At 45.1% G+C, this 115343-nt stretch carries 95 protein-coding genes and 2 pseudogenes (1 of these 97 running past the window's edge); 51 read left to right on the top strand and 46 right to left on the bottom strand.

Annotated elements, in window-relative coordinates; genetic code table 11:
- A protein-coding gene (locus tag L5M29_RS09460) for a toxin-antitoxin system YwqK family antitoxin (protein WP_263167564.1) crosses the window boundary here: on the bottom strand, positions 1-86 show its start. 2311 nt of this gene lie to the left of the window's left edge; only the first 86 of its 2397 coding nucleotides appear in the window; the start codon lies at positions 84-86; the stop codon falls past the left edge of the window.
- A gap of 180 nt (positions 87-266) precedes the next feature.
- On the opposite strand from L5M29_RS09460, the gene L5M29_RS09455 reads away from it, so the two are divergent.
- Together L5M29_RS09455 and L5M29_RS09450 are read left to right on the top strand one after the other, a co-directional pair.
- Positions 267-395 (top strand): cupin, encoded by a 129-nt coding sequence (locus L5M29_RS09455; RefSeq protein ID WP_173246664.1) that lies wholly within the window; start codon positions 267-269, stop codon positions 393-395.
- Between the two features lie 207 nt (positions 396-602).
- Entirely contained in the window at positions 603-845 is a 243-nt protein-coding gene (locus L5M29_RS09450) for a cupin domain-containing protein (protein WP_306685425.1), read from the top strand.
- Positions 846-864: 19 nt separating this feature from the next.
- Here the strand turns inward: L5M29_RS09450 and L5M29_RS09445 are convergent, their stop codons facing one another.
- The 4 genes from L5M29_RS09445 to L5M29_RS09430 all read right to left on the bottom strand — a co-directional run bounded on the left by L5M29_RS09445 (position 865) and on the right by L5M29_RS09430 (position 5340).
- A complete protein-coding gene (locus L5M29_RS09445; protein WP_173497297.1) occupies positions 865-2037 on the bottom strand; it encodes an AAA family ATPase in 1173 nt (390 codons plus the stop codon).
- Between the two features lie 83 nt (positions 2038-2120).
- Positions 2121-3287: a dipeptidase gene (locus L5M29_RS09440; RefSeq protein ID WP_263167563.1), complete on the bottom strand. Its 1167-nt coding sequence runs from the start codon at positions 3285-3287 to the stop codon at positions 2121-2123.
- 187 nt (positions 3288-3474) lie between these two features.
- Complete coding sequence (locus L5M29_RS09435) at positions 3475-3921, bottom strand: SufE family protein (RefSeq protein WP_263167562.1); 447 nt, start codon at positions 3919-3921, stop codon at positions 3475-3477.
- Positions 3922-4002: 81 nt separating this feature from the next.
- On the bottom strand, positions 4003-5340 hold the full coding sequence (locus L5M29_RS09430; RefSeq protein WP_263167561.1) for an aminotransferase class V-fold PLP-dependent enzyme: 1338 nt from the start codon (positions 5338-5340) through the stop codon (positions 4003-4005).
- Positions 5341-5686: 346 nt separating this feature from the next.
- Between L5M29_RS09430 and L5M29_RS09425 the strand changes: the two genes are divergently transcribed.
- The 5 genes from L5M29_RS09425 (at position 5687) to L5M29_RS09405 (ending at position 10901) form a co-directional block, all read left to right on the top strand.
- Positions 5687-7387, top strand: a complete 1701-nt coding sequence (locus L5M29_RS09425; protein ID WP_263167559.1) for a methyl-accepting chemotaxis protein — start codon at positions 5687-5689, stop codon at positions 7385-7387.
- Between the two features lie 280 nt (positions 7388-7667).
- Positions 7668-8507, top strand: coding sequence for a MipA/OmpV family protein (locus L5M29_RS09420; RefSeq protein WP_317633247.1), 840 nt, complete (start codon positions 7668-7670; stop codon positions 8505-8507).
- 9 nt (positions 8508-8516) lie between these two features.
- A complete protein-coding gene (locus L5M29_RS09415; RefSeq protein ID WP_263167555.1) occupies positions 8517-8906 on the top strand; it encodes a DUF3019 domain-containing protein in 390 nt (129 codons plus the stop codon).
- Between the two features lies 1 nt (position 8907).
- Positions 8908-9612, top strand: a complete 705-nt coding sequence (locus L5M29_RS09410; RefSeq protein WP_105250123.1) for a response regulator transcription factor — start codon at positions 8908-8910, stop codon at positions 9610-9612.
- On the top strand, positions 9609-10901 hold the full coding sequence (locus L5M29_RS09405) for an ATP-binding protein (protein ID WP_263167509.1): 1293 nt from the start codon (positions 9609-9611) through the stop codon (positions 10899-10901). Before L5M29_RS09410 ends, L5M29_RS09405 begins: the two co-directional genes overlap by 4 nt.
- Before the next feature lie 260 nt (positions 10902-11161).
- Here the strand turns inward: L5M29_RS09405 and L5M29_RS09400 are convergent, their stop codons facing one another.
- The 3 genes from L5M29_RS09400 to L5M29_RS09390 form a co-directional block, all read right to left on the bottom strand.
- Positions 11162-11620: a CC0125/CC1285 family lipoprotein gene (locus L5M29_RS09400; RefSeq protein ID WP_028761861.1), complete on the bottom strand. Its 459-nt coding sequence runs from the start codon at positions 11618-11620 to the stop codon at positions 11162-11164.
- Positions 11621-11641: 21 nt separating this feature from the next.
- Positions 11642-12415, bottom strand: a complete 774-nt coding sequence (ompV, locus tag L5M29_RS09395; RefSeq protein ID WP_168824821.1) for an outer membrane protein OmpV — start codon at positions 12413-12415, stop codon at positions 11642-11644.
- Positions 12416-12768: 353 nt separating this feature from the next.
- Entirely contained in the window at positions 12769-13809 is a 1041-nt protein-coding gene (locus tag L5M29_RS09390; RefSeq protein WP_105250120.1) for an NADP(H)-dependent aldo-keto reductase, read from the bottom strand.
- A gap of 454 nt (positions 13810-14263) precedes the next feature.
- On the opposite strand from L5M29_RS09390, the gene L5M29_RS09385 reads away from it, so the two are divergent.
- The 6 genes from L5M29_RS09385 to nqrF all read left to right on the top strand — a co-directional run bounded on the left by L5M29_RS09385 (position 14264) and on the right by nqrF (position 20195).
- The gene (locus L5M29_RS09385; protein ID WP_263167506.1) at positions 14264-15637 is read left to right on the top strand and encodes a Na(+)-translocating NADH-quinone reductase subunit A; all 1374 of its coding nucleotides are present in this window, start codon (positions 14264-14266) and stop codon (positions 15635-15637) included.
- Positions 15637-16869, top strand: coding sequence for an NADH:ubiquinone reductase (Na(+)-transporting) subunit B (locus L5M29_RS09380; RefSeq protein WP_028759366.1), 1233 nt, complete (start codon positions 15637-15639; stop codon positions 16867-16869). Before L5M29_RS09385 ends, L5M29_RS09380 begins: the two co-directional genes overlap by 1 nt.
- Positions 16859-17665 carry a Na(+)-translocating NADH-quinone reductase subunit C gene (locus L5M29_RS09375; protein WP_131523704.1) on the top strand — a complete coding sequence of 269 codons (807 nt, stop codon included), beginning with the start codon at positions 16859-16861 and terminating at the stop codon, positions 17663-17665. Before L5M29_RS09380 ends, L5M29_RS09375 begins: the two co-directional genes overlap by 11 nt.
- Positions 17662-18282 carry an NADH:ubiquinone reductase (Na(+)-transporting) subunit D gene (locus L5M29_RS09370; RefSeq protein WP_028761892.1) on the top strand — a complete coding sequence of 207 codons (621 nt, stop codon included), beginning with the start codon at positions 17662-17664 and terminating at the stop codon, positions 18280-18282. Before L5M29_RS09375 ends, L5M29_RS09370 begins: the two co-directional genes overlap by 4 nt.
- Before the next feature lie 9 nt (positions 18283-18291).
- The gene (gene nqrE, locus L5M29_RS09365; protein WP_105250116.1) at positions 18292-18900 is read left to right on the top strand and encodes an NADH:ubiquinone reductase (Na(+)-transporting) subunit E; all 609 of its coding nucleotides are present in this window, start codon (positions 18292-18294) and stop codon (positions 18898-18900) included.
- Positions 18901-18977: 77 nt separating this feature from the next.
- Positions 18978-20195: an NADH:ubiquinone reductase (Na(+)-transporting) subunit F gene (nqrF, locus tag L5M29_RS09360; protein WP_105250115.1), complete on the top strand. Its 1218-nt coding sequence runs from the start codon at positions 18978-18980 to the stop codon at positions 20193-20195.
- A gap of 96 nt (positions 20196-20291) precedes the next feature.
- Here the strand turns inward: nqrF and L5M29_RS09355 are convergent, their stop codons facing one another.
- Both L5M29_RS09355 and L5M29_RS09350 read right to left on the bottom strand, forming a co-directional pair.
- Positions 20292-20687, bottom strand: a complete 396-nt coding sequence (locus L5M29_RS09355; RefSeq protein ID WP_006084039.1) for a hypothetical protein — start codon at positions 20685-20687, stop codon at positions 20292-20294.
- 580 nt (positions 20688-21267) lie between these two features.
- Complete coding sequence (locus tag L5M29_RS09350; RefSeq protein ID WP_263167499.1) at positions 21268-21585, bottom strand: ankyrin repeat domain-containing protein; 318 nt, start codon at positions 21583-21585, stop codon at positions 21268-21270.
- Positions 21586-21751: 166 nt separating this feature from the next.
- On the opposite strand from L5M29_RS09350, the gene L5M29_RS09345 reads away from it, so the two are divergent.
- Positions 21752-22069: a hypothetical protein gene (locus L5M29_RS09345; RefSeq protein WP_173497308.1), complete on the top strand. Its 318-nt coding sequence runs from the start codon at positions 21752-21754 to the stop codon at positions 22067-22069.
- Positions 22070-22321: 252 nt separating this feature from the next.
- Complete coding sequence (locus L5M29_RS09340; RefSeq protein ID WP_263167497.1) at positions 22322-23524, top strand: serine hydrolase domain-containing protein; 1203 nt, start codon at positions 22322-22324, stop codon at positions 23522-23524.
- Positions 23525-23642: 118 nt separating this feature from the next.
- On the opposite strand, the gene L5M29_RS09335 is transcribed toward L5M29_RS09340, so the two are convergent.
- The 3 genes from L5M29_RS09335 to yjjX form a co-directional block, all read right to left on the bottom strand.
- Entirely contained in the window at positions 23643-26105 is a 2463-nt protein-coding gene (locus L5M29_RS09335; RefSeq protein ID WP_263167495.1) for an ankyrin repeat domain-containing protein, read from the bottom strand.
- Positions 26106-26343: 238 nt separating this feature from the next.
- On the bottom strand, positions 26344-27393 hold the full coding sequence (locus L5M29_RS09330; RefSeq protein WP_263167491.1) for a bifunctional helix-turn-helix transcriptional regulator/GNAT family N-acetyltransferase: 1050 nt from the start codon (positions 27391-27393) through the stop codon (positions 26344-26346).
- Between the two features lie 4 nt (positions 27394-27397).
- Positions 27398-27958 carry an inosine/xanthosine triphosphatase gene (gene yjjX / locus L5M29_RS09325; RefSeq protein ID WP_028761642.1) on the bottom strand — a complete coding sequence of 187 codons (561 nt, stop codon included), beginning with the start codon at positions 27956-27958 and terminating at the stop codon, positions 27398-27400.
- 258 nt (positions 27959-28216) lie between these two features.
- Between yjjX and L5M29_RS09320 the strand changes: the two genes are divergently transcribed.
- Together L5M29_RS09320 and L5M29_RS09315 are read left to right on the top strand one after the other, a co-directional pair.
- Complete coding sequence (locus L5M29_RS09320; protein ID WP_263167488.1) at positions 28217-30781, top strand: acylase; 2565 nt, start codon at positions 28217-28219, stop codon at positions 30779-30781.
- Between the two features lie 451 nt (positions 30782-31232).
- Positions 31233-32528, top strand: coding sequence for an aromatic amino acid transport family protein (locus tag L5M29_RS09315; RefSeq protein WP_028761640.1), 1296 nt, complete (start codon positions 31233-31235; stop codon positions 32526-32528).
- A gap of 109 nt (positions 32529-32637) precedes the next feature.
- Here the strand turns inward: L5M29_RS09315 and L5M29_RS09310 are convergent, their stop codons facing one another.
- The gene (locus L5M29_RS09310; RefSeq protein ID WP_105250107.1) at positions 32638-33081 is read right to left on the bottom strand and encodes a GNAT family N-acetyltransferase; all 444 of its coding nucleotides are present in this window, start codon (positions 33079-33081) and stop codon (positions 32638-32640) included.
- A 213-nt stretch (positions 33082-33294) separates the two neighbouring features.
- Between L5M29_RS09310 and L5M29_RS09305 the strand changes: the two genes are divergently transcribed.
- Entirely contained in the window at positions 33295-33591 is a 297-nt protein-coding gene (locus tag L5M29_RS09305) for a hypothetical protein (protein WP_113939800.1), read from the top strand.
- Between the two features lie 209 nt (positions 33592-33800).
- Positions 33801-35135 (top strand): dicarboxylate/amino acid:cation symporter, encoded by a 1335-nt coding sequence (locus L5M29_RS09300; RefSeq protein ID WP_263167486.1) that lies wholly within the window; start codon positions 33801-33803, stop codon positions 35133-35135.
- A 72-nt stretch (positions 35136-35207) separates the two neighbouring features.
- Here the strand turns inward: L5M29_RS09300 and L5M29_RS09295 are convergent, their stop codons facing one another.
- The gene (locus L5M29_RS09295; RefSeq protein WP_113939802.1) at positions 35208-35624 is read right to left on the bottom strand and encodes an META domain-containing protein; all 417 of its coding nucleotides are present in this window, start codon (positions 35622-35624) and stop codon (positions 35208-35210) included.
- Between the two features lie 71 nt (positions 35625-35695).
- Between L5M29_RS09295 and L5M29_RS09290 the strand changes: the two genes are divergently transcribed.
- The gene (locus L5M29_RS09290) at positions 35696-35926 is read left to right on the top strand and encodes a hypothetical protein (protein ID WP_028759411.1); all 231 of its coding nucleotides are present in this window, start codon (positions 35696-35698) and stop codon (positions 35924-35926) included.
- Positions 35927-35962: 36 nt separating this feature from the next.
- Here the strand turns inward: L5M29_RS09290 and L5M29_RS09285 are convergent, their stop codons facing one another.
- On the bottom strand, positions 35963-36979 hold the full coding sequence (locus L5M29_RS09285; protein WP_263167484.1) for a GGDEF domain-containing protein: 1017 nt from the start codon (positions 36977-36979) through the stop codon (positions 35963-35965).
- A gap of 168 nt (positions 36980-37147) precedes the next feature.
- Between L5M29_RS09285 and L5M29_RS09280 the strand changes: the two genes are divergently transcribed.
- Complete coding sequence (locus L5M29_RS09280; protein ID WP_263167482.1) at positions 37148-37690, top strand: GNAT family N-acetyltransferase; 543 nt, start codon at positions 37148-37150, stop codon at positions 37688-37690.
- Between the two features lie 61 nt (positions 37691-37751).
- Positions 37752-38102, top strand: coding sequence for a hypothetical protein (locus L5M29_RS09275; RefSeq protein WP_263163798.1), 351 nt, complete (start codon positions 37752-37754; stop codon positions 38100-38102).
- A gap of 261 nt (positions 38103-38363) precedes the next feature.
- Here L5M29_RS09275 and L5M29_RS09270 read toward each other — a convergent pair whose 3' ends face one another.
- Positions 38364-39476 (bottom strand): hypothetical protein, encoded by a 1113-nt coding sequence (locus tag L5M29_RS09270; protein WP_263145247.1) that lies wholly within the window; start codon positions 39474-39476, stop codon positions 38364-38366.
- A 97-nt stretch (positions 39477-39573) separates the two neighbouring features.
- On the bottom strand, positions 39574-39978 hold the full coding sequence (locus L5M29_RS09265) for a GNAT family N-acetyltransferase (RefSeq protein ID WP_263167479.1): 405 nt from the start codon (positions 39976-39978) through the stop codon (positions 39574-39576).
- Between the two features lie 158 nt (positions 39979-40136).
- On the opposite strand from L5M29_RS09265, the gene L5M29_RS09260 reads away from it, so the two are divergent.
- Positions 40137-42551, top strand: coding sequence for a TonB-dependent receptor domain-containing protein (locus L5M29_RS09260; RefSeq protein WP_212599759.1), 2415 nt, complete (start codon positions 40137-40139; stop codon positions 42549-42551).
- A gap of 207 nt (positions 42552-42758) precedes the next feature.
- Here L5M29_RS09260 and L5M29_RS09255 read toward each other — a convergent pair.
- The 3 genes and pseudogenes from L5M29_RS09255 to metK form a co-directional block, all read right to left on the bottom strand.
- Positions 42759-43084: pseudogene (locus tag L5M29_RS09255) on the bottom strand (transposase); the annotation flags it as partial.
- 77 nt (positions 43085-43161) lie between these two features.
- Positions 43162-43647, bottom strand: coding sequence for a hypothetical protein (locus L5M29_RS09250; protein WP_219254527.1), 486 nt, complete (start codon positions 43645-43647; stop codon positions 43162-43164).
- 155 nt (positions 43648-43802) lie between these two features.
- Positions 43803-44954, bottom strand: coding sequence for a methionine adenosyltransferase (metK, locus tag L5M29_RS09245; protein WP_113939808.1), 1152 nt, complete (start codon positions 44952-44954; stop codon positions 43803-43805).
- 445 nt (positions 44955-45399) lie between these two features.
- Here metK and tkt point away from each other — a divergent pair, with 445 nt between their 5' ends.
- The 6 genes from tkt (at position 45400) to nhaD (ending at position 53771) form a co-directional block, all read left to right on the top strand.
- The gene (gene tkt / locus L5M29_RS09240; RefSeq protein WP_028761630.1) at positions 45400-47394 is read left to right on the top strand and encodes a transketolase; all 1995 of its coding nucleotides are present in this window, start codon (positions 45400-45402) and stop codon (positions 47392-47394) included.
- Positions 47395-47510: 116 nt separating this feature from the next.
- Positions 47511-48527 (top strand): erythrose-4-phosphate dehydrogenase, encoded by a 1017-nt coding sequence (gene epd / locus L5M29_RS09235; protein ID WP_105250098.1) that lies wholly within the window; start codon positions 47511-47513, stop codon positions 48525-48527.
- A gap of 134 nt (positions 48528-48661) precedes the next feature.
- The gene (locus L5M29_RS09230; protein WP_263167476.1) at positions 48662-49837 is read left to right on the top strand and encodes a phosphoglycerate kinase; all 1176 of its coding nucleotides are present in this window, start codon (positions 48662-48664) and stop codon (positions 49835-49837) included.
- Positions 49838-50059: 222 nt separating this feature from the next.
- Entirely contained in the window at positions 50060-51127 is a 1068-nt protein-coding gene (gene fba / locus L5M29_RS09225) for a class II fructose-bisphosphate aldolase (protein ID WP_028761627.1), read from the top strand.
- Between the two features lie 205 nt (positions 51128-51332).
- Positions 51333-52070 carry a YdiY family protein gene (locus L5M29_RS09220; RefSeq protein ID WP_263167475.1) on the top strand — a complete coding sequence of 246 codons (738 nt, stop codon included), beginning with the start codon at positions 51333-51335 and terminating at the stop codon, positions 52068-52070.
- 231 nt (positions 52071-52301) lie between these two features.
- A complete protein-coding gene (gene nhaD / locus L5M29_RS09215) occupies positions 52302-53771 on the top strand; it encodes a sodium:proton antiporter NhaD (RefSeq protein WP_173246601.1) in 1470 nt (489 codons plus the stop codon).
- Between the two features lie 193 nt (positions 53772-53964).
- Here nhaD and L5M29_RS09210 read toward each other — a convergent pair whose 3' ends face one another.
- Both L5M29_RS09210 and L5M29_RS09205 read right to left on the bottom strand, forming a co-directional pair.
- The gene (locus L5M29_RS09210) at positions 53965-54483 is read right to left on the bottom strand and encodes a hypothetical protein (protein WP_263167474.1); all 519 of its coding nucleotides are present in this window, start codon (positions 54481-54483) and stop codon (positions 53965-53967) included.
- 10 nt (positions 54484-54493) lie between these two features.
- Positions 54494-55315: a cytochrome c3 family protein gene (locus L5M29_RS09205; protein WP_263167472.1), complete on the bottom strand. Its 822-nt coding sequence runs from the start codon at positions 55313-55315 to the stop codon at positions 54494-54496.
- A gap of 429 nt (positions 55316-55744) precedes the next feature.
- Between L5M29_RS09205 and L5M29_RS09200 the strand changes: the two genes are divergently transcribed.
- The 3 genes from L5M29_RS09200 (at position 55745) to L5M29_RS09190 (ending at position 58540) form a co-directional block, all read left to right on the top strand.
- A complete protein-coding gene (locus L5M29_RS09200) occupies positions 55745-56494 on the top strand; it encodes a transcriptional regulator (RefSeq protein WP_105250092.1) in 750 nt (249 codons plus the stop codon).
- Positions 56487-57041 carry a hypothetical protein gene (locus tag L5M29_RS09195; protein ID WP_105250091.1) on the top strand — a complete coding sequence of 185 codons (555 nt, stop codon included), beginning with the start codon at positions 56487-56489 and terminating at the stop codon, positions 57039-57041. Before L5M29_RS09200 ends, L5M29_RS09195 begins: the two co-directional genes overlap by 8 nt.
- 95 nt (positions 57042-57136) lie before the next feature.
- The gene (locus L5M29_RS09190; RefSeq protein ID WP_028761621.1) at positions 57137-58540 is read left to right on the top strand and encodes a hypothetical protein; all 1404 of its coding nucleotides are present in this window, start codon (positions 57137-57139) and stop codon (positions 58538-58540) included.
- On the opposite strand, the gene L5M29_RS09185 is transcribed toward L5M29_RS09190, so the two are convergent.
- The 6 genes from L5M29_RS09185 to L5M29_RS09160 form a co-directional block, all read right to left on the bottom strand.
- A complete protein-coding gene (locus L5M29_RS09185) occupies positions 58521-60758 on the bottom strand; it encodes a PAS domain-containing protein (RefSeq protein ID WP_263167471.1) in 2238 nt (745 codons plus the stop codon). The two genes, L5M29_RS09190 and L5M29_RS09185, sit on opposite strands and share 20 nt — an antisense overlap.
- 190 nt (positions 60759-60948) lie before the next feature.
- Positions 60949-61656: a TatD family nuclease-associated radical SAM protein gene (locus L5M29_RS09180; RefSeq protein WP_263167470.1), complete on the bottom strand. Its 708-nt coding sequence runs from the start codon at positions 61654-61656 to the stop codon at positions 60949-60951.
- A 228-nt stretch (positions 61657-61884) separates the two neighbouring features.
- Entirely contained in the window at positions 61885-65076 is a 3192-nt protein-coding gene (locus L5M29_RS09175; protein WP_263167467.1) for an efflux RND transporter permease subunit, read from the bottom strand.
- Positions 65076-66287, bottom strand: a complete 1212-nt coding sequence (locus tag L5M29_RS09170) for an efflux RND transporter periplasmic adaptor subunit (RefSeq protein ID WP_263167466.1) — start codon at positions 66285-66287, stop codon at positions 65076-65078. The genes L5M29_RS09175 and L5M29_RS09170 overlap by 1 nt, the downstream gene beginning before the upstream one ends.
- Before the next feature lie 362 nt (positions 66288-66649).
- Positions 66650-67909, bottom strand: coding sequence for an ATP-dependent RNA helicase SrmB (srmB, locus tag L5M29_RS09165; protein WP_105250089.1), 1260 nt, complete (start codon positions 67907-67909; stop codon positions 66650-66652).
- Between the two features lie 236 nt (positions 67910-68145).
- Positions 68146-68862 carry a tRNA1(Val) (adenine(37)-N6)-methyltransferase gene (locus L5M29_RS09160; RefSeq protein WP_263167463.1) on the bottom strand — a complete coding sequence of 239 codons (717 nt, stop codon included), beginning with the start codon at positions 68860-68862 and terminating at the stop codon, positions 68146-68148.
- A 528-nt stretch (positions 68863-69390) separates the two neighbouring features.
- On the opposite strand from L5M29_RS09160, the gene brnQ reads away from it, so the two are divergent.
- The 6 genes from brnQ (at position 69391) to L5M29_RS09130 (ending at position 75333) form a co-directional block, all read left to right on the top strand.
- Positions 69391-70803: a branched-chain amino acid transport system II carrier protein gene (gene brnQ, locus L5M29_RS09155; RefSeq protein ID WP_263167461.1), complete on the top strand. Its 1413-nt coding sequence runs from the start codon at positions 69391-69393 to the stop codon at positions 70801-70803.
- A 120-nt stretch (positions 70804-70923) separates the two neighbouring features.
- On the top strand, positions 70924-71826 hold the full coding sequence (gene xerD / locus L5M29_RS09150; RefSeq protein WP_105250086.1) for a site-specific tyrosine recombinase XerD: 903 nt from the start codon (positions 70924-70926) through the stop codon (positions 71824-71826).
- A gap of 140 nt (positions 71827-71966) precedes the next feature.
- Complete coding sequence (gene dsbC, locus L5M29_RS09145) at positions 71967-72692, top strand: bifunctional protein-disulfide isomerase/oxidoreductase DsbC (protein WP_263167459.1); 726 nt, start codon at positions 71967-71969, stop codon at positions 72690-72692.
- Between the two features lie 94 nt (positions 72693-72786).
- Entirely contained in the window at positions 72787-74511 is a 1725-nt protein-coding gene (gene recJ / locus L5M29_RS09140; RefSeq protein WP_263167457.1) for a single-stranded-DNA-specific exonuclease RecJ, read from the top strand.
- Positions 74512-74528: 17 nt separating this feature from the next.
- A complete protein-coding gene (locus L5M29_RS09135; protein WP_113939820.1) occupies positions 74529-74858 on the top strand; it encodes a hypothetical protein in 330 nt (109 codons plus the stop codon).
- Positions 74859-74892: 34 nt separating this feature from the next.
- Positions 74893-75333: a GNAT family N-acetyltransferase gene (locus tag L5M29_RS09130; RefSeq protein ID WP_263167456.1), complete on the top strand. Its 441-nt coding sequence runs from the start codon at positions 74893-74895 to the stop codon at positions 75331-75333.
- 73 nt (positions 75334-75406) lie between these two features.
- Here the strand turns inward: L5M29_RS09130 and ahpF are convergent, their stop codons facing one another.
- From ahpF to L5M29_RS09110, 4 genes are all read right to left on the bottom strand, one after another.
- Complete coding sequence (gene ahpF / locus L5M29_RS09125; protein ID WP_113939822.1) at positions 75407-76978, bottom strand: alkyl hydroperoxide reductase subunit F; 1572 nt, start codon at positions 76976-76978, stop codon at positions 75407-75409.
- Positions 76979-77141: 163 nt separating this feature from the next.
- Complete coding sequence (gene ahpC / locus L5M29_RS09120; RefSeq protein WP_105250080.1) at positions 77142-77711, bottom strand: alkyl hydroperoxide reductase subunit C; 570 nt, start codon at positions 77709-77711, stop codon at positions 77142-77144.
- Between the two features lie 336 nt (positions 77712-78047).
- Entirely contained in the window at positions 78048-79583 is a 1536-nt protein-coding gene (locus tag L5M29_RS09115) for a leucyl aminopeptidase (RefSeq protein ID WP_198573862.1), read from the bottom strand.
- Between the two features lie 89 nt (positions 79584-79672).
- Positions 79673-80416, bottom strand: coding sequence for a spermidine synthase (locus tag L5M29_RS09110; RefSeq protein ID WP_113939824.1), 744 nt, complete (start codon positions 80414-80416; stop codon positions 79673-79675).
- A gap of 106 nt (positions 80417-80522) precedes the next feature.
- Here L5M29_RS09110 and L5M29_RS09105 point away from each other — a divergent pair, with 106 nt between their 5' ends.
- Entirely contained in the window at positions 80523-81068 is a 546-nt protein-coding gene (locus L5M29_RS09105) for a mechanosensitive ion channel family protein (protein WP_263167454.1), read from the top strand.
- A 148-nt stretch (positions 81069-81216) separates the two neighbouring features.
- Here the strand turns inward: L5M29_RS09105 and L5M29_RS09100 are convergent, their stop codons facing one another.
- From L5M29_RS09100 to L5M29_RS09090, 3 genes are all read right to left on the bottom strand, one after another.
- The gene (locus tag L5M29_RS09100; RefSeq protein ID WP_263167452.1) at positions 81217-82005 is read right to left on the bottom strand and encodes a PepSY domain-containing protein; all 789 of its coding nucleotides are present in this window, start codon (positions 82003-82005) and stop codon (positions 81217-81219) included.
- On the bottom strand, positions 82002-82667 hold the full coding sequence (locus tag L5M29_RS09095) for a peptidase (RefSeq protein WP_263167451.1): 666 nt from the start codon (positions 82665-82667) through the stop codon (positions 82002-82004). The genes L5M29_RS09100 and L5M29_RS09095 overlap by 4 nt, the downstream gene beginning before the upstream one ends.
- A 133-nt stretch (positions 82668-82800) precedes the next feature.
- Entirely contained in the window at positions 82801-85515 is a 2715-nt protein-coding gene (locus tag L5M29_RS09090; protein ID WP_263167448.1) for a TonB-dependent receptor, read from the bottom strand.
- Between the two features lie 324 nt (positions 85516-85839).
- Between L5M29_RS09090 and L5M29_RS09085 the strand changes: the two are divergent.
- Positions 85840-86243, top strand: a pseudogene (locus L5M29_RS09085) (DUF1801 domain-containing protein).
- Between the two features lie 174 nt (positions 86244-86417).
- On the opposite strand, the gene L5M29_RS09080 reads toward L5M29_RS09085, so the two are convergent.
- From L5M29_RS09080 to fccA, 3 genes are all read right to left on the bottom strand, one after another.
- On the bottom strand, positions 86418-87155 hold the full coding sequence (locus L5M29_RS09080; RefSeq protein WP_263167446.1) for a dienelactone hydrolase family protein: 738 nt from the start codon (positions 87153-87155) through the stop codon (positions 86418-86420).
- Between the two features lie 68 nt (positions 87156-87223).
- Positions 87224-88213, bottom strand: a complete 990-nt coding sequence (locus L5M29_RS09075; RefSeq protein ID WP_105250073.1) for a 2-hydroxyacid dehydrogenase — start codon at positions 88211-88213, stop codon at positions 87224-87226.
- 257 nt (positions 88214-88470) lie between these two features.
- Positions 88471-90264, bottom strand: a complete 1794-nt coding sequence (fccA, locus tag L5M29_RS09070) for a fumarate reductase flavoprotein subunit FccA (RefSeq protein WP_263167444.1) — start codon at positions 90262-90264, stop codon at positions 88471-88473.
- A 498-nt stretch (positions 90265-90762) separates the two neighbouring features.
- Between fccA and L5M29_RS09065 the strand changes: the two genes are divergently transcribed.
- The 3 genes from L5M29_RS09065 to L5M29_RS09055 are packed head-to-tail and all read left to right on the top strand — an operon-like array spanning position 90763 to position 92069.
- Positions 90763-91173 (top strand): hypothetical protein, encoded by a 411-nt coding sequence (locus tag L5M29_RS09065; protein ID WP_105250071.1) that lies wholly within the window; start codon positions 90763-90765, stop codon positions 91171-91173.
- 5 nt (positions 91174-91178) lie between these two features.
- The gene (locus L5M29_RS09060; protein ID WP_263167441.1) at positions 91179-91748 is read left to right on the top strand and encodes a class I SAM-dependent methyltransferase; all 570 of its coding nucleotides are present in this window, start codon (positions 91179-91181) and stop codon (positions 91746-91748) included.
- Positions 91749-91778: 30 nt separating this feature from the next.
- Entirely contained in the window at positions 91779-92069 is a 291-nt protein-coding gene (locus tag L5M29_RS09055; protein ID WP_105250069.1) for a hypothetical protein, read from the top strand.
- Between the two features lie 82 nt (positions 92070-92151).
- Here L5M29_RS09055 and L5M29_RS09050 read toward each other — a convergent pair whose 3' ends face one another.
- Positions 92152-92337 (bottom strand): hypothetical protein, encoded by a 186-nt coding sequence (locus L5M29_RS09050; RefSeq protein ID WP_028759392.1) that lies wholly within the window; start codon positions 92335-92337, stop codon positions 92152-92154.
- 173 nt (positions 92338-92510) lie between these two features.
- The gene (locus L5M29_RS09045; RefSeq protein ID WP_212601295.1) at positions 92511-94487 is read right to left on the bottom strand and encodes an alpha/beta hydrolase family protein; all 1977 of its coding nucleotides are present in this window, start codon (positions 94485-94487) and stop codon (positions 92511-92513) included.
- Between the two features lie 330 nt (positions 94488-94817).
- On the opposite strand from L5M29_RS09045, the gene L5M29_RS09040 reads away from it, so the two are divergent.
- Positions 94818-97595, top strand: coding sequence for a TonB-dependent receptor domain-containing protein (locus L5M29_RS09040; RefSeq protein ID WP_198555537.1), 2778 nt, complete (start codon positions 94818-94820; stop codon positions 97593-97595).
- Positions 97596-97651: 56 nt separating this feature from the next.
- Here the strand turns inward: L5M29_RS09040 and L5M29_RS09035 are convergent, their stop codons facing one another.
- Both L5M29_RS09035 and L5M29_RS09030 read right to left on the bottom strand, forming a co-directional pair.
- Positions 97652-99082, bottom strand: a complete 1431-nt coding sequence (locus L5M29_RS09035) for a cytochrome C biosynthesis protein (RefSeq protein ID WP_263167435.1) — start codon at positions 99080-99082, stop codon at positions 97652-97654.
- Between the two features lie 275 nt (positions 99083-99357).
- Complete coding sequence (locus tag L5M29_RS09030) at positions 99358-99783, bottom strand: organic hydroperoxide resistance protein (protein ID WP_131524696.1); 426 nt, start codon at positions 99781-99783, stop codon at positions 99358-99360.
- 139 nt (positions 99784-99922) lie between these two features.
- Here L5M29_RS09030 and L5M29_RS09025 point away from each other — a divergent pair, with 139 nt between their 5' ends.
- The 5 genes from L5M29_RS09025 (at position 99923) to L5M29_RS09005 (ending at position 106156) form a co-directional block, all read left to right on the top strand.
- Positions 99923-100420, top strand: a complete 498-nt coding sequence (locus L5M29_RS09025) for a MarR family winged helix-turn-helix transcriptional regulator (protein WP_263167432.1) — start codon at positions 99923-99925, stop codon at positions 100418-100420.
- A 137-nt stretch (positions 100421-100557) separates the two neighbouring features.
- A complete protein-coding gene (locus L5M29_RS09020) occupies positions 100558-101733 on the top strand; it encodes a glycerol-3-phosphate dehydrogenase/oxidase (protein ID WP_263167431.1) in 1176 nt (391 codons plus the stop codon).
- 109 nt (positions 101734-101842) lie between these two features.
- A complete protein-coding gene (gene rlmC / locus L5M29_RS09015) occupies positions 101843-103015 on the top strand; it encodes a 23S rRNA (uracil(747)-C(5))-methyltransferase RlmC (RefSeq protein WP_263167428.1) in 1173 nt (390 codons plus the stop codon).
- Positions 103016-103215: 200 nt separating this feature from the next.
- Entirely contained in the window at positions 103216-104364 is a 1149-nt protein-coding gene (gene chrA, locus L5M29_RS09010; RefSeq protein ID WP_263167424.1) for a chromate efflux transporter, read from the top strand.
- 127 nt (positions 104365-104491) lie between these two features.
- The gene (locus L5M29_RS09005; protein ID WP_263167422.1) at positions 104492-106156 is read left to right on the top strand and encodes a methyl-accepting chemotaxis protein; all 1665 of its coding nucleotides are present in this window, start codon (positions 104492-104494) and stop codon (positions 106154-106156) included.
- A gap of 118 nt (positions 106157-106274) precedes the next feature.
- On the opposite strand, the gene fdhF is transcribed toward L5M29_RS09005, so the two are convergent.
- A complete protein-coding gene (gene fdhF / locus L5M29_RS09000; protein ID WP_263167419.1) occupies positions 106275-110540 on the bottom strand; it encodes a formate dehydrogenase subunit alpha in 4266 nt (1421 codons plus the stop codon).
- A gap of 549 nt (positions 110541-111089) precedes the next feature.
- Here fdhF and prfB point away from each other — a divergent pair.
- Positions 111090-112188, top strand: a protein-coding gene (gene prfB, locus L5M29_RS08995; protein WP_168824900.1) for a peptide chain release factor 2 whose coding sequence is annotated in 2 segments (ribosomal slippage) — positions 111090-111164 and positions 111166-112188 — 1098 coding nt in all. Because the reading frame shifts where the segments join, the coding sequence is not laid out codon by codon here.
- Positions 112189-112216: 28 nt separating this feature from the next.
- Positions 112217-113719, top strand: a complete 1503-nt coding sequence (lysS, locus tag L5M29_RS08990) for a lysine--tRNA ligase (RefSeq protein ID WP_263167416.1) — start codon at positions 112217-112219, stop codon at positions 113717-113719.
- 243 nt (positions 113720-113962) lie between these two features.
- Here the strand turns inward: lysS and L5M29_RS08985 are convergent, their stop codons facing one another.
- Complete coding sequence (locus tag L5M29_RS08985; protein ID WP_105250059.1) at positions 113963-114403, bottom strand: DUF2846 domain-containing protein; 441 nt, start codon at positions 114401-114403, stop codon at positions 113963-113965.
- A 713-nt stretch (positions 114404-115116) separates the two neighbouring features.
- Positions 115117-115343 (bottom strand): transposase (locus L5M29_RS08980; protein ID WP_411569022.1); only part of this gene is annotated, 227 nt, incomplete at its 5' end.

Genomic DNA, 115343 nt, shown 5'->3' with positions numbered 1-115343 from the left:
TCAGTTTGAAGATGAATGTCTTTTGGAACGCGGCTAATTTGGTTTGAGGGAAATAACTTGGCTTTGAGTGCGCGAAACAACGACATTGGGGGAAATCTCCATATCCATATGTAAAACAATAAGCTTATCTGAGGGATACTCATGGTAACTGAGTATTTCTGTGCGCATATCATAGCGGTTTATGGATTCGTTTCTCAATGCTTGATTGCTCCAAATACCGTTTAATCAGAGTGGCACATTAATAAAAGCAGAGGAATAAAGACAAAATGCTTGATAACTTTTTTGCAAAATTACCCACAGATTTATCGGCGGAAACTTTTGAAAAACTGGCGGGCAATAACACTGTGACTATTGAGCGCATCGTTTCCAATGGGCAATATACCCAAGCTACCTGAAGATACGAGTTTCAGAGCGCTTAGGGTGCTTCAATTCAAGGCGCATCAATGACAGAATGTCGGCCACCTTCTGAATTGATGCAACACGGAAGTGGAGTGCCCTAAGCGCTCCGTCCCGGCGGGTTTTAACGCACTCTATGCCGTGTTGGCTATTTTTAACTTAGTCCACTAGGTCTGCAAATAGCCGCCTTGCCTAAAGTGCGTTAAATTCCCGCTGAATCCTGCATCTTCAGGTGGTTTGGGTATCTACCCGAAGCTCAATGGTACGATCAAACTCAACATGAATGGGTGATGCTGCTCAAAGGTGAGGCGACGCTTGAATTTGAACAAGGTGAACCCGTTACGCTAACTCCTGGTGATTACTTAACGATTCCGCCCCATCAAAAACATCGAGTCGCTTCGACTTCTATAAGTTCAGAAACCCTATGGCTTGCGGTATTTTACGATTGATTAAGGCTAAGGCTACAGGTTAACGATTCTGCCATAGCCAACTGGGTGTATTGAGTAAGTCTTGGCCTTGGATCTGCGTTTGGCCTAAGGTTTTGTCTAAGGCCAAGGTATTGCAGTGTTCAAATTGGCTTAAGGCATTAATAAGCCGATTAGCATGGGAAACCACCCACAACTGGCACTCTTCCGATACCTTAGCGATTAAGCGTGCAAGCGCAGGTAATAAGTCGGGATGTAGGCTAGTTTCTGGCTCATTTAACACCATAAGCTCTGGCGGTCTTGGGGTGAGTAGGGCGGCGATTAACAGCAAATAGCGCAGGGTGCCATCCGACAATTCACTGGCATTGAGTGGCCTTAATAAACCATGCTGATGAAATGCGAGCACTAAAATGCCGCCCTCTTGAGGTTCAATGCGAACCTCAGCACCGGGAAACGCATCGCTGACCGCATGGTCAAAAGCCGTTTTATCACCTATCTCAAAAATGGTTTGAATTGCTGATGCAAGGTCGCGCCCATCGTGGTGCAATACTGGCGTGGCTGTACCTAATTGTGGACGACGGGCTGGCGCTTCTGCATCGGTTCTGAAGTGATCGTAAAAGCGCCATGCGCGGATACTATCGCGAAGTTTTAGCACTTCAGGGCTGCGCTCTGGATCGGCAAGTTCGGTAAAAATACTATCGCCGCTTTGCAGGTGTGCGCCTAAGGTTATCCAGCCTTGTCCGTCAGCACTGCGACTCTTTACCATAGGACCACGGCGCTCAACCAATACAGTTGAGGGTCGATACTTAGGTCCGTTCCAAATGGCTTCGCGCTTGATTTGTGGATCTAAGCCAAACAGCGTGGTGGCGTCGGGTTTAGGTAAACCGAGTTCAATAAGATAGCTAAAGTCCTCGCCAGCAAAGCCGAGCTTTAAGCGTTTTGGCGCTTGCCTGACGGTGGCTTCAATGGCGGTGTCGCCCGCTAGCATACTTTTGGTGGGGTTTTCTGGTCCCGCCCAAAAGCTGGAGTCGAGTCCGCCTTCTTGGGCTAAAGCATTGACAACGCCGCCTTGCGCCGTTTGTGCGAGTAAACGTAGTGCCTTGTATAGATTCGATTTACCACTGCCATTCGCCCCAGTGATCAAATTGAGTTGCCCTAGGGGTAAGACGATTTCACGCAGAGAGCGATAATTGAAAATAGCAAGTGTGGTCAGCATAGAATATCCAAGACTGAAACAAGCTGATAAGCCAGTAAATTTTTCGACAACGTAAATCAAATAGGGCGATAAAACAATGGCATTTACAGTAGCACTTTGTTGAGCACTCTTTGCCAGTTACCACCCATAAAACGGTCGCGATCAGTAGATTTAAAGCGCGCCTTGGCTAAGGCATCGTCGATACGGCTCATGCGATCGATATGATTCAGCTCGGGGATCACTACGTGTCTGGGCTCTGCATCAAAACCTAGCACGCCTTTCGCCCTCAGGCTGTACCACCATTCTTGATATTCTTTAATGCCTTTGGCGTTGTCATTACCCAGTGCCAGTAGGTTTTCTTGGCCACGGAGCGGGAAGTCATTAGCGATTGCCACGCAGTCCACTCCACCAACACGCATAACGTATTCCAGTTGGCGAATATAATCATCAATCGTGGGCACGGCATTATTGGTAAGCCAGAAACTCATCATAAATACGCCGAATACGCCGCCGCTATCGCCGATGGCGCGGATCACTTCATCGGGGGAACAACGGGCATGGTTTACTATACCGCGCGCTGCACCGTGACTCTGCACTATGGGAGACTTCGTGATCTTAGCGACATCTAAAGCGGTTTGGGCGCTGGAGTGACTCACATCGACCAAGATATTGGCATGATTGAGTTTGGCGATAAGTTCGCGTCCATGGGCGGTGAGCGGCTTGTTGAGTCCGCCATTGGCATCACTGTCTAAGGCGCCGCCGGCGAAGGTGTTGCCATAGTGGTGGGTGAGCTGTAATACGCGCAGCCCTTGTTGATGGAATTCATCCACCTGTGCCCACTGATTAGCTTCACTGTCTTCTTCGACACAATCTGCGCCTTGGATTTGAAAGAATACCGCAGTGCGTTGGCTATCGCGGGCACGTTGAATATCGCGCCCCCTCAGGCCTTGCAGTAAAATATCTGGATGATCGCTCACCCGTTTAGCGGCCTGCTTAATGCTTTCCATGCAGGCTTTATAAGTGCGTTTGTAGTTTTGAGTGCCATCGGCTTGTTCTATGGTCTCAATCGCCGAAATATCGCATATATAAGCATCGAGTTTAGAGGCTGTTACATCACTTAAGTCATCGGGAAGGAAGGATAAACCATCGACATATATCCGCCTTGGTTTGGCGGCAAAGCTTGGCATACTGGCGAGTGGACTTAATAGTGTTGCTGCGCCAAGACCTTTAAGAAGAGTACGACGGTGGTGATTGACTGCCTTGATGGGCATGCTCGGTTCCTATCAATAACGCAAATGTAACTTCTTTATACCTTTTTAGGGCGTAGAAGTCTTTGATTAAATCCCTTTTTTGGCCTTTATCCCCGAGCTGGAGTTGTGATGATTTGTTATTGCCAAGCGGTTTCAATTATCGCTTGTAGCAGTAAATGAAAACCCTTGGCCTGTGGCTATCGTGAAGCTATAGAGTGGCTTCAAGCATGGCTTTTGCGAGTGAATTAAGGCCGTTGGTGCGTGATGGGCTGAGCTGACCTTCTAGGCCCAATTGTTTGAAGTAAGCTGTAGGATCAAATGCTTGGATCTCCGCGCGACTTTTGCCATGGCAGGCGCCAAGCAATAAGCCGATCAATCCCTTAACGATGCGGGCATCGCTATCGGCTAAATAATAGTGTTTGCCAGCCTGTTCGAGGTGATAAATCCACGCATCACTTTCACAGCCTTTTACTTGAGCGGCTTCGACGCGAAGTTCTGGGCTTAAACTCGGTAAGTCTTTCCCTAGCAAAATAATTTGGCGATATCTTTCCTGCCAGTTAGGTGCCTTGGTAAAACTTGCCAGCAAGGTCTCGGCATCTTGCACTGAATAGTGAAAATCGGCCTCGCTTGGCATAGGCATAGTCGAATCTGTCATAGGGCTAAATCCTGTCTCACTTATTTGAGCGTAACTTGTCTTGAGCGCATGAGTCGCGTGGTTCAGTCGTTAAATACTGGATCACAGCAGCAAGTCTTTTACCGAGGCCAACGCAGCAATAAAGCGGTCGATGTCGTCTTTATTGGTGTAGATACCGATAGAGGCGCGGCAACAGCCCTTAAGATTCAGACTCTGCATTAATGGCATGGCGCAGTGATGGCCGCAGCGTACGGCAATCCCTTGTTGGTCCAGCAAAATGCCCACATCTTGATGATGTTCATCGGCAAGATTAAAGGCGACGACGCCGATATTGTCATCAAAAGCGCCGTATAAATGCATTTCACCGAGCGCGCGCAATTGGCTTTGTAAATAGTTAATTAATTCAGTTTCATAAGCTTGAATCTGCGGTGTGAGCTCGGTTTGTAAAAATGTAATGGCCGCGCCCAAACCTATGACTTCGGCAATTGGCGGCGTGCCCGCTTCTAAGCGATTCGGCAGGCTGCCAAATTCTGTCGCCTCAAAACTCACGCGTTTAATCATCTCGCCGCCAGTTAATAGTGGCGCGAGATTATCTAAAGCGTCGAAACGGCCGTAAAGCACACCAACACCAGTGGGACCATACATTTTATGCCCCGAGAAGACGTAAAAATCACAATCGATTTCAGTCACATCCAGCGTTAAATGCGCCACTGCCTGCGCACCATCAACTAAGGTGATAGCACCTTGTTTTTTAGCTAACTGCACTAGCTGAGCCACGGGATTGACTGTACCTAGTGCGTTGGAAACATGACATAGGGCGACGATTTTAGGCTTTAACTCGAGCAAGGTTTTATAGGCGATAATATCTAAGCGGCAATCCTGACAGAGCGGGATTGGTTTAATGATTGCCCCTGTGCGTTTCGCCAGTTCCTGCCAAGGCACGATATTGGCGTGGTGAGCGGCGGCGTCGATTAATATCACATCGCCAGCGCTTAATTGGGCAGTCAGTCCAAAGGCGACTAAGTTGATTGATTCTGTGGTGCCGTGGGTAAAAATGATTTCTTCGCGGCGTTTTGCCTTCAAAAATTGCTGCAACTGATCGCGCACTTTCTCATAGCTTAAGGTCGAACGCGCCGATAACTGATGTGCAGCACGGTGTACATTCGCATTTTCATTAGCGTAAAACTGCGCCATGGCATCTAACACCATTTGCGGCTTTTGGCTGGTGGCTGCTGTGTCGAGATAACATAGGGGATAACCATCAAGCATTTGATTTAACGCTGGGAATTGTGACCTAATTTTAGCATTGCGCTGCTCTGCTTCTAATGAACAAAGAACCGCTGTGGCATCAGGAGAGGCACTTGCCGAAGGATGTGAGGTAACAGTATTCGTCGCTGTGTTAGTCACAGTATTTGGCGTAGGTGATGCAGGTTGAGTCATGGGCGAGGCTAAGGGCAATGAAAAAGGCCATGGGATCTTCTGTGATCTGCCATGTGAATGCAAGTCTTAGCGGTTTGTTGAGGTGTTGTTATCGGACAGTGGTATTGAATGCCTAATTTCACTAAGGTCTGTTCAAACTGTTGCCTAATAGATATTTCGCACGCCTTAAACGGTTTTAGACTCTAACGCATCATTGAGCTTAGCTATGATGCGATTTTTCTAATGTTTAAGTTTTTCTTTTAAATTCAGCTAATACTTTACGCTTAATTCATCCACCTAAAGTTAAAACTCCGACTATTCTAAATTGGACGTCCTTCGTTGTCAGTGTTTGCTGGAGAGTAGTTTTATGGTGAAGCTTTTAAAAGACTTACGGATTAAACATAAGATGATCGCCCTCGTTGGGGTGATGTTAGTGCTGATCTTGATTTTGTCTGGATTTAGTTTGTTGAAGATGCAGCGTGTATCGGAGGAAATTCAAGCCATTGCAGAAGAGAATCTTCCGTTAGTGAGATTATCAACTGACGTCACCATTAAGCAGCTTGAAAGCTCTGTCATTTTAGAAAAAGCGTTTCGTGCCGCGGACATTGAAACCGCATCGAGCCAGCAAATTTTAGTGGCTTTTATTGCGGATGTTATCAAGCACAATGAAGACATTAGCAAGGAGTTACTCTCGACTCAGTCTATGCTCAATGAGGCATTAAAAGAGGCTGAAAATCCGCAATTACATGAAAAAACTCAGCAGTTAAATCAAGAGATTGGCACTATTATTCAACGTTTTGGTAATTATGAAGCCCTGCTTGCCACTGTGATTACTGGAATACAGCAAAAAGAAGAACCTGCAGCCTTGGCTAAGCGGGTTGAATCTTTAGAGATTGCGCAAAACGAATTTAATACTGAGCTGAGGCAATTCGTTGAGCGTTTAGAGCAAATGACCCAAACTGCGGTTTCTGTGACTGAGGAAGAAGAACTCAGGGCGATTTATGGCTTAACGATTATTTCGATAGTGTCTTTAGTCATAGGATTATTGATTGGCATCGCTTGCAGTCAATACATGGTCAAATCTATCAATCGGTTACGTAATTCTGCCGCCATGATGGAAAAGGGCAACTTTAACCAGGAGTTACGTGTCGATTCCAAGGATGAATTAGGCGAACTTACCGTCAGTATGAATCAAATGGCGTGGACCTTAAGTAAAACTGTTGGCCAAGTGATTGCTCGAAGTGAAGAAATTGCCTCTATGGTGACTGAGCTTAATGCGGTGGCCGAGAATAATCGTGAGGCTATGTTGAGGCAGCAGGATAACACAGACCAAGTCGCCGCCTCTATGACCCAAATGGCAGCAACGATCACTGAAGTGGCGAGTAGTGCAGAAACCGCTTCGTATTCAGCGGGACAAGCTGAGCATAAAGTGAAAGAAAGTTGTGAGGTTGTCGATGCGAGCGAAAAAATATCGAAGCAGTTGGTTGCCAGCGCCCAGTATTCGAATCAACTTATTCAACAGGTTCAGGCGAGTACGGGGAAAATCCTCAACTTTGTTTCTGTGGTCGATGCGATAGCTGGGCAGACGAACTTATTAGCTTTGAATGCATCAATTGAAGCGGCGCGGGCGGGAGATCAAGGTCGTGGGTTTGCTGTGGTCGCCGAAGAAGTGCGGGCATTGGCAACGCGCAGTCAAACGGCCACGCAGGAGATCAGCGATCTTATCCAAACACTTGTGAAAGACGCCAAATCCTCAGTCGAATCCTTCGCCGATAACGATAAGCAAATCAGTGAGTCATCACTGCTCGTTAATCAAGCCAAGCAGCACTTATTTGAGATTTTAGATGCGTTGACTGAACTGACTCAGGCTAATACTCAAGTCGCGACCGCCAGTGAGGAGCAAGCCGTGACCGCCGAAGATATTAGTGAGCGCATTAATGCGATTCGTGATTCGGGTGAGTTGGTACTCAGCAGCGCTAACGAAACCGCGAAAGCCAGTGAGTCACTGTCTAAGCAGGCGAATTCATTGAGGGAAACGATGCAGCAGTTTAAGGTGCGAGTTGTTTAAATGTATTAGCCCATAATTCAGTGTGCCAACGACTGACAGCGGTTAACTTAACTGCGCCACTTCATCTTAGCTTGAGCCTCATTTGTGTCTTAACTCAATGTGAGGTGTGTGTATCCCCAAACAATTTGAAGATGCAGGATTCAAGTTGTTTGGGATATAGGTCTATCTTGTTATCCGACACACAATTGCCGTAAAAATGATACTGGTTGTGCAGTGACTTGCAACAAACTGTTGTAATATGTAGCGCTAAATAACGACTAAAAATGTGAATTAAATGGGCATGCGTATTCTTTGGCTTCTTGTGTTAACGCTGAGCATTCTTCCTCGAACTGCTGCTGCATCAGATATTGCGAGCAGTGTTACTGGAGGAGCTAATCGCCTTGCAGACGGCGGTGATTTTGAGCTGGGTATGAGTGTTTACGGGATTAATCAAGTCGATGTTCGGCAAACGGATTCTGGTTCTGCACAGTTGTCGCTGTTAGTCAGTGGCATGTACCAGTACAAAGGGCTGTTTGTTGAGATGATCCATCAATCTCAAGATGGCATTAATTTGGGATTTAATCTTTGGAGCTCAGAGGATTGGTCATTAGAACTGCTATTGGCTAACTTACAAGGTTCTTGGTCCCGTCCTGATGTGGATCCCAGTACGCTGGATGAAGCTGGCCGCAATGCTTATCTACTATCGGAAGATTCTCTCTATGTTGGTGCCGGTTTTCGTGCTACGCGTTATTGGGGCGATAACTATGTTTTTCAGTATAGGTTAGTATCTGATTATTATGATGATCAAGGTATTCAGAGTTCTGCCAGATTGGGTAAGTCCTGGCAGGTTCGTAATTGGAATTTTCACGTATTGGGGAGCGTAGGTTACTCATCTGCCACCTTGAATCGCTATCTTTTTGGTGTCAGTAAGGAAGAAGCCACTGAACGCTTTCCTGAGTATCGGCCGGATAGCTCTTTCAGTTACGGCATGGAGTTAGGGGTTGCCTATCCGCTGAGTGAAAATTTTGTCTTTCGGGCCATGTATCGCTTCAATGTGTTATCCCAAGAAGTGACCGACAGTCCCTTCAATCAAGCGAGTTATACATCGTATTTTAATGCTTCTCTTAGCTATGTGTTTTAGGAGGAGGGCATGAATCGATTTTATCAATTGTTAGCGGTAGTGATGCTGAGCGCGTCTTTTTTGGTTTGGAGTCAGGATGATGCCGTTATTTTTACCGCGACCCCAGAACGCTGCATTGCACTGCATAAAGGGCAAACTTGCTATCAAGATGTATTGTTCCGATGGCAGACACCCGCGAGCGGCGAGTACTGCCTCATACTGACAGACCGTCAGCACCAGTTAACCTGCTGGACTGGCAAAGCGTTGCAAGAATATCAATATAGTTTTGAAGGGGATAAAACGGCGACTTTTAGTCTTATCCGTAATGATGATGTGCAACCGCTCGCGCAAGTTAAAGTGGTCGTGACATGGGTTTATAAGGCCCCTAAACAGAGTCAGTCCGGTTGGAGGTTATTCTAATATGTCAGTTGCAAAGCATATCTTAGTCGTAGAGGACGATACCTCACTGGCTGAGTGGATCAGTGATTATTTACTGGATCACGGTTACGGAGTCACAGTGGCCAGCCAAGGTGATTTTGCCTTAGAGATGATAGCCGATGAGATGCCTGACTTAGTGCTACTCGACGTGATGATGCCCGTTAAGAATGGCTTCGATGTGTGTAAGGAGGCCAGGGCATTTTATACTGGGCCCATTTTATTTATGACGGCTTGCGTTGAGGACGGCGATGAAATCCGCGGGTTAGATGCCGGTGCTGATGATTACCTCACTAAGCCGATTCGACCACAGGTGCTGTTAGCGCGGATAAAGGCCTTGTTACGCCGAGTGAGTGATGAGGAGCAAAAGCAGCAATTAGTGTTTGATTCTTTAGTGTTAAATGCGACGGCAAAATCAGTCACTATTGATAAACAGCCGCTGGATTTGAATGCCAATGAGTTTGATGTCTTGTGGCTGCTGGCATTGAAGGCGGGCACGATAGTGAGTCGCAATGAATTGGTGGCCCAACTGCGGGGCATTGAATACGATGGCCTAGACCGCTCGGTGGATATTCGCATATCGCGCTTACGCAAGAAGTTGCAGGAAGCGTTGAGTCAGCCCTATAAAGTAAAAACCATTCGTGGCAAGGGATATTTGTTTTGCCGCGATGAGGCCGAGCAAGCTTTATGAAGAAGTTAATGACTTCTCTGGTGCTGGTCGTGCTGGTGGCCATTGCCAGCCTAGGCTGGTCGATAAGTGAGTTTGCAACACTTATTGATCCTGATAATGAAACGCCTAGCCCAGCAACTCACCTCGCGGCATTAAAACTGCTGGGCGGCTCACTGGCGCAAACGTTAGATAACGATCCCGCCCCAAATAATGCGTTTATAGACAACTGGAATCAGCGAAATGCAGATCAATTGTCTTTGGTGAATGAAGCGGATTTTGTCTTACCCTCAGCCCTAAAAACAGAGTTTTATTCAGGGGAATCATTACTGCTGGAGTCCGATGATGGCATCTCTTTGCACTATTTATTGCCTAAAACGGGTCAGGTGCTGAATATCAATACCCAGATAGTGACGCCCGCTGATGTGAGTTTTAACGCGAACAAGCTGTATACCATGCTTTTTTATGGCGGTGTGGTGGTGATTTTGTTGGTGTGGGTGTCTCCTTTAATCCGCCAACTGGTTAATCTCAGTAAGGTGACTCAAGCATTTGGTATGGGAGAATTACAGCAGCGAATTGTGGTCAGTAAAGCGTCCTACATAGGCACAATAGAAAGCGAATTCAACCGTATGGCAGATCGCATCCAGCAATTAATCGATGACAATAAATTGCTTAGTCGGGCAGTTTCCCATGATTTAAAAACTCCGATTGCGCGGCTGCGATTTGGTATTGCGGCGTTAGAAGAAACCCAAAGCGAACAACTTAGGGTGAAGTATTTCCAACGATTGAACCGCGATCTGGACACAATGGAAGACTTGGTGATGACACTGCTCAGCTATGCCCGCCTCGATGAGGCGAATATCCAACCTGATTGGCAACCTATTGAGCTTAATACTTGGTTGCTGGAAAAGTATCAAGGCCAAGTATACCCAGGGTTTTCAGTGGAACTCATCACCTGCCCAATACCGTTGAACATCAAGACAGATCCTAAGTACTTGTCAATGCAGGTGAATAACTTGCTCAGTAATGCGCAGCGTTTTGGCCGTGCCAATATCCGGCTGATGTTGGCATCGGAAGATGGGATTGCGTGGTTACACGTTGACGATGATGGCCCTGGCATAGATGAACAGGAATCTACTCAAGTGATTAAACCTTTTGTGCGTGGTCAGCATAGCCGCGGAAATTCCGGCCATGGCATGGGTCTGGCGATTGTCGATAGAATTGGTTGTTGGATGGGTTCGCCATTACGTATTGGCCGTGCTCCTGACTTGGGTGGGGCTCGCATGTCACTAAAATTCAAGGCTGAAGTTTAAAGTTGGGGTTTAATACGATTGGTGTAATGCGAGGTTTGAGTCGTTTTTGTCTGTTTCTTTAACATGAGCTGAAGCGAGCAATGCGGCTAAATCTGCGTCATCTAATCTGCTGTGTTGATTTAGAGACAGAGGCAGAATGACTCAACTTACTATACGAATGAGTGCTTAACGAATTGGTGCAAAACAGGGGGATTTATAAATAAAACGCACCAGCCTTGATACCTAACGAGAATCTAGACTGGTGCATTTTTGATGAGCAATTAACTTTTCACATTGACATTGTTAAGTATGTAATCTGTTTCATAGATGCGGGAACTCGCATTTTCTGGCTTGCTATGTAAACCTGTGACTTCGACCATGACAGAGGTTTCTTGATTCATCGTCGAACTCCCCCACAAGATATCCTTACTCGCGCTCGCTCCTACTCCAAACTGGCCAATTGCATCACGATCGGTTTGTTCGTGAGTAAAAGTGAAGTAGTTATAACCCGCTTGTTTGCATAACTCTGCTGACTTACGCATGACGTACTTTCGGGCCAATGCGCGGTCAGTGTTGGTATTGCCAACAAAGCTTATCTGCCAGCTATCGGGTGCAATCTGTGCGGTTTCAAATCCTTTACCGAAAGACCAAAATTGCTTTTCGGTATCGTAGGAAGTGGCACAAGCTGAAAGCATCAGAGCTAATCCAGCACATAAAAACGTTTTTCTGATAAGTGTCATGGTCTTGTCTCGTCAGGTTGTTTAGAAGCTATAGTTCACGCCAAGGGTAGTAACCCACTGGTTGTTACTGTCTATTAGCGGAGAGTCAGCCATGTTGGCACCTATGTGCGAGTAACCTGTGGCTTGAGTAATATCTAAATGCTTAGTGACTGGAATAACCAAAGCGTAGCCTAGCTTATAGGCAAAGGTGCCGTCGGCTTGATAAGCAGGGCGCTGCGCTGTAGCTTCAGATGACGTCACACCTGTGTAGTAGTTTGCGAAGTCTTTACTGAAGTAGTGCACACCCGCATAAGGCACCAGATCACCGAAGCCTACATTTATTGGATGGTAATAGGTGATATCAGCCTGAAAACCATCATAAATATTGGTGACATCGTGTTGGAATTTGGTCGATAGCGTGCCATTTCCTAAATGAATGTCGGCGTTTAAACCCAGATCGCCACTGAACTTGCGATCCTTCATGCCCGTTAAAATATCCGCATCATCGGCATCAAAGCCAGGATTGGCAACGGCAAAGATACTGAAATTAACGGCACTATCGTTCGTGCCTAAAAAGCGGTAGTTGATGCCGGACAGATCGGCGTTGAAGTCTTCACCGTGGTAGCCGCCATTGAGGTAGGCACCTGTCTGGTGATCTTGACCCTTATAAAACTGACTACCAGTAGCAACACCTGCGCCAGCAAAGAACTGATCTTGATGACTATAGATATTACCGTTACGAATGTAGGTATTGCTTTCAGCAAGAGCGTGGCTTGACATCAAAACACTTGTGATTACAAAGCAAAGTTTTTTCATTTTTTTATCCTTAAGACATCTGTCTAGTGACTGTGATGCCACTATATTTCACTTCTTAAAAGGACTCTGTATCCGAATGTAACCTAGACCATGTATTGCAGCCTTCTCGCATCGTCTGGCGCTGGTGAGCTCGTGGAGCTGAAGACGATGACCTCTTGCTAAGCCGGAGGGATAAGATAAACAAGACTAGGTAATAGGTAGCTTTTGATTGAATGGAGGAGAGAGCGCATTGATGAGGTGATATAAAGGTAAAAAGTTATGCCTATAAAGCTATTTTAAATCAATAGCATCAGGGATATTGACCCGATGCTATTGGTCAGTCATTCAAACAACTCGCCGACTAAGCCTAGGGGCTAAGGACAAGGTAATCTAAATTGATCGGACAGTTGGTTTAATCGCACTAATAGCTCTGGCGATAAGGTGACTTTTAAACTGTCGATGTTTTCTTTCAGTTGATATAAGTCGGTGGCGCCTATGATATTGGAGCCGACAAACTTACGTGAGTTAACAAAAGCTAACGCCATTTGTGCGGGCGTGAGTTTGAACTCGCGGGCCAAATCGACATAGGCTTTTGTCGCCTCCAGAGCCATTTGCGAACCTGTATAGCGGGCGAAACGCTTAAACAAGGTCAGGCGCGCGCCTTCAGGCCATTGGTCGTTGCAATATTTTCCCGTCAAGGCGCCAAAGGCCAGTGGCGAATAGGCCAGTAATGGCAAGTTTTCGCGGTGACTGATTTCGCTCATGCCGACTTCGAAACTGCGATTAAGCAAGTTATAGGGATTTTGCACACTCACAATACGCGGCAAGCCATGTTTTTCGGCGAGTTGCAGGTACTTCATCAAGCCCCAAGGCGTTTCGTTCGACACACCGATATAGCGCACTTTACCTTGGCGGATCACTTCGGCGAGCGCTTCTAGGGTCTCGAGGATCGGCGTTTGATGCTCATGCTCTTGTTGATCGTAAAACAGTTCACCAAAGAAATTGGTATTACGGTCAGGCCAATGGATTTGATAAAGGTCGATAGTGTCTATTTGGAGACGTGCTAAAGACGCATCGACCGCTTGGTGGATGTTGTTCCAGTCCAGCGCCATATTTTTGCGAATGTAATCACTTTTACCCCCCGGTGCGGCAATTTTAGTGGCGATCACTAAGTCGTCTCGGTTACCGCGGGCCTTAATATATTGCCCTAGGATACGCTCGGTTTCCCCTTGGGTTTCCGGCTTAGGTGGTACGGGATACATTTCCGCCGTATCGATAAAGTTGATGCCATTGCCTATGGCGTAGTCCAGCTGTGCAAACGCTTCGGCTTGGGTATTTTGTTCGCCCCAAGTCATAGTGCCCAAACAAATTTTACTGACCTCAAGATTAGAATGCGGTATGCGTCTGTATTCCATCTATTTCTCCTACGGAAACTCTCTTAGTTTGAGGCTACCAAGCTTTTGCTGTAAAGCAAAGGTTAAACCATAGGTTGAAATGTTAGTGCGCTAAAAATAGCCAGCAAGTTTAGCCATCCTGCCCCATTTTGAGGCATGCCATTGGTTGAAGTTTGTTCGCTGAGTTGCTCTTTTAACGGTTTTAGCGCTTTACTGCACTGAAATGGAGATTTTTGCTTATTTTTGTAAACCTTAGGTACTACTAAATCAGTAATGACGTATTTATGAATAAATTGTTATAAAACTACATTTGCAGATTACAGTAAGTAAGGATGTGAATCTGTGTCACAAAATTGCGTAAATTTACGTATCTAACTTACGAATTTGCAGCGGAATGTGACGCCAATATCGGAATCTGCGTTAACAAATCTCTACCCTAAATTTATCTAAAAATTTTTCATGGTTGATATTTGTGATGGCAGATTTTTCAAACCAAATTGTAACGATCAAAAAAGGCCTCGACTTGCCGATTGTTGGTGAGCCGCGACAGGTCATTGAACTCGGTGCTAAGCCATCCCAAGTGGCTGTTCTGGGAGAAGAGTTCGTTGGGCTTAAGCCGACGATGTTGGTCGAAGAGGGTGATTTTGTTCAAAAGGGCCAAGCCCTATTTGAAGACAAAAAAACGCCTGGAGTCTTGTTCACTGCACCTGCTAGTGGCCAAGTCGTAGCAATTAACCGCGGCGAGCGTCGAATTCTACAATCAGTCGTCATTCGTTGTGATGACGGTGAAAACCGCGATGGGCAGATTTCCTTCGATATCCATCAAGACATCGCTGCTTTAGCAAGGTCAACCGTTCAGGCGCAATTAGTGAAAAGCGGTCTATGGACTGCACTGCGTACTCGGCCTTTCTCGCGCGTGCCTGCGCTCGATAGCACGCCCGCAGGGATTTTTGTTACCGCAATTGATACTAATCCACTGGCCGCCGATCCCCGTTTGATTATCGCCGAGCAAACTGAGGCTTTTAAAGCTGGCTTGCTGGTGTTGAGCCGTTTAACCGAAGGCAAGGTTTACCTGTGCCAGGATAAGGGCGAAGCGATTGTTAAAGAAGCATTACCACAACTTGAGGTGCGCCGCTTTGATGGTGTTCATCCTGCGGGTTTAGTAGGCACTCATATTCACTTTACTTTGCCAGTGAGTTTAGAGCGTCAGGTATGGCATATCGGTTATCAAGATGTGATTGCCTACGGCAAGTTATTCCAAACCGGTGAGTTGTATACCGACCGCATCGTCGCCTTAGGTGGCCCGAGCGTGCTGAACCCGCGTTTACTGCGCACTCAATTGGGCGCTGAGCTAAGTGCCTTAGTGAGTGATGAAATCAAACCTGGCCATAACCGCGTGGTATCGGGATCTGTGTTATCTGGCCATACCGCGGCGGGCGTACATGACTTTTTAGGCCGATTCCACAACCAAGTGTCAGTGTTGAGCGAAGATTCGCAGCACCATGTTCTCCCTTGGGTGCGTGGTGGTTCTGATAAATTCTCCATCACTCGTGCCGTAACATCACGTCTGTTTGGGGCGACTAAATTGTTCGAGTTTACGACTCATCAGGGCGGTTCAGCTCGCGCCATGATGGCTTTTGGTCAGTTAGATCGCGTGATGCCACTGGATATTTTACCCACCTTACTCGTTCGAGACTTAGTGGTGCGTGATACCGATGAGGCGCAGGCCTTAGGTGCATTGGAGTTAGATGAAGAAGATCTGGCGCTGTGTACCTTCGTATGTCCCGGCAAATATGACTTTGGTAAAGAATTACGTGCCTGTCTAGATGTTATTGAGAGGGAAGGTTAATGACCAAACAAGTGAAAAAACCTGATTTACAGGACGCCTCTGATTTACAGCAAGAGTACTACGCAACGGGTAAGTCGATGAAGGGCTTTTTGCGCTCACTCGTCATTGCCAACGGTCGTAGCACTAAGGGCCAAGTGCATGTGCGTGACGCGATTGACGTGAAACGTACCATGACGCTAGTCGGTTTGTGTTTACTGCCCGCCATTTTATTCGGTCTATATAACATTGGCCTACAGGCACAGCTTGCGCTCGCGGGAGGATTATCGACCCCAGATATTTGGAAGTTAGAAATCTTTAATACCCTGTTTGGCAGCCTTAGCCAAGACACTGGGATATTAGGTTTATTCCTCTATGGTCTTAGTTTTTATCTGCCGATTTACCTGACAGCACTACTCACCAGTTTGTTTTGGGAAGTGGTGTTTGCGCGGGTTCGTGGTCAAGAGTTGCACGAAGGCTTCTTCGTGACGGCCCTGCTGTTTACCTTAATCTTGCCAGTATCGACACCGTTGTGGCTGGTGGCCATGGGGATTTCCTTTGGTGTGGTTGTGGCTAAAGAGCTGTTTGGCGGCATGGGATATAACTTCCTTAACCCTGCGTTGGCGGGCTTGGCTTTTATCTACTTCGCCTATCCATCTGAAGTTTCAACCATTAAACAGCTCGTTGCCGTTGATGGTTTCTCTGGTGCAACAGCGCTGGCACAAACTGCAGCGGGCAAGTTGAGTTTTGCCGATTACTCTTGGTTTAGCGCCTTTAGCGATCCTAACTGGTGGAACAACTTTTTTGGCTTTACCGTGGGCGCGATTGGCGAAACCAGCACCTTAGCGATTTTGATCGGCGGTTCATTATTGCTGATCAGCCGCTTAGCGGATTGGCGCATTGTGCTCGGTGTGTTGCTGGGCATGATAGCGACAGCAACGCTGTGTAATTACATCGGTTCTAGCAGCAATCAAATGATGGCAATGCCGTGGACTTGGCATCTTGTCACTGGCGGTTTTGCGCTAGCAATGATGTTTATGGCCACCGATCCTGTGACCACTTCGTACACTCGTCAAGGCAAGTTTGCCTACGGTGCTTTGATTGGTTTTATGACTGTGCTTATCCGTGTTGCTAACCCCAAAATGCCTGAGGGCGTGATGTTAGCCATTCTGTTCGCCAACCTTTGGGCGCCGCTGTTCGATTATCTGGTGGCCCGCGCCAACATCAAACGGAGATTAAAACGTCATGGTATTTAAGAAAGATACTGTGGTGGGGACCATGATCTTCACCATCACGCTCTGCCTCCTGTGCTCTTTTATGATCACAGGCACAGCAGGCATATTGAAAGAACGTAAAGTCGCCAAAAAACGTGACGAAGTGCAGCGCTATGTGTTGATGGCCGCCGATGTGAACTTAGGTCAGGGCAATGAGTTTAGAGAGATTTTTGCTAAATCTGTTAAGCCATTATTGATCAACCTAGACACAGGCAAGGTGGACTCAGACGCTAACGTCCTCGATTTCGATGAGCGTATGGCGGCAATTAATCCTGAGACTTCAAGTGCGCCGAAAAAAGATATTGCCAAGATTAAAACCCGTGCGAACGATGCCCGCGTGTTTAAAGTGCTCGATGCCAACGGCAAGTTAGACAGCGTGGTTGTGCCTTTCTACGGTAAAGGTCTGTGGTCGATGATCTACGGTTATGTGGCGGTTGAACCCGATTTCAACACCATTAAAGGGCTAGTCGTGTACGAACATGGTGAAACCCCTGGTATCGGCGACTTTGTGACCGATCCCCATTGGTTATCGTTGTGGAAGGGTAAGCAATTATTTGATGAAAAAGGCAAATTTGCGATACGTCTTGTAAAGGGTGGCGTTAAAGAAGGCGATCTTCACGGTGTGGATGCGGTAAGTGGCGCGACCATGACGGGCCGCGGCGTGCAGCGCGCAATGGAGTTTTGGTTTGGCGTTGAAGGTTTTCAAACCTTCTTCAACCAGCTGAAAGCGTCGGCAGCGCAGGGTGAATTGCAAGGTGAGTTGGGAGAGGCAAAATGAGCAACACTTTATCCATGCGTGACATGTTAACGGGGCCAGTGTTTGCCAATAACCCCGTCGCAATGCAAGTGCTGGGCGTATGTTCGGCACTGGCGGTCAGTAACTCAATGCAAACCGCTGTGGTGATGACACTGGCAGTGACCTTTGTGTTGGTGTTTTCTAACCTGATTATCTCTGCCATCCGTAACTTTATCCCGACCAGTGTGCGGATTATCGCGCAGATGACGGTTATCGCCTCCTTGGTGATTATCGTCGACATGGTTCTGCAGGATGTAGCCTATGAGTTATCTAAGCAACTTTCTGTATTCGTTGGGTTAATTATCACTAACTGTATCATCATGGGCCGCGCAGAAGCCTTCGCCATGAAGTATCCACCGCATTTAGCGGTCGTCGATGCGCTTGGTAATGCGACAGGTTATGGCTTGATTTTGATAAGCGTCGCCTTTGTACGCGAGCTGTTAGGGACGGGTAATTTATTCGGTCACCCTGTGTTCACCACGATCGAAAATGGCGGCTGGTACTTGCCAAACGAGATGTTCAAGTTACCACCGAGCGCCTTCTTCCTGATTGGTGTGTTGATCTGGACTATCAATGTGATCCAGCGGAAACGGGGTTAAGGAGCAGATATGGAACACTATATAAATCTATTTTTGCAGGCCACTTTTATCGACAACATGGCGCTGTCGTTCTTCTTGGGCATGTGTACTTTCTTGGCCGTGTCTAAAAAGGTGTCAACCGCCTTTGGTCTAGGTGTCGCTGTGATTGTGGTGATGACCTTAGCCGTGCCGTTAAACCAGCTGATTTACGTCAAAGTGCTCGCACCAGGCGCACTGTCTTGGGCGGGATTACCCGGTATCGATTTAAGTTACCTGCAACTGATCACTTTCATTGGTGTGATTGCGGCGTTAGTGCAAATCCTTGAAATGTTTTTGGATAAGTACATTCCTAGCCTGTATGACTCCCTTGGGATCTTTTTACCTTTGCTCACAGTGAACTGCGCGATTTTTGCCGGGGTGATCTTTATGGCGAACCGTGATTACAACTTCGGTGAGTCAGTGGTGTTTGCGATGGGCTCGGGTCTTGGTTGGGCGGTGGCGATTGTACTGCTGGCGGGACTGCGCGAAAGAATGAAATTCAACGCGATTCCCGAAGGTTTACAAGGTATTGGTATCACCTTTATTACTACAGGCTTGATGGCGCTGGGCTTTATGTCTTTCTCAGGGATCTCGCTGTAAAGCTACAGTAGGCGAGCCAAGAATTGAGAAAGTGAAACCAGATTCTTTTTAGAAAAGAGCTAGAAAAGGGTAATACGATGGAAATGGCAATTGGCATAGGCATGTTCACGCTAGTGGTCTGTCTATTGGTGATAGTGATTCTAATCGCCAAAAAGAAATTAGTGGCTACGGGTGAAGTGACGATCAGCATCAACGAAGATGCCGAAAAAAGCATTCAAGTTGCCGCGGGTGATAAGTTACTCGGCGCTTTGGCGAGTCAGAGTATTTTTATTCCGTCTGCCTGTGGTGGCGGCGGAACCTGTGGTCAGTGCCGAGTGAAAATCAAATCGGGCGGCGGTGACATTCTGCCGACTGAAATGGGCCATATCACCAAGAAAGAGGCTAAAGAAGGTTGTCGTCTCGCCTGCCAAGTCTCAGTGAAAACCGATATGGAACTTGAACTCGACGAAGAAATCTTTGGGGTGAAGAAGTGGCAATGTCAGGTGATCTCTAATGATAACAAGGCAACTTTTATCAAAGAGCTATTGCTTGAGTTACCCGAAGGTGAAGATGTTCGCTTTAAAGCAGGGGGTTATATTCAAATTGAAGCGCCAGCCCATGTGGTGAAATACGCTGACTTTGATATTCCTGAAAAATACCGTGGCGATTGGGACAAATACGGTCTGTTTGATATAGTCTCGACCGTCAATGAAGAAGTGTTGCGCGCTTACTCTATGGCCAACTATCCCGATGAAAAGGGCCGCATTATGCTGAACGTGCGGATTGCGACGCCACCATCGGCCAATGTGCCAGCGGGCAAGATGTCATCTTACATCTTCAACCTGAAAGCGGGCGATACAGTGACGATTTCTGGGCCATTCGGTGAGTTCTTTGTGAAGGAAACCGATGCAGAAATGGTGTTTATCGGCGGCGGTGCTGGCATGGCACCTATGCGTTCACACATTTTCGATCAGCTTAAGAGTAAGAAAACCACACGTAAAATGAGCTTCTGGTACGGTGCTCGTTCGACCCGTGAAGTGTTTTACCAAGCGGATTTCGATGCCCTAGCGGCCGAGAATGACAACTTCGTTTGGCATGTGGCGTTATCTGAGCCATTGCCTGAGGATAATTGGACTGGCTACACTGGCTTTATTCATAATGTGATTTATGAGAATTATCTTAAAAATCATAAGGCACCAGAAGACTGCGAGTATTACATGTGTGGTCCTCCAATCATGAACTCTTCAGTGATTAAGATGCTTGAAAGCCTAGGCGTTGAACCAGAAAACATCCTACTCGATGACTTTGGTGATTAGCCGTTAAACTTAAGCTAGAACTTAATCAGAGCTTCAATTAGCGGTTAAAGCTTGAAACTAAAAACTCGCGTTAAGGCAACTTAACGCGAGTTTTGTTTATTGCTTGTTAGCGTTTTTAAGTTCAAAGCCTCTAACAATGACATATGCGATAAGGGCAAATATAAATACGATAAGATACATCCATGCGATACTTTGCAAAGTTTCAATAATTGTCCGATAGATCTCAATAGTCCAACGTTCTAGAGTTAGCTGTAGAATTTCAACATCTTTATGTCTAGCGGTAATGTAGCGCTCTAAATCATAAATTCTAACCCCACCAGAAATGCCCACAACGTATGTGGCAAAAATAATATATTTTTGCCAGGCGGCACTGATTGAATCTTGAATTATTCGAGAAAATATTTCTCCCAGTGGTTTTTTGAAAATCGAAACAACTAGAAATGAAACGGTTATAGATAGTGCAAATGTAATAAACAGTAATGTAAAAAACATGCTCTCTCCTTAGAACAGATAATCAAATTGAAAACTTTACTAGCCATTTAAAATCAACAACATAATCGGCTTTCGGCTTACGTTCAAGCGAATAGTAATTGAGGTTGCTTTAAGGATAGGTACCTTCATATCAGCCAAGACGCCCCTAACGGAGTTGAAAGCGCCTTGGGCATAAAGCGTACTTATGCTATCGCATCAGACGTTTGACCCTGACCGTTGTGTCCCATCTTTCGATTGCGGCCTTTCGGCCGAGGTGAATCAAGGTCGTGGGGCTTCACTCCACACCCGACCAAAAGGGGAAAAGCGCCTGTCCCCTTTTGGAAATCCCCCGGCGTCCCTAGCGAAGTTACATGCATTGATTAGTGGCTTCGTGCTTATTCAAAAATCGCTAACGCTTCCGATGGGGTGTCCCTTCCCCCCGAAAGCTACGCAGACGTCCTGTCTGCGTCACGCGATTTTCTTCAACGCCCTTCAGCAACTTCGCAGGGGAAGGTGAGCTTCTGCGGTCTGGATGTTGGCAGTTAATCCCAAAGAGTTATGCATGTCCCATCTTTTCGAACTTTTCAATTTAGTACCTAACCTAGCTAAAGGATTTACCACCATGGCGCGTTAAATAACTCACCATGCGCTCACTCTCAGCGGTATAGCATCCCATGCGAAACTCACCCTGCCAGTAAGCAATATCGAGCGGATGATACCCCTGCGAGTTTGGATGATTCACATCGGCCCCCGCATCCACCAATAATTTGAGCAGTTCAAAAGACTGCAACTCACAGGCATGCAAGAGTGCCGTCATCCCGCCATCGTCCACGCCTTCAAGATTAGCGCCATTGGCAATAATGCGCTTAACAGCAAGCGTATCTTTGGCTTTAACCGCATCGATGAGTTCAGTGCTCATTTGATCGCTATTTAACCTCATCCAAAGGATTTAATTTAAGTGGATTTAGTCTAGGTTTCTTTAACTTGTGGGCGAAACTCCGTAAGCTGAGTAGCATATACCTAAATGCTTATGTCTACAGGTATAACTTATCATGGATGTAATAGTTGTAGGATAGGAGGCTTGTTTGAAAAAGTTAGCAGTAGTATCACTTATCTGTTTCTCCCTCTGCGCATGCTCTTCACTCAATGAAGTTAAATTGGATTCTCAATCGGTATCCAGCTACATAGGTGAAAAGGTCAAAGTCACCACAATATCTGGCGAACAAATGGAATTTCAAGTCGAAAGTGCAACGGAACAGCAGATCGAGGGAGAAGGGCAACTAGTCAAAATTGAAGATATACAGACGTTGGAAGTTGAGGAGTTTAGCCCACTAAAATCGATATCACTTTCTGCAGGCTTATATATGTTAGGTGCGATAATTATTACTATTGTCGTTTTATAGCCATTTTGAATGTGTATTCGCTGCAACTTGAGATATTCAGTCTACAAACTGGGGCAGACTGTCACTTGGTTTATACTGCTCGGATTAGCTTCGTCGCCCTAGGTATCACTTTGTTGTGTTATTTTTATATGGAATATTTCCTTTATAATTCAATTGTAAAGATTAAATTGTATTATCCATAAAAAGCGCTTGTGATAAGCTTGCTTTTTTCTAGCAGGCAGCATTATTTGTTAATTACGTTAAGGATAACCCATGCGTTTGAGTGTTATCAGTACCCTGTTGATTGGTTTTTTATTATTCCTAAGTGCCAATAGTTTTGGTCTGTTATTAGAAACAGGTGCTGAACAAGAGCAAATTGGGCAAGGCAGTAACTCGATTACCGTTGAAAGCCAAACCGTATCTTCAGTATCGAGGGTGGCGGAGATTAAGACCTTAACCCAAACCGCGATAAAGGATTCGCCGCAGCCATTTAGTGGCAGTGTTATCCTGCTTGAGCAGGGCAAGCCGCAGCTTGAACTGCAAAAGGGTGAAGGTATTAGTCAAGATTCGCGCTTTGTGATGGCATCGCTCTCTAAGCAGATTACTGCAACCTTGATATTGCAGGCACTCGATGCGGGGAAACTCGACTTAAACCTATCGCTTAATCATTATCTTTTTGGTGATGCTGAAGGGAATAATAAGGCGCTAAAAGGCATAGATGCAGGTGTAAATCCAAGTGCGGATGCACTTAATCCCAGTCGATATGATGCGCGGATTACGCTGCACCAACTGCTAACTCATACATCGGGTGTCGATAAACTGGGTAAGGCCAATCGATTCGAGCCGGGTAGCCAATTTGAATACTCCAACTTTGGTTATTCACTGCTTGGGCAAGTGCTTGAGAAGGTCAATCACCAATCCTTTGCCGAGCAAGTGGCGCAGTTTGCAACGCGATACCAGCTTAATGGCTTGAGTGCTGAGCTTGGCAGTATTGAGGCGATTCACGCCAAAGTGCCTTCACTCGCCGTAGGTTTACAGGAAAGCGAGGTGATTTCCCTCTCTGATTTAGTGCTTGATGAAGCTTTGTTGCCTGCAGGGGGATTAATTGCTTCAGCGCCAGCTTATGCCGCCTTTCAGCATCTATTACATTCTGGCAAGTTGATGAGTGCAAAGAGTTATCAACGTATGACTACGGCGTATACCGAGATCCAATTTTTATGGCCGAATATGCGCTATGGCTATGGGGTGAGGATCAATAAGGACGATGGCCTCGTCGAATACAGTCATACGGGCTATTTATCTGGCTATATGTCGATGACACTGCATTATCCCGAATTTAATTTGGATCTGGTGATGCTGGAAAATCTATCGCTAAATCTGAATGATCGCGCTCGAGTATTTGAACTGCATAATCAGATACGTCAAATCATTCGTAGCCAGTTACTGCTTGCTAAAGCGTCTAATGTTAAGCCTTAAGCCTCTCCATTATGTTGGCTAATAGGCGGCTAAGTCAGATGGTGTGAGTCTCGAAAGCATAAAGCCCCAAAGTTAGGGCTTTATGCTTGGTACTCGTTGGCAGTTAAGGTGCTAATCGTTACCAAAAGCGCTTTCTAAGTGCGGTCTCGATATCAATCTCAACCCTAAAGTACTGCAAAATCGTCCAAACTGAATCGACTAAGGCTTCGGTAAGCGCTGGATAATCATCCTCGATAATTCCGTTAATTTCTTCGACTGTTTCATCGATATATTCTTGAATACCTTCCTCAAATTCGGTCTTTGTCGCTTGATTGCGGAAAAAGCTAAAGTTGTCGAGCTTTTCTATCAATTGATCAATAAGGACTCTTACCGAATTGAGTTGCTCAACTGTGATCGTGGGATCGGTGGCGATCAGTTTAAAAAAGCTCTGCACTTTGGTTTTGAGATCGAATAGCGTTGGGATTTGATCTCGATTTGCCGCCGCATTACTCACCTCTAATTTGGTTTGCTTGACGGGGGCAGGTGTCACATTCCCCTCTGATGCTTGCGGATTGGCCGTCATAGGCTCGGCATTGCTCGAAGCTGTTGCTGGTATTGCGTGATTGTGGGCTATGGTTGTGGGCGCTGGCGGTATCTCGCGCCCCAGTGTTTGTAGCAGGCGGCGCTGGAAATAGCTTTGCGGTAGGGCTTTGCTGAGTGCTTGCTCAAGCTGAGTTTCACTGTAGGAGGTTATCTGCAGCAGCGCTTCGAAAATCTCTTTATATTCTTGCTCAATAGCCGCTATTAGCGGGCTATTGCCTAAGCTATTAGTCACGGTTAAGTCGGCGCCATATTGCTGCAAAAGTCTTAAGATCCGCACCGCCGTTGATTCAAAGCGGGGGAACTCGATTGAACTGCCGCCTATCACAGCGCAAAGGGCAGGATTGGTGTCTTCGGCATTGATGGCATTTGGGTTGGCGCCATGTTCGAGTAGCACCTCTACGCAGGACTGTGCGCCGTAGTAACTGGCGCACATTAATGGTGTAAATTGCTCATCTACTGAGAATTCTTCTAACTTTGCACCATGGCGCAGTAAGAGTTCTACGGTTTTTCGCCGCATAGGGCCGGTAATTTCATCCCACCAATAGGTCGAAATCGCCTTGTGTAGAATGGGTGAGTTATCGTGACCGCAATGGGTAAAAATATCCCCGCCTTGGTGAATGAGCCATTCAAGTAGTTGGGTTCGACAGGAGATAGCCGCCGCAGACACATAGTTAGTGTTATAGATATTGGTGAGGCTTAAATCCAGCCCCTTGGTGAGCAGATATTCCATCACTTGGATAAGCGTTGCTTGATCTTCTTTCCCTGAACCACGCTGGCAGATAGTGAGTAAGGTTGGTTCATCCACCGCCCCAAATTTTTTATTGATATCCATACCATATTGCAGGAACAGATCGAAAAACTCGGGCAGAAAGGTTTTCTTTTCGACCATTGGATAAACCAATAGTCGTAAATTCGACCAGACTAACATCTCATAGGATTTACCCGTATTCACAAATTCGGCATTTGGATTAGCGCCATATTTGAGCAACAGTTCAAGGGCTTGGTAGATGTAACTCCGTTTATTCGGATCGGTAAATTGGGCATTATTAATATATTGGTTGAGCAAGGGTGAATGGTCGGCATCAGGCGGTGTCATCCTATAGATGCGATTGATATCGACGGTGGCCTTAATCAGTTTTTCGATAATCCTAAGGTCAAATTCTGAGGTCAATGCCGCATAGACCAAACTTTTAGCGTGGGAGTCGGCTTTGAGCTGCGGATAATGGTCTAACAGGTATTCAGTGTAGTCTTGCGCTTTAGCGTAAACGCATAGTTCGAGTAAATTAGCATCATCCCAGAAGCTGCTATCGTTGGCCATAATATAGCGTGACTTTTTAAATGCAGGGAAGCGTTTAACTAAGGGAGAAAATGTTTCTACTCCCCAAAATTCGCTCGAAGAAATAATGTTTTCAATTAGGCTTAATTTGCCAATGTCTAATGGAATATCTTTATTAATGATATGCAGGAACAGATCTTTATTGCGTTCATCATATAATATTTCTAGTGGGTGATTTAATTCACCATTAGTCCAAAAGCTCACCGGTTTATTGATATCTAAGTTAGCTGCAAGTAGAAGGTCGATCATGTCTCTACGTTGATGGTCTTGATAGATATATTGCGGATTAGGATGAAATAGATAGTTGAGCCAGCAATTATTATATTGATTTTGAAAGTAAAGATTGGCACTAGAGTCTAGGTATAGGGTAACGAGTTCTGAGTTGTTATATTCAATAGCCGAATGCAAAGCACTGAAACCATTACATTCGATTTTAGCGCCTTTGCTGAGCAAGTATTTTATAAGCACTAAATCGGACTGAGGACTGCAAGATAGTGGAACTAATATATTGCAGGGCGAAACATTGAGATCAATAAAGTTGAGATCTCCACTATCGGCAAGAAATTGATCAACTTTCTTTATTTTAGTCGAGGTCGAAAGCGTGTTATCTAGGCATATTTCCCGAAGTGTGAGTTTCTTATCACTAAAAATCCAACTGAGCATAATGTTCCCTATTTAATGCCGTTAACAAAATGGTATCAAACGCCTTTCAATTTATTAAAAATTGAGTGAGGTAAATTGCCATATTTTAATGCATTTAAGTTAAGAAAAACTATGCCCTAAGACTGATAATTAAAATCATCTTGCTGAATAACATTTGCTGATACAAATTGATAATGCCAAACAAGTTTAATCATGGCTGTTTGGCATTGTTACTTTGATTGGAATTCTGCTTCATATCCTATTGATTAAGCTCTAGCAGCATCGGCATTTCGCAGGCGTCGTGGCCTGTGTTCCCTAGGGGAGCCGACAGATGTACAAAGCCTAATTTCTCATAGAGTTTTACGGCTTCATTTAGTACAGCGGTGGTTTCTAAATAGCAGCTTTGATAACCCGTTTCGCGGGCGAAATCGAGTGCCATTAACGCTACGCGTTTTGCGAGTCCTTTGCCGCGGACTTCTGGCATAAAGTACATTTTTTGCAGTTCGCAGACGCCATCATTGTTAGCTAAAGGCGCAATACCGGCGCCGCCTAGAATGCGGCCCTCTAATTCAATAATCCAATAGTTGGCGCCCGCTTGGGAGTAGATCTGGCTTAGGCAATCTAAGGTCGGGTCCGCCACGCTATAGCCTTTATCCGCGGTTAAGCCGTATTCGGCCGAAACATCGCGGATGACTTTGGCAATTGCGGCATCATCTTGGGCTGTGGCTTGGCGAATGTGACAACGACTTTGCTGCTTGGCGTTATGTACGGCTTGGTTATATAACACGAGGGCCTCTTCGATTTGTGAAGTTTGCAATGGAGTCAGTTGGGCTAAGATCCCTTGGAATAATTGATTCTGCTGAGTATCCAATTTAACGAGTAATTTCTTACCCGCAGGTGTCAGTTGCACAACTAAGCAGCGACTGTCCCGTGGGTGCACCTGACTCTGGGCAAGATGTTTATCGATCAAATGCTTGATAGCGCGGCTCGCATTGGACTTATCTATGCTGAGTTTGCTTGCAAGCTCTTTGATGGTCAGGGGCTGCTTGCCTATCTCAAACAGGGCATGGGCTTGCACGGGCGAAAGGGGTAAATCCCCAAAGGCGGCGTTGAGCATGCCTAAATTTCTCACCAGATAGCGAGACAAATGCCTGAGTTGGGCGGATGAGCCTGACTCAGTCGTTTGCTTAGTTTGAGTCACAGGCTTCGCGGGATCTTGATCCAATGGTGCGTCTGTTTGAGCCATAGTCGAATAGGTTTGGTTGCATGTCACAACTAAGTTAGCGGGCTTTAATTCCTCTTGCAACATATTACTAACAATCTACTGTGTAAATATCAGGATTCAATAATGGCGCCATGGCGAGAATAATCGCTTGGGTGTAATTACTTTCACGGGTCGCATGGCCGTGGGTGAGTAAACCTATGGCACCGCCTTTTTGCTTAATATTGATTGTATTGAACAACCTATCCATGACATCCCCGAGTTCTTCCCCCGCTTCTAATGCCCGATAAACTTGCATTGGTAAAGGTAAAATCGCACTGCGGCCAATTGCAAGCTGGTCTTTATGGCCAATCGCGATATAGGCGAATGTGGCAGGGCCAAAGTCGAAACAATCGACACCGCCTTCCATCGCAAAATAGTAGTCAGCTTTAGTCTCTTGCGGGTCCTGTTGTTGACAATAGCGCACCCGATTTATCGCCCCTTGGCGAGTGTCGAGATCTGTCATTGGCTGCGCCGCAACACCAGAAGGGGCATCCATACCGCTGGCTTCTATGATGCTCTCAGGGAACAGCTGTGCCATGGCGTTAGTTGCCGCGTTGATTTTTACCGGGTTTTTAGAACCCACTTTTATCTTAATAATGTTTTGTTGCATATAAGTTATTTATTTTGGATTTTAATGTGGACGCTCGTTTGAATCATTGCTTAAATGGTCTGAGGTGTCTAAGCGTTTGGGTTTTCTATTCTGCCACAGTCGTCGGCGAAGCTCAGTAAAAAAGCCAACAGTAGGGGAGGCAATAGCCAGCCTTAGGGACTAGGAAGCGACATGCAACTATTGCTCCTTCAGTAATTTGGGCTGGAATAGGCAGTAAGGCTATGTCATTGAAGGAACCAAAACCAAGAGATAATAATAATGAAATTCAACAAACTCGTGATTGCTATGGGAATGGCCTGCGGTGTAATACTGACCGGCTGTAACGATAGCGAAGATAGCACTACGCCTACCGAACCTGAAACTCAACTGCAAGCTTTTGCCCCCAATGGTTTACTCAAAGCCAGTATTCGCCGTACTACCTATGGCGTGCCGCATATCCAAGCAGACAACTTAGAAAGTTTAGGTTTTGGTAGTGGTTATGCGCAGGCACAGGACAACTTATGTGTATTAGCCGATGGTTTTATCAAGGCGAACTCACAGCGTTCTATGTACTTTGGTCCCCATGCGTCGATTGACTTCACTACGGGTCAACCTACGGCGGAAGATAACGGTAACCTTATCTCAGATTTTGCCTATAAAGCGTTAAAGATCAGAGCGCAAGCCGAAGAAAAATGGCCGAAATTTAGTGAAAACTCTCGGGCACTTATCCAAGGTTTTACCTCTGGTTATAACCAATATCTTGCTGATGTCGAAGCGGGCACACAAACGGCAGAACCTTTCTGTGGCGGTCAGCCTTGGGTGAAACCCATAGTGCCAGAAGATGTGGTGACTTATTTGTTTTCTATCGCCTTATTACCGGGCGCAGCTAACTTTCTCGATCTGATTTTTTACGCTAACCCAGGAGATGCACAGGAATACATGCCGCGTATCGTTGGGCCCGCGCCTAGCCAAGACCAAACTGCGTTTGTGGCCGATATGCAGTCTAAGTTGATTGCCCGCGCGGCTCGTATCACGACACCAGAAACCAATCCCCGCGATTTAGGTTCAAATGGTTGGGGTTTAGGCAAGGATAAAACCGAAAATGGTAAGGGCATGGTGCTAGGTAATCCGCATTTCCCGCATACGGGTAACCTGCGTTTTTGGCAATCCCATATTACGATCCCAGGGCATTTAGATATGATGGGCGGCTCGTTAGTGGGTATGCCTGGACCGATTAATATTGGTTTCAATAAAGATCTCGCTTGGACTCATACCTTCTCTACCGCTGAGCATTTTGTGATGTATAACCTTGAGTTAGTCTCGGGTGATCGGATGCAGTATTTGTTTGATGGTAAACCTATGCCGATCACCAAAGAGACAGTATCGGTTCTAGTGAATGCAGGTCCTGCGGGCATGCTGGTCGCCGAGAAAGATATTTATACTACGGCCAAAGGCCCTATGGTCGAAGCTCCTCCTGCTTTAGCGCCTTTTGGTTGGGATGATGGCAGTGCCTTTATGATCCAAGATGCCAATATGGGGACTATGGACCCTGTTGACCATTGGTTAGCCATGAACATGGCGACGAACAAAGAAGAGTTCCAACAGGCATTTAAGGACTACGATGGTGTCATCTTCAATAACACTATGTACGCCGATAAAGAGGGCAATGCTTTTTATATCGACGACTCAACTGTGCCAGGATTATCTGAATCGGCAGTTGTGTTGTTAAAAACCTCACCGGATATTAAAGCGGCTAAGGCAAAAGCCGGATTTACGATTTTACCCGGTAACACTTCGTTGTTTAGCTTCGATGGTCCTACGCCCTATGAGCGTGCGCCCAAGCTTGAGCGCAGCGACTTTGTGCAAAACTCCAATGACCCCTTTTGGTCGACTAACTTGAATGAACCGCTGACTTACTTCTCGCCTATGTACGGCGCAGAGGCTGGACAGCTATCACTGCGGACACGGATGGGCTTGAGTTTAATGCAGGATGCCGCGGGGGCTGATGGCAAGTTCAGCTTGGAAGAACTCGAAGCGGCTGTGCTGTCGAATCGCAGTTATCTCGCCGAGTTAGTGCTGCCTGACTTGATTGCCCAGTGTGATGCCCAAGGCAGTACACCTGTGGTGGTGTCGGCGAGTTTATCTAAGGATATCTCTTCGGCTTGTGCGGCTTTAAAGGCGTGGAACGGTAAGCAAGATAACGACAGTAAAGGTGGTGCTTTACTACGTGAATTTGCCCATCTATTCAGCCAAACAACCATGTTGACCCAAGGATTCGATCCCGCTAATGCGGCAACGACACCTAAAACCTTGACTACGGATGGCAGTGCCTTAAAGGCCTTGGCTCACAGTGCGCTTAACCTTGAGGCCGCAGGCTTTGCCTTAGATGCGCCATTGGGGGATGTGCAATTTGTAGAGAAATCGCTGCCAGATGGAACGCCAAGCGGGTCGCGTTTACCTTGGCCGGGTAGCCATAATGCTGAAGGTGGATTCAACGTGTTTTCAACCAGTTTGTCGGGTGATGACACTTTGATCCCGCAACACAAATACGCTGCTGTGATGGATGTGGTCACTGGCAAGGCGATGAGTTCTGGCTTAACGGCGAAAGGATACCAAGTGCGTTACGGGTCAAGTTGGATGATGGCGGTGAACTTTACCGACGAGGGGCCTGTGGCGCGGGGGATTTTAACTTACTCTGAGTCGAGTAATATCTTAACGCCTGCGTTTGCCGATCAAAGTATCTTGTACTCGAGTGCTAAAAGCTTCCGTCCTTTGTTGTTCAAAGAGGCTGACATAGCCCCAGCTGTAGTGTCGACAACTGAGCTGACACTACAAAAACCATAAGTTAGATTTTGCGCTTTAATCGTTAGCGGCTCACTTCGGAGTTGAATCCGGATGAGCCGTTTTTTATGCGTGTTTACGACTGATAGCGATTTGTAAAAATTTAACATTAACGACTGTGATCTTGATCTACCTTAGACGTGAGTATGCTGTGACGCGTCTTGTTTTGTTGATTTTTGTGACACATGTCCGGTTAGCTGTTTTTCTCGGCGCTTATGCAATGTCACTGGATTTGGCTTGAGGTGAATATCTTGTATTTTTAAGTGGCTTTTTATGTATATGTTTTGATGCTGCATTGAAAACTTATTACATTAAATCAGCGATCTAGATCTCAATATCAGTTTATTATGAAATTCCCTTACATAAAGCCGTGTCAGATCAACTTTTATGGGCTTTTTTTGGTTATCCTTAGCGCGAATTTATTATGCTAGTCACACCGTAAGGTAACTTTTATATGCAAAAAGATGCGACCAGTGTTCTTGGAACACCTCAAAGCACACAGAATCTAGATTCAACGAAACACTTACCTTGGACTCGCCAAGACACGACTTGGATGTTGAGTTTGTTCGGCACTGCCGTTGGCGCTGGAATTTTATTTTTACCTATCAATGCGGGCATGGGCGGCTTTTGGCCTCTTGTGTTAATGGCAGTGATCATTGGTCCTATGACCTATCTTGCCCACCGTGGCTTATCTCGTTTTGTTTGTTCATCAAGCATTCCTGGTAGCGACATTACTCAAGTAGTTGAAGAGCATTTTGGTGTTGGTGCGGGTAAAGCCATTACCGTACTGTATTTCTTTGCTATCTACCCGATTGTATTAATTTACGGTGTGGGTATTACCAACACTGTTGATAGCTTTATCGTCAATCAGTTAGGCATGGCATCGCCACCACGCTTCATTCTATCGGGTGTATTGATCCTCGGTATGATGGCTGTAATGGTCGCAGGTGAGAAATTCATGCTCAAAGTGACACAACTTCTGGTGTATCCGCTGGTGGGTATTTTGGCCTTTATGTCTATCTACCTGATCCCTGAATGGAAAATGGATGCTTTACTCGTTGTACCAGAAGCGGGTGCATTTTTAGGCACAGTTTGGTTAACGATTCCAGTTTTAGTGTTTGCCTTTAACCATTCTCCAGCGATTTCACAGTTTTCTGTGTCATTGAAACGTGACCATGGCGCGAATGCTTCTCGCAAAGCTGATGTTATTTTACGTAATACTTCCATGATGTTAGTGGGCTTTGTGATGTTGTTTGTGTTCTCTTGTGTGCTGTCATTATCGCCAGCACAATTGGCCGAAGCGAAAGCTCAGAATCTGCCGATTTTGTCTTATCTCGCCAACGTGCATTCAAGTGGTTTTGTGAGCTACTTTGGTCCATTAATCGCCTTTATCGCGATTGTGTCTTCTTTCTTTGGCCATTACATGGGCGCGACAGAAGGCATGAAGGGGATTATTGTTAAGCAGTTAGACACGAATAAAAAAGGCATTTCAGAGCAAAAAATCAACAAATTTATTCTGGTGTTTATGTTTGTGACGATTTGGGCCGTGGCAATCAAAAACCCAAGTATTTTGAATATGATTGAAGCTTTAGGTGGCCCAATTATCGCGGCTATCCTGTACTTGATGCCTATGTACGCTGTATACAAAGTGCCAGCATTAAAAGCGCACCGTGGTCGCATCAGCAATATCTTCGTGGTTATAGCGGGTTTATTGGCAATGACGGCTATTCTGTTTGGCTTCTTTCGTTAAGTTTTAATCTTAGTAGGAACGCGGTTTGAATGTGAATCGTGAGTCGTAAAAAGAAAAGGATCGGGCCATTGGCCCGATCCTTTTTTATTACGTATAACATTTGAATCGCTTATTTTTCTTCGTACATTAAGTAGTAACTCTGCTTCATCCCTAACGCTTGATAGGTCTGCTGTGCGGCGAGATTTTCTTGCTCGACATATAAACGGAAGCTGGCGGCACCACCATTGGCTTCGGCCAGTTGTTTGACTTCGCTGTAGAGTTTGGCATAGATGCCTTGGCGACGATTTTTCGGGCGAATATACACACTCTGGATCCAGTAATAATCCTTCGCACGCCAATCGCTCCATTCAAATGTCACCATGAGTGAGCCGACTAGCTCACCTGCGATTTCAGCGACCAGGTAAAACCCTTTTTGCGGGCTCTCAAGTAGCGTGCCCACACCTCGAGTCAGTGTCGCTTCATCTAAGGCTAGGCCTTCGGTTTCTTGGGCCATGGCCTGATTAAACTGCACTAAGGCGATTAGGTCTTGAGCCTTAGCTTTACGAATCAACATACTACAACTCCTAGGCGGTTATTTGGCAATACCGCTCTTGTTTAGTAAACAACATTTTGTGGTTCACTTTATCATGGAACGACAAGGGATAACGAGTTTGGCAGTGGCAGGTTAGGCACTGATATTATTTATTACTGTGGATATTTGTACGACTAAAGTCTTATCTTCTAGGCTTATCTTTAGTGTCCTTTCGCTGAACTAAGTGAGTTAATGATGGGATTTATTAAGTCTACTCGCCGCTATAAACTTAAAATTTTACCCGTCTATGATATTGCTGCTGATGAACAGATAAATCATCGTCTGCATTTTATTTTAACGCTGTTGAGCTTCGGTTTATGGGGTTTAGTTTGGTGGTGGTTGGTCTTAAAAGCTAACGGTAAGTCCGACTTTATTTTCAGTGGTTTTGATGACGATTATTGGAGTTATTTGATTGAGCGTGAGCAACCGCCTGCGTCGCTTTATCGTCAGCAAATAGCACCAAAAAAAGTCACAGAATATTTTGATGCTTAAGCAGAAAAACTAACATCTCGGCGGCCAATTTAACAAAGTTGGTTTGGTTAATATTACTGATTTTAAGGCGGTTTAGCTCAACGTGACCCAGATCATCTCTCGATTAAAACCCCTCTGCTAGACTCGGCGATTGCCCCATTTAGACTGAGAAACTAGCGCGCTAGTTTTGGTCTTTGCCCCATCATAGTTTCGAATTCAAGGTTATCAATATGACAAAACAAAAGTCGTCAGCATTAGACCGTGTTTGGTCTCGCTGGATGTCAGTGCCGCTGTGGCTGCAAATTGTTATCGGTATGGTGCTAGGTATTTTAGTAGGCATCATCTTCGGCGAGCAAGCGACTCACTTAAAACCGATAGGCACCTTGTTTGTTAATTCCATTAAGATGCTGATTGTGCCATTGGTATTTTGCTCACTGATTGTGGGCGTCACTTCGATGCAAGATACGAACAAGATGGGGCGTATTGGTTTTAAATCTTTTGCGTTTTATCTCTTTACCACGGCTATCGCGATCACTATCGGTTTAATTGTCGGTTATGTTCTTCAACCCGGTGCTGGTTTAGGTTTGTCATTGGCAGATGGCGCGGCTCAAACTGCCAAAGAAATACCTTCTTTAGTCGATACTTTGATCGACATAGTGCCGACGAACCCTATTGCGGCTTTAGCAAGCGGGCAAATTTTGCAAGTTATAGTATTTGCGATTGTTTTAGGTATCGCCTTAGTGCTGATTGGCGAGCATGGAAAACCTGCAATTAAAGTGTTCGAAAGTTTAGCTGAGGCCATGTATAAAATGGCCGACATGGTGATGAAGCTCGCACCCTACGGTGTATTTGGGCTAATGGCTTGGGTAGCGGGGGAGTATGGGATTGATATGCTCTGGCCACTGATCAAAGTTATTATTGCTGTGTATCTTGGCTGTATTATTCATGTGCTTGGATTCTATAGTTTGTTACTGCGCGGATTTGCGAAGTTAAGCCCGCTGCAGTTTTTTAAAGGGATTAGCAATGCCATGTTAGTGGCGTTTACCACGTCGAGCTCTGCAGGCACGCTCCCTGTGAGTATGAAGTGTGCGAGTGAAAATTTGGGGGTTCATAAGAAGATCTCTAGCTTCGTATTACCGCTAGGCACCACAATCAATATGGATGGCACAGCATTATACCAAGGGGTCACAGTGCTGTTTGTGGCACAGGCGTTTGGTATCGACCTGACTTTAGTTGATTATCTCACCATTATTTTAACGGCGACGTTGGCCTCTATTGGTACTGCGGGTGTGCCCGGTGCGGGTTTAGTGATGTTGACTTTAGTGCTCACAACCGTAGGGCTTCCCTTAGAAGGGGTGGCATTGATTGCGGGAATTGACCGTATTTTAGATATGGTGCGTACTGTGGTAAACGTCTCCGGTGACTTAGTGGCGACGACTGTCATTGCAAAGTCTGAAGATGAGCTGGATATGGCGCATTATAATGCCGACATAGATCAAAGCGCCGTAATAGCCGAACAGAATATTGCCCTCGAAATTGCAGCGGCTAAGAGTGTCAAAGCATAGGGATCTTTTATTGCTGGTTCGTTAACTAAAAAACCGCCATTGGCGGTTTTTTTATGCTGACAAGTTTTATGGTTACTTCATTTGGCTTAACACTAACACTGGCTTGTCGTCGCTGTTAAGTAAGGTAAGTCGGCCTTGCACTAATTTTGCTTTGGTAACTAATGGCATAGCTTGCATCACTTTGTGCTCTTGCTGCATTAGGGCATCCACGCAGGCTTTCATTGTGCTACCGGCAGGAGATAGCTTAAGCTCTTCGCCTTGCTGAGTATATTGACCGAAAAAGTTATTGCAGCTGTTGTTGCCGTGTAATTTACCTTCGGCCTCAAAGGTGATTTGCGCTGGGCTGTAATCGATAGTCGGTTGGCCTTGGACCATTTCAATGTGCCAGCGGCCTTCTAATGGAATGGTATCATTTGGAGCTATATCGGCACTTTGGCAGGCGGTGATGCCTAAGAGTAATGCACCTAAGATGAATGTTTGTTTTAACATCGTTGCGGTTCCTTTTTCCATGATTATGGCCATAGTGTGACAAGTTTTTCGTAAGATCTAAAGGGGTTTATATGACAGGCTCATTTAAAAGTACTCTGAATTTGTTGAAGTTTTTACATTGGTTAGGTGTATTGATGCTAGTTTGTGGACTTGGGTTTTATATGTTGACGCAATGGAGTCTAGAGATAAGCGGCATGTTATTGATCTCAAGTCTGATTGGTTTAGGGTTGGTCTTAATGTCGCCCTATCCTGTGGTGCTGTTTATCCAATGGGCGAAGCGCCAAGATGAGCATTCCAAGTAATTTTGTACTGTCTAATTAAGTCTAAATTTCATTAAATCAAAGCTCTGCCGAATCTGCGGCGGGATTATCGTACAAGCTTGAGTCAATGGCGGGTTCTACTGGCGTGTCTGCGGCTTGGGATACAGGTGGGCGCATTGAATCGAGTTTACCCCGTGCGAGTTCCATCATAGGTGCAAGTTTGGCGCTGGATTCTGGAGTGAAGAAACTGTAACTCGCATCGAGCTTAAGCTGGTGGTTTTGCTGTTCTAACTGTTTTTCTACCCGCTTCATAATATGTTGAATATCTCGTTCACCATCGACAAAGGCCAGTACCACAAATTGGGTGCAGTTGTAATGGGCGGCAACGTCAGCGGTTCTTATCGTATCTTGGATTAACTTGCCTAACAGTCTGTGGTGATTATTTTCGAGTGGTATTGGAGTGTTATCCGTGCTCAATAATTCAAAGAAGATGATACCTGCATGGGCGCCAAAGCGGCGGCCTAAATTGAGCTGTCTTGGCGCCATCATCAAAAAACCATAATGATTGAGCATGCCGGTTTCTTGGTCGCGCATCGAAAGGGATTCAATTCTATGGTTCTGACACAGCAGAGATAATTCCTGTTGCAGCAATATCTGAAACGGTTCGAGCATAGCGGCATTGGCTAGCGGGTCTGCCATATGTGGGTTGAGTACACACAGGGCACCAAATTGGCTACCATCCGGCCAAGCGATAGGACGTGAGAGAATATGCTGAATACCATCAAAATCCCTTGGTAAATCCTCTAACATAAAGCTGCCGAGGTTTTGATATAAACCATCAGGTTGGCTGTTTTGTATCTGTTTGAAGAGTTCGAGTGCTGGGGGATATAAAGTGCCTGCGGTAAATTGCGGTGTTTCAGTGATTGAACTGACGATGATTTCAAACCCTGCACTGATTTTTTGGAATATGAAAACCGTGTTGGCGTTGTAATAGCTTTTGATGAGCTCACATTGGTGCATCCAGCGTGTGAGATTGACTTGTTGATTATCGGTATCAAGTAAACTCAAGTTGGGATTAATGGTTTCTGGCAACATACAAACGCCTAACTATGGCTAAATATCCATTAAGTTTGGGAAATAAAAGGATATTTAGCAAATCAAAGCCCTAAATATTGCCTTGTTCTTGCTGTGCCTATTAACCCAACCGAGTATACTGGCGGGCTGAAATTGGGCCCAAAGCCGAAATAATGCTGTGAGAACACTGTGAAAATTAGACTAGCCTTACCTCAAGATGTTGATTTATTAGCGATGCTAGAGAAAAAACATCTTAATGATGAATTAGCTTCCGCCAGTATGGGGTTACAAGGGCAAGCTTTTTCCCACAGTGAATTGAGCGAATTAGTGCAGCACCATTGGATTGTAGTGGCGCAGGTTGAGCAGCAGATCGTCGGTTACGTGATTGCAGGCCGTTGGGTTTTTTTCGAACATTGGCCCATTTACCGCACTTTGTTGAATCGTTTGGGGCAACTCGATTGGGATGGACCTAAATTAACTAAGGTCAATTCTTGCCAATACGGGCCGATATGGGTGCAGCAAGCCTACCGTGGGCAAGGGATTTTCGAGGCATTAGTCCGTGAAATTCGTCGCCAAGTTGCTCCGCATTTTAGCTATATGTTGACCTTTATTGCTGAAGATAATGAACGTTCTTTTGCCGCTCACTCGGGTAAAGCGCACATGCAGGTTGTGGATTTTTTCACCGTTTCGGCAAGGGATTATTATTTAATGGCGGCAAAGACCCAAGCTTAGTTGTTCAACAATAAGAATTAAGGGTTAAATCTCTACTAATATCAATAACGGAGATAAATACATGCGTGTGCAATTTGTTGAGTCATTATTAACGACTTATGCCAAGGTCAATTTATCGGCTTGGGACAGCTTGAGGTTAGTCTTATCTGAATGCGCTCACCATGAGTATGAGGCGAGGGGATTTGAAGTCGAGTTTTTATCTGACTTAGGGGCATTGCAACATTATTGGGTACAAGTGGGAGATATTTGGCTCGATTGTGGCCGAATCAATGCCTATTCGACGGTGATTACGCGACTGACCGATAAGGAACTTAGCCGTGTAAACTCCAAAAGCGCGTTAGAATGCGCTATTTTATCCCAAGAGCAGATCGGTCTACTCTGCATGCAAAATGCCCATTTCGATCATTGCTAAATTCATACTTGACCTTCAGGTCGCCACTAAAGGTGAACAGGTTTTCAGCAGCTTGTCTTGGATTGCTACTTTTAACATTCCCCCCAAAGAAGTCTGTGGTAAGTCTATGTTTGCTGACGACATAATTAAACTACATAGAATCACTGCCAATTAACTCAATATAAAATTGAAGTGAGATTGTACTAAAATAAGGTTTAGTATTTACAATTTTTAATATAAAAGCCTAGTTAACACTAGGCACAAACACGTTTTAATTCATTTTCAGTAAAATTTATTTTCCGTTGGAATGAATTGATCAACATCCGTGACTGGTAATAGGTCTAAGCTATTTTTGGCATGTTTTCGTAGTTTATTTTCGTTTGCCTCAGTTGCAATGTTTTGTAATATTGACCTGTAGCGTGAGTTATTGCTTTTGGCTAACACTTTACAAAGCCAAGAAACAGCATCGATCACGTAGGGATCTTCATTCTTTTTCTCAGTCCAGATTTTTTCAGCAAATAAATCTAGCACCTCTATTTTGATATGATCTTGTTGATAATAGCCTTTGGCTAAACTCTGTAATGTTGCTCCTGTGCTGTTTAACTGCATTTTTATTGATGATATATCATCTGACCATTCAATGTTTGGGGTCACTCGTTCGATAAAGAGAGCTGCTGACTTTTGTGCACTGAACTGGATACTTCCAAGGCCTTCATACTGATAGGTTACGCTAGGTGGTTTTTCTATCAGGAAATTTCCACCATATTTGGTAATCTTGTCCGGCTTGCCTAGTTTTGAAACAACCAAGTTTTCACTTTCTCCGCTAGCCAATTTGAGGAATAATTCTTTTTTTGAAAGTTCTATCTTTTTGGGTTGAAGACCTGAGTCAATTATTGAAACATGAGATAGGCCTCTTTTCTCAATAACTTTTGATACAACATTTCCGTTAATATCCTCTATCCATACCGCAGAGTAATCTTCACTTAAACTCCCATTAATAAGATATTTTTCGTTTTTCTTCGGTGTAAAATTAACTTCTCCCTCAATGATATAGTTTGAGGTTGAGCTAAAAATATATCCGATTGGAGCGGAGTGATGGACTTGGCCGATGAGATATAAGTTTATGGGTTTGATTGGAATCGACCTTGATGCGCCCATTGCAATCAATTGCGAGCCTTTTCCATTAGAAGCCGCTGAAGATGCTGTTAAGCTATTATGGATAGGTTCTCCATCGATTAGCTTTATATAATAAAAACTTGCTTTACTTCGACTTAGTCTTTGAAAACTATCATCAATTGTAGCAAGCTCTCCTGTATACCCTTCTGGTATCGATGAAGTATAAGACATGCAGCCAAACATAAGAAAAGATATTATTGTGGAAAGAAATAACTTCATTTAATTTCCTTTTTTATAGAGTAAATCTATTTTATTCGTCTGTTTATAGTCATTGATATTATTTGTGCATTTTTATCAATAGTACTTTTACCAATTATCAATACTTTTTCACCATAAAGTAGCGCTCAGGTGTCGTGGTGACTGTGCCTATGATCTCAAAACCTTGTTTCTCATAGAATACTGGGGCTTGAATCGATAAGGTATCCACTTGAGCTACCAAGCAACCGCGTTGTTTCGCCTCTGCTTCTGCAAGTGCCATCAGTTTACGCCCAAGCCCTGTGCCTCTGGTTTGGTCATCAACCCAGACGACATTGATTAAGAAGTTTTTATAGATAGTCCGGCCACCCACACCACCAATCAACTTGCCAGCTTCATCACGTGCAATGACAGCCAAAGGTACTGATTTCTCGGGTCCTAAGAGCCCAGCATTATATTGCCGAACGCCGTCTACCAGCGCATCCACAATCGTGGTATTTTCTTCACTCATAACTTCAAAGTTCATGTCAAAAACTCTTTCTGGAATGTGACTACTTTATAAACGTAAATGTTATTTCTGTTGTATTCAACTTTTGATTGATCTCACTAATGTTAATCATTATCATTCGCGAAATCATTTATGGGTTGCATTTGTAAACTAAGTTTACTAAACAGGAGAGGTTTATGTTATTTCGTCAAACTTGCTTGGCAGTTGCCATTACCGCTGTATTTGCGGGTAATTTTGTCCAAGCCGAAGAGGCTCCCGACAGAAAAATGGAAGTTATGGTTGTTACTGCCTCTGGATATGAACAGAAATTGGTTGATGCACCTGCCAGTATTTCTGTTATCACCCAAGAAGATTTGATGATAAAACCTTATACCACTCTCCTAGATGCAGTGCGTGACTTGGAAGGGGTTGATATTGGTGAAACCCGTGATAAAACAGGGCAAGGTACCATCAGTCTACGCGGTATGGGATCTGACTATACCTTAATCCTTGTCGATGGTAAGCGTCAGAATAACCATGGCGATATTTATCCAAACAGTTTTGGTGGCAATCAATTTGGTCATGTACCACCACTTGATGCTATTGATCGAATTGAAGTTATTCGTGGGCCAGCATCAACGTTATACGGTGCAGATGCTCTAGGTGGTGTGGTGAACATCATCACTAAAAAAGTGGGCGACGAATGGTCTGGCTCTATCACTCACAGCCGAACTCATCAAACCAATGATGCCTATGGTGAAGATATCACTACCGATTTCAGCGTGATGGGTCCCCTCATTAAAGGCGTTCTTGGGTTATCGATTCATGGCAGTATCTATGATCGAATGGGGTCTACACCAGAGTACGCACCAGTAGATTATCCCAATGGAGAAGTACGCACTCGTTCACTCGGTTTTGGTGGTGGCGGTAAAACCGTCGATAACGAAAATCATATGTTAGGTGGGAGTTTAAGTTGGACGCTAAATGAACATCACAAAATTTGGTTTGATTTAGATTCCTCATCTCAAGATTATGATAATACGCCACTGATCAATGATAACGGTGAACGCGAGTATCCGCTTGGTACTGTTGATAATATCGATAGTCTCTGGATTGCCAGTAACTTCTGTAAAGGCGGCGTAGGTTCCCGTGAGGCTGCTTGTCTAGCCAGCGGTGGTGAATGGGCAAGACGCTCAAATCCGCGAGCGGGTTACAGCGAGACTCAAAAATTTACCCGTGATGCTTGGGCATTAACCCATGAAGGTGCTTGGGATTTTGGTACAAGCTTTGTGTCACTATCCTATGTAGACACACAAAATAATGGCCGCACACTGCCATTTACCACTGCTGAGCGAGTATTACTACTGCAGATGATTGATGGTAAAGGGGATTACACCGGCATGACTGAAGCCGAACGTAAAGCGATTGCTGAATCCACTTTCCTGCCTAGACCTAAACGCGAAATGGCAAGTAATCAATATACGCTTGATATGAAACTCGATATTCCATTTGAAGCTGCAGGAAATCATGTCGCAGTGACGGGTGCGCAGGTGATTCGTGGTGAGTTGAAAGACGGTGTATTTGGTATGGAAGAAGGTACGCCGGGCGCAGTACAAGAACATAATATGTGGTCTGTTTTTGCTGAAGATACATGGAGCATGACTTCTGATTTATCTGTTACTGCGGGTTTACGTCATGATGATCATGAAATATTTGGCAATCAACTCAGCCCACGTCTATACGGCGTTTACACCATTAATAATGAGTGGACTGTAAAGGGTGGGGTGAGCACAGGTTTTAAAACACCTAAAACCACACAATTGTATGATGGTGTCGTTGGCTTTGGTGGCCAAGGAACCTCACCGCAATTTGGTAACCCAGATCTCGAAGCTGAAACCAGTGTGTCCAGCGAAGTCGCCCTGTATTGGTCTCATCCAGATGGCCATAATTTTAACGTCACTATCTTTAAAAATGACTTTGACGATAAGATTGCTTCACAACCCTGTGGTAAAGGTACGAGCATAGAATGTTCCGATGCGGGTGAATATGCTGATTTAGGTTATGCAGTCAGTAGCAAAACAGTCAACATAGATAAAGTTACTATTCAAGGAGCTGAGCTCGCGGGACGTTGGGAAATTCTAGATGCCTTAACGTTAAATGCTAATTATACCTACACAGATAGCGAGCAGAAAAGCGGTGCAGAGCAAGGCCGTCCACTCGGCAACAGTGCCAAGCATATGGCAAACGCGACATTAAAATGGGAGTTGACCGACTCATTTAACGTATTCTTGACCTCAGAATACCGTGCTAAACGTTATCGCTCTTGGGATATCATTAATGATGCTGCACTTTACTATAAGGGTTATAACGTGTTCCATCTTGGTGGTTCTTATCAGGCGAGTGAGTTTGTCACCTTCAACATGCGAGTAAATAACTTGTTTGATAAAGATTTTACTTCATACGATATTGTCTTCACCGAATGTAGTGACACTAGCACGACTTGTGTCTCTGACGATAATGGCCAAAACGGATACACAGCATCTTACGTTGATGATTTTAATAACAAAGATAAGGCCCGTAACTTCTGGGTTGGTATGAATGTACGTTTCTAAACGAATACCCTGTGCATTAGCCATTATTTGATATTCATGGGCGATAGATAAAACTGAGAGTTACCCGTTTGATAAAGGTATCCACTATCAATTAAACAATAGGGTAACTCTCATTACTCATTACTCATTACTCATTACTCATTACTCATTACTCATTACTCATTACTCATTACTCATTACTCATTACTCATTACTCATTACTCATTACTCATTACTCAGTGCACCTGCACTGTGCTGGAGAGTCCGCACTATCGAGCCATCAATAAAGACCCATTCCGTGTCGGCCATTTTCACTAAAGCTTTGAGTAAATAGGCCTGAATGTCTTTTTAGACCATAAATGAAACCCTCTAAAAACCGTACTCCAATGGCCCAACTCTTTGGGTCAATCTTGCTAAGGGGGGCCTGCTAGAAGGCGGTAAAGAATGCCTTCGAATGTTTGTCTATGTTCAGGTTTATCATAAACATGGCCTGTGCTGTTCATTAAATGAAATAGCGTTTCCCTGCGTGCATTGGTTAGTATCAATCTTGGCATGCTCTCTAAAAATCATTCTCGAAAGCTCAATAGATCCTAGATGAAGTCAGAAACATTAAAGGTGCTAGCGTATAAGTCTAAAGTATCAGCCATTGCCCGTTTGGGTAAGTACCAATATAACCAAAGGGTATTCTTCCACAGAGATACCAAAATAGGCGTTCACTCGTAAAGGCTGAAAGTTTAACGTCAGCTAGTAGCAGTGTTGCGAGCGTATTAGCGTCATCGGATGTCAGCGCGCATATTTCTGCAACGGGAATAATTTTCCAAGTGGAGAGGTAAGCTGACTTAGAAATTTCATCGACTTCGCTGTCAGAAATCCAAGCATGCACATCATTTACTACTGCCTTTGTTTTTAACGAATTTGCCAAGTCATGATCAGTTACACACAGGCTTTCATAGTGGATTTCGTAAGGTGTTTCAAAAAAGGCTTCAGGATCGGATTCAAGAAAAGCGGCGATCTCCTCTAATGTACCGTATGTCTTTGCTGTTTCCTCTGGCAGACCTACGTTGGCTGCCCATGCACAAGATTGAAGTTGCTGTAATAAGATGGCGTTATCGGTCATGGGATCAGTGCACTCTAATGGTCTGTGTATATGCTGCTTTTTATCTTGCCATATTTGTCTTAGCACTATTAATCTAACTAAATGTCAGACATAAAAAAACCGCTGGGTAGCGGTTTTTTATGGGTCTTAAGTGTAAAAATTGAAATGAATTAAGACTATAGACCCGCGTCAGCACGTAATATTTCGGCTTTATCAGTCGCTTCCCATGGGAATTCGCTGCGACCAAAGTGGCCATAAGCGGCGGTCGCTTGATAAATTGGACGTGCTAAATCTAGCATGGCCGTTAAACCGTATGGGCGCAGTTCAAAGTGTTGACGTACTAACTTGATCAGCACTTCTTCAGATACTTTACCGGTACCGAAGGTCTCGATGCTGATAGAGGTCGGCTCTGCCACACCAATTGCGTAAGACACTTGGATTTCACAGCGATCAGCAAGACCTGCTGCAACTATGTTTTTTGCCACATAACGGGCAGCATATGCCGCGCTACGATCCACTTTTGATGGATCTTTACCAGAGAATGCGCCACCACCATGACGGGCCATGCCGCCGTAGGTGTCAACGATGATCTTACGACCCGTTAAGCCGCAATCGCCTACTGGACCACCGATAACAAAACGGCCAGTTGGGTTGATAAAGAACTTAGTATCTTTGTTTAACCATTGAGCCGGTAATACTGGCTTGATAATGGTTTCCATCACGCCTTCAATTAAGTCGGCTTGTGAAACGTCATCTCTGTGCTGAGTCGATAACACAACTGCATCGATACCGATAATTTTGCCATCATCATAGGCAAAAGTGACTTGGCTTTTCGCATCTGGGCGTAACCAAGGTAGCGTGCCATTTTTACGCACTTCAGACTGACGTTTCACTAATGCGTGGGCATAGGTGATAGGTGCAGGCATCAGAATGTCGGTTTCGTTGTTGGCATAGCCAAACATTAACCCTTGATCGCCAGCACCTTGCTCTGCAGGGTCTGCGCGGTCTACACCTTGATTGATGTCGGGTGATTGCTTACCAATGGCGTTTAATACTGCGCACGAGTCTGCATCAAACCCCATATCTGAATGGGTATAACCAATTTCACGCACCGTTTTACGGGTGATTTCTTCAATATCAACCCAGGCAGAGGTAGTGACTTCACCACCCACTAATACCATGCCGGTTTTGACATAAGTTTCACACGCTACGCGTGCTTTTGGATCTTGAGCCAGAATTGCATCTAGCACAGCATCAGAAATCTGATCTGCAATCTTATCGGGATGACCTTCTGATACCGACTCAGAAGTAAACAAGTGCTTTGCCATAGTAGGAAAATCTCGTCGTTAGCATTCAAACGTGTAGAAGCATCTACATCTAGACGGCTATTTTAGTTTAAATCCGATTGCCGATCACCCCCGATAATAAAAAATCCTCTCAGATTGTGACCTGAAAACGACTACGCTCTGTCATAAATAGGTTATTTTACTTATATTTCATAGCATTAAGTTTACTATGTTTTTGAGAAATTTATTTCTCCATTACAAGTGATCCTTGCTATGCCCTCTCAAGTAAACGCCAGCAAAGTGACTGGCTTGTTTCTGCGACTTGTATACCCAAGCGACCTGAATCCTGCATCTTCAGGTTGTTTGGGTACATATTCGCCCATCTTTTGCTGAGTGAATGGTAATTTTAGTTTGCGTCACACTGGCATGTAGGGGAAAATATGCATCCAAATTGCCCGCTAGACCCCACAAACAAGCAGGAGAGAGCATGTCTTCCCGTAAAGTACTCGCAAACGCAATCCGTGCGTTAAGTATGGATGCAGTTCAAAAAGCAAATTCAGGCCATCCCGGCGCCCCAATGGGTATGGCAGATATTGCTGAAGTGCTGTGGAATGATTTCCTTAAGCACAACCCGAACAATCCGAAATGGGTAGATAGAGATCGTTTTATCCTCTCTAACGGTCACGGTTCAATGCTGATTTACTCTTTACTTCACCTGACTGGTTATGAATTACCAATTGAAGAGCTAAAACAGTTCCGTCAATTGCATTCTAAAACCCCGGGTCACCCAGAATACGGTTACACCCCAGGTGTTGAAACCACAACGGGTCCACTCGGTGCGGGCATCAGCAACGCTGTCGGTATGGCGATTGCTGAGAAAACCTTAGCGGCACAGTTTAACCGTGATGGTCACGATATCGTTGATCACTACACTTACTGCTTCCTCGGCGATGGCTGTTTGATGGAAGGCATTTCCCACGAAGCCTGTTCATTAGCCGGTACTTTAGGTTTAGGTAAACTGGTCGCATTTTGGGATGACAACGGTATTTCTATCGATGGCCATGTTGAAGGCTGGTTCACCGATGATACGCCAAAACGTTTTGAAGCTTACGGCTGGCATGTGATTGCCGGTGTTGACGGTCACGATAGCGCGGCAATCCGTGCTGCTATCGAAGCGGCTAAAGCCGTTACCGATAAACCAACCATGATTTGCTGCAAAACCATTATCGGTTTTGGTTCACCCAACAAATCTGGCAGCCACGATTGTCACGGCGCGCCACTAGGCGATGCAGAAATCGCAGCCGCCCGTGAATTCCTTGGCTGGCCACATGCACCATTTGAAATCCCTGCTGACGTTTATGCCGGTTGGGATGCCAAAGAAGCCGGTGCGGCCCGTGAAGCAGCGTGGAACGAGAAGTTTGCAGCATATCGCGCTGCTCACCCAGAACTGGCTGCTGAATATGAGCGTCGCGTTCTGAAAGGTGAATTACCGGCTGATTTCGAAGAAAAAGCGCAGGCATTCGTACAAGCATCACAGGACAAAGCCGAAGGCATTGCGAGCCGTAAAGCCTCACAAAATGCTATCGGTGCATTTGGCGCTATGTTGCCTGAACTGTTAGGCGGCTCTGCTGACTTAGCGGGTTCTAACTTGACACTGTGGTCAGGTTCTAAAGGTATTCAAGACGATCCAGCTGGTAACTACATTTACTACGGCGTGCGTGAATTCGGCATGAGCGGCATTATGAACGGTGCTTCGCTGCATGGTGGTTTCATCAATTACGGCGCAACTTTCATGATGTTCATGGAATATGCTCGTAACGCAGTTCGTATGTCGGCGCTGATGGGCATTCAAAACATCTTCGTTTATACCCATGACTCTATCGGTCAAGGTGAAGATGGCCCAACGCATCAGCCAGTTGAGCAATTAGCTAACCTGCGTATGACGCCAAATATGGCCGTATGGCGTCCATGTGATGCGGCAGAAACGGCTGTTTCTTGGAAAGCGGCGATTGAGCGCCGTAATGCACCTACGTCACTGATCTTCAGCCGTCAAAACCTGAAAGCGCAAGCGCGTACCGCTGAGCAATTAGCTAATGTGGCTAAAGGTGCTTATGTACTGCAAGACTGTGCGGGTACACCAGAACTGATCCTGATCGCAACTGGTAGCGAAGTACAATTGGCAATGGATGCAGCCGCTGCACTGACTGAGCAAGGTAAACACGTTCGCGTAGTTTCTATGCCATCGACGACTGAGTTCGATAAGCAAGATGCCGCGTATAAAGAATCTGTATTACCACGTGCAGTGACTAAACGTGTGGCTATTGAAGCGGCGCATACCGATTTCTGGTACAAGTACGTCGGGTTTGAAGGCACAGTTGTGGGCATGACCACATTTGGTGAGTCTGCGCCGGGTAACGTGCTATTGAATCACTTCGGTTTCACCGTTGAAAATGTGCTGAATGCTGCAAAATCATTGGGCTAATCGCTCAAGGGATTAGATTCAATACAAAAGGTTAAACTTTTTAAGTGTTAATCTGTATAATGCGGCCTGCAATCGTTTGCAGGCCGTTTTTGTATTAAGAGGAAATTGAGACCTCAATGATCCGAGTCGCTATCAATGGTTATGGCCGTATCGGCCGCTCTATTCTTCGTGCTTTGTACGAGTCTGGAAAACGGCAGCAAATGCAGATTGTCGCGATTAATGAATTAGCTAAACCTGAAGCCATTATTCATCTGACCCAGTACGACACCACTCACGGTCGGTTTGCGCACAAAGTGAAACTCGTCGATGATCACATGCTGATTGGCGACGATGCGATAAAAATTCTCCACGAGCCCGATCCGGCAAAACTCCCTTGGCACGAGATGGACATAGATATTGTCTATGAAGCCACAGGCGTATTAGTCGATCGTCAAAGCTGCGAAGCCCATATTCACGCCGGCGCTAAACAAGTGCTGATAAGTCATCCATCCTCAGCCGATGTCGATGGCACGATTGTCTATGGTGTAAACCACGATTTACTCCGCGCCGAACATACTGTGGTGTCCAACGCTTCTTGCACCACAAACTGTATCGTGCCTGTGATCGATGTGCTCGATCGCCACTTCGGAGTTAAAAGCGGTGCCATTACCACTATCCATTCGGCGATGAATGATCAGCAAGTGATTGATGCTTATCATGATGATTTGCGTCGTACCCGCGCTGCTGGCCAATCGATTATTCCTGTCGACACTAAGCTTGCCCGCGGTATTGAGCGGATCTTGCCACACATGAAAAATAAGTTTGAAGCGATTTCGGTGCGCGTGCCCACCATCAACGTGACCGCCATCGATTTGTCCGTGACCTTAGAAAAAACCGTCGATATTGCCACAGTCAATCAGGTGCTGGAATCAGCCGCCAATGGGCGATTTAATGGCATCTTAGGCTATACTGATGAGCCCTTAGTCTCATGTGATTTCAACCATGATCCGCGCTCCAGTATTGTCGATGGTACCCAGACCCGCGTGAGCGCCGGTCAGTTGGTGAAGTTACTCCTGTGGTGCGATAACGAGTGGGGTTTTGCCAATCGTATGTTAGATACGAGTTTGGCGATGATTGCGGCCAAGCGAGGCTGATAAAAGTAGATTATTCACTTGTGGGTCACTGAATTTATGTCAATTCGACGGGATGTCGAGCGCCGAGCGGCAGTCAATTCATACCGGCTATGTGTGAAACAGTTTGTTTTTTGATTATAAAAGGAAGCGTTACCATGGCAATTATCAATATGTCAGATCTGGATCTACAAGGTAAGCGCGTGCTTATCCGCGAAGATCTCAATGTCCCTGTCAGCAATGGCGTCGTCACCAGTGATGCACGTCTGCGCGCCTCTCTACCGACTATCGAGTTGGCCCTTGAAAAAGGTGCGGCTGTGATGGTGATGTCGCATTTAGGTCGTCCGACCGAAGGCGAATACAATGCTGAATATTCTCTGCAACCTGTGGTCGATTATTTGGCAAAAGCCCTGTCTTCTCCTGTGCGTTTAGCGACCGACTATTTAGATGGCGTTGACGTTGCCGTGGGTGAAGTGGTTGTGTTCGAAAACGTGCGTTTCAACGTGGGTGAAGGCAAGAACAACGAAGCCTTATCGAAAAAAATGGCGGCGCTGTGTGATGTCTATGTGATGGACGCCTTCGGTACTGCACATCGTGCCCAAGCATCGACCCATGGCGTGGGCATGTTTGCCCCAATCGCCTGTGCCGGTCCATTACTGGCGCAAGAATTAGATGCCTTAGGTAAAGCGTTAGATAACCCTGCGCGTCCAATGGTGGCTATTGTCGGTGGCTCTAAAGTGTCGACTAAGCTGACCGTGCTAGAAAGTCTTTCAGGCATAGTCGATCAGTTAGTGGTTGGCGGCGGTATTGCCAATACTTTCATTGCGGCGGCGGGCTACAATGTCGGTAAATCGCTGTATGAAGCGGATTTGATCGACGAAGCTAAGCGTTTAGTGGCTAATGCTAAGAGCCGTGGCGCCGATATTCCTGTGCCGACCGATGTGGTCGTTGCGGGCGAGTTTAGCCCAACAGCAGCGGCAACGTTAAAATCGGTTAGCGAAGTCGCTGATGGCGAAATGATTTTCGATATTGGTCCAGATAGCGCTGAAGCACTGGCTAAAATCATCGAATCTGCTGGCACTATCGTGTGGAACGGCCCTGTGGGCGTGTTCGAATTCGACCAATTCGGTGAAGGTACTAAGCGTATCGCCCAAGCGATTGCTGATTCAAAAGCGTTCTCTATCGCAGGCGGTGGTGACACTTTGGCTGCGGTTGATAAGTACGGTATTGCCGATAAAGTGTCTTACATTTCGACTGGCGGCGGTGCTTTCCTCGAGTTTCTCGAAGGTAAAGAATTACCGGCTGTGGCTATGTTAGAAAAGCGCGGCGCTTAATCATTAAGTTTTAAAAACGCGGCGCATAAGACGCTGCGATAAGCTCTGATAACATCAAAGCTTTGATAAAAAGTAAAAAATTATAAAAAAACCGCCCGTATTCATCTAAGGTACTTAATTTAAGTTGTTTAATTAAGGTACAGAGTTGAATGCGGGTATAAAAATCCATCCAAACGATAGCGACCTCGGTGATAGATATCACCCTATTATTGGAGTTAAAAAATGGCGTTAATTTCCCTACGACAACTACTTGATCACGCAGCAGAACATGGATACGGTGTGCCTGCGTTTAACGTTAACAACTTAGAACAGATGCGTGCCATCATGCAGGCCGCTGAAGCAACAGACAGCCCAGTGATAGTGCAAGCTTCTGCTGGCGCGCGTAAATACGCTCGCCCACAGTTCTTAAAATATTTGATGGCAGCGGCTCTTGAGCAGTACCCAGATATTCCAGTGTGTATTCACCAAGACCACGGTACCGATCCTGATATTTGTCAGCGTTCTATCCAATTAGGCATGTCATCAGTCATGATGGACGGCTCTTTGATGGCTGACGGCAAAACGCCTGCATCGTACGAGTACAACGTTGATGTTACCCGTCGTACAGTGGCATTTGCCCATGCGTGTGGTGTGTCAGTTGAAGGTGAAATCGGCTGTTTAGGCAGCTTAGAAACTGGCCAAGCTGGCGAAGAAGATGGTGTTGGTGCATCAGGTATTTTAAGTCACGATCAAATGTTGACTAGCCCTGAAGAAGCGGCGCGTTTCGTTGCCGATACCCATGTTGATGCACTCGCGATTGCTATCGGTACTAGCCATGGTGCATATAAGTTCAGTCGTAAACCGACGGGCGATGTACTGCGTATCGACCGCATCAAAGAAATTCATGCGCGTATTCCTAATACTCACTTAGTGATGCACGGTTCATCTTCTGTGCCACAAGAGTGGCTAAAGATCATCAATCAATATGGTGGTCAGATCCCAGAAACCTACGGCGTACCATTAGAAGAAATCGTAGAAGGTATCAAACACGGTGTACGTAAAGTCAACATTGATACCGACTTACGTTTAGCATCAACGGGTGCCGTTCGTAAATTCTTAGCTGAACACCCAAGTGAATTTGATCCACGTAAATTCCTGAAAGCATCAATGGAAGCCATGGCCGATATCTGTACGGTTCGCTATGAAGCTTTCGGCTGTGCAGGTCAAGCATCTAAGATTAAGCCATTGTCTTTACAAGCAATGTATAAAGCGTATCAGTCTGGCGCGTTAGATCCTAAGATCAATATGTAAGCGTTATCGCTGAGATAAAAACCCGCTAAAGCGGGTTTTTTTATACTTAAAATAGCTGCAATTTTCATTTTTTAATCGTAAATGTTAATATCGCGCAGATTTTCAGGGGAAAATACTAACCCTTATTAATATGTGCTTATTCAGCATCGCTGGGACGAACAGATATTTATAGGGATTGGATTTAACGGAACAGGAACGGATAAACATGAAGAAAGTACTGACCGCAGCACTATTAATGACTGCACCTTTTATGGCGACAGCTGGGGCCGATTTTGTAAAAGGCGATGAGACATTCGCAGGTGAAGCTGAACTTGGTGCAACCTTAACCACAGGTAACACTGAAACCTCATCATTCAAAGGACGTTTAAATCTTAAGCATGAGCTTGGCGATTGGGAGAATCAGTACTTACTCGAAGGTTTATATAAAGAGGATACAGGTTCTGTTACCGCGAAACGCTATTTAGCGGGCGCACAAGGTAACTACAAGATGACAGATCGTAGCTACTTGTTTGCTAATGGTAATTATGAAGTTGATCCGTTCACAGGTTATGATTACACGCTATCTGGCGCAGCGGGTTATGGTTATAGATTCTATGATACTAGTAAGACCTTTTTAGATGTCGAAGTCGGTCCAGGTTATATCTATCAGCGTCTTGATACAGAACAAGCACTTATCGAAGGCCATGACACCAATGACAGCGTCGTTGCTCACGGTGTGATCAACTTTGAAACCGAAATCACTGACAGCTCTAAATTCCAACAACGTTTCGTTGCCGATTACGGTGATAAGCTCGATGCCCGTTCTGAAACTTCGTTAACGGCGAATATTATCGGCGCATTAGCAATGAAGTTTGCCATTATTGTGCGTTACAACAGCGAGCCGTTGGATAATAAGAAAAGTACAGATACAGAAACCAATATGACCTTGTTATATTCCTTCTAATGCAGTGACGCTGATTAGAAACTAAAAAGCACCTTTGAGGTGCTTTTTTATTGGCTCTTTTTAGACTAAGTTAAATGTTTCTTTATTAGTTATCGCTGTAGTTATACAAAAATTAATGTTTTAAACGCCTTTGGTTATAGGGTAATGCATAGAAAGTTGCGTTTTATCAACATTTACTATGCCGAAGCTATGGTAATTTTCGACTAATTTCCTACGTAGAGATGAACTTTAATGAAATTACAGCGGTTGTTTAAAGGCAGTGGAATGGCGTTATGGAGTCTATTCTGCGTTGCAATATTGAGCGGATTCTCACCTGCAGCATGGGCTATGACAGAAGGGATAGAACGGCTTAATTTAACCGCCTCGAGTGTGGGTTATGTTGCCGTCTTTGTGTTTGTACTTGCATACATAATGGTGATGGCTGAGGAGTCGTTACATTTACGCAAGTCGAAACCTGTGCTGGTCGCGGCAGGGATTATCTGGGGCATGATAGGTTTTGTGTATGTACAAAATGGTATGTCTGAAGTGTCGGAAGCGGCATTCAAACATAACTTGCTTGAATATGCAGAGCTTCTACTCTTCTTACTCGTGGCGATGACTTATATCAATGCTATGGAAGAGCGAAATTTGTTTGATGCCATTCGTGGTTGGCTTGTCGGCCGTGGGTTTAGTCTAAGAACCGTATTTTGGTTGACGGGGTTTATGGCGTTCTTTATCTCACCCGTGGCAGATAATTTAACGACTGCGCTATTGATGTGTGCCGTGGTGATGAAGGTGGGGGCAGGGCAACGCAAGTTTATCACCCTAGCCTGTATCAACATTGTTGTTGCGGCTAATGCGGGTGGCGCGTTTAGCCCGTTTGGTGATATCACGACCTTAATGGTGTGGCAAAAAGGATTAGTGCACTTTAGCGATTTCTTCCATCTGTTTATTCCTGCTTTAGTGAACTTTGCATTACCCGCTGCCATTATGAGTGTGTTTATTCCACATTTCGTGCCAGAGCCAGAAAAAGAGCATGTTTATACTAAGCCGGGTGCTAAGCGAATTGTTGCGTTGTTTTTACTCACAATCGCTACGGCAGTGTGTGCTCATTCCTTCTTAGGTATGCCGCCTGTATTGGGTATGATGACGGGATTAGGTTTCTTACAATTCTTTGGTTTTTATCTGCGTAAAACCTTCAATCGTTCCGTTGCCCGCGAACGTGCAAAGGCTGAATTGCGTCAGGACGAGCAGCGTCTTCAGCAGCTTGGTAGTGTGGTGCCCTTCGATGTGTTTAGCAGGATCTCCCGCGCTGAATGGGATACCCTGTTGTTCTTTTATGGTGTAGTGCTATGTGTGGGTGGCCTTGGCTTTATGGGGTACTTGAGCTTAGTATCTGAGGCTTTGTATTCCAATTGGGATACGACCTATGCCAACGTGGCTATCGGTCTGTTGTCTTCGGTTGTTGATAATATTCCGGTGATGTTTGCTGTATTGACGATGAACCCTGAGATGGCCTTAGGCCAATGGTTACTGGTAACGTTAACCGCAGGAGTTGGGGGCAGTTTATTGTCAATTGGCAGTGCTGCAGGGGTCGCGTTAATGGGACAAGCTAGGGGGATTTACACCTTTGGTGCCCATTTGCGTTGGACACCTGTCATTGCGCTGGGTTATATCGCGAGCATTTTAGTACATATGTGGCTCAATGCCGCGATGTTCTAAATAAAAGTACTGAGCATTCATCATTTGGGCTGTATTGACGTTTGCGAGTCGTTTTGTAGCGGATAATATCGCGAATTATTTAGCGAACAACATCGAGCTAACAAAATTCAATCGCATAACGTCTAGATATCAATGAATAAAATAGAGGCATCCGATGGATGCCTCTATTTGTTTGGATATGTCATGGGAAGGATTATTGCGGTAGAACTTGGATTAAATCCAGCTCGTTATTGGCTTTTTCACCGTAGATCTGAATCGCGACTTTAATTTGTGCCACTGAACCACTTGGATCCTGCTGAGCCCAATCTAAGCCAGCTATCTCAAATTGATATTGACCGCTTGTGACTTCGGTTAATTTACCGCTGCATTCTCCAAGACTTTGGCAACGATAATTTTGGGTAACATGCCAGTGTTTCCATGCCTTCGGATTCGAGGATTCCTTGGCTTTGTCGGGGAACCCAAAATAGTAAATATCATAGGTTTTTGCCGCAGTGATCGCTTCTTGTTGCGCATCCGTCAGTGAAAATTGAATTGTCCCTGTACTCGAGTCAAATTGCTCAAGCTTGAGATTTATCTGCGTTGCTTCATCAATGTTTACTGCATTTTCGACGGGAGGTGGCTGCGGAGTTTCTGGCTCAGTGTTATTGCTGTCACTGCCACATCCTACGAGCATTAATGTCGCGAGGGTCAATGTGAGTAATGGGTATTTCATCACAGTCTCCTTAATTGAAATGCCCTGTATGGCAAGTGGTGCATTCCATGTCTGTTTTTACACTTGCCGCAGAGCCTAGTGTGCTAGTACTACCGTGACAAGTTTGGCAATCTTGTGCATCTGGTGTTGGTTTACTACCAACAAGGGCGCCGATATTCTCCCCTTGATAGGCACGATTTAATACATCGACTAAGTAATAAGCCATAGACGCGGATAAGCGGTAACAGCGTTCACCTTTTTTCGCGAATGGTAAGCCAGAAGCCTTTGACCAGTTACTGATAGATGAGTGACATAACACGCTCTTGGCTTTTGATGAACTGCCCACAAGAGCCGTTTTTTCTGCTGTCGAGCCAATACCAGTAACAAATTCAGGTGAAGATAAAGGGAGCGTTGTATTTTCGTAGTAGCGGAAGGTATTGGCTATCACGGCGTTATTGTGACCATTAATGTCATCTAAAATATTCACTAACATGCCTATCGCATTAAGATTACCGCAGAGTGTGCCTTGGCCCATTACCCCTGCAAAACCATAGGCGGCTAATGCCGTTGGGATTGTTTTGAACTTGTCTGCATCGGTACTATTAGATTGGGCTAGCATAGTCACAACGGCATGAAAAACTTGGTGCATACAACCACCACCCGTTTCATAGGCTAGTTTTGCTGTTGCCATTGTATCAAGTGGAACGTATTTAAGTTTCTCACCTATCGCTAATTGATATTGACCATCGGCATTCGTTGCCGCGAGAACCGATGTTCCCATGAGTGTTGCACCTGCCGCAGCGGTGCTAATACCAATAATACGGGTTAATGCTTGACGTCTATTTATGCTCATTATGTATTTCCTCTATGTAGGATTACTTCTATTTATCAAATGCTAAAGATAAATTGATGGCGTAAATTCTAAGCATGCTTGAGATAAATATTGTGATTTACGCCGGAGGATATTTGCCTTTTACATGAGCGGTAAATAGCGTCACTACAATAGAATTAACCGACTTAAATTCTGCATTTTAATTAACTAAACAGATTGCAAGGTGCTCATCGTCCCGATATTTATTATATTTATGTAAATTTATGCCGAATTTCCCATGTGCTAAATGGCATTTATTCCTGTGAGTTAACGCATGTTTTTGCCTAATAGCGCTGAACTTGGGGGTCGTCTCACGAAAATTAACTATTTGCTGACTTGGGTTAGCAAGATCACATTAATCATTAGTTAGTTTGCATAGACTTAACTTTGTGTTTTTATGGAGTTGAGTGGATGTTGATGCAATTGGGAGACTGCAGGTTTGATCGGGAACGAGGCATACTGATTGAGTTGTCTCGCGATGAATCTTGGCATCTTCCTCGAGCCGAGTTACAAGTGCTTAATTTGCTTGTTGAGCATCAAGGTAAGTTGGTTTCTAAGCACATGCTGAAGACGGGGGATGGAAAGCATCCGCCGCTAACTGATACCTCTGTGGCCCGTGCTGTTTTTATGCTTCGCAGCTTTCTTGGACCTCAATATGAGGGCTTGATTGAAACCGTGAAAGGCCAAGGTTATTTACTCCAACCATCTAATGGGACTGAGTTTAGAGGTGTTAATTACCTCAGATTGCATACAGTGCCTTTGTGGAGTGCCTTAGTATTATTCGGGTTTATGTTAGCGTTTTCGGTGTTTTATTTGAATCATACGGATCACAGCAAGCCAACCCAAGCACTTATGACCTCAATATTACCTTTGGCTTCTGGCCAGCAAGTACGATTACACTTATTTGCTGATTCCAATACTAATAACACTTTACTCTTCGAATTAGGTGAGCGCTTAAGTGCAGGATTAATCGCCTGCGGTCAAAGTGATTGGGCTGATGTCTATGCTTCTTTATCCCATGATAAACAAGTGCTTAATATTACTTTTCGAGGCGAAAAACTCGGTCAGTCAGTGATCCGTAATATTAAAATCAGTGATTTCACTCGACCGAAAACCTTCATCGATGCTGCTTGGCTGCAGGAGGTTAACATCTGTGGCTAAATGGCTAAAGTGGACAATTAATATTGTTATCTTGTCGGCATTGATTATGGCCTGCGGTGTGATATACAAACAGTCGGCTACCAATCAGACGATGATTTTAAATTGCAGCTCTGAATTATTCGACCGCCATTCTAGTGCCAATCCTAGCGGCAGCGCGAGTGTTAGCAGTGACGGTAAATTTTACCTACTCGTGGATGTTTTGATTGCCGCTGACAATACGCAGATCAATTATCGTTACTTTAATATTGACGGTACGAGTGCGGGCAATATTTTAATGCAAGGCAAAGTCGACAGTATTGAGGCCAATAGCATGACCTATAAAGTTACCGTTAAAACGAAAACGGAATCTGAAATTGAAAAGCAAAAAAATTGGCCAGAACATATGAAATATCTATCCTATATCAGCAGCTTACATTTTAATGACTCGGAAATGCACAATCTCAGTATCGAGGTGTTAGATATGGATGACACCAAAGATTATGCCGTGGTCCTTTTTCAGCCTAGCAATACCATTTGTGGATGCAGAATCGTAAATAGTCGAATTTAATCAGTGAATTTGAGTTTATTTCAGTTAAGATTAGTGCTCATTGATTTGTGATTACTGTGGTGAGTCTCCAGTGAGGGATTCATGAAAAGGGTGTTGTGTCTAAGATACGTGTAAAGCAAGAAGAATCCCTGTCGATTAAGTTCAGCCATCAGATGGAAAAGGGCGATAATCGTCAGCTTGATCTCTATTTCTTTTTACCTAAGGAAATGGGCATAGGCTCGCGCACGCTCAATGAAGAAGAGTACTACTACAGCTCAATAGTTGGACGTCGCTCATACTATTCAGAAGGCTTGCACTTACCTCTGGTGCAGGGGCGTTTTGCCAGTTTAAACCGCCGTACTGTTGAAGAGTTCAGGTTGTACCTAAATCTCTTCGCCTATCAGTTTGCGGTTGCGGTTGAAAACGATGTTAAAGAACTCAATCAAATCACAGATGTAACCCATTTTTATTTTGCCCTCGACGAATTACGCGAACAAATTGCCCAGTTGCTGAAAAAGTTTCGTCGTAACGAACCAGGTGATCCCAAATGGAAATCTTACTTTGAAAATGCTGATAACTACTTGTCTTGGTTTTGTGAGCAGCAGTTACTCAAAGTGCTCGCTTATGCCACTCGTACCAGTGATTTCAACGATATTTTAGAGCGGGTACTCACGCTCTGCCGTAATGAATGTGCCTATCGTGATGAGCATAAGTACAACTCAGCTCAAACTAAGCAAGATCCTAACCGTATCTCTAATAAGATGTTGTTATTGCGCCGTTTAATTCAACAAGGTGTGGTACTCAAAGAAGAGTTAAAGCCTTTAGGGATTGGCCTTAAAAAGTTTACGACAGGACTGGCAACCGCGTTAGTGATGTTGGTGGTGTCTGCGTTGATAATTCAAGCGCAGGGCGCCTTTAGTGGTTTTACTATTGCGCTAGTGCTGACCTTAGCCGTGATCTACGGTTTCAGGGAAATCTTTAAGGACGATGTGCGCAATGCCATGTGGCGATTTATTCAGCGGGGTCGACCACGTTGGAGCCGCATTTTACGGGATACTACGAGTCAGGCGGTTATCGCTAAGCAGTTGGTATGGCTTGAGTTTATGCGTCAGCAAGATCTACCCGAAAAAGTCAGTGACATTCTAAAGCACAGACATAGCCAAAATAAGGTCGATGCGGAAATTCTGCACTATAAAATCGCCACTAAGGTGAATCAGAGTGAATTCCAAGCGGGATATTCGACTATTCAAGAGCAAGTGAGCTTTAGCTTAGTGCCTTTCGCCCGTTATTTAGAACGGGGTAAAGCGAAGATTTATAAGGAAGTTGAAGGCAAAATTAGTTATGAATCGGTTGAGCGGCGCTATCAAGTCAACCTTATTTTAGTGTTGCGTGATGGGCGCGAAGCCCCGCAGTATATTCGCTATAAAATCACCATGAACCGCTCGGCAATCATAGAAATTACCCAGAGTCAGTTGCCTGACTCAGTTAATGCACCCGAATCTACGATTGATGACGAGTAAAGGCTTGACCGATATTCTGATCGTTATTTTGCTTCGCCCGTTTTAGGGCGACTTCGGCATTATTCAAATATTGCTCTAATGTCTGGCCTTCTTGATAACCCGCAATACCAATACTAATACCTTCCCCTAAGCCATTACCATTGAGCTTTTCCATCATATTGAGGGCAAAGTTGTGCGCATGGGTGGCGTCTGTGTCAGGTAACATCACAATGAGCTTCCCTAGCTGCCAATGCAGAATTTGATAATTAGCTGGAATTTCAAGCAATAATTGCACTTCTATTTCTTGCTGACGATTTGCCAGTTGGTCGATATCACTCATGTGGCTTAGCATGCCCTCTGGATTGATATCCATTAACAGTAAGCTTGAGCTGAGACGGCTTGGTGTCGGCAGAGAGTTAAAGTAACGTTCTAAATCTGCCAAATTCAGCAGAATAGTACTGCGATGGGGCACAAGGTTACGCTTCTCTGTGCCTCGACCACGCTCGGCGGCTTGCTCTAAAGTGCAGACGATATAATCAATCTCACCATCAACGGCCACATGGCCCTTCAAGGTGGCTTGCAAACAATTGGAATGCGCCTGTTTAGGTGAGCATAGAATTTGCCCTTGCCACTGACCTTGCATGGCAATTTGGGCGCTGATCCTCTGCCATTGATTGCCTAAATCATTCGCGAGTAATGACGCTAAATCTTGATTTAAATCGCCATTGAGTTGCATTAACGCATCGAATACAGGATTGATTTTAATCAGTTTACCGTTAGCATCTGTGAGGGCTGTCGCGACTGTGTTATCGCATAAAAGCTCACTGAGAAAAGCATTTTGTTTGCTGCTGATTAACTCACTGATGTCCTCAAGGGTGATTAATAGATGTGGTGAGCCTCGGCTCGCCCTTGGTGCTTGGCGGATATGAACGCGTAAAGTAGGGCCATCGATACTCTCTAGACTGATTTCACCAGACCATTGACCGGTTTTATGTACCTGCTCCATTAACTCCGTGTAGGTTTTATCATCGAGGCATAAGGTACGCTGTAGGCTTCGGTCTGTCAGTTCATCTAATGGTACTAAGGTCGCTTGTGCCGCTTTAGTATTGGCACTGATGACTCTGGCATTTTCGTTTACCATCATAAAGCCGATGTCACTATTAAATAAGCCATTAGCAACATCAATACTGTATTGGCGTGAACGCTGTTGTAAGCGATACATGTGGCTGAGTAGTACAACCCAAGCGGCTAAAACCGTTAATATTAACGATGCCACAATGACAATGTTTTGCCATTGTGAGAAACGAGCAGCTATGTCTGAGTTGCGCACATAGGAGAGTAAAAAATATTCTCTGTGAGTCTCAGGTTGGGCAGTTAGTTCGATTTTAAGGTAAACATAAGTGGCTTCTTCACCGTGGAATTGTCCAAAGTTGCTCATGGACATATCGCGCCACAGGGCCGGATAGCTCTGTCTTAAACTTGCTCCTAAGGTCTCTGGCATATTGCTTAGAGGGGCGAGATCGCTCGCGCCAGCATAGAGTAATCCTTGAGTATCAAGCACTAACATAGGGGACTTATTGCTCGAAAAGGCTGGTTTTATGGCCTCCAGCATTTTTACCATAGAGTTGTACGTCACCAGATAACCGATAGAACTCTGATCGGGCTTCTCGAGCCACGCCATTTGATACATATAAGGTTCAAGCATGCCGTCTATCGGAACAAATTCCAGCGGTGAGGTATAAACTTCTTTGCCACCCATGCTCCGACTCGCTCCAAGTAAGGTCGGTGGTAAGGCATCTTTATTGAAATTAGGGGGAGTTGAGAATTTATAGTTACCTTGGGGATCGTACAGTGCAATGCCGAGTAACTCAGGAATATGTTTTACTAGATCTTGCCAGTTTTCCTGCAATTTAAGTTGTTGCTTGGCGGTAGGATTGCTTAAGTATTGTTTTAGCAGTTCCCCATTGGCGAAAATTTGGGTTCGAAATTGCTGAAAAGACACTTTATCTGCGATCAATGAGCCTATGGTTTGCAGTTCACTGTATCTTTGCGTTGCCCACTCTTCTTGCAGGCGTCGTTCACCTAACGTAATGATTAAGTGAGTTAAAATAATCATGCCAATCACCAGCATAGAAAGCTGGCTTGCAATAGCGAGTAAGCGTTGATGCGACCAATAGATCCCTTGAGTTAAAGAGAGCAGTGGCGCAGCGGGATACGTGCTTGGGTTATTCTTCAGCATGAACCGATTATGAGTGGGTGAACTGTTAATTTCGCTATGTTAACACGAAAGAATTGTTACGACAGTGCCAAGTTACTCAGCAAGATTCCTTGAGTAAAAGTTAAGACGATTCACACATGTACCACTCACGTAATCGACAGTGTTATCTGCTTGGGTATTTCAGTCGATTTTGGCTGTATTAGAATGCCGTTTAGCCTAAGGCACCTAATATGCGATGCTTGAATTCGCAGCCGTAGGACTCAACTTGTTCACGACAGATGTCAATATCAACACCCGCTAATCCTTCGATGGCCGAAACTTGTACCGTTTCAATATAGTGTGGCGCTAATGCGATGAAAGCATGTACGGCGGCATAAGAACCGGCGAGTTTGGGGCGACAATGTTCCATATAGGCGGCTTCATTATCCGCATTAAGGGAAATGGATAAACTATCAACGCAGTTAGCCAGTTCTGGCAAAATATTGCGCCTATGGACTAAATTACCTAAACCATCGGTATTAATGCGTATTCGCCCGCCTCTTTGTTTAATTTCTTTCGCCACCGCCAGCAAAGTTGGAAGATTTAAGGTCGGTTCGCCATAGCCACAAAACACATATTCTTCGAAGTCTTTAACATCGCCAAGCAGTGGAATAATTTCTTCGGGCTTAGGTTGGTGACACAATGCCAGTTGATATTCGTGGATCTGTTTACTGCCATTATGTTTTGGACAAAACGCGCAGCGCAGGGTGCAGCGACCCGTAATATTAAGGTAGCGACTGCGACGAATATCATAGACAAGCGTTTCAGTCGCACAGGTTTCATTTGTGCAAACTTCATCTGTTATGTGACCGTTCGCTAGGGTTTCTGTGGTGACAACTTGTGGTTTATCAATATTTTGCTTGTGCAGATGCTCAGACATAATGATGGGTTTCATTTTAACGATAGCTGACGACTTAAACACAGTGTAGCGAAAGCCTGATGCGATAACTGTCAACTAGATCGCAACTTGAAAGCTCAAGCCACTCGCAGCAGACTCAAAATGGCATAGATGATTGAGAGGTTATTGACTCGCACTGAGGATTAAAAAGAGAGCCTAAGCTCTCTTTTTAAGGTTCAAGACATTGATTAACTGCTTCTAGTTAACTTCCTATAGATAGTCTTTTTTATAGTCAGTGGGGACCAGCGGCTCTAAATGCTCAGGTGTAAAGTCCACTTCATGGTCTTTTTTAGGCTGCCACCACCAATGGAAGAAGCGGCTGCTAGTGCGCTTAATGTCGTCGAGTATGATGTACAGCAAGGGCACTAAAATTAGCGTCACAACGGTCGAGAACAGGATACCGAAGGCGAGGGATGTCGCCATAGGGATCACAATTTGCGCCTGCAAACTACGTTCGAGAATAATAGGCACTAAGCCGACGAAGGTGGTGAGTGACGTCAGGATGATCGCCCTAAAACGATAACAGCCTGAATCGACCGCCGCCTGCCTGACCGATTGCCCTTGCTCCCGCGCACGGTTCACAAAGTCCACCAAAATCAAGGAGTCGTTCACCACCACACCTGCTAATGCCACTATGCCGCAGAGACTTAACACGCTCATCGCGAGTCCCTGAATTAAGTGACCAAACAGAGCGCCGATAATCCCGAAGGGGATCACAGACATGATGATTAACGGCTGACTGTAGGATTTAAGTGGCACGGCCATCAAAGCATAAATGGTGAACAGCGCAAAGAAGAAGCCTTGCATCAAACCGACCATGGCATTCTGTTCATCCAAACTGCCACCGTCCAGTGCAGTTTGGATTTTAGGGTACTTGGCCTGCAATTGTGGCAGGTAATCTTTTTGGATTTCTTGCACTACTTTTGAAGGTTCAACGATGTTTTTGTTGGCATTTGCCGTGATGGTAATCGCTCGCTTGCCGTCAACACGGGTAATTGAGGCGTAGGATTCGCCTTTCTCAATTTGTGCCACGGTCGAGAAGGGAACCGAAGTGCCCGTTGGCGTGCGGATCAGCATATTTTCAAGATAACCCACAGTGCGGCGCTGCTCTAATGGATAGCGCACCATTACCTTGATTTCTTCTTTATTACGTAAAATACGTTGGGCTTCATAACCATAGAAACCGTAACGCACTTGGCGGGCTAAATCGGAAAGGGTCAAGCCTAGGGCTTCTGCCTCTGGACGTATCTTCAGGCGAATTTCATGGCTGCCCGAGGAGAAGTTGTCGGCAATATCGTACACGCCTTCATAGCTGGCGAGTTTTTGCTTCAACTCTTTAGAGGCTGCGGACAGCTCATCGAGGTCACTTGAGGTCAGTCTGAAGGAAATATCGCCGCCAGCATCGTTGGTGCTCGCGTTAAAGCTGAGTTTTTTTACCGACAAAAGCTCGGGCAATTGTTCACGCCATGCGGCAGCAATCGTCACGCCATCGACTTCACGGTCTTCCCCTTTCGTCAGTTCGGCAAAAATGAAGGCAGAGGTACGGGAGCTCATATTGATAAAGCTGTGCTTCACCACTTGATAACCGTTATCTTTCTCCATTTTTTCGTTCATCTTGTACAGGGCTTCTTCTATGCTCTGTACCACTTTTAAGGTGTTACCTTCGGAGCTGCCTTCATCCATTTCAAGCTCAACTTGAATAAAGTCTGAGGGAATGTCAGGGAAAAATACCCAGCGCACTTTGCCACTGGCGACTAAGGCAATCGACAGAATCAATACACCGATAAAGGCCGCGACCACGTTGTATCTGTGTTTGATACAGCGCTCGAGAAAGTTGCGATAACTGTGGTGAATAAAATATTGCACTCTGTCGTTAAAATTGGCTTTTAGGTGGCCAAAGAATCCCTTTGGTGCGCCAGGTTTTTTAAACTTCATGTGCGCTAAATGCGCTGGCAGAATGAATTTAGACTCTACCAGTGAGAAGGCTAAACAGAGGATGACCACCATACCGATGGATTTCCAGATAATCCCCATAGGGCCAGAAACCATTAACATGGGAATAAATGCCGCAATTGTGGTTAAGACCCCGAAGGTCGCGGGCATCGCCACTTTTTGCGCGCCACGGATCACGTTCTCAACCGAGTGACCGTGGCGTTCGACCTCTGTGTAGGCACTCTCACCGATGACAATGGCATCATCCACCACTATTCCGAGCACTAAGATAAAGGCGAATAGGGTCAACATGTTGATCGTCATGGAGAAAGGTTCGAGCGGCATGACCAACATAGTGCCGAGGAAACACACGGGTATCCCCATCATGACCCAAAATGCTAACTTCAGATCGAGGAACATGGCTAAGATGATAAACACCAACAAGGCACCGTAAAACATGTTCGACATCATCATGTCTAAGCGGCCCTGGAGATAGTGGGTCATATCACCCCAAGTATCGAGTTGAGCGTTAGCTGGCAGTGTGGCGCGGCGCTGCTCTACGTACTGTTTAACTTGGTCTGCAATGTCTAAGGCGTTTTGATCATCAATGCTGGTGACTTCAATAATCGCAGCGGGTTTGCCGTTAAAGCGGGTATATTCCAAACGTTCTTCAAAATCATCTTTGATGGTCGCCACTTGTGGCAGCATCACACGGCTACCGTCTGCGCGAGTTGTGACGACTATATTGGCAAAGTCATCGCCCGTGTAGGCTTGGCCTTTGGTGCGCAATAGAATATCGCCATCTTGAGCACGAATAGAGCCACCTGGTAAGTCTAAGGAGGAGTTTTGCACTGCTAATGCGACTTGTGAGAAGGTCAAGCCGTACTCTCGTAACTTATTCTCAGAAACTTCAATACCGATTTCATAATCGCGCACCCCTGTGACTTTCGCACGGGTTACCGCGGGGAGTTGGGTTAAATCGTCACGAACCGATTTAGCCAATTCTTTCATATCATGGAGTGTCATATCGCCATAAACAGACACCCAAATGACGTTATTCTCAGGTTTGATTTGAGAGATATTCGGTTTTTCGATGTTCACTGGGAAGGTTGAAATTGCATCTAACCGCAGTTTGGCTTCATCGAGAATGGTCTGCACTTCGTAACCGTCTTCAACTTCAACGGTAATCGAGCCAACGCCTTCGCTAGCCACAGAAGTCACTTTCTTGATGCCGTTGATATCTTGGATGGCTTCTTCAATCTTGATGTTGATGCCTTCTTCGATTTCCTGTGGCGCCGCACCTGGATAGGCGACGGAAATATTTAATAAATTGAGTTCGAAAGAAGGAAAAACCTCTTTATTAATCAAAATACTGCTGAACAGGCCGCCGATGAGTAGAACACACATTAATAAGTTCGCGGCCACACTGTTGCGGGCGAACCAAGCTAAGATCCCTTTTTGAGTGTCCATTATTTAACTCCAGCGGCCGCAAGACTCGATTCAGGAGTATTTTCTTTTGGTGTCTCAGTAGGCAATGCCGCTTCACCTAAGATTTTGACCATTTGCCCATTTGCCATACTGTTGAAGTGGGTCGTAGCGACGCGTTCGCCCGTTTTTAGACTGTCTTTGATGAACACATTTTCTAAATCACTACGAACTACATTTACTTGGCGCATTTCAATGATATTTTTGTCGTTGACTAGCGCGACTTGGTCGTTACGAACCACATGGCGGGGCAATTTGACTATGCCATCGACAGTGCGACCTTTGATGACTGCATTGACGAAGCTGCCGTATTTAAGTGGTAAGCTACCTGACACTTTATTCGCGCGCAGATAGGGATCTTTGATTTCTGCGACTAAATACACCATGCGATTTTCGGCATCGATAACACCTTCACTGCGGATAATATTGCCTTCCCAAGTATTTTCTTTGCCCGCCAAAGAGGCGCTAAGCGTGACTTGGGTATCGGGATTGTCGACAGACTCTAAATAGGCTAAATCATCATTAGAAATGGGTAAGCGGATTTCGGCAACGCTAGTATCGTAGAGCTCACCTAGATTAGTGCCTAAGCTAACGTATTGCCCTAAATCGACATTTCTAACTTTGATTATGCCATCAAAGGGCGCGCGAATAACTGTGCGCTCAAGGTTACGTTGGGCACGCGCCAGTGCTGCCTGCGCATATTTTACGTTAGCTTGTTCTTTTTTGAGTTGCGGGATACGTAGACCTAACTCAGGGGGCAAGCCCTTGTCGTAGCCTTTGAATTCGATTTTAGCGACTTCACCACGGGCTATTTCTTCGTTCAGTGCGGCGGTGGCTTGGGCCAGCGTCGCTTCGGCTTGCATTAAGTCAGCCTCGTAATCTGAGGGCTCGATTTGTGCTAATTGGTCGCCTTTCTTGACTATGCCACCTGCAACAAAATGAGGGGAGATAGTGAGCATTCTGCCTTGAACTTCGGTCACGAGTTGGGTTTTATACTTTGGGGTAACCACGCCGTAGGAAGGTAAGTTTAGCGATACTGTTTGCTGAGTCACTTGCGTGACATCAACGATAGGAATGGGCATCTCTTCAGGTTTTTGTTCTGGCGCCTCCTTCGTTTGCATTAATAAGGCTGCGCCAAAGACAAACAGCAGCAGAATAAGAAAAGGAGACAGTCTCCTCAGTAGGGTCTTCATCATATAATGGTTAAATCCATGCTAATCGCGTAATGGGGTTAAAGTAGCAGAGTCGGCCACGCCAATAAATTTATTTTTGTAAATTAAATGTTTCTAAAAGTGATGCCGTGACAGATATGCGCATCGTGCATCGATATTTGGGCGAAAATTAGAGCAGAAAGGTGATGAAAGGTTCATTTAGGTGATTGGAATATATTGAAATAAGAATGAATACGCATTGGGGTTAACCGCTCTAAATCCGCCGCATTTCATTCTATATAATTAAACATAGCAGGATATTTTTAGTAAAATCACCCACGTAAGTTATATTTTGGTAATAAAAAAGCCGCATATAGCGGCTTTAGTTTGGTAAGTTTAAGCGGGTGTTACTTTTTCTTACGGGCGATTTTACTCGCTTTCTTTGCCGCTTCTTTCTTGCTCGTTTTCTTCGCAGCTTCTTTCGCTTTCACTTTGGCTTTTTTCTTACCCGGTGTGCGCGCTTCTTTATTCTTTGGACGTAGCTCTTCGATCACGCGGCGTTTCAACGGTTGCTCGATATAACGCTCGATTTTACCAACGATACGCATGTCGTGGGCTTCGGCAAGCGAAATCGCGGTACCTTTTGCGCCAGCGCGGCCAGTACGGCCAATGCGGTGGATATAAGTGTCGGCAGAACGTGGCATATCGAAGTTGATCACATGAGTGATATCGTCGATATCGATACCGCGTGCAGCCACATCGGTCGCCAACAGGACATTGACTTCACCTTTAGTAAAGCGACTCAAGGCTTGGAAGCGTTTCTTCTGTTCCATATCGCCACGCATAAAGGCGCAAGGAATACCGACTTTAAGTAACTGGCCTTCTAGGCTAGAAACGATGTCGCGGGTTTTCACAAATACGATAGTCCGTTTGACATCTTCTTGGCGTAGCAGATGACACAACAGCGCAAATTTATGCTCTTTATCATCGGCTAAGTGGATCCATTGGTGGATCTTGGCTTTTTCACTGCGAGGGGCTTCAACATCGATTTCAATCGGGTCGTTTAACACTTCACGGGCAAAACGTTGTACACCGCCGCCTTCTAAGGTGGCAGAGAACAGCATGTTCTGTTTGCGGCCTTGGGCCTCAATAGCAATGGCTTGCACCACAGAAGAGAAGCCCATGTCTAACATGCGATCGGCTTCGTCGATAATTAAGATATCGACTTCTTGGGCGTTGAAATTGCCTTTGTCTAAATATTCCATCAGGCGGCCTGGGGTCGCGACCAGAATATCGACGTTGCCTGCTAAGGCTTCTTCCTGTGGTCCATAAGGAACGCCGCCAGTAACGATAGCAATATCTAAACCTTGGCCTGTGGCTAGGTGACTCGCATAACGGTGGATTTGGCTAGCTAACTCACGGGTTGGCGTGAGGATTAGCACCCTTGCTTGTCCCGCAAAACGACGGGGGAAGTCGATCAAATGTTGTAGCGATGGCAGTAAAAAGCTCGCTGTTTTACCTGTTCCTGTCGGGGCGCGCGCAAGAATATCTCTTTGCTCTAAGGCGTAAGGAATCGTTTCTTGCTGAATCGTAGTGGGTGAATGATGCCCCATGGCATTAAGCGACTCTAATAAGCTAGGGTCAAGCTGGAAATCTTCAAATTGCATGCGCAGCGTCTCGACGGATAATAGCGAAGCATTATAAAGGTTATGGCGGTTAACTTAAATAACTTATCTAGATCTCCTGTGTTTATCTTCTGTGTCAGTAAAGTTTTATGGTAATTGGCATAAGTTAATTACTTTTAGGTCAATGTATTAGCATTTAATTTGTGAGAAATTGGACCTTTCGTTAAATTTGCCAAACTTAGCGAGCTTTACTTAATGTGTCAGGATTGGACTCGATATCAGTATTTAAGGTAAAAATCTCGAACCAATTGCACCATGGTTTGTGTGTATTGGCCTGAACTTTCACGAATAGTGATATCACTGAGCTTTGGAGCCATTTGTGGATGAGTCTTGTGGGCGAGCACGCAGAGTACTCGATTAGCGCTTTTCCCTACAATGCTGATAAGGTTGGTTATTTCAATCAAATTGAGCTGAGAGTGCGTTAGTATTTCGTCGAAACGCGCCATACTCTGCATTGGTAATATGAGGCTTGCTTTTCCTTGTGGTGCTAGGCACACATGAATGGCATCGAGTAGTGCGGTAAAGCTTAAGCTATCTGTGTGGCGGGCCATAGCGCGCTGGGATTGTATCGCTTGCGTGCCTTGCTCAAAATAGGGGGGATTACAAATTATGTGATCAAAATACTCTTGATACTCAGTTTGTTGGCAAAAGTCTTGGATGCTGCAATTAACTAAGGTCAGTCGATTAGCCCAAGGACTATTGTGGAAGTTATGTTGGCAAGCATGGGCGGCATTGGTGTCTAATTCGACACTGGTGATATGTGCTTGACTGCGCTGAGCTGCCATTAAACTGAGTAAGCCGCTGCCTGCGCCTATATCTAAGATTGATTTCGCGGTGGTCAGTTGTGCCCATGCCCCAAGGACGACGCTGTCTGTGCCTACGGCCATGCCGCAATTCATGTCATCGATATGAAATTGTTTAAAAGTGAATGCCATGGGGAGTTAATTTTGCCGTTCTAAAGTGATTTAGGCCCAATATTGGGCGCGCAATATTCTAATTCTAGCCCTCGTTTTTAGCTAATGTTTTTAAACAGTCGCATCTGTCCTAGCTGTATGAATTTGTGTCGCCAAATCATTTACTATTTTACGTGGTAATACTAATTTCACTTAATTAACGCTTTAATTTATTGCCTTAGAAACCTTTTATTAGCAGTTAATTAGCATTATTTAGCTTTTTTTGCCTGAACGGACTTGTTGTCTTGTATTGATGCTTTAAGTCTGGTATTAGTTTCGCCCCCATTTTTAATCACTTTTAAGATTAACGGATAGGTAAACGAGTTTGTTGGTGAATTAGTCGTCAGTTAGGCTACATAAACGTTCGCCATCGTTTATAAACTCGGCAGATATCGAACATATTTACCACGGAATTGTGTAAACATAGATTTGCACTCCGGATGGGCTTTGTTTTAGCTATGGCTAATCGACACATAATCACTTAAGTTTGTAAAAAAACAATAAGACAAGATGGGGCTTCCAGTGCAAGACAATCAGATGAGTATCGGAGATACATTAGGCTTAGGTTTTATGACCTTTGCGTTCTTTTTAGGTGCGGGAAACCTAATTTTTCCACCATTCGCGGGTATGTTAGCGGGCGAAAATATGCCCCTCGCCATGTTGGGTTTTTTGATTACCGCCGTAGGTTTACCTTTAGTTGGACTGATTGCTGTCGCTAAGGCTCAAGGTAAGGTTATGGCTATGCTGCCAGTATTTGCAGCAACGACATTGGCCGTCGCGATTTACATTATTATCGGCCCTGCTTTTGCTGCGCCGCGTACGGGATTAGTGGCTTACGAGATTGGCGCTAAGCCATTTATCGATGACACTACGGCAACGTTTTTGCTGGGCAGTTTGGAATTAAACCTGACGCAACTGCTATACACATTAGGTTTCTTCGCTGTCACTATGTTGCTGGCGCTTTTCCCTGGTAAGTTGCTCGATAGCGTAGGTAAAGTATTAACGCCTATTTTATTGATTTTGTTGGTCGGATTAGCCGTTTCAGTGCTGTTTTTACCTGCATCCGAAGTGGGCCAAGCAATGGGGGATTACCAACAGCATCCGCTGACCAAAGGTATTTTAGAAGGCTATAACACTATGGATACGTTAGCATCCTTGATGTTTGGTATGTTGATTATTGATATCCTGCGTAAAAAGGGCATTGACCAACCCAGTGATCAAACTAAGTATCTAATCCGTGCAGCCTTTATTGCCGCCGCTGGTTTAACTTTTGTGTATGTGTCCTTGTTCTTTTTAGGTGCAACCGCCGGCGATATCGCTATCGGCACTAAAAATGGCGGCGAAATATTAACAAATTACGTGACCCGCGAGTTTGGGGAACTAGGCTCAGTCTTGTTGTCATCAGTCGTGACTTTAGCTTGTTTAACCACTGCGGTTGGGCTGGTGAGTGCGTGTTCTGAGTTCTTTAATGAGCTGATGCCTAAACTGTCTTACCGTTTCCTGGTGATCTTTTTAAGCTTGATATGCGCTGTGATTGCGAACGTGGGCCTAAGTCAGTTGATTGCTATTAGTATTCCCGTATTAATGACGATTTATCCTGTGGCTATTGCTCTTGTGGTTGTGACTTTCCTGACCGCTTATTTTGCGAATCCACAGTTTGCACATCGTGCAGTACTGAGCGTGGCACTGTTTTTCGGCATCTTCGATGGTCTTAAAGTGGCAGCGAAAAGTTTGACTGACGCTGATGGTCAAGCCATGAATGGCTTAGCACAGGTTTTTATCCATATAGTGAATGTTATGTCTCCAGTGTTATCTAAGCTGCCACTCTATGAAGAAGGTATGGCTTGGTTATTGCCGACCATTGCGACGATTGCACTGTGTTTAGTATTCGGTCGTGGCCGTGGTCAAACGGCTGCAGCCTAGGCTTTGCATTCTAGTTCTCGTCTTTATGCTTAACTCAGTTAAGCTTATGCAGGCTTAGACATATTTAAATTAATATCAACGGCGTATCATTTGATTACGCCGTTTTTTTATGGAGTATTTGTGCCTAAAACCTATATGCCAGATCCACTTATCGATGCTTTTCTTGATGATCTTTGGTCAAGCAAGGGACTGAGTGATAACACGCTATCGGCCTATCGTACCGATCTACGCCATTTTGATCGTTATCAAGGTCAGCAAGGCGTGACGTTACTCGCGGTTTCTCAGGCCGATGTTAGGGCATATCTGGCCTTTAGAGTTGAGCAGAATTTTGCGCGTACCAGTAGCGCTCGGCTGCTCAGCAGCTTACGGCGTTTCTATACTTATTTGGTGCAGACTAAGCAAATTTCAGCCGATCCTATGGCCTTAGTCGAGTCGCCTAAGTTAACGCGTCATTTGCCGGATTCTCTGAGTGAGTCGCAGGTTGACCGTTTACTGTCTGAGCCCAATGTGGATGATGCCGTCGAATGCCGTGACAAGGCAATGCTAGAGCTTTTGTATGCAACTGGCCTCAGGGTGAGTGAACTTGTCGGCTTGACCATGGAGCAAATGAGTTTGCGCCAAGGCTTAGTACGTATTGTGGGCAAGGGTGGCAAAGAGCGTCTTGTGCCGCTGGGGGAATTGGCTATTACCGAAGTGGAGGGCTACATGAAATTTGCTCGCCAAGAGTTGCTCGGTAATAAACAATCTGATGTGGTATTTCCGTCGAAACGCGGGCAGATGATGACGCGGCAAACTTTTTGGCATCGGATTAAACTTTATGCTCTGCGTGCGGGGATTGAAACTGCATTATCACCGCACACTTTACGACATGCTTTTGCCACTCATTTGCTCAATCACGGTGCCGATCTGCGGGTTGTCCAACTGTTATTAGGTCACAGCGACTTGTCGACGACACAGATTTATACCCATGTCGCACGGGCAAGATTGCAGGAATTGCATCAACAGCATCATCCTAGAGGCTAAAAAAGGATTTAGTTACAGCATAAATTTGCTTTCCGCGCGGCTTGTCTGTAACTTTTTGCCCCTATACAGGGTCTATTGAATATCTCGAGTTAGAACGGCCCCAATATCTCGTTGTAGCGACACAATTTATAGGATGTCCCATGAAGTTGACCCCAGCATTATCCTTAGTTTTTGCCCTCCTAGTTGCACCACTTGCCAGCGCTGCCACTGCGACGTCTCCCAATACCGCTGCGATTAAGCAAAAACTCGGTGAGATGTTAGATGTTGAAGTCATTTCTATGCAGGACTCACCAATTGAGGGCTTGTATCAAGCCATGACTAACCGCGGCGTGCTCTATATTAGCCGTGATGGTTCAAAACTATTCCACGGTAGTGTGTATGATATCGATAAGGGCATGAAAAACTTAACCGAAGCCGCATTAGCGGGTCCGCGTTTAGAAATGATGAAGCCGCTTGAAGAGAATATGCTTGTCTATAAAGCGAAAAACGAAAAACACGTGGTCACTGTATTTACCGATGTTAGCTGTGGATATTGCCGTAAACTGCATAGCCAAATGTCTGACTACAATAAACTTGGTATCACAGTGCGTTACTTAGCTTTCCCGCGAGCGGGTGTGCCGTCAGCTAATGCCGACGAGATGCAAGCTATCTGGTGTGCTAAAGATCCATTAAAAGCTATGACTGATGCTAAAGCGGGCAGCAAAGTTGCCGCGGCAACATGTGATGCTAAAATTGCTGAGCAATATGCTTTAGGCACAACCTTTGGTGTTAATGGTACGCCTGCAATCGTATTAGAAGATGGCAATATGATCCCTGGTTATCAACCGCCTGAAGACTTATTACGCACCTTAGAGGCACGTCAGTAACAGCCTAAAATGTAAAATTTATCCCACGAAAGGTGAGCTTAAGGCTCACCTTTTTGTTATCTTATTGCCACGATTTCATGAGAGTTTGAGTCCCTTGATCCATAAGATAGTCCGTCGCCCAACCGTTGATGATAGCCATTTACCCGCTCATCTTTCGCCGCTATTGAAACAGCTTTACGCTCGCCGTGGTGCGCTAACCCACGAATGCGAGCTTGTCCTTAAGGGTCTATTAAGACCTGAAACCATGAAAGGCTTACCCGAAGCCGCGGCGCTTATCGCCGATGCAATGCAGGCGAATAATTCGATTTTGATCGTGGGTGACTTTGACGCCGACGGCGCCACATCGACCAGTGTGTGTATGTTGGCGCTGCGGATGATGGGCGCGGTGAAAGTGGATTATTTGATCCCCAATCGCTTCGATTACGGCTACGGCTTAAGCCCTGAAATTGTTGCAGTTGCGGCCTCCAAACAGGCTGAGCTACTCATCACAGTTGATAATGGCATTTCATCAATTGACGGTGTTGCGGCGGCCAAAGCCTTTGGTATGCAAGTGGTGATTACCGACCATCATTTACCCGGACATGAGTTACCAGCTGCCGATGCGATAGTGAACCCTAACCAACCTGGCTGTCCATTTGCCAGTAAATCGATAGCGGGTGTCGGCGTGGCCTTTTATTTGATGACCGCATTAAGGGCTGAATTACGGACGCGAAACTGGTATCAAACCCATGGTATTGCTGAGCCTAATTTAGGCACACTACTCGATATTGTTGCCCTTGGCACTGTTGCCGATGTGGTGTCACTCGATGCCAATAATCGTATTTTGGTTGAAGCAGGTTTACAGCGCGTGCGAGCCGGGCGTTGCCGTGTAGGGATTACTGCGTTGCTTGAAGTGGCGAAGCGAAATCCGGCGCGCATTGTCGCATCTGACTTTGGTTTTGCCGTGGGCCCTAGACTGAATGCCGCAGGGCGACTAGATGAAATGGCACTTGGGGTTGAAACCTTACTCTGCGAAGACATGATGTATGCGCGGCGTATGGCGGCAGAGCTTGACGGATTGAATCAAGAACGCCGTGAGCTGGAAGTCGGCATGCAGCAGGAAGCCTTAAAAAGCCTAGAGCACTTAAAGCTTAACGAAGCCGTGTTGCCTTGGGGGATAGCCTTATTTCAAGAGGATTGGCATCAAGGCGTGATCGGGATTTTGGCCTCGCGCATTAAAGACAAATACCATAGACCCGTGATTGCCTTTGCCGATGCAGGCAATGGTGAAATTAAAGGCTCGGCGCGTTCGATCAAAGGCTTGCATATGCGCGACTTATTGGAGTTAGTGAACACTCGCCATCCGGGACTGATTATCAAATTTGGTGGTCATGCAATGGCGGCGGGTTTATCGCTCAAAGCGGGCAGTTTTGCGACATTTGCTAAAGCCTATGATGATGCGGTGCGTGAGCAGCTTAAACCTGAGTTGTTAACGGGCGAGCTTTGGTCCGATGGCGAACTCACTCCTGCAGAGTTGAATCTTGAAATGGCTCAGTTATTGCGTAATGCGGGGCCTTGGGGACAAGCTTTCGAAGAGCCGTTATTCGATGGTTACTTTACGATAGTGCAACAACGTCTTGTCGGTGAGCGCCACCTTAAGCTCGTACTCGAAACCCAATGCGGCACTGTGATGCTCGATGCCATTGCCTTTAATGTGGATTTGCACACTTGGCCAGATGCGACGATTAATCATGCCCGTGTTGTGTATAAACTCGATGTGAATGAGTATCGCGGCAATTTTTCGCTGCAACTTATGGTTGAGCAAATCGAAGCTATGTAAGATGACAAGGAGTGAAGTTGAAATCATTATCCGATAAAAAAATCCGCCAGCTACTTAAGCGTTTTGCTTGGATATATGTTGTCTGCTTAAGCATACCGTTTATCTCAACTTTACTCACCACTAAGGCTCAGGGGCAAATGCTACTTATGGGGATTTGGCCCGCAGCCTCCTTGTTTTACTTTCTCGCTTACCGTTATTTAGCTAAATCCTTTAAGTATGAAATCAATCGCCATTTAGCCTTTAGTTATCATGGCGGTGGCACTTTAGCGGGGGCTTTGTATTCGTTAGCTAAAGTGGTGTTATTAGCGATGGCATTTATGATATTTATGAGTGCCAATAACACCTGAACTGACGTTAACGGAAAATTTCGGAGAAAGGAAAATGCAGCAGGAAACAGGATACAGAGTCAGTACAGATCAAGCTGAAATGAATCTTGAGGTTATTCATGGCTTTATTAGTAATAGCTATTGGGCGCAGGGCATGCCAAAGGCGCTGCTACAAAAAGCGTTAGCCAATAGCCTGTGTTTTGGGGTATTTGATAAGGACAATCAACAAGTGGCTTTTGGCCGCTTAATCACAGATAAAGCCACTTTTGCCTATCTTGCCGATGTGTTTGTACTTGAGTCGCACCGCGGCTTAGGTTTAAGTAAGTTGATGATAACAGCGATTCTTGAACATCCTGAATTACAAGGTTTAAGACGGATAATGTTAGCCACCCGCGATGCCCATGGACTCTACACCCAGTTTGGATTTAAAGCGGTCGATACCCCTGAAATGCTAATGCAAATTAGGCCTGCTAAGCCTTATCAATGCCTTAGTTAACATCAAAAAAAATAGCCAGCAAATGCTGGCTATTTTTTTGCGTTAGCTTTGATGTCTGTTGATGAGTTAAGCCTTAAGCGGCTTTGGTCGCGGCGGTCTCTTCATCGCTGTGGCGAATTAAGTAATCAAATGCGCCCAGTGATGCGGTCGCGCCGCTGCCCATGGCAATGATAATTTGCTTGAAGGGTGAGTTAGTGACATCACCTGCGGCAAAAATACCTGGGACTGAGGTTTGTCCGCGCTCATCGACTATGATCTCGCCCCTTGGGGTTAAATCGATAGTGCCCTTTAACCATTCCGCATTCGGTACTAGCCCAATCTGCACAAAGATACCTGCAAGTGCGACATGGTGACTCTCGCCAGTGGCTCTGTCTGTGTAGTTCAGGCCATTAACCCGAGTACCATCGCCAGTCACTTCAGTGGTCATGGCTTGGGTAATGATTTTAATGTTACCCATAGAAGCCGCTTTACGTTGCAGTACATCGTCAGCGCGCAGGGTTTTATCAAATTCCAGCACAGTCACATGTTCTACTATGTTCGCAAGATCGATAGCCGCTTCGATACCTGAGTTACCGCCGCCGATCACCGCCACACGCTTGCCCTTAAATAACGGGCCATCACAATGTGGGCAGTATGCGACGCCTTTGCCGCGGTATTCTTTCTCGCCGGGGACGTTCATTTCACGCCAGCGGGCACCTGTGGCTAACAATACGGTACGGCTACGTAATTTAGCGCCGCTTGCCAGTTCAAGCTCGAACAAGCCATCTGTTGATAACGACACAGCTTTTTGGTTGTCCATGATGTCGACTTCGTAGTCTCGTACATGGGCTTCAAGGTTTGCCACTAGTTTTGGACCTTCGGTCGCTTTGACCGAAATAAAGTTCTCGATACCGACGGTTTCAGCGACTTGTCCGCCAAACTTGTCTGCAACAATACCGGTGCGAAGTCCTTTACGTGCTGCATAAATGGCTGCTGCTGCGCCGGCTGGGCCGCCGCCGACGACTAAGACTTCGAATGGCGCTTTTTCATTAATTTCATCGGCCTTACGGCTTGCGGCATTGGTATCCAGTTTATTGAGGATCTCGCCAATGCTGATACGGCCGGCTGCAAACACTTCGCCATTTAAGTAGACAGAAGGCACAGCCATAATGTTTTTGCTGGTCACTTCTTCTTGGAACAGGGCACCGTCGATCATCACGTTGGTGATATTCGGGTTAATGGCCGCCATCATGTTCAGTGCCTGTACTACGTCTGGGCAGTTTTGGCAGGTCAGTGAGACGTAAGTTTCAAAGGCATATTTGCCTGGCAGATTGCGGATCTGCTCAATAATATCATCGCTGAGTTTGATTGGGTGTCCACCCGTGTGCAGTAATGCCAGCACGAGTGAGGTAAATTCGTGACCCATAGGCAGACCAGCAAAGCTGATTTGCGTATTAAGCTCTGGGTTAATCACTGTCATCGCCGGGATGCGTTCGCCCTGAACTTCTTTCAGGCTCACCAGAGAAGATAGGCTGACAATGTCTTGCGCTAAGCTTTTTAATTCTTGAGACTTTCTACTTTCATCTGCAGACACGACAAGTTCAACTGGTCTCTTGAGGTTTTGCAGGTAGGTTTGCAGTTGATTTTTTAAATTCGCATCTAACATGTGATGACTCCAAAATCGCTTAAAAGGGAGAAATAAGGGGGCCAGTCTAGGCCCTTGCAGGGGCGGGCTTAATCCTTTGCTGCGTGGCGCTACAACTGTGTTGGCTGTAACGCCAATCAGCTTGGGACGCTAGACTGGCGGGGTTGACGCTTTGCAGGCTAAATTAGATTTTGCCAACGAGGTCTAAAGACGGTGCTAATGTTTCGTCACCTGGTTGCCATTTAGCTGGGCAAACTTCGCCATCGTGAGTAGCAACATATTGAGCTGCTTGAATTTTACGAACTAGCTCTTGAGCGCTACGGCCGATGCCTAAATCGTGAACTTCGCTGACCTTGATTTGGCCTTCTGGGTTAATCACGAAAGTACCACGCAGTGCTAAACCGTCTTCTTCAATCATCACGCCGAAGTTACGGCTGATAGTGCCTGTTGGGTCAGCCAGCATTGGGAAGTTGATCTTCTTGATGGTGTCTGACGTGTCATGCCATGCTTTGTGAGTGAAGTGTGTGTCAGTTGATACTGAGTAAACTTCAACGCCCATTCCTTGCAGTTTTTCGTAGTGATCAGCCATGTCGCCTAATTCAGTTGGGCAAACAAAGGTAAAATCTGCTGGGTAGAAGAAGACAACAGACCATTTACCTAACAGGTCTTGTTCAGTTACTGGAACGAACTCACCATTGTGGAATGCAGTGGCTTTGAATGGTTTGATTGTGCTGTTGATAATTGATTGAGTCATTTTATGCTTCCATTTAGTTGATGATGGCTTAAGTTCATAACGAGGACATTTGCTTGCGTCCTGTCGATGTGAAGCATATTACCGACTCGATTAAAATTAAGATAACGGATAAAAACTATTATCTTAATCGGTTTAGTCGAATGACGATGCGATTAGGTCGGACTCAATCGGTTTTTCTGCGACTGCTGCGGTTTTGGCGTGACTGGGTGTAGTTTGGGTTTAGCCGGCTGGTCTTTGGTGATTGAGATAAGATAAATTTCGAGCATAAAAAAGGGATATCAATGATATCCCTTAAAGTGTAAATACAATTAAAACTAGATACTGAGGTTCTAGGTTCTAGTTCTGTGCTTTGGGTTGAGTTAACCAAGTGCTGAGTAAGCGCACGCCGTAACCTGTTGCACCCGCAGGCACAACGGCGGTATCGGTGGCGGTTAAGGCATTGCCCGCGATATCGATATGTGCCCAAGGCTGTTCGCCCGCAAAGCGTTTTAAGAACATGGCCGCAGAGGAAGCACCCGCGCTGCCTTCTTTACCTGTGTTTGTGAGATCCGCGATAGTGGATTTAAGCTCATCCGCATAGGCTTGATCTAACGGTAAGCGCCAGACCTTTTCGCCAACCTGTTGACCTGCATAAGTTAGCTGCTGCACTAAAGGCTCAGAATCGGTAAACAAGCCTGCGTAAACATTGCCTAACGCACTCACTTTTGAGCCAGTCAGTGTCGCAACATCGATAATCACAGATGGCTTATAATTTTCTCTGGCATACCAGAGGCCATCGGCCAGCACTAGGCGACCTTCGGCATCGGTATTGAGCACTTCAACGGTGAGACCTTGGGCGGTTTTAATCACATCACCTGGGATCATTGCATGACCCGATACCATGTTCTCCGCCATGGGCATAATCGCCACTACGTTGACTGGCGCTTTTTGAATCGCCATGGCTTTAATAGTGCCAAGCACTGTGGCTGCACCTGCCATATCTGACTTCATCCGCGCGATTGAAGTACCTGTCGCCTTAATATTGTAACCACCCGAGTCGAAGGTGATGCCTTTACCGACCAGTGCGATTGGCGCGTCTTTGCTACCAGGCCAATGGGCGACCACTAACTTAGGTGGGCGCTCGCTGCCTTTACCTACAGCAGCTAAGGCGCCCAGTTGTAGACGTTCGATATCTTTGGCTTCTAATACCGTGACTTTAACGCCGAGGGATTTGAGTTTTCTGGCTTCGTTAGCAAAGCTGTCGGGATACATAATGTCTGCAGGTGCGTTTGTTAGATCGCGCGCTAAAAACACACCTGCTTCAACCGCTTGCAGATTTTTATGGTGTTTTTGGTTGCGACTTAAATCATCGACAGCGATTTGGTAATTCTTCTCGGCACGGGGGCTCGCTTTGAACTGAGTATAACGATAACTGCGTAGTTCAATTCCGTGGGCAAGCTCAGAGGCAAATAGCGGCGCGGCAGTTAAGCCTTGGGTGAGTACACGCACTGTGGCTTGGGGAACCGTATCGAGTTTAGCCGCAACATTGCCACCGATGGTATTAATGTCGCCGGGCGTTAAGTTTTTTGCATCGCCAATGCCGACCAGTAAGACCCGTTTAGCATCAATTTCGCTGGGTACCAAAATCTCGAGGATTTCCCCCCGTTTGCCGGAAAAAATATTATCCGCCGTTGCTAGGTTTAATTGATCTTGGGTCGACTGAGGTAAAAAGTCGATCCCATAGGTAGTAGAATCAGCACTTTGGAATAGCACTAATGTATCTGAATTCAGTGAGCTACGAGTGTCAAAACTAAAACTTTCGGCGTTAGCATTGAGAGAGTTAAGGCACGCCAGAGCCATAACGCTTAACATCAATTTATTATTATTTTTCATGGTGACAGCTCATATCATGGAAGTGTGAGAAGAATATCAAAGCTCAGCCTTAGGGTTAACTAATTTACGCTATTTTGCTGATATTAGTATTAAATCCAAGGCCCAAAGCGTGTCAATGATCGATCAAGGGCAAAACCCAATTGTTGCGATAAAGATTGAGCACTACTTTTAAGGGCCGAGGTGCCTAAAAGCTGTGGCGATTGGCTCGCAAAAATCACCCAATTCCCGCCGCCTGTGAGACAAGCGTTCACATGGGCAAAGTGTTGTTGTAAGTCGGCTAACAACTCGCGATTTTGGCTATGTTCTTTCCAGCAGTTCAGCACTAAATACCCATTGGGTTTGATGAGGTTAGTGCATTGCTCAAGGAATATTGGCGAAAGCTGCCCTGTTTCAACGCCTTTGGCTGTGTAAATATCGGCAAAAATTACATCCACTTTTTTATGATCGCCAGCAGCTAAAAAAGCAATAGCATCATCATTGATAAGATTGAGCTTTTTACCTATCGGCAGCTGAAAATAGCGCTTAGCTAACTCAATCACCGCGGGGCGTAATTCCACCGCTGTTAACTTTATTGCCGCGTCGAAATTGCGCAGTGAGTGAATAATCGAGCCGCCGCCTAAACCTAAAACAATAGCGCTCTTGGGCTTACAAAATAGTAAAACCAACAACATGGCTTGCACATAAGTGTGCTGGGGAATATGGGGCGCCGCCTTGAGGATCTTACTCTGCTCATCGTTATCCCCAAAGGACAGGATCCGTGAGTCGTCGTAATCGATTACACGAATCGGGCCTAGTGCGTCTTGGGTTTCATGTAAGAGGGTCGAATCGGCCATATTGGATTAATTACTCGGTTTAGCTGTTTGGCTTGTTTGCACGGGCTATAACTGCTCGTGCAAAAAAGTTAGAATTCAGACAGTTTTAGTTAATTGAGCCGCTATTATGACAAATCAAATCCTGCTTGCCTGTATTTATCTTGTAGTGTTTATCTTTTTACAGCGCGCCTTAACCCATTGGGTTAGAAAACTCGCGCAAATGAAGCAAGTGAGTGTTGCACGGACCAGTTTAGTGACCCGTTTTATTTCCTATGTGATGTTTTTTATTACTCTGTCATTGATGGCGGTCTCGCTCGGACTGGGCTATCAGGATGTGTCGCTATTTGTGTCATCTGCCTTTGCGGTGATGGGCGTTGCATTGGTTGCTCAATGGTCGATATTGAGTAATTTAACTGCTGGCGTGCTGATCTTTTTCGTGTTTCCCTACCGTATCGGCGAGCGCATTCGGGTGGTTGATAAGGATGAAGATATTAGCGGCGTGATCATCGAAATCGCGTTATTCCATGTGCTGATCCATCGCGATAACGGCGATACCATCACTTATCCTAATAACCTCATGCTGCAAAAGGCAGTGTTAAAGCTCGCCGATCAGACTCCCTTAGCCGAACGTCAGGCCTTACTCGAAGGCAAAAAGAAGTTTGATCCTGAGTAGTTTGGATAGTTGCGCAGCGCTATATTGATTATCAAACTGTGCTGAGCGTTCGTGGGCGTGTCTGAGTCGTTTGGCAGGCTTATAGGGTCTATTAACCCATCGCGGCGTACGATGAGATGAATGAAATAGCTCTTGCCGTTCTAGCCATTCAACTCAGACTTAACCGATAGCGCTTGAGTACAAGATTATCAATAACCCAATACAGGCCAGATAGGGATAACAACAAGGTCAGTATCCCCAGTAGCCAGCTAAAGGGGTTGTTAAAAGTACCTTGATTGAGGTAATCCATAAAGTGCAATTTAAACATCAAGTCGGCGATGTCTGTGTGGTCATTTTTATGGCCAATTAATTCGCCATTAACTGTATTGATATAAATTCGCGTCGACAGGTCATCATCCATATCTATTTGCCAAAGTGAATTGCACTGGGTTGGCCACTCGCTAATGGGGGCTGATATTTGCTTAACTTGGGTAATTTTCCCTGGCCCGGTATAACTTTCAAGCGCCAGTTGTTGCGCGCTTTGTTTATTAATGAGTAAGGAATTGCCCGTATAGGCATCAATCAAGGTTTGCTGTTGGCACTGGTGTGCATAGCGCTGCACCTTTGCATCGAGTACATAAACGGGCTTACCCGCGAGCGCCATTAATGTCAGGCTTTCTACCTGAGTATGCTTAGCCAGTAAGGGAGCGATATCCACGAGCTTTTGTGGATCAAACTCTTGCTTTTGCGGTGCAGGACTATGGCTAAGCTGGTACTCCATTCCCTTGAGTTCATCATGGGGCGTTAAATTGAAATAGACCCCAGTAACAAGCCAAAGTAGCAGTTGAATGCTTACTATGGCACCGAGCCAATAGTGGGCGATTTTGACCCAGCGTTTGAAGTGTTTACTTTGAGGCTTAGGCTTAGGTTTAGGCTTAAGTTTAAGATTCGGCATCATCTCAGATACCTCCTTCTTCGCTGCCACAGTAAGACGAAGCCAGCTAACACAGCCACAATGGAGACTAGAGCCGTGCTCAGCAGTAGAAGATTGTCGATGGCTTCACCCTCGTCGTAATCCATAATGTGCCATTTCCAAAAGAGATCGAACAAACGCCAATAGTCATGTCTGCGCGTGACTAACTCACCCGTTGTCGCTGACAGATAAAGGCTTGTGGCTGCACTATCGTTAAAATCCATTCTCCAAACTGGTAGGTATTGCGGCGCTAGTTCAGCTGGGGCGATATCGGTGAGCAGAGTTGCACTAACAAGCTTAGCCTCTACGGGTAAAGACCCGTTATGCTGATAGTTTGAAGCTATCATTCGGGCTTGTTTCTCCGTTATCGAAGGCAATAACTCACCCGAATCTGCGTCCACGAGAATGGACTTATCGTTCAGTTTAATCCGGTAATAGAGGGTATCAGTGATTGAGGTTAACGCGATTGCTTGAGCCTTAGGGAAACGCGCATAAACCGCTGCGATTGGGTACTGGATCTGGCTGGGATTGATATGCTGGGTGTCTTGCACTTTAATATAATCGCCACGGATAAACCCAAGATCCATTAAGACGAAATAGCTGCCTGTGACTGACCAGATCCCAATCGGCAGCACCAGCAATAGCATCAACCATCGGTGTAGAAAGTGTGCTGATGAGACTCGTTTTAGTGTGTTAACCCGCTTCAAGTTGATGACTCACTTTTTATTTAATTAATTTAGCCAGCTTGCTTAGGGGGATTACCCCCTTAAGCCCAAAGCATTACAGAGCCCATTTCATTCCGACATAGTAACGACGTCCCATTAGGTCGTACGTCATAGTGTTGGTATTACCATCGGTAAAGCTTTGATGATATGGCGCTGGTTTATCGAACAGGTTATCGATACCTGCCGTTAAGGCTATATTGTTGTCCATTTGATAATGAACCTGTGCGTTATGGTAAGTGACCGCATCAACGGAGTCACCTATATCTCCGGCATTGGCATATTGATCATCCGCCGCGCCGATATATTGAATGTTGTAGCTAAAGCGCCAATTGTCATTCGTGATATCAAAATAGAGGTTTGAGCGCCATTTGGTGTAGCTACCATCATAACCAATTGTGCCAGCTCGTGATTCAACGGGTGCGCCAGCGTAGGTTTGTAGATCGTATTGATCTAAATAGCTCAGCTCCCAAGTCGTATTCGTCACCAAGCCTGCCATCTCTTTTGGGTAAAACATCGCCATATCAACACCTGAAACCACTTCGTTGGCGGCGTTGCCCAGTTGTGTCTGTAAGTAGGTGATGTTGCCTGTCATCGCGTCTCGCACAAAGTGCTCGTCGCTACAGAAAGGATGCGTCATCCCTTTACTGTCGTAACAGGCGGCTAATTTGCTCGAACCATTGACTGAGTTAATGGCGTTATTAATCTCTATTTTGTAGTAATCGAGCGTGATGTTGAGTCCTTCAATAAATCCCAGATCCCAAACAATACCAGCAGTAAAGGTATTGGCCTCTTCTGGTTCTAGCTCGGCATTGCCGCCACGGTCGGTTAAAATAGTGCCTTCTTGCTTATAATTCGTTGGCACGTTTGATGCCATACAATTAGCGTATCGATTCGATCTAGGGTCGAGCTTAGCCCACTCGCTACAAGGATCTGTGGTATTCATGGAACCTTGATCGATACCGCCAAACAACTCAGGAATATTCGGTACTCTGAATGCCGTGGATTGTGTGGCTCGCAGTGTCACTGCGTCATTGACGACCCACAGTAGCCCCATTTTATAATTGGTATCGCCACCGAAGGTATCAAAATAGGAATATCGCAACGCCGCAGTTAATTCGACCGACTTGGCAAAGGGCAGGCCGCTTAAAATAGGTAATAAGGTTTCAAGATAGATTTCGTCAGCAGTGTAACGACCATCAATCGGATCTTGCTGGGCAGTGTTTGCTTCACCACTGATTTTAAGTGGGTCTGGATCATTCCATCCTTTCTCGTTTCTGTGCTCTAGTCCTGCGGCAAAACTCATCATGCCCGCGGGTAACTGCCATAGATCGCCTGTGATATTCGTTGTGAGGCTAAACTGCTCATTACCGCCGCTATCACGCATGTTAAACAGAAAATAGTCCAGCATTGCAGGTGTGAGTGAGCCAGCTCCCCAAAAGTTTGCGCAAGGTACATTGGGATCAATATTACAATTGCTATAGTCTGTCGCGTCGGCAAGACGAACCTTATTAATGACATTGGTCACTTCATAGGAACCACGATTACTGCCGAAGTTAACGGCAGCATCCCATTGCCAACCGTTGTCTAAATCACCTCTAAAACCTGTCACTAAGCGCCAAGTATCCGCTTGAATATTAAATTGTCGGGGAGCTTCTGCCAGTCTGCGACTCTGGAGAAGGAAGTCTGCATCGGTCGGATTTGATTCATGCCAAGCAGGGATCACGATACCTGACACCGATTGCGGGGAAGCGGGTAATTGTGAGCGACGGTGAGTGTACATAGCCTCAGCAAACACTTGGCTGCTTGCCGTTAAGTCATATTCACCGTAGGCAAACAGATTGACTCGCTCGTTAGGTTGAACCGCATTAAAGTACTGATAAGTATTATCTTTATGGCTACTTGTGTATGGGGCGCTTCCCGTTGGCAATAGCATTAACGGATCGCCGATTGGATTACCATTGGTATCAATGAAATGGCCTCTGCCTCCCGGCAGCGCCGAGTTACCGCCACACACTAGCTCACCATTCACTTCCTCAAGCGGACAAGGTGCGCGACTCAGCATATCGACGGCTTGGGTTTTATCGTAACTCATCGCCACATATGCACTGCCACCCTCACCTATATGACCGAGGGCAAGGTCAAGCTTGTACTGTTCACCATCATTTTGCTCGGTTATGCCAGTTCGCGCTTGAAACTCAACCCCTTCGATTTGTTGCCGAGTGATAATATTGACCACGCCAGCAACCGCATCTGCACCATAAATGGCGGATGCACCATCTTTTAATACCTCGATTCGTTCAACCACGCTAATGGGAATAGTATTAAGATCCACGGAGGAGTTTGCCCCTGTGCCACTGTTCACCATACGTCGACCATTGAGCAGTACGAGTGTGCGATTTACCCCTAATCCGCGCAGGTTAACTTGGGTTGAACCATAGCCCCCCTCAGTCCAATAGGCATTCGTTTGATTACCCGCAAACCCCGCAGAAGCCGTCATTCTTTGCAGCAATACTTCAACTGAGGTGGCACCGGTTTTCTCGATATCTTGCGCGGTAAAAACGGTCATCGGCGCGGTGGAGGCCATCTCTTCCCTTTGAATTCGGCTCCCTGTAATGGCAATCCTTTCGATAGCAGTGGGAGTCGATAATTGAGGTTTAATTGCAGATGCTGGAAACATTGCTTCAGTTTCGGCTTCGGCTGCTATCCCTGAAAAAGTGGCCATACTTGTTAGGGATATTGCAATTGAAGTCATTACTGCAGAGCGGGACATAATAAGCCTATGAAAGGTTTGTTTAAATAATGAGATGTTTTATAAAGGATTAAGCTGATATCTCAATAAAAACTCAACGACCTGCGACACTGTGTCACACCCCTAATACGCGGTTTATAATAAAGTGCTGATATAATCGACACTTTTGATATGGAAAAATAAAATTACGCTTGTTTCTGCTTATTTCCACTATCTCTATATTTCCACTAAGTGATAAATCACCAATGACTAAGGGTTTGGAAGTTCAACCATGTGGGCCCGCTGCATAGTTTTTTGTTTTACAGATATGATGATTCGGCATTGCATAAATTGGAGGATGAGAGCATGCAAGCGGAAGTACAGAAAAGTTTGAAGGCTATCCTGCGCATATAGCGCCCTTGCTATTGCGGATTCGAATTTTGATTTTTTCGATTGCCGAAGTGCAGGATTTAGGTGCGGTGGAAGAGAGCTTAAAATGGGGTGAGCCGAGTTATTCAGTTAAAAATGGAAGCACAGTAAGGTTTGACTGGAAGCCTAAATATCCCGAACAATATTACCTATTCTTTAATTGTAAAACTCAGCTAGTTGATACATTTCGAGAGCTCTATTCAGACATACTGCAGTTTGAAGGGAATCGAACCATAGTGTTAAATATTCATGATCCCCTACCAGAATCTGCGATTTCCCAATGTATTGAATTATCGTTGACATACAAAAGTATCAAACATCTACCTTTACTAGGAGCTTAGTTTCATTAAATAAAAAGGTGATGAATCACTAAAACCTTAACGCGAGTTAAGGTTTTAGTCTGTTTCATTAAGCGTGAATTTTGCTAGTTAAGTGTGTTTTGTACAACCTGCAGTACTATTTGAACTATGCAATAAAGGCTTCTAACTTGTGGCGGTAGGATTCTTCAAAGGCAATTATCGTAGCACCCTGTGAAAAAATGCCGTCGCTTGTAAGTACATTTGCAGCGCTAAAGCCGGATCATATCTATCGCCTTCATCACGCATAAAGGCGTGTTGGGCGTTGACTTCAAGCCAAGTGAAGTTACGGTTCAGCGCCATTAATTGCTGGTGGATTAGTACTCGGCCTTCCGCGGATACGTGGGGATCTTGCTTGCCGAACACTAACACTAATTCCCCTTGAATATCACCGCTGCGGCTCAATGAGTCATTGCCGTAAGCGCAGGGTAGGGTGTTGGAATGAATGTCGGTAGGATAAAGGCAAAATGCACCTAAAATAGCGGGGTTGAGTGCGGCGCGGTAGGCTAAGTGGCCGCCGATACACACGCCCATAGAGCCAACTTTGCCATTGCAGTAAGTTTGTTGAGTGGCAAAATCGATCAGTGCTTGGGTATCGCTATCGTGGTGTTCTAGGGGTTTGGCAAATTTATCGGCGTTACCTTTATCTTTACCTGATTCATCATAGGCCAGCACTGTGCCTAAAGGATTCAGTTCATGGAACACTTCGGGTACTAACACCACAAAACCGTGGCCAGCAAGAATAGTAGCGGTGCGGGCGATGGGCGCAGTTTGCTGAAATATCTCGGAATAAAAGATGATACTTGGGAATATTCCCTGTGCTTCTGGGCGATAGATATAGGTGCGCATTAGCCCTGAAGGCGTGGAGATATCCTGAATTTCCTGAGTCACTAACATATTTATATTCCTCTATGAGGCTTCAAACGTTGAAGCCTCACTTTAGCAGTCAGGATTTTATCTGTCAGTTAAAACAATTCGTTACCTGAGAGTTCACCGGCACATAGTGCTTTTATATTGCTCAAGGTCGTTTTGGCAATGGCGCCTAGGGCTTCTTCGGTGAGGAAGGCTTGGTGACCCGTGAAAATCACGTTATGGCAGGCTGATAAACGACGGAATACATCGTCTTGAATAATTTCATTCGATTTGTCTTCGAAGAACAGGCCCTTTTCGTTTTCATATACATCGAGCCCAAGCGAGCCGATTTGCCCCAGTTTTAATGCTTCCATTGCGTCGAAAGCATTGAGTAAACCACCGCGGCTGGTGTTGATCACCATGACACCGGGTTTCATCTTGGCGAAACTGGCTTGGTTTAGTAAATGACGGTTATCCGCGGTCAACGGGCAATGCAAGCTGATGATATCGCTGTTGGCATAAATAGAGTCGAGATCTTGATATTCAACATTCAGCGCGATGACAGCCGGATTGATAAAGGGATCGAAGGCAATGACTTTACAGCCAAAACCGAGCAATACCTTGATGGTTGCTACGCCGATTTTACCTGTACCAATCACGCCGACGGTTTTGCCGAACATGTTAAAGCCGACTAAGCCTTCGAGGGAGAAGTTGGCATCGCGGGTGCGTTGGTAAGCTTTGTGGATTTTTCGATTCAGTGTCAACATCAGTGCGACTGTATGTTCGGCCACGGATTCAGGAGAATAAGCTGGTACGTTAACGACTTGCATGCCTAAGCGTTTAGCGGCAACTAAATCGACGTTGTTAAAGCCAGCGCAGCGCATGGCGATAATTTTTGTGCCACCCTTAGCGAGTTCGACCAGAACTTCTTCACAGAGTGAATCGTTGACAAAGGCACAGACAATTTCAAAACCTTCGGCAAGCTTCACTGTTTGCATGCAGAGGCGATAATCGAAGTACTCAATTTGTGCACCAAACGCAGCATTTGTGCGGTTAAAGTGCTGCATGTCGTAATGTTTTGCGCTAAAAAATCCAATTCTCATTTCAGTCACCTAACGGGTTTGCTGATGTCATTATCTGGCAAAGAGTGTAAGTGAGTTAGGGCTTTTTGTCCTTAGCCTTAGAAAATTCCCCGTTAAAAGAGTGAGCTTTATCATCAATTGGGAATAAAAAAGCGAGCCCCTGACGGCTCGCTTATTGATTGACTGCTTTTACTTGAAGTGTTCAAGCTAGGGCTCTCATATTGAAAGTCGTACTATATGAGCTGAGGGTTAGTCCTTTAACCCTCCGTTATTGCATTTTACTTTTTGTCTTTAGCGTATTTAGCTGCAGATGCACCCGCGATACGGCCATAAGTAACGATATCGGAAATAGCATTACCACCTAAGCGGTTAGCACCGTGAACGCCACCTGTGACTTCACCTGCTGCATATAAACCATCAATAGGCTTACCCGTTTTTTCACTCTTCACTTCGGCTTTAGTATCGATCACAACACCACCCATAGTGTGGTGAACTGCTGGCGCGATTTCGAGAGCGTAGAAAGGTGCAACAACTAATTCACGTGGTAAATCAGGACGTTCAAATTGAGCATCTTTACCTGATTTAACAAAGCCATTATAAGCTTTCACTGTTTTAGCGAGTTCGGCCGCTGGAATATCTAACTGTTTAGCCAGATCTTCAATTGTTTTGCCTTCTTTAACAATGTTCAAGTGCACATAGCCTTCGATAGCTTTTAAGCTCTTACGGATAGAGTCATCGAATACCAAATAAGCACTTTCGCCTTTTTGTTGCAGAATCGCGGCAGACGCTTTGTCACGGGTGGTGATTTCGTTCATAAAGCGGTTACCTTCACGGTTAACCACGATCGCACCGTTACCACGTACCGCTTCGGTGATCATTACACCACCAGCAGGTGAATAAGTTGGGTGAGCTTGAATAAATTCTAAGTCACGAGTTGCAGCACCCGCTTGCAATGCCACGTCTAAGCCATCACCTGTAGCACCTGGGTGGTTAGTCGCTTTAAAGCCTTTTAACTTAGGATCGTACTTAGCAACACGATCGTTATTTTTCGCAAAACCACCCGCTGCGATAACGACAGCGTCAGCTTTGACCACGTAATAACCTGTGTATTCACCCTTCACCAATACGCCGGTAATTTTACCGCTCGCATCTTCAAGAATACGTACTACACGGCTGTTTAAGCGGATGTCAGTACCACGTTTCACTGCATTGTCCCATAGAACTTGTGCTACGTGTGCACCCACGCCAGCGCCGCCTGTTGGACGGTGACTACGGTTAACACTTGCGCCACCCATACGACCTACGTCAGTCATATCGGCACCCATAGAGGTTAACCAATCGATAGAGTCTGATGAGTTGTTGGCTAAGGTTTTGACCAGTTCAGGATCGTTAATATTGCGACCACCTTTCATGGTGTCGTCGATCATGATTTGTTTCTTATCTTCAATACCTAGTTTAGCCTGTGGCTTAGTTTCAGCAGCGTTCATTCCGCCAGCAGCAAGTTTAGTGTTTCCGCCTGGGATAGGTTCTTTTTCAAACAGGATAACTTTAGCGCCTGCATCACGGGCTGAAACGGCTGCTGCAAGACCTGCACCACCTGAACCAATGATCACGACATCAGTGGTTTCTTTTACGCCAGCGGCAATGGCTTTATCTTGAGCAGCTTTGTCTGCATCAACAGGCACAAACTTACGTTCCCACTTGCCACCGTAAGGCATATCGAAGCCGAAGCTGTGACAAGCATCGCAATAGGTGACTGATTTTTCATGACCTTTATGGCAGCTAGTACAAGCAATTTCGCCAATTAGGTGAGATTTATGGGGTGATACTTTATCTTTAGGTGCAGCGGCGGCCAGTTCTTTTAAATCACCGTGGCAGCTAACACACTGAGCATTTTCATGGGTAAGGTTGTCGTTGGTGACGCCACCTTTGTCTGATACGTGGCAGCTGTCGCAGCTACCCATTTCACCGTGAAAATCGGCTAGCACTTCTGGTGCTGCATAGGCAGTACCTGCCATAGCGCCAGAGATCAGCATGGCTAGTGCTGTTTTTTGAATATTTCTTGTGAACATGATAGTTCCTCCGCCGTACATTCATCTACTTAATAAGGGTTATTCATCGTGGCGTGATATTTATTTTTTACGCAGCTCACGCACTGTTAGAGCATTCTCCATTTGCAAATTTAGCACTATCTAAAGAGGTATATGTGTGTTCAGATCACATAACCTTTGTTACAGCGAAAATAACATATTTAAAATGTGCAATCGGATGGGAAATATTAATGAAGTTGAGACTAATCACTGCTTCAATACGGTATAACATGCGTGAGTTAACATATTGAATGGATTGATTTTAACTTTATAAAATAAAAATGGCATAAATTATGGCTTTGGTGGTGTGTTTTATCTATTTGTATTTTATAAATATTATAATTAAATCTTGTATATTGAGGAGATGCCTTATTTATTTTTATGTATTCTATAAATAATGTTATTTCAAAAGCCTTTATTGTATAAAATTATATTATCATTTTAATTAAATGTTACGCAATTGATTCTTAAGGGGTTGTAATGCACAAACAAGGCATATCAGAAAAACGTTTTTGGTTTCAACGTTTGAGTAAAACCAGTTTAAGGGCATTACATATTTTAGGGATCGTTGGTGTCGGTGGTGGCATTTTATTAGATGTAAATAAAGTGCAATGGTTGAGTTATTGGTATCTCGCGATGACGACGGGCAGCATATTAATGTTGTGGGAAATCGCACGGGATTGGCGCTGGCTGATCCAGCTTAAGGGAGTGTTAACTTTAGTAAAAATAGGCTTGCTTGGCCTGTTTGTGCCGCTGGCTCATTACAAACCTGAGCTGTTGATCGTGATACTTTTTTTGTCAGTTATCGTGTCCCATGGTCCTGCAGGGCTCAGGCATTATTCTATTGTGCATCGTCGGCAAATTGACTCGAAAAAAGAAATTAAGGGCTAATTGATATGTCTGTAATCCATACGTCAACTTTAACGCCTGCCGCGTTAATCACAGAGTTCGCTTGGCCTAATCCATCTGTGTCTAACTTAGACTTGAGTTGCTTCGATGGACTTAAGGTGCTCGATCTCGCTTGCGGTTCTGGGCGTAATGGTTTGTGGTTTTTAGCGCGAGGGGCTGAAGTGACGTTTATCGATCGAGATTTGTCCGCCATGTCACACATTGATCAGGCTAATGCTTACAAATTACAAAGGAATTTAGAAGCTGAGGCTGGACCATTATTACCGGTTGAAGAGTACGATATTGTCTTAGTATTTAATTATCTGCATCGCCCATTACTGCCACAAATTGCTAAGGCGGTTAAGAGCACAGGCCTTATCGTCTATGAAACCTTTACAACGCAACAGGCGCAGATAGGTCGGCCACGCAACCCAGATTTCTTACTTACTGAAAATGAACTCAAATCAGTGTTTGCTAACTGGCAATCTTTACATTACTTTGAAGGTCGATTATGTGATCCGCAGTCCACTCAAAGCAGTTATAAAGCCCAGTTGATTGCGCGAAAACCTACAACGTAAATTTATTGATTGAGACTCAGAGGTCGTAGGATGTTTCCCTATCCAGAGCAATATCGCATTGCAACGCCGCCGTTGACGACCGCCTTTATGGTGGCGTGGGCTTTATTCAGTCACAGCTTATTTTCCGATGCAAACCCTGTCGCACTCTATCCGCTGTTAGCGCTATTTCCCTTGGTGATTGGATTACATTTATATTTGATTTTGTTAGCAAAAGGAATGGGGCGACTCGATCAGTGTTTCTATGCCTTAGTGCATATCCCTCTGGCGTTTGTAGTGTGGACATTCACTATTATGCACGTGAATGGTAACGCTTTTTCTTAAATTCGCCTGACGTTTTAGAGAAAATAACAAAAAAAAGCGCCCTGATAATCAGAGCGCTTTTTTGATTTTGTATTGCTAACAATTAGGCCGTGGTGTTGATGTTGTGGCCTGCATTGCCTACGGGTTTTGGCGCCGCAGCTGCAATTAAATCTACCGCGATTTTACCTTCGGCTTTTTGCTGCTCTTTTGCTAACTGAGCAACCTTAACGCCAATTGCACCATTTTCTAGATTTGGTGCGATAGCTTGGGTATTCAGTGAAATTGACATAACTAACCTCGATTGTAAGCTGGATCCCTTTATCGGCAAACCCACCGTTAACTTTAGTCGTTACACATGAATTTGCCAATTCTATCGTACTATCTATTTTTGCATGTTAATTTTTAATACTTTAAATGATTTCAATATGTTGAGTTAGTTCGCGTAAACTTGCTAACATATTTTTAGTTTAAATATTTTTTTAAAAAGTCAAGCATCTCAGTGTATAATTCTTTGCGGTTTTCTTCGTTATAGAATCCATGCCCTTCTGTTTTTTTCCATAACCATTTCGGTTCATTTCCTGTTTTTACTAGGGCATCTCGCATCACATGAGCGTTTTCATAATGTGCCTGCTCATCACGGCCGCCATGCACAATGAATACTCCGGCTTTAATTTTGCTTGCATTATAGGCGGGAGAATGTTTTTTCATTGTTTCTTCTGAACCCCCAAAAGCTTGTTCCATATAGCGTTTACCCCAACCCAATCGTTCAGCAACATTGCCTTTATTGAACATGAGTGGTAGATCGTATACCCCAACATATCCAATTGCGCACTTATAAAGGTCGGGTTCTTTAACCACACCCATGAGAGCGGCATATCCGCCGTAACTTGATCCGGAGATACAAATTTTATCCTTATTAGCGAAGCCTTCTTTAATTGCCCATAGTGTTGCATCGGTCAGGTCATCTTGCATTGCACCACCCCATTGTCCGTAACCACTATCTTCAAACTCACGTCCATATCCGCCAGAACCTCGAAAATTTACCTGAAGTACACTGTATCCTGCACTCGCATATACCTGTACTTCATCATCAAAAAACCAATAGTCACGAGGACCATGTGGGCCCCCATGTGGATGGATAATTAAAGGCAAATTTTCAGCTTTGGCACCCAGTGGTATGGTTAAATAACCATGAATTGTTAAGCCATCACGAGTAACAAAATTTATCGGAGTTTTATGAGACATTTTTTGCTCATCTATCCAAGGGCGAGAGGCTGTGAGGAAAGACACTTTTTTAGTCTCTCTATCGTAAAGATAAAATTTACCTGGATTAACATCGGAGTAACTTTCAATCACCCAGCTTTTGTTATCAGCTGTCTTAGAGGTAATATGTAAATAATCATTTGGAAATGCTCGTTGTAGCCCGCGATACTCTTTGGCTAGTTCTGAATTTTCATCAAAAAATATAACTTCAGGTCTTCCATTATGAATAATGGCCCCTACCACTTCTCTTATACGTTTACCTGTTTCAGATGTATATACATTTATAAATGGTTGAGCATCAACTATATCATTTCGGTACATTAACTCTCGTTCACCTGTACTTAACTTGATTCTATATATGCCTAAAGTACTTTTCTCTATGTTATCAGAGGTAAATATGAACTGGTTATCTGCACTAAATCCAATAACATTACTGGACCCTGTCGAGCTGGTTCTAACCATATTTGACAACGATAAAGCTTTCCATGCATTTTGATCAACATTGCTTTCTCGAATATAGGTAATTATTTCTCCAGCACCCTCCGATTTTAACAGTCCTTTTCTTTCTGTTTTCATGGACTGGCTCACTCGCCATTGATCATTATTATCTAAAAAAATCGATGCATTTTCAAATTTAGCTTTTTCAATTAATTGACGTTTCCCAGTATAGATATTCACTTTATAAAGGTTAGAGTATTGTTTTTTTTCTAAATTAGACGATATCAAAATGTTATCGCGTTCATCCATTAGTAGGCTCTCAACCTGCGCACCTGAGTAATCTTTATTCCTCACTCCAAATAATTGTATTTTACTTGAACAGTCTGCATTGCCTGAAAATAGCTCACCAGTCAAAAATGGAGTCGCATACTGTCCTGATTGGGTTGAGATTGTCATTACTACTCGTTCTTCATTTGCCCACCAAAACTCCATGACTGACTCTTCTTCACCAAAAAAAAAGTTACAAACTACTTTTTGATTGCTTTTATTGATAATCGCTAATCTTTTATGATTTTTATACGGATAAGTCGCGGCTAAGAAATCACCTTTAGGAGATATTTTAATCGCATTAAACATACTGTGCTTGGCGAGATCGTGTGCGTTTGTCGCGGCTAATGCATTAAGCCCACTTCCTAATATTAAACCAAGAAAAATCAGTATTTTTGTCATGTTAATCATATGGATCTCCATCGATAGAATCTATTTCTACTTACTTCGTTTGATAACTGGCAGTACTCTCGCGCAATTACATTGACAGACGAACAGAGTATTACTCATTAATCAGCTGTTTGAACTGTTACGTCTCAACAGCTTACTATAACTTCATTTGTTTTTTTTGCCTTAAAACACACTTAATGGCAACATATTTTAAACATTAAGTTCAAAATATTTACATGAGGTGGTCTTTGCTATACCTTACATATGATTGCAAGGAATATGCAATTTTCACATAAAATCATCCGTCTGGTAACATTTTTACGTGTTATTAACAGCCGTTTTGGAGAATGTATGTATAAGACAACACTGCTTTGTAAAGCAATACAACTAGGCCTATTTACCGCTTCGATTTCTATTGCCAGCCACGCGTGGGCTGCAGAAGAAAAAGATGCTCAAACCAAAAATGAGAAAATTGAGCGTGTAGAGGTTACTGGTAGTCGAATTAATAGAACTGATTTAGAAAATGCTCAGCCCGTTGTTGTGTTAACCGCTGAAGATATGAAAAATGAGGGTTTTACAACGGCGTTCGATGCAATCCAAAGTATTTCTCAAAATACAGGAACAGCACAGGGTAACGAGTGGGGGGCGCAAGGTGGTTTTACACCAAATGCTGATGTAATCAATTTACGTGGTTTTGGGCCTGGCTATACCCTTGTTCTTCTCAATGGTCGACGTATTGCTGAAAACCCTACGCCCTATAATGGGCAAAGTAATTTTGTGAATTTAAGTGGCATTCCATTTTCTGCGGTAGAGCGAATTGAAATTCTGACTCAAGGTGCATCAGCTATTTACGGTTCAGATGCTGTTGCTGGTGTTGTAAACATTATTTTGAAAAAGGATATAGATTCAACAACTGTGACTGCTATGTATGGTATTACACCAGAAGGTGGTGGTGCTCAAAATCGGTTTAGTCTTACCTCTGGCAGTACAGGGTCTGATTATTCAATTGGGGGAACCATTGAGTATTATAAACAAGATCCGATTTATTCTCATGAGCGGGATTATATGGATTCTGTTGATGATAACCCTGCCGGTGCGACTCCTCTTTCTCGAGGGATTTTATTGCTTGATAATTTTACTGGTAAGTATAGAGATCCTGGCGAACAAGGATGTGTAGATTCTGGTTCTGGATATGAATATGCGGATCGTAATGGTTTTGGTAAGTATTGTGGTGTTGATACTACAGGTGACAATACGATTCGAAATGAACGTGAAACCTTAACCGGTTATTTGTTTGGTACATACGACATCAACGATCATATGCAACTCTTTGCTGATACTATGTATTCAACAATAGATTCTGCAGTTTATGGTTCTCGTCACTTTTATAGTGAGAATTTGCTATTAAATACTCCTGATGGTTCTGGTAATTTCGGAGGAACCCGAGATTATGTATTGGCACAGAGGATTTTTAGTTTTGATGAGTTAGGCCAACGTAACACTCTATTTGATGAGCAGAGTTATAATGTCACTGTTGGTATTAAAGGTGATATTGATACAGCCTATAACTGGCAAGTGTATTACTCGGAGAGTCGTTATGATTACGAGAGTAGCCGAGATTGGATGAAGGAAGAAAAAGTCACCGAACTATTTCTAGGTGAAATAGATAATCCATATGGTCTTTATAATGGTGATGCTCCCGTAGGATTGTATGACAAAATTACACCAGAGATTCGGGACCAGTTACTTGGAACACAAGTTATTTTAGCTGATTCGTATGCTAGAACTTTATCTGCTGAAATTAATGGTGATTTATTCGAATTACCATCCGGTCCTATTGGATTTGCTGCTCTTATTGAATATAACAAGCAAGGCTATGATCTTAAACAGGATGACCGTACATTAAATACTGAAGGCAACGGATGGCAAGGCTTAACGGGTACGGAAGGTGGTGGCGATCGCAGTCGTTATGCTGCAGGTCTTGAGCTTCTGATCCCTGTGATTGAAGACTTAGATCTTGGTGTTGCAGCCCGCTACGATCAGTATGACGATGGCACTACCGAAGTTGGTGGTCGTTTAACCCCATCAATTACTATGACATATAAAGCTATGGATGAGTTAAAGTTCCGTGCAAACTGGGGGCAAAGCTTTAGAGCTCCAGATATGCACTATGTCTTTGCTGGTGATTCAGGCTACTTCACTACTGCGTATGACTATATTGATTGTCGTGTAAACGATCACGATGATGACCCTAATTTTGTACCGAGTCCAAGTGCTTGTGAAACGACATCTTTAAAAGGTAATCGTTCTGGTAGTAAAACGTTAGAAGAAGAGAAGGGAACAAACTGGGGCGTGGGGGTAATTGCTGAACCAGTGAAAGATCTTAGCTTAACTTTTGATTATTATAATATCAGTTTGAAAGATATTATTTCTGATGAAAGCGAACAAGATATATTAGATCTTGAATATGATTGTAAATATGGGCGAAATGGTAAAGACCCGTCTAGCAGTGAATGTACTAACAATGCAGCAAAAGTAGTTAGGGCTGCAGCGGGTGCTCCGAATGCTGGAGATATTGAAACTATTGTGGTTAATCCTGAAAACAAAGCACTCTATGAACAGAGTGGTTTAGATGCTAAGTTATTTTATACTTTAGATACTGAGTATGGAGACTTTGGCGTTCAATTAGGATGGACTCATATTTTAAGTACAAAATATCAAGTGGATTCTGCATCTTCTATTCAAGAGTTGCGTGATGATAAAGATAATTATGAGCCTAGATCTAAAACTAACTTAGTCTTGACTTGGCAATACCAAGACTGGTCCGTTGCTGTTCGTGGCGATAGAATTGGTGAAATTCCACTTTGGGAGCAACCTGCCGAAAACTACGATGATGAAACTGGCGATGTCATTAAAGTAGACCGTTTGAATCCTTACTACACGGTTAACATGAGTGTTGGCTATGATTTTACTGATAATTTGAAAGTATTAATTAGTGGTGAGAATATTTTCAATCAACGCCCTGAAGTAGATGTTACCCATGATGAATGGCCATTCTTTAACAGCTTCTCGTACCCTGGTGCCGCGATTGGCTCTGCTTATCGTGCAGAAATAAGTTATAAATTCTAAACAATAAAAAGTGATAGCACTTGTGCTATCACTTTTTTTAGAAGTATTTTTGTCTATCAGCTTTTGGTCATGAGGTATTTTCGACTTAGAACGATAATCGCTGTGGCAATGAGCGAGCCTAAAATCAATCCGAGTGCTAGACTCACATTTTGCAGTGCTGTTGGGTCAATAACCAGTGCGATACCCATCCCCAACATCATCACGCCTGACATAAGTTTCAGGGTTTGGCCTTCTTTTTCGGTTAACTTACGTTTGCCTAAGGTCGCACTGAAAACGATAACAATAATAGCCAGCGGGATCACATATACAATATTGTATAAAACCAAATACATATAGCGTTCAATGTCTGGCAGATTGTGCATAGATAGCACACTGGTGTAGATCATTGGGAAGCCTGCGGTGCAAAGTAACTCATAGGCATTGGCGAGGATAGCTAATACGGTAGAACCTATGAGTAACGCGCCTAAGTTACTGGAATTGGATAGTTTCCCCATGCGTTTTATTAGACTCGTACGATTTTCTGCCGACATCGATAGTGTCACTTCTCCCTTAGTAAAGAAGTAATCTTTGATATTGATGGCTCCTGCGATCAAAGCTAAACAACCCGCCGCTAAAATGATCATACCGCCATCACTGCCTGCCCCCAGCAGTTGGAAGATGTTTAGCCATGCCGTCATAAACAGGAAATAAATAAAGCCGGAGAAGAATACGAAAATCCCGCCGACGAGTAACATGCGGCTGCGACTCTTGGCATTAACCATTATCGACAGTAAAAATAGCAACACAAAGAAGGCGCAAGGGTTAAAAGCATCGACACCTGCGAGCACTAAGGTGAGTAACGGCAGAGACATAGTCTCAGGTGTCACTACTCCCACTAAAGGTAATTCAACGGGTTGAACTTCTGGCTCTGCAACGGGCTCGCTTAAGCTGGTGGCATCACAGGTGCCTTCGCCAGTATCTGTGCCACAAGTGCCAAAGAGCGGTGCATCTGTTTGAGCGCTTGTGGTTGTGCTGGTGGCTCCTTTGGTGGGGAGGTCAGCGTCGCTCAGTTTACCGCCAAGGGATAAATAACAATTCTTCAGTCGATTGACTAAAAATTCACCCGTTACCGCTTCACTTGAATATCCCACAATGGCCTTTTCACAACTTGCCATATAGGGTACTGAGCGTGCTTCAGTACTGGTTTTGGAGGCGATATTTTGCCAAATATCCTGTACGCCGGGATCTGATACCCTATGGGATTCGAGTTCAATCCAAGGGTATTTTTGCGGTAATGAATCAATGAACGGATGGGCCTCTGCACAGTGCGGACAGGTTTTTGACCAAAAGAAATACAGCTTAATTTTGAGCTCACCCTGATCATTCACATAATGCCACGTTCGATCCGCTGAGCTTGAGGGTGTTGTCTCGGCCCAGCTCGGGATAGAAAAGGCAAAGAGGAATAATAGCGAGCAAAAGAGAGATAATTTCGATAGATATTTTGTCATAGCGCCTCCCACAGAGAGTGGGTTTAAGTATCGTCAAACGGTTCGATTATCTCTTACTCTACTTAAATCAATCATTTTGATTAAATTAGATATTAAGAAGTGTTAGTTAACTCGCGAATAATAATTTTTTGGGAACTGAAACCAGTTTATCTCCCTGTAAAATGGGGTGATGCACACTCACTCTCAGCTTGAGTCGTTATTGGCTAATAAAGAATAAAGCACCCGAGGGTGCTCTATTTCTGACGTTATCAACAGGTGTCGATGATGGGTTATGGTTAGCCTAACGTTACGCCATTTACGCTAAGTTTCACGTCGATATTATTGCGTGTGGCGTTCGAGTACGGACAAACTTGATGCGCATGACGCACTAGGGCTTCTGCGGCTTCTTGCGGTAAATCTAAGCTGACTTCTAAGGCAACCGCTAATGCAAAACCACCGGCGTCATTGGCACCAATCCCAACAACTGCACTGACTGGCGCTTCGGTAATATCCACTTTGCCGATTTTTGCGACGTGCAGAACGGCGTTTGAGAAACAGGCGGCATAACCTGCGGCAAACAGTTGTTCAGGATTAGTGGCGAGACCGCTACCGCCCATGGCTTTTGGATAGGCTAAAGCGACATCAAGTAAACCATCATCAGTGCTGACTTGACCTTGACGACCCGCTTTTGCTGTGGCACGTGTTTCATAAAGTGTTTTCATAGTATTAGACCTTCTGAGGTTAAGGATTAAGTAAATCGATTTAAATTGTGCGCAATTCAATTGTGATAAACTATAATTCGATCTTTGGTGTGAATGCAAGTATATTGTGCGCAATATATTTAATTTGTCGGATCTTCCTATGGCAACAACTCAACCCAACACCCGTGTTAATCCTGTCGATATGGCAGAAAATACCAGCACAGAGAATGCCTTATGTCTTGAGAATCAAGTGTGCTTCTCACTTTATAGTGCTGCAAATGTTATGGTGCGTGCCTATCGGCCTTTGTTGGACAAATTAGATCTAACCTATCCGCAGTACTTAGTCATGCTAGTGCTATGGGAAGAGCAGGGGATTAGTGTCAAAACCTTAGGCGATAAACTTTTCCTCGATTCAGGCACGTTAACGCCATTGCTGAAGCGGCTAGAATCTAAAGGATTAGTGACTCGCGGGCGTAGCGAGCAGGATGAACGCGTGAGAGTGCTGGCCTTAACGCCAGCGGGGCTTGCCCTCAAAACACAGGCAAGTGAAATTCCCCATTTGATGCGTTGCAAAGTCGGCGGCGAGGCGAGCGAACTAAAAGCCTTAAAGACTATGTGCGATCAAGCACTTAAGCAATTACATGCCAGTATTGATTAAACTCTTATCGTCGAGATTTGATCTAAGATTAACTTATTGACATATTAACGCTTATTAGCGGTTCGACTGAGTGCAATGGGTTGTATGCTTGAAGCTCAGCGGGTCAGTCGTCTATTGAAGGTTAGCGAGAGTAAGTTATGGCCTGTTTCGATGTAGCCATTATTGGCGGTGGGATCAGCGGTGTCGGCATTGCCCAATATGCGGCAGCAGCGGGCTATTCCACCTTGCTGATTGAAAAGGGCGAAATTGGCGGCCAAACCTCAGCGAATTCCAGCAAGCTTATCCACGGTGGTTTACGCTATTTAGAAACCGGACAAATTAATTTAGTCCGTAAGTCATTGCTTGAAAGGCGACATTTACTCAATCTTGCGCCATCACTTGTTAAAGCTGTGCCCTTTTATATTCCCGTGTACGACAACAGTCAGCGCAGTCCCTGGACCATTCGCGCAGGACTGAGTATGTATGCACTGCTGAGTGAATTTGATCCTTTAGGCCAATTTGTGTCGGTACCTGCTGTGCATTGGCATCGTTTGAAGGGATTAAAACTCTCTGGATTAAAAGCCGTATTTCAGTACTGGGATGCGCAGACCGACGATAAATTGCTCACTCAAGCGGTGGCGCGCAGCGCGCAGGCACTGGGCGCTGAAGTGTATGCCGAGGCTGAATTTCTTGAGCTGGAACACAAGCGCGAGACCTGTGAGCTGAGTTTTAGCCACAGGGGCGAAATCCATAAAGCCGAAGCGAAGCTTGTGATTAATGCTGCAGGTCCTTGGGTGAATGAGGTGTTGAGTAAAGTGTTGCCCCCACTTGCGGGTGTTGAACTCGATTGGGTGCAAGGCGCCCATGTGTTACTGGATATTCCTGCGCCCGATGGCATCTTGTACTTAGAGTCATGCTTCGATAAACGAGTAATATTTGTGATGTCTTGGTATGGTCAAACCTTAGTCGGCACCACAGAAACTGAATTAACCTCTTTAGATAAGCCGCCTGAGGCGACCGAATCTGAAATTAATTATCTGCTGGGGATCTACAAACATTATTTCCCACTAACGCCGGATATTGATGAGCTCAAGGCTTTAATTACCCAAACCTTCTGCGGCATTCGGGTTTTACCTAAGCAAAATAGCCAAGCCTTTGAGCGGCCGCGGGATACTTTGATGAAAACATCAATTTCCCATCCGCGCATCCTCAGTTTATACGGCGGTAAGTTAACGACGTTTCGCAGCACCTCGGCAGAAGTGCTTGAATGGATTGAAAAGGCCATAGGTAAGCGGCAGTCTATTGCTGATGTTGATAAACTCACCCTATCTTGAGTGCGCCGTGAATTATGCACTTGATGCTGATTTGAATATGCTTCAAGGTGATTTTTACCTGTAAAACCGCTACAGTGTGGCGCTTTTTTACTGATATCTAGGATCTGCCGTGAATGTTGCTATTGTAAATACCGCCAAGCAATGTGGTTATTTTAACCAAGGTCAGTGCCTTTCTTGCCGGCATATACAACAGCCTATGGTGCAGCAAGTGGCGGTTAAGACTCAAACTTTACAGCAACTACTCGCGCCTTTTATCCCAGCTAATTTACCCGATATTTTTCAGCCGCCGGTAATTGGCGAGGACAGCGGCTTTCGTAATAAAGCTAAAATGGTAGCCTTAGGCGCCGCCCATGCGCCTGTGCTGGGGATTATGAGCCCAAGTGGCGAGGCGGTAGATCTTTGTGACTGCCTTTTATATCCATCTGATATGCAAGATTTATTACATCGCTTAACACGCTTTGTGCAGCAGGCTGGACTTCCTCCTTATCGGGTAGATAGAGCCAAGGGTGAACTTAAATTTATTCTGCTGACCCGCAGTCAAGTGCGTGGTGAATATCTACTGCGGTTTGTACTGCGGTCCACCAATAGTATCGAACGTATCGAACGTGAATTACCTGCATTATTAGCTGAATATCCGCAAATAAAAGTGGTGTCAGTCAATATCCAACCGGTTCATATGGCAATACTTGAGGGTGATGAAGAGATTTTTTTAACTGAGAATACTAGGCTTGAAGAACGTTTTAATCATGTGCCTTTGTTCATTCGGCCTAAGAGCTTTTTCCAAACCAATCCACACGTTGCGGCGCAGTTATATCAAACGGCCCGTGAATGGGTTGCCGAGTTTTCACCTCATTCGTTATGGGATCTCTTCTGTGGTGTAGGCGGTTTCGGACTGCACTGTGCATCCAAAGACATTACCCTCACAGGGATTGAAATTGAAGCTGAAGCGATTGCCTGCGCGCAAATGTCAGCGCAGATGATGGGGCTCGAAAACGTGCAATTTATGGCGCTCGATTCCACCGACTTTGCTAAGGGTAAAAGCGCTGCCGATAAGCCGGATTTGATCATAGTTAATCCGCCGAGGCGCGGTATTGGCGAGGCTTTATGCCAGTCATTAAGCGAGTTTGCCCCTAAGGCCATTCTCTATTCAAGCTGTAATCCGCAAACCTTAGCGAAAGATCTCGAACATATTCAAGGCTATCACTTAACCAAAGTGCAGCTATTTGATTTATTCCCCCACACGGATCACTTCGAAGTACTAGTCATGTTGGTGAAGGATTAATTTTTTAGCTCATCAATTTATCACTAAGCATTTGTACTTATTCGTTTTACGATTCTTGAAATCCGCTCAAACTATCTTAAGGACTCTACCATGTGGAGTCTTTGCAATACTTTTATCTGCGCTGCTCGCGTGAAACTTCATCAAAGTGTCTTTTTAGTGGCATAATCTTTAGCACTTTATGCATTGATGGGCGGCGATTTATGCTACAGATTTTCCTACGCTTTTTTACCTTGGGCTTGATGAGTTTTGGCGGGCCTGCGGCGCACATTGGTTATTTTCGCCAGACCTTCGTAAATGAACTCGGTTGGCTCGATGATAAGCGTTACGCCAGTCTGGTTGCCTTAAGCCAATTTATGCCGGGGCCAGGGTCGAGCCAAGTGGGCCTCGCCATTGGTTATCAAAGAGGCGGGCTTGTTGGCGCGCTTGCTGCTTTTGCTGGTTTTACACTACCTTCCTTTATTTTGATGTACTTACTGGCGGTAACAACGTCGGCATGGCTCGCCAATCATTATGTTCAAGGGATGATTTATGGGCTTAAATTAATGGCCGTCGTTGTGGTTGCCGATGCCGTTCTCGCCATGTTTAAACAGTTCTGCCAACGCAAATCCGCACGCCTATTAATGTTAGTTAGTGCTGCGGCAATTTTGATTGCGCCATCGATGTGGACGCAAATCCTGCTGCTACTCGGCGCTGCGACTATCGGTATATATAAATTGAGTGCGACGCAAGATGACACTGCTCCGCTTGCACCTATCAAATTGAATTATATATATTTACTGCTCTTTTTTGTGTTACTCATCGGCAGTTTTTTTATCGTGGATTTAGGCTCTGAAGCTTGGATCTTCGGTGAGTTTTATCGCGTAGGGAGCTTAGTATTTGGTGGTGGTCATGTTGTACTACCTCTGTTGGAAACTGCGGTGGGTGATACCATAGGTGGCGATCGTTTTCTGACAGGTTATGCCTTTGCCCAAGCAGTGCCAGGACCTATGTTTACCTTTGCGACCTTTTTAGGCGCTGAAGTGATGTTAGATAAGCCCTTCATGGGGGCTTGCATCGCAACCGCAGCCATTTTCTTACCCGGTTTTTTACTCATGCTGGTGGGGTTGAAAAGTTGGCATGCGATTGCCGCAAGACCAAAAATTGCTGGCGCGATAGCGGGAGTGAATGCTTGTGTTGTTGGCTTACTTGCCGCAGCACTTTATCAACCCGTGTTTTCTCAGGCGGTATTCTCAGGTAAAGATATGGCCTTGGTATTGCTCGGTTTTGGTGCATTAAAGTTATTTAAACCACCCATGCTACAACTGGTATTAGGCTTTAGTGTATGTGGTGTGCTGCTTAATATGCTTTGAACTGAGTCGTTATTAATCGAATGTTTATTGAGCAAGATTAAGATTTTGTTACTTTAAGCGCATAGAAATACAACAATCTTAGCTATACTCCGAAGATACAAGTTGTAATCCTTTGGAGCATTCAAGTATGTCTAAGTTGAGTTTGCGCAATAAATTATTATTGCTGTCGCTGTTTCCTTTGATCCTCGCATTATTGGTGTTGATGTCGGTTTCTTATTATGTTGAGCAAGATGCGCTTGCCGATGAGGTGGTTACCTTTAGATCTAAGCTCGTCGGTGAACGTAAACAACAAATCAAAGAAGCTACCGAAATTGCCGCTGGTATAGTGAATTACCAATTATCGTTAAAAGAACAAGGGAATGTGAATCAAGCGCTAAGAGACATACGTTTTGGCAGTGCGGGTTATTTCTTCATGTATGACTCTCAAGGGAAAAATATTTTTCATGCCCTAATACCGAGTTTAGAGGGGCAAAATAAAATGGATATGACAGATCCTCGCGGCACTAAAATTATCGTCGGTCTGCTCGATGCCGCTAAACGTGGCGATGGTAGTTTCTCCTATTACTATCAAAAACCTAATACTAATGAACAGATTGAAAAAATCAGTTACGCCATGATGATCCCTGGTACTGACTGGATGTTAGGTACTGGGGCATATATCGATGATATTGAAGCTGTTGTTGAAGATTATCGTGAGACAGTGACTGAGCAAATGACTGAAAAATCCTTCGCGATTTTGCTGATAGCGCTTTTCCTTACGGGTATTACTGGCTTTATCATTATGATTGCCGCCCACCGTATGGTCGTGCCAATCAAGAATATGGCCGATAACTTAAATGATATTGCTAAGGGCGAAGGGGATTTAACCAAACGACTTACCGTAAAAGGTGAAGACGAAATTGCCCAACTTGGGCGCTCCTTTAACCTCTTTGTCGATAAACTTCAGCATATTATCGGCGATGTTGCGACTGCGACGGCTAAAGTAAAAACGGCAGCCAATGCGATTCATGATCAAACTAAAGTCATGTCGAGCCAGTTGGTGAGTCATAACAATGAAACCGATCAGGTGGTGACTGCAATCACTGAGATGTCCTCCACTGCGAACGAAGTGGCTAAGAATACCACTCAAGTAGCCGAAGCGACTCACGCTGCTACTGGTGATGTGGCGAATGCACAGCGTTGTGTTGATGCTTCGCTTGAGGAGATTGCGTCTTTAATGTCGCAAATTAACAATGCGGCAGGCAGTATAAAATCACTCAGCGAGCAATCACAGAAGATCAACAGCGTGCTTTCTGTCATTGGCGGTATTGCCGAGCAAACTAACCTATTGGCATTGAACGCCGCCATCGAAGCGGCCCGTGCTGGTGAACAGGGTCGTGGATTTGCTGTGGTCGCCGACGAGGTGCGTAATTTAGCCAGTCGAACTCAAGCCAGCACGTTAGAAATCAACGAGATGTTATCGGCACTGCATAAGCTAGTGACCCAAGCCGTGAAAGCCATGGAAGAGAGTCAGCAAAGCTGTGTACGTTCGGTGGATTCTTCTCGTACGATTTCCGATAGTTTAGGCTCAGTCACTTCAGCGGTAACGGCGATTAATGATATGAGTACCCAAATTGCGGCCGCGGCGACAGAGCAAAGCTCAGTAACCGAAGAAATTAACCGTAACGTGTATGCCATCCAAGAGATTGTAAACGAGCTGCTTCATTCCAGCGAAGATGCCGCTAGGATCAGTATGACAGTCTCGGAAGAAGGCATTAACTTGGGCAAGTTAGTGGGCCAGTTTAAGATTTAATTGCAGCAATCTTGATTAAAACGGGAGACTTAAGGTCTCCCGTTTTATTTGGCTTATTTATCTTTTTGAAGAGCACTTAATCCATTTACTTTAGTCAATCCAGCCTAGTCAGTTCATTCTAATCAATTTTCTCGGCAACCCGCTCAACCCTTACCGAGCAGACCTTATATTCAGGGATAAAAGCGACAGGATCGAGCGCATTGATGGTAAGTTTATTCGCCGCAGCTTCCACAAAGTGGAAGGGCAGGAATAGCACGCCAGCTTGGGCTCTTTTCGTCACAAAGGCGTCGATTTCAATTTCACCGCGACGGGTTGTGAGTTTGATTTTATCGCCATTGCCTATGCCGAGTTGCTCGGCATCGTAGACTGAAATCATTACTTTAGGCGAGCCGAGTAAGTCGAGTCCAGCCGTTTTACGGGTTAAGGTGCCTGTGTGGAACTGTTCCAGTAAACGTCCGGTCGACAGAGTGAGCGGGTACTCACTGCAGGGCATTTCTGCGGGTAGGCGATAACTCACTGGCGTAAACTTGCCTAAACCGCGGGTGAATTGGCCTTGGTGCATAATGGGAGTACCTGGATGAGCTTCATCAGGGCAAGGCCATTGAATACCTTGGGGAATTTTATCGTCAACTCCAGTGCTTAATCGCTGCCAAGTAATGCCGCGATATTGTGGTGTCAGCTCATTGATTTCCTGCCAAATAGCTTCTTCATTAGGGTAATCCCAAGCGGCACCCATCGCATTGGCAATGGTTTGGACAATTTGCCAATCGGGCAGGGCTTCACCTGGCGGTAGCAGGGCCTGTTCGAGTCGCTGCACTCGTCGTTCAGTATTAGTGAAATGACCGCGTTTTTCGACAAAGGCCGCGGCGGGCAGAACCACGTCGGCAAGCTCGGCGGTTTCGGTGAGGAAGATGTCCTGCACCACTAAAAAGTCGATTGCATTAAGCGCCCTAAGCACATGGGCTTGATCTGGGTCGCTTAATACGGGGTTTTCGCCCATCACATATAAAGCCTTGATTTTCCCTTTGGAAATATCATGCATCATATGGGTTGCGGTCACGCCAATCTCCCCCGATAACGGCGTTTGCCAATGTGCCTCGAAACGCATTCTGGCATGAATGTCGGTGACTTTTTGGTAACCACTGAAGAAGTTAGGCAGTGCGCCCATATCACAGGCACCTTGCACATTACTTTGTCCCCGCAGCGGGTTAATCCCCGCACCTTCAACTCCAATATTGCCGCATAGAAGTTGTAGATTAGATATGGCGGTGACATTGTCGTGTCCCGTCGTGTGCTGGGTAATGCCCATGGCATAGTAGACTGCGGTTTTGTCGGCCGTTCCTATGGTTTGGGCGATGCGGGCGATATCTTCGGCTTTAACGCCTGTTATTAAGGCTGCATTATCTAGGCTGTAATCTACTTTTTTGAGTTCAGCATAGAGAGCATCCACGCCTTCGGTGCGCGCGGCAATGTAGCTTTTATCCTGCCAGTCGTTGCGGATAATTTCTGCCATAATCGCATTGAGTAGCATGACGTCTGTGCCGGGTCTGTGGGCGACATAAAGCTGTGCACTGTCGGCAATGGCGACACGTTTAGGGTCGGCCACCATTAATCTTGCGCCATGCAAAGCCACGGCTTGCTTAATTTTCGAGGCGATGATCGGGTGAGCACTGCTGGTGTCTGAGCCTATGATAAAAATCACATCCGATGCTTGAATGCTCGGAATGTCATTGGTCATGGCACCACTACCGATACTTTGCTGTAGCCCAGTGACTGTGGATGAATGGCACAGACGGGCGCAATGGTCGATGTTATTGGTGCCGAGTATGCTTCTGACAAATTTTTGCAGGAGGAAGTTTTCTTCATTAGTGGCTTTTGCCGAGGCCAAACTTGCCAGTGCATTGCTGCCATGTTGCTGTTTTATTCGCTGTAAATTTTCGGCCACATAGGCGATGGCTTCAGGCCAACTACTTGGCGTGAGCTGGCCATTTTTACGAATGAGTGGCGTGGTGAGGCGTTTTTCACTGTGAATAAAATCGAAACCAAACCGGCCTTTCACACACAACATGCCTTGGTTTACCACAGACTCTTTATTGCCCTCGATATGACGGATCTGATTCGTGCTGGTATCGATTTTAAGGTCAAGCCGACAGCCTACGCCGCAATAGGTACAAATCGTTGATGCGGTTTTGAGTGGCATTTCATCGCCTTGGCGTTTATCCCGCGCATCGACGAGTGCACCCGTTGGGCAAACCTGCACACAGTTGCCGCATTGCACACATTTGCTGTCGGCCATGCTGGCGTTAAAGCCGACTCTCGGTGCTCGGCGCGTTGCGGTTTCACTTATGTCTTGCGGCAGCGCTTGATAGGAATCATGGGCAAATTGAATCGCACAATGGCCACTCTGCAACTGGCACACATCGACGCACTTACCGCAGCTAATACAACGATTTGCATCAAATTGAATGAACGGACTCGATTTGTCGACCGAAAACTTACGCGCGCTTTGAGTGTTGAGTGACTTAGGTTCGACATGGTAGTCGGTCGCATAGTCCCTTAATTTACAATCCGTATTAGCTTGGCAGGCGCATTCGAGGCATCGCGCCGCTTCTTGCATGGCGGCATCGGGAGCAAAACCTAGCTCGACTTCGCCGTAATTGAGTAGACGCTGCACCGCGTTCAATTCGGGCATGGTTAAACGGGCTTTACGTGCGACAGAGGGGTAGAGTTCGGCAGTTGGCAAGCCTTGTTTTATTGTGTTACCGACTGCTTTTGATGAATTAAATTCAGTGGCATGCAGCTTGCAACTTAGGCCTTGTTTGAGCAATTTATCTATGGCAATTGCGGCTTTATTGCCGTCGCCTATCGCGGCGACTGCGGTAGCAGGGCCGCGGCGTGCATCCCCCACCACAAAGAGTTTTTCAACCCCGGACGACATAGTGTGCTCGCAGCCAATAAAGGTATTCCAGCGGCTGAGAGCGAGTTCACCATTGCTTAAGTGGCTCGCGGGATCTTGCATAAAACTCATATCGGGAGTTTGTGATACTGCGGCTATCACAGTGTCGAAATCTTGAGTAAAGGTTTCACCGGTATCAACGGGAGCGCGTCTGCCAGAGGCATCGGCTTCGCCGAGTGCCATCTTAGCGAAGGTGACTGAATGGACTCTACCTTGCACATCGCTATGGTTTTCAAGCGGATTGGTTAAAAAATGAAACTTCACCCCTTCGACTTCGGCCTCATGTACCTCGTAAGCTTCGGCGGGCATTTCGGCGCGGGTGCGACGGTAAATTAGGGTGACATCGCAGCCTTCACGCACTGCTGTGCGGGCGCAATCAATAGCGGTATTGCCACCACCAATGACAGCGACTTTTTTGCCCAGTACGAGTGTCTTGTCGAGACAATGATCTTTTAAGTAATCGACACCTAAGTAGCAACCCGAGAGTGTGCTGCCGGGATAATCCATAGGCACAGCTTTTTGGGCGCCAATGGCGAGACAGACGGCATCAAAATCTTCAACTAATTGATTTAAATGTATCTCGTGACCGAGACGTGTTTCTGTGTGTATGGTTAAGCCATTGCGGCACAGGAGTGCGATCTCCTTGTCTAGTATCGCCTTAGGTAAACGATACTCAGGAATACCATAACGTAGCCAACCACCCGCCTGTGGCATAGATTCGAATACCTCTACGCTATGACCTTGGTTTGATAAGTAATATCCGGCACTTAACCCAGCTGGACCCGCACCGATAATGGCAACTTTTTTGCCCGTGTCGGTTTGGCGTGGCGGCACATAACTCATGCCCCCATTTTCGCCATCTGCTAAGTCGAGATCGGCGGCGTGGCGTTTTAATTGGCGTATGGCAATGGGCTCATCGACGAGTCCGCGGCGACATTGTGCTTCACAAAAAGCAGGGCAAACACGGCCAATGGAGAGTGGCAGCGGCAAAGTTTGTTTAATGACTTTAACGGCTTCAGTATGGTTGCCTTGGGCTATGTGATACAGGTAACTCTGCACATCGACGCCCGCTGGGCATGCTTGTTGGCAGGGGGCTTCGCAATCAGCAAAATGATCGCTCAAGATTTCGGTCAGCGCTTGTTTGCGTTTTTGGCTTAAGAATTCAGACTGAGTTATGACTCGCATGCCGACGGTGGCGGACGTTTCACAGGCGCGTACGCAGCGCAAACTCGCGTCGGAATTCTCAATTTGGACGACACACAAATTGCATGCTTGCTTGTCTGCATGTTCGTGAATGCCTAATTGCTGCGAGGCTGCGCTGGGATCACATAAGCTGGGTATTGCTATGCCAGCAGCATGCGCCACTTGCAGTAGGTTATCGGTCGGATTAACCGACAACACTTGGTCATCAATTTGAAGTTCTATCATCCCATGGCCTTTTTATATGTAGGGTGCTTAGCTGCTATAGCGCGGGGCTGCAGGCTTAGGTTGTTTCGAGTATACCTAGACAGCTTTAGAAGACGCTTATGGGCGAGTGAAGTTTGCTGCAAAATTGCAGCTTGAATCACAAACCCGCTCAGACTGTGCGCTGATGAATGTTTGTTCTAGTTTAGTCGTGATGGGGTTGGCGTTATCAGGCCTTTTTAGTTGTGTTTCCTTTGATATTATGGGGATTTTTTAGGCAGGAGAGCGCTTGTGTGTCAGCCATTGGCCTCGCGCATAGCACTATCTTGGCTAAATTCTTGGCTAAATTTAAGTAAGATCACAGTCTTAACTCATTGCTTTTTGTTAGTCTCGGCTTTAGTGCTGTGGTCTTTTAGCTTGGAAAATAATCCTTGTTATCCCATTTAATGAACAGTGCACCCCTAGGTTTACCAGTCTGGTTAGGTTAAAATGCGCGGTTGCAAATACTGTTAATCACCGCCCCTTTTAGTGGAAGATCAATTAAAGCGGCCAAATAAAGAAAGTTGAAAACTCATGTTTGAAGTTAATCCAGTAAAATTCAAAATTAAGGAGCTTGCCGAGCGCACGGAGCTTCTTAGGGGGTATCTTTGACTACGATGCCAAAAATGAGCGTCTAGAAGAAGTTACTCGTGAGCTTGAAAGTTCAGAAGTGTGGAACGACCCAGAGCGCGCCCAAGCCTTAGGCAAAGAGCGCGCCAGCCTAGAAGCTGTGGTCAAAACCATAGACGATATGGACTCAGGTCTTGAAGATGTTGAAGGCTTACTCGAGCTGGCTATTGAAGAGGAAGACGAAGATACCTTCAATGAAACCAGTAAAGAGCTGGATTATCTCGAAAGCCGCCTTGCCGATCTTGAATTCCGTCGTATGTTCTCCGGCCCGCAAGATGCGTCAAACTGTTATTTAGACATTCAGTCTGGTAGTGGTGGTACCGAAGCCCAAGATTGGGCCAACATGGTGCTGCGTATGTACCTACGTTGGGGCGAAGCCCATGGCTTTAGCCCTGAGTTGATGGAAGTAACCGATGGTGACGTGGCCGGTATTAAAGGCGCGACCATTAAGTTTACTGGCGAATATGCGTTCGGTTGGTTACGCACTGAGACTGGCGTGCACCGTTTAGTACGTAAGTCGCCATTCGATTCATCGGGTCGTCGTCATACATCATTCTGCTCTGTGTTCGTTTATCCAGAAATCGATGACGATATCACGATTGATATCAACCCATCGGATCTACGTATTGACACTTATCGTGCATCGGGCGCGGGTGGTCAGCACGTTAACAAAACGGAATCGGCGATTCGTATTACCCACTTACCGACTAACACAGTCGTGCAGTGCCAGAACGACCGTTCACAGCATAAAAATAAAGATGCTGCGATGAAGCAGCTGAAAGCAAAACTGTTTGAGTTAGAAATGCTCAAGCAAAATGCCGACAAACAGGCCGCAGAAGACGCTAAGTCTGATATCGGCTGGGGCAGTCAAATTCGCTCTTATGTATTAGACGATGCCCGCATTAAAGACTTACGCACAGGCGTTGAAACCCGCAATACTCAAGCGGTACTCGATGGCGATCTGGATAAGTTTATCGAAGCCAGTTTGAAATCTGGGCTGTAATTAATTCAAGGTATAGACGAGAAATAAGATGACTGAACAAGTAATTGATGAGAACAAACTGATCGCCGAGCGCCGTGCCAAGCTAGAAAGCATCCGCCCAAATTGTAGTGCTAATGCCCATCCAAATACCTTCCGTCGCACCCATAAAGCGGCTGAATTACAAGCACAGTATGGTCAAAACACTAAAGAAGAACTCGAAGCCTTAGGTTTTAAGACCAGCATTGCTGGCCGCATCATGGCAAAGCGTGGCCCTTTCTTAGTGATCCAAGACGTGTCTGGCCGTATTCAAGCTTACGCTGAAAAAAGCGTACAAGCTGATTTGAAAGAGCGTTTTCAAGGTCTGGATATCGGTGACATCATAGGTGTAACCGGTCAGCTGCATTTGTCTGGCAAAGGCGACTTATATGTCAACATGGAACAGTACGAGCTACTGACCAAGGCCCTGCGTCCATTGCCTGCGGATTATTATGGTCTAGCCGATCAAGAAATGCGCTATCGTCAACGTTACGTGGATCTCATCGTTAACGAAGATTCGCGCAATGCCTTCATCATGCGTTCTAAAGTGGTTTCTGCAATCCGTAACTTCATGATCAAAAAAGAGTTCATGGAAGTTGAAACCCCTATGATGCACGTGATCCCAGGTGGTGCTTCGGCGCGTCCTTTTATCACTCATCACAACGCCTTAGACATGCCAATGTATCTGCGTATCGCGCCAGAATTATACTTGAAGCGTTTAGTCGTCGGTGGTTTTGAGCGTGTGTTCGAAATCAACCGTAACTTCCGTAACGAAGGTCTGTCGCCACGTCATAACCCAGAATTCACTATGATGGAATTCTATATGGCTTATGCAGACTACAAAGATCTGATGGACTTAACCGAAGAAATGCTCAGCTCGATTGCTATCGAACTGCTCGGCAGTGCGCAAATGCCATACGGCGAGCACACAGTTGATTTCGGCGGCCCATACGCACGTTTAAGCATGTTAGAAGCGATTCAGAAGTACAATCCTGATAACGCGACTATCCAAGCTATGACCTATGAGCAAGTGAAAGATGTTGAATTCATGCGCGATTTGGCGAAAAGCTTAGGCATGAAGATTGAGAAGTTCTGGACTTGTGGTCAGCTACTTGAAGAAATCTTCGGTGAAACAGCTGAATGGCAATTGATGCAACCGACCTTCATCACTGGCTACCCTGCGGACATTTCACCACTGGCACGTCGTAACGATGACAACCATTTCATCACTGACCGTTTCGAATTCTTCATCGGTGGCCGCGAAGTGGCTAACGGCTTTAGCGAGCTGAACGATGCTGAAGACCAAGACAACCGCTTTAAAGCGCAGGTTGACGCGAAAGATGCTGGCGACGATGAAGCTATGTTCTACGATGCAGACTATATCACTGCACTGGAACACGGTTTGCCACCAACGGCAGGTCAAGGTATTGGTATCGACCGTTTAGTGATGTTATTCACTAATGCTCATACTATCCGTGACGTGATCCTGTTCCCTGCTATGCGCCCACAGGCGTAATGCAGTCGAACAAGATATTTCGGTTAGTCATTTTATCGACGATGAATGAGTGGGAATTGGCTAAACAGTAAAAGGTTTACTCATTAGCTGACAATCATAGTGATAAAATGCACCATAAAAACCAGCCATTTGGCTGGTTTTTTGTTTTCTAGAACTTTTTAAAAGTTGTGATTATTAAAGATACAACTGCATAAGCTATATTGTTACAGCTGAATTTTTATAAAAGCACAAATTAGCTATAAACTATTTGGCAAGTTTACATTCTTTAACATTCTTCATGCCTTCACCGTCAGTTACTGACTGCAACCCCGCACCGCCAACAAAAACACCTATTTTTATATATTGCTCGATAAAGTAGTTTTTACCACCTTCTGTCGATAGTTTTAAATTATTTTCACTGAATTCTGATTCGGTAGAAAGTGTTTGCTCACCTGGTTCGACTTCCTTGTAGAAGTAGACTTTATTAGCAGATTCGCCAATCATCTCACCATTAATATAGATATTTTTCTTTAGAGCCTGACCCGCAAAACTATTGCGGTATATATAAATCCCTGTTTTATTGTCAGCTGGCTTCTGGAATGTCTTAAGCTTTGCATCTTCCTCTTGTGAAGCCATTGGTACTGTGGCACAACCTGAGAGTAGAAGGAAAATGGCCAGCATAGGCGTTAGAAGTTTTTTTAACATGATTTGTCCTTAAATAAGTGTCTTATTTTAATTGTAAAAATATAAGCTTTTGTTATTTAGATAAATTTATCTTTATTTATAACGCTTTAATTTATTGAGCTTTTAAAGTTATTAAATGTGTTATCTCCTTTGGGATCGTTTGAACATTCAACATGAACGCCATAACATGGGCAGAATGTATGGAATGTCATGTTGGTAAAGTCAGCTATTATCATTTTTGTGCAAGAGCACTAGGCCAAAAATAAGTTATTACAAAGTCATTAAGAGGCAAATTAATGGTGTTTTTATTCTTGCTAAATATAACTTAAGCTTTATTGGTTTGCTAATAGTTTATTTTAAATTTTGTGATGTCAAATAGTAGTTTTCTTTGTTTGTTGTTATTTTTTAAAGCTAGTGAGTTTTTTGTTTTGGTCTTTGATTTTTTCTTGCGGTTTTACGGTTTTTATAAATCGTAAAATGATTAAGTAATAAGTCGCTAGCGCTTAAGGTAGTTTTGTTTATGTTGCTGATTAACTAATTTAGACTCTATTGCAATATGAAGTTATAGAATGGATTAGGTTTATTACTTGGGTAGGAGTTAAGTGGTCTGATATTTAGCTCAATTTATAAAGAAGTTTTAAATCAGCAATGAGTTAATTATTCTACTTAAGGTTACTTGTATGCCCATGGTTAACTTAGTAGGTGTTGACTGACCAGGGCAACCGCATGAATGTTTAAAATTCGCCCAACTGCAATCCTGCTAATAAAACCGATTCTAGATATTCAGGTTTCATCCAAGCTCTTTTCTGTTTCGCCGGAATGCTTCCCTTAGAAGGTTCTGCCCTAAGCATATTGAGTGATATTTGCCTAAGCATGGCCCAATTTTCTGCCCCATGATGTTGGTAAATCTGGCAACTATCTTCTTTCATTGAGACATCTAGCACCCAGTGTAAGCTGTTTT

The organism is Shewanella sp. SM95, from assembly GCF_025653595.1.
GTDB lineage: Bacteria > Pseudomonadota > Gammaproteobacteria > Enterobacterales > Shewanellaceae > Shewanella > Shewanella oncorhynchi.
This window is presented reverse-complemented; position numbering and strand designations above follow the sequence as displayed.

Bases quoted from the DNA above. Each gene is read 5' to 3' on its own strand.
- L5M29_RS09455 (WP_173246664.1), top strand. From the start codon at position 267: ATGCTTGATAACTTTTTTGCAAAATTACCCACAGATTTATCGGCGGAA.
- L5M29_RS09445 (WP_173497297.1), bottom strand. From the start codon at position 2,037: ATGCTGACCACACTTGCTATTTTCAATTATCGCTCTCTGCGTGAAATC.
- L5M29_RS09440 (WP_263167563.1), bottom strand. From the start codon at position 3,287: ATGCCCATCAAGGCAGTCAATCACCACCGTCGTACTCTTCTTAAAGGT.
- L5M29_RS09435 (WP_263167562.1), bottom strand. From the start codon at position 3,921: ATGACAGATTCGACTATGCCTATGCCAAGCGAGGCCGATTTTCACTAT.
- L5M29_RS09430 (WP_263167561.1), bottom strand. From the start codon at position 5,340: ATGACTCAACCTGCATCACCTACGCCAAATACTGTGACTAACACAGCG.
- L5M29_RS09425 (WP_263167559.1), top strand. From the start codon at position 5,687: ATGGTGAAGCTTTTAAAAGACTTACGGATTAAACATAAGATGATCGCC.
- L5M29_RS09420 (WP_317633247.1), top strand. From the start codon at position 7,668: ATGCGTATTCTTTGGCTTCTTGTGTTAACGCTGAGCATTCTTCCTCGA.
- L5M29_RS09415 (WP_263167555.1), top strand. From the start codon at position 8,517: ATGAATCGATTTTATCAATTGTTAGCGGTAGTGATGCTGAGCGCGTCT.
- L5M29_RS09410 (WP_105250123.1), top strand. From the start codon at position 8,908: ATGTCAGTTGCAAAGCATATCTTAGTCGTAGAGGACGATACCTCACTG.
- L5M29_RS09405 (WP_263167509.1), top strand. From the start codon at position 9,609: ATGAAGAAGTTAATGACTTCTCTGGTGCTGGTCGTGCTGGTGGCCATT.
- L5M29_RS09400 (WP_028761861.1), bottom strand. From the start codon at position 11,620: ATGACACTTATCAGAAAAACGTTTTTATGTGCTGGATTAGCTCTGATG.
- ompV (WP_168824821.1), bottom strand. From the start codon at position 12,415: ATGAAAAAACTTTGCTTTGTAATCACAAGTGTTTTGATGTCAAGCCAC.
- L5M29_RS09390 (WP_105250120.1), bottom strand. From the start codon at position 13,809: ATGGAATACAGACGCATACCGCATTCTAATCTTGAGGTCAGTAAAATT.
- L5M29_RS09385 (WP_263167506.1), top strand. From the start codon at position 14,264: ATGGCAGATTTTTCAAACCAAATTGTAACGATCAAAAAAGGCCTCGAC.
- L5M29_RS09380 (WP_028759366.1), top strand. From the start codon at position 15,637: ATGACCAAACAAGTGAAAAAACCTGATTTACAGGACGCCTCTGATTTA.
- L5M29_RS09375 (WP_131523704.1), top strand. From the start codon at position 16,859: ATGGTATTTAAGAAAGATACTGTGGTGGGGACCATGATCTTCACCATC.
- L5M29_RS09370 (WP_028761892.1), top strand. From the start codon at position 17,662: ATGAGCAACACTTTATCCATGCGTGACATGTTAACGGGGCCAGTGTTT.
- nqrE (WP_105250116.1), top strand. From the start codon at position 18,292: ATGGAACACTATATAAATCTATTTTTGCAGGCCACTTTTATCGACAAC.
- nqrF (WP_105250115.1), top strand. From the start codon at position 18,978: ATGGAAATGGCAATTGGCATAGGCATGTTCACGCTAGTGGTCTGTCTA.
- L5M29_RS09355 (WP_006084039.1), bottom strand. From the start codon at position 20,687: ATGTTTTTTACATTACTGTTTATTACATTTGCACTATCTATAACCGTT.
- L5M29_RS09350 (WP_263167499.1), bottom strand. From the start codon at position 21,585: ATGAGCACTGAACTCATCGATGCGGTTAAAGCCAAAGATACGCTTGCT.
- L5M29_RS09340 (WP_263167497.1), top strand. From the start codon at position 22,322: ATGCGTTTGAGTGTTATCAGTACCCTGTTGATTGGTTTTTTATTATTC.
- L5M29_RS09335 (WP_263167495.1), bottom strand. From the start codon at position 26,105: ATGCTCAGTTGGATTTTTAGTGATAAGAAACTCACACTTCGGGAAATA.
- L5M29_RS09330 (WP_263167491.1), bottom strand. From the start codon at position 27,393: ATGTTGCAAGAGGAATTAAAGCCCGCTAACTTAGTTGTGACATGCAAC.
- yjjX (WP_028761642.1), bottom strand. From the start codon at position 27,958: ATGCAACAAAACATTATTAAGATAAAAGTGGGTTCTAAAAACCCGGTA.
- L5M29_RS09320 (WP_263167488.1), top strand. From the start codon at position 28,217: ATGAAATTCAACAAACTCGTGATTGCTATGGGAATGGCCTGCGGTGTA.
- L5M29_RS09315 (WP_028761640.1), top strand. From the start codon at position 31,233: ATGCAAAAAGATGCGACCAGTGTTCTTGGAACACCTCAAAGCACACAG.
- L5M29_RS09310 (WP_105250107.1), bottom strand. From the start codon at position 33,081: ATGTTGATTCGTAAAGCTAAGGCTCAAGACCTAATCGCCTTAGTGCAG.
- L5M29_RS09305 (WP_113939800.1), top strand. From the start codon at position 33,295: ATGGGATTTATTAAGTCTACTCGCCGCTATAAACTTAAAATTTTACCC.
- L5M29_RS09300 (WP_263167486.1), top strand. From the start codon at position 33,801: ATGACAAAACAAAAGTCGTCAGCATTAGACCGTGTTTGGTCTCGCTGG.
- L5M29_RS09295 (WP_113939802.1), bottom strand. From the start codon at position 35,624: ATGTTAAAACAAACATTCATCTTAGGTGCATTACTCTTAGGCATCACC.
- L5M29_RS09290 (WP_028759411.1), top strand. From the start codon at position 35,696: ATGACAGGCTCATTTAAAAGTACTCTGAATTTGTTGAAGTTTTTACAT.
- L5M29_RS09285 (WP_263167484.1), bottom strand. From the start codon at position 36,979: ATGTTGCCAGAAACCATTAATCCCAACTTGAGTTTACTTGATACCGAT.
- L5M29_RS09275 (WP_263163798.1), top strand. From the start codon at position 37,752: ATGCGTGTGCAATTTGTTGAGTCATTATTAACGACTTATGCCAAGGTC.
- L5M29_RS09270 (WP_263145247.1), bottom strand. From the start codon at position 39,476: ATGAAGTTATTTCTTTCCACAATAATATCTTTTCTTATGTTTGGCTGC.
- L5M29_RS09265 (WP_263167479.1), bottom strand. From the start codon at position 39,978: ATGAACTTTGAAGTTATGAGTGAAGAAAATACCACGATTGTGGATGCG.
- L5M29_RS09260 (WP_212599759.1), top strand. From the start codon at position 40,137: ATGTTATTTCGTCAAACTTGCTTGGCAGTTGCCATTACCGCTGTATTT.
- L5M29_RS09250 (WP_219254527.1), bottom strand. From the start codon at position 43,647: ATGACCGATAACGCCATCTTATTACAGCAACTTCAATCTTGTGCATGG.
- metK (WP_113939808.1), bottom strand. From the start codon at position 44,954: ATGGCAAAGCACTTGTTTACTTCTGAGTCGGTATCAGAAGGTCATCCC.
- tkt (WP_028761630.1), top strand. From the start codon at position 45,400: ATGTCTTCCCGTAAAGTACTCGCAAACGCAATCCGTGCGTTAAGTATG.
- epd (WP_105250098.1), top strand. From the start codon at position 47,511: ATGATCCGAGTCGCTATCAATGGTTATGGCCGTATCGGCCGCTCTATT.
- L5M29_RS09230 (WP_263167476.1), top strand. From the start codon at position 48,662: ATGGCAATTATCAATATGTCAGATCTGGATCTACAAGGTAAGCGCGTG.
- fba (WP_028761627.1), top strand. From the start codon at position 50,060: ATGGCGTTAATTTCCCTACGACAACTACTTGATCACGCAGCAGAACAT.
- L5M29_RS09220 (WP_263167475.1), top strand. From the start codon at position 51,333: ATGAAGAAAGTACTGACCGCAGCACTATTAATGACTGCACCTTTTATG.
- nhaD (WP_173246601.1), top strand. From the start codon at position 52,302: ATGAAATTACAGCGGTTGTTTAAAGGCAGTGGAATGGCGTTATGGAGT.
- L5M29_RS09210 (WP_263167474.1), bottom strand. From the start codon at position 54,483: ATGAAATACCCATTACTCACATTGACCCTCGCGACATTAATGCTCGTA.
- L5M29_RS09205 (WP_263167472.1), bottom strand. From the start codon at position 55,315: ATGAGCATAAATAGACGTCAAGCATTAACCCGTATTATTGGTATTAGC.
- L5M29_RS09200 (WP_105250092.1), top strand. From the start codon at position 55,745: ATGTTGATGCAATTGGGAGACTGCAGGTTTGATCGGGAACGAGGCATA.
- L5M29_RS09185 (WP_263167471.1), bottom strand. From the start codon at position 60,758: ATGCTGAAGAATAACCCAAGCACGTATCCCGCTGCGCCACTGCTCTCT.
- L5M29_RS09180 (WP_263167470.1), bottom strand. From the start codon at position 61,656: ATGTCTGAGCATCTGCACAAGCAAAATATTGATAAACCACAAGTTGTC.
- L5M29_RS09175 (WP_263167467.1), bottom strand. From the start codon at position 65,076: ATGGACACTCAAAAAGGGATCTTAGCTTGGTTCGCCCGCAACAGTGTG.
- L5M29_RS09170 (WP_263167466.1), bottom strand. From the start codon at position 66,287: ATGATGAAGACCCTACTGAGGAGACTGTCTCCTTTTCTTATTCTGCTG.
- srmB (WP_105250089.1), bottom strand. From the start codon at position 67,909: ATGCAATTTGAAGATTTCCAGCTTGACCCTAGCTTATTAGAGTCGCTT.
- L5M29_RS09160 (WP_263167463.1), bottom strand. From the start codon at position 68,862: ATGGCATTCACTTTTAAACAATTTCATATCGATGACATGAATTGCGGC.
- brnQ (WP_263167461.1), top strand. From the start codon at position 69,391: ATGGGGCTTCCAGTGCAAGACAATCAGATGAGTATCGGAGATACATTA.
- dsbC (WP_263167459.1), top strand. From the start codon at position 71,967: ATGAAGTTGACCCCAGCATTATCCTTAGTTTTTGCCCTCCTAGTTGCA.
- L5M29_RS09130 (WP_263167456.1), top strand. From the start codon at position 74,893: ATGCAGCAGGAAACAGGATACAGAGTCAGTACAGATCAAGCTGAAATG.
- ahpF (WP_113939822.1), bottom strand. From the start codon at position 76,978: ATGTTAGATGCGAATTTAAAAAATCAACTGCAAACCTACCTGCAAAAC.
- ahpC (WP_105250080.1), bottom strand. From the start codon at position 77,711: ATGACTCAATCAATTATCAACAGCACAATCAAACCATTCAAAGCCACT.
- L5M29_RS09115 (WP_198573862.1), bottom strand. From the start codon at position 79,583: ATGAAAAATAATAATAAATTGATGTTAAGCGTTATGGCTCTGGCGTGC.
- L5M29_RS09110 (WP_113939824.1), bottom strand. From the start codon at position 80,416: ATGGCCGATTCGACCCTCTTACATGAAACCCAAGACGCACTAGGCCCG.
- L5M29_RS09105 (WP_263167454.1), top strand. From the start codon at position 80,523: ATGACAAATCAAATCCTGCTTGCCTGTATTTATCTTGTAGTGTTTATC.
- L5M29_RS09100 (WP_263167452.1), bottom strand. From the start codon at position 82,005: ATGATGCCGAATCTTAAACTTAAGCCTAAACCTAAGCCTAAGCCTCAA.
- L5M29_RS09095 (WP_263167451.1), bottom strand. From the start codon at position 82,667: ATGCTATTGCTGGTGCTGCCGATTGGGATCTGGTCAGTCACAGGCAGC.
- L5M29_RS09090 (WP_263167448.1), bottom strand. From the start codon at position 85,515: ATGTCCCGCTCTGCAGTAATGACTTCAATTGCAATATCCCTAACAAGT.
- L5M29_RS09080 (WP_263167446.1), bottom strand. From the start codon at position 87,155: ATGTTAGTGACTCAGGAAATTCAGGATATCTCCACGCCTTCAGGGCTA.
- L5M29_RS09075 (WP_105250073.1), bottom strand. From the start codon at position 88,213: ATGAGAATTGGATTTTTTAGCGCAAAACATTACGACATGCAGCACTTT.
- fccA (WP_263167444.1), bottom strand. From the start codon at position 90,264: ATGTTCACAAGAAATATTCAAAAAACAGCACTAGCCATGCTGATCTCT.
- L5M29_RS09065 (WP_105250071.1), top strand. From the start codon at position 90,763: ATGCACAAACAAGGCATATCAGAAAAACGTTTTTGGTTTCAACGTTTG.
- L5M29_RS09060 (WP_263167441.1), top strand. From the start codon at position 91,179: ATGTCTGTAATCCATACGTCAACTTTAACGCCTGCCGCGTTAATCACA.
- L5M29_RS09055 (WP_105250069.1), top strand. From the start codon at position 91,779: ATGTTTCCCTATCCAGAGCAATATCGCATTGCAACGCCGCCGTTGACG.
- L5M29_RS09050 (WP_028759392.1), bottom strand. From the start codon at position 92,337: ATGTCAATTTCACTGAATACCCAAGCTATCGCACCAAATCTAGAAAAT.
- L5M29_RS09045 (WP_212601295.1), bottom strand. From the start codon at position 94,487: ATGATTAACATGACAAAAATACTGATTTTTCTTGGTTTAATATTAGGA.
- L5M29_RS09040 (WP_198555537.1), top strand. From the start codon at position 94,818: ATGTATAAGACAACACTGCTTTGTAAAGCAATACAACTAGGCCTATTT.
- L5M29_RS09035 (WP_263167435.1), bottom strand. From the start codon at position 99,082: ATGACAAAATATCTATCGAAATTATCTCTCTTTTGCTCGCTATTATTC.
- L5M29_RS09030 (WP_131524696.1), bottom strand. From the start codon at position 99,783: ATGAAAACACTTTATGAAACACGTGCCACAGCAAAAGCGGGTCGTCAA.
- L5M29_RS09025 (WP_263167432.1), top strand. From the start codon at position 99,923: ATGGCAACAACTCAACCCAACACCCGTGTTAATCCTGTCGATATGGCA.
- L5M29_RS09020 (WP_263167431.1), top strand. From the start codon at position 100,558: ATGGCCTGTTTCGATGTAGCCATTATTGGCGGTGGGATCAGCGGTGTC.
- chrA (WP_263167424.1), top strand. From the start codon at position 103,216: ATGCTACAGATTTTCCTACGCTTTTTTACCTTGGGCTTGATGAGTTTT.
- L5M29_RS09005 (WP_263167422.1), top strand. From the start codon at position 104,492: ATGTCTAAGTTGAGTTTGCGCAATAAATTATTATTGCTGTCGCTGTTT.
- fdhF (WP_263167419.1), bottom strand. From the start codon at position 110,540: ATGATAGAACTTCAAATTGATGACCAAGTGTTGTCGGTTAATCCGACC.
- lysS (WP_263167416.1), top strand. From the start codon at position 112,217: ATGACTGAACAAGTAATTGATGAGAACAAACTGATCGCCGAGCGCCGT.
- L5M29_RS08985 (WP_105250059.1), bottom strand. From the start codon at position 114,403: ATGTTAAAAAAACTTCTAACGCCTATGCTGGCCATTTTCCTTCTACTC.